The organism is Achromobacter sp. 46006 (assembly GCF_059761975.1).
Window position 1 is genome coordinate 1 of the sequence record NZ_JCBANN010000014.1, and the last position, 91,749, is coordinate 91,749.

Consider the following 91,749-nt stretch of genomic DNA (forward strand, 5'->3'; position numbering starts at 1 on the left):
GCGACGCGGTCGCCATCGGCCAGGCTGGTGATGAAGCTGCGCACGTTGTAGCGCCCGATCGGACGGGTCTTTTCCGGGGCCTTGCCCGGTGGCGTACAGGCGCAGTCGTTGTCGGGGATACGGTAGGCCTTCTGCATCCAGAAACCGTCGAATTCCCGGTCAAGCACCTTGATGTCTGCCAGGTGCTTGACCCAGTAGGTGCCGTAGTAGCCCGGCACCACCAGTCGCACCGGATAGCCGTTTAGCATGGGCAGGTCGGCGCCGTTCATGGCATAGGCCAGCATCACCTCGCCGTCGAGCGCATGGGCCGCGTCCAAAGCCTTGATGAACTCGGGCGTGCCTGGCAGCACCGGCCGGTCCATGCCTTCGAATGTCACTTGTTGCGCGCCGGCCTTGATGCCGGCTTTATCCAGCACCCGCTTGAGCGGGATGCCCAGCCAGCGAGCATTGCCCATGGCGCCGTTGCCCGATTGGCCGCCGCCCACGCGCGGTTCGAAGAAGCCGCGGCTGTTGCCGGAACACTGCGTGACCGCGACCAGTTCGACTGGCGCGCCGAACTGCTGCTTCAGGTCGGCCAACGACAGTTCCAGCGGCCTGGCCACCATTCCGCCTATGCGCAGCCGGTAGGCGGCGGGGTCGATGGCGGTGGGGATATTGGCCAGGTGGTAGCGCACGAAGAAGGCGTCGTTGGGCGTGATCAGGTCTTCATTGAAGACCGCGAACGGTGTTTCCAGTTGCGGGGGCCGCGAGGTCAGCCGGATCAGGGGGCGCTTCTGCGGATAGGCGACCAGGTCGCGCTCGCCGTTGGCGAAAGGCAGGGTGACGGTGGCCGGGGCCGCCAGGCTGGTGAGGGCGTGGCCGGCCAGCGTGCCGGTCGCGCCCAGGGCGCAGGCCTGGCGCAGAAAGCGTCGGCGCCCATCCGGATCGAATGCGCTCATGCTTGTCTCCTCTGTTTTCTAGTACCCTCGCCTGCGGCGTGGTGGAATCAGGCTACGCTTGCCGGCCTGAAAAGTACGTTAGCAGTTGCATCGGCCGTTTCAATAACCGTGTTTTGCGCGCCGCGGGCGCCTGGCGTTGCAATGAGACTGACTTTCAACCGATCGGCTTTTGCCGCGCTGCTGGCCGTGACCGTCGTGGAGGCCCTGATTGCCACTCTGGGCAAGCCCTATCCGCTGTTGCGCGGCTTCGTGGGTGACGTGGTGGCGGTCGGCTGGGCCTATCTGGTGTACCGCAGCTTCATCCGCGCGGGCGTGCTGCCGTTGGCGCTGGCGGCGCTGTTGACCGGCTATGCCGTCGAACTGGGCCAGTACCTGGCGCGCCACTTTGGCTGGCGCCTGGAGCAACCGGTGCTGCGCGTGATCCTGGGCAGCGTGCCGGACTGGTGGGACATGCTGGCCTATACGCTGGGGTTCTTGCTGGTGTTGCTGCTGGCGGCGCTGCGGCGCCAGCACGGCGGGGCGCGCTTGCGCGCAGACGGCGGCGGGTCCGCCGCAGCGGGTGACGCGCGGTCCTGAACCCGCGGCGCGCCGGGCGCGACGGATTCCTGTTTCACACTTTCACGACGCGCGCCTGCGCGGCACGCGGCCGAAAGCGGGTCGACGGCCCGGTCGCGGACAGGTTCAGCCGGCCTGGCCGACGGGGGCGCCTTCGCCGCGTCGCGGCGCGGCTTTTGCCTGCGGGCGCAGCCGCGCGTTGCGGAACGGAGCCAGGCATTCGGCCCAGGACGAGGGGAACAGGGGCGTGGCGTGGCGCACGGCATCGCGGTCGGCGTAGTGCGCCAGCAGTTGCTGGCCGATCGGGGCGTCTCCGAGGGGATGGCGGGTGTTCATGGTATTTCCGGATTGCATTGAAATTGTATTCATTGTACCAGGGTAAACCCTGGGTTCCAACCGCTCCGTATTGATCCAAGTCATTGATAGAAGAGGGACAGTTCCCGTGGGTTGCCAAGGCAACGGGAATACCCTAGTCGATCAAAACAGTAGACGGTATACAATGTTCTGCATCGGTCGAAGTTTTCGGCCGGCCCCTCCCTCACAGACCTGGAGCGCGTCATGGCAGAACTGATGAACCGAGATGAATTCCGCACCGCGTTGGAAAACGCGATCAAGGGCAAGAGCGCCAACGCCTCGCCCTTTTCCATTGCCTGGGCCGAAGGCAAGCTCAGTCGCGAGCACCTGGCGCGCTGGGCCGAGAACCACTACCACTACGTCGGTCCGTTCGCCGACTACCTGGGCTACCTGTATGCCCGCACCCCCGACACCTACACCGAGGCCAAGGATTTCCTGTTGGCGAACATGTACGAAGAGGAAATCGGCGGCGACCGCCATACCGATCTGCTGATCCGCTTTGCCGAGGCTTGCGGCACCACCCGCGAACGCGTCACCAATCCGGACAACATGTCGCCCACCACCCGGGCGCTGCAAAGCTGGTGCTACGCCGTGGCCATGCGCGAAGACCCCATCGTGGCCGTGGCCGGCCTGGTGGTGGGCCTGGAATCGCAGGTGCCGTCAATCTACCGCAAGCAGACCCCGACCCTGCGCGAAAAATATGGCTTCACGGACGAAGAGGTCGAGTTCTTCGACCTGCACATCGTGTCCGACGAGATCCATGGCGAACGCGGTTACCAGATCGTGCTGGAACACGCCAACACGGTCGAGCTGCAGCAGCGCTGCCTGAAGATCTGCGAGATTGGCGCGCAGATGCGGCTGCTGTACACCACCGCGCTCTACACCGATTACGTGCAGCAGGAAATCGCGCTGCCGGAACTGGGCCTGGCGGCCTGATGCCCGATTCGCGGCAGCCCCCGCGCGCAAGCGTTTGGGGGCTGCCGCGGGGTCCCAACCGGATAACCGATCCATGCCTACCGTCGTATTCCACAAAGGCAGCCAGACCTATACCGGGGAGGTGCCGGACAACGCCAACCTGGTGGTCCGCGCCGGCATCCGGCAGTTTCCCTTCCCCCACCTGCGCTACGAATGCGGCATGGGCAAATGCGCCAAATGCGCTTGCCGCGTGCTGGCGGGGGCGGAGCACCTGCCGCCGGTGAACTGGAAGGAAAAAAAGCAGTTGGGCGAGCGCGTCGATGCGGGCTACCGGCTGGCCTGCCAGTTGTGGCTGGGCCACGATATCGAGCTGGCGCAGGACGCCGAGGCGGCGGCCGCGCGCGAGCCGGCCGCCGCGGTGGCGCAACGCTAGCGCCAGGGGGCCGTGCGATGTTCCCAGTCCCGCATTTCCGATTCCAACCGATGCAAAGGAAGCGCGCATGACCCGCGACGCGAATGACGCCGTGTTCGTGATCCTGACGTCCAAGCCCGGCGTGTACCGCACCGAGCTGGACGCGCAGGGCGAGATTGTCGAAACCTATGACTACGCCTGCGATGGCAGGACGCGCGCCGTGTTCAGCATCGCCCGCCTGCGGGGCCCGGCGCGCCTGCTGGTGACCGAGGAAACACCGCCCTTTATCGTCAATCGCGTGCCGTCCAAGTTTCTCGAATCGTTCACCTCGCTCGAGGCCGCCCGCCGCGAGCTGGCGCACCTGAGCCGTTTCGGCAGCATGCAAACCACCCTGACGCGGCGTTGCGGCCCCGTCGCCGCGGAGTATTGAGCAGCATGGTCAAGATCACGTTTTTATCGAATGGCGGCAAAGTGGCCAGCGCACCCGAGAACAGCAACCTGCTGCGGGTATCGCTCAAGGAACAGGGCGGCATTCCGTTCAAGTGCGGCGGTGGCCTGTGCGGCACCTGCAAGTGCCGCATCGAGCAGGGGTTGGAGCATACGGACGCCATCAAGCCCAAGGAGCGCAAGCACTTGCGGCCCGAGGATTTCGAGGCCGGCTATCGCATGGCCTGCCAGACTTTCGTGCTGGGTGACGTGGCGGTGTCCTGGGTCGTGCGCGACGGCAAGGGCGTGGTGGTCGACGGCGCCGGACAACCGGCGCCCGTGACGCCCTGAGCTCGCCGCCGACGCGGGATTCAGGCGGCGGCCGATGGATGCGCCTGGCGCGCGTCGGTATAGGCTTTGGCGGCATTGTGCACGTGCTGGCTGGCCAGTAGCGCGGCCAGGTCGCCGTTGCCGGCGATGACGGCGTTCAGGATCTGCGAGTGTTCATCCCAGTTCTGCCTGGCGCGATGCATGTTGCTGGGCGCGAACAGCAGCGCGGTGCGGTCGCGCAACGAACGCATCAGGTCGGTCAGCACCACATTGCCGCCGATGGTGGCCAGCATTTCGTGGAATTGCGAATTGAGCGCCAGGAACTTGTCGAGCTGCTCGCCGCGCGCGGCCTCGGCGCCCTCGCGCAGGAACGCCTGCAGGCGCGCCACCGTCTCGTCGTCGCGGCGTTGCGCCGCCAGCTTGGCGTTCAGGCCTTCGAGCGTGGCGCGCACTTCCACCATGTCATAGGCCACCGCGTCAGACAGCACCGACACCGACGCGCCGCGGCGCGGCTCGATGGTGACCAGGCCTTCGGCCGCAAGCGCCCGCAACGCCTCGCGCACCGGGATGCGCGACACCCCCATTTCCTCGGACAGGCGTCCTTCGACCAGGCGGTCGCCCGGCGTGAATTCACCGCTGAGGATGCGCTCGCGCAGCTTGTCGCGGATGACCGCGAACAACTGCGGATGCTGCTCGCCGATTTTCAGCGGGGCAGATGACTGCGTGTCTACGGCTTGCGGGCTGACGGGCGTGGTGGTCATGGCGAGCAGGTCTGGCGGAATGGATACAGTCTTCATTGTATTACCGGGCGGCGCGCCGGCGGCGGGAAGTGCGGACGTCAACCGGCCCACAGGGCCTTGCCGATCACGCCCAGCGCGCCCAGGGCGCAGGCCGCCAGCAGCGCAGCACGCACCGCGCGCGGCGGCAGCCGGTGGCGCAGGCGTCCGGAAACCGCGAAGCCGGCCAGCAGGAAAGGCGCCAGGCTGAGCGCCAGGCCGGCGTGGTAACCGGTGTAGCGGCGCGCCCAGGCGAGCATGGCCAGCGAGAAGATCGAACCCAGAAACAGCACCATGCCAAGCGTGGCGCGCAGTCGCGCCGGCTCGGCATGCTGCAGCACCAGGGCAATCGGCGGGGCGCCGACCGAGGTCATGGTGCCCATGATGCCGGAGGCCACGCCCGCGCCGGAGACGCGTCCGGGCGTGGCGGTAAACCGCAGCCCGGCCGCGCTGAGGGCGACGGCCGCCAGGATCATGCAGGCGAACAGCAGGCCCAGTGTCTGCGGCGCGAAGCGGGCCATGGCGTAAATGGCGATGAGCGTGCCGGCGGCGCGTCCGCCCAGCGCGTAGGCGACCGCCGGCCAGTCGATGGCGGCGCGCTCGCGCAGGGCGGTCAGCAGCGAAATGAAGCCGCCCAGGGTCAATAGCGGGCCGGGCGCGAGTTGCGGGAAGCACAATGCCGCCACCGGCGCGGCGAACATGGCGAAGCCGATGCCGCCCACCCCCTGCGCCAGCGCAGCGCCGAACACCACCGCGGCCATGGCGGCGTAATGCCAGAGATCGGGAAGGGAGCTTGCCATGCCGAAGTTGAGTCTTGTTGTGTATACGATAGTCTGATTGAAAATTGGCGATGCACCAATGTTGGGCTGACGCTCCAACATAATGCACTGATTTTCCACAAGTATTCATGGAAATTTCAGAATTATCGCTTTCCCTAGGCACTGCATATTTCGATTGGTATAGCGCATAACGAAATATAGTATACCGAAGTGGCGACTTAACAGCCACGTCGACAAGGGGAATAGCGCATGCAATCGGACGTCGTGCTCAACGCCGCTCACTGGATGTACCTGATCAGCGTTGCCGCGATCATCGTGACGATGATCCTGCGGGCAAACGTGGTGGTGCCGTCGGTGATCGGCACGTTCCTGGTGGTGCTGGCCATCACCGGCAACCCGATCAGCGCGCTGATCGGGATTTTCTCGGCCAGCTTCGTGGCCGCCAAAGAGCTCTTCAATATCTTCCTGGTGATCACCTTCATGACCGCCCTGCTCAATGCGCTCAAGACGCTGCAGGCGGACGTGCGCATGGTGCAGCCATTCCGGCGGGTGATGCGCGGCGGGCATTCGTCGTTCGTGATCATCGCCCTCTGTACCTATGTGATCTCGCTGTTCTTCTGGCCGACGCCGGCGGTCCCGTTGGTGTCGGCGATCCTGCTGCCCGCGGCCATCGCCGCCGGACTGCCGCCGCTGGCCGGGGCCATGGCGATCGCCATCGCCGGCCAGGGTATGGCGTTGTCGTCGGACTACGTGATCGGCGTGGCGCCAGGCATCAGCGCCAAGGCCGCCGGCGCCGCCGTCAGTGCCGCGGTGGTGGCGGACCGGGCGCTGGCGTTGTCGCTGATCACCGGGGCGGTGGCGTTGACCGCCGCCTATCTGCTGATCCGCAAGCACATTGTGCCGGCCGACGCGGGCCTGCTGGCGGCCTGGCAGGCGCGGGCCCAGGACGGCAGCCTGGCCGAGATCGAGCATTCGGGTTCGTTCGACAAGGCCGAGCTGGCGCGCGGCACCATGGGCGCCGATCCCGCGCTGCCGCGCGGCCCCGGACTGGATGAGCAGGCGCGGCGCCGGGTGCGCTGGTCGCGCGTGTTCGCGGTGGTGACGCCGCTGGCCTTCCTGGGCGTGATCGCCGTGATGGTGCTGCCGCGGCTGTTCCCGGCGCTGCCGGCGCTGCGCGGCGGCGACGCGGCGGCGCTGGTGGGCGGCGTGGCGTTTGTGGTGATGATGCTGGTGACGCTGGCCGCCGAAGGCCCGCGCAAGATGCTGGACGTCTGCCCGGAGCACGTCACCGACGGCTTCGTGTTCGCCTTCAAGGCGATGGGCTCGGTGCTGCCGATCGCCGGCTTTTTCTTCATCGGCGCCAACGAGACGGCCGCGCAGATCCTGGGCGTGCCCCAGGCGCAGGCGCCGGGCCTGCTGTTCGAGGTGATCTCGGCCGGCCAGCACCTGATTCCGGAAAACCATTTCCTGGTGGCGTTCGGCGTGTTGCTGGTGGGCATGATCACAGGCATCGACGGGTCGGGCTTCGCCGGCCTGCCGCTGACCGGCACGCTGTCGGGCGCGCTGGGGCCGGTGGTGGGCGTGGACCCGGCGACCCTGGCGGCGGTTGGCCAGATGGGCGCGGTGTGGACCGGGGGTGGCACGCTGATCGCCTGGTCATCGTTGATCGCGGTGGCGGGGTTCGCGCGGGTGCATGTGCTGTCGCTGGTGCGGGCGTTGTTGCTGCCGGTCGTGCTGGCGCTGTGCGTGTCCACCATCTGCGCCGTGCTGATCTGGGGCTGAGCGCGGGTGCGGGTTTACGCGGATCGAATCAAACGGATTAAAGTATACAATATTCAGAAATTACCTAAGACGGCCAATTTCCGGGCATCCCGGCCAGCCCGGCAAAGGAACGACCTCCGTGGACGATCTCTCGCAGCAGGCATTTCTCAACTACATCGGCGGTGAATGGGTGGCCTGCGCCTCGGGCGCTACGACGCCCAACCTGAATCCCGCCAACACCTCGGACGTGGTGGGGCACTTCCAGCAGTCGGACGCGGCCGATGCCGCCCGCGCGGTGGCCGCCGCCGCCGACGCGTTCGCCGCCTGGCGCGACACGCCGATTTCCAAGCGCGCCGCCATCCTGTTGCGCGCCGCGCAGATCCTGGAAGACCGGGCCGACAGCGTGGCGCGTGAATTGACTCGCGAGGAGGGCAAAGGCCTGGCGCTGGCGCGCGACGAAGTGCTGCGCTCGGCCCAGACCCTGCGCTTCTACGCCGTGGAAGGGCAGTCGTTCACGGGCGAGACTTTCGTCAATGACGATCCCGACATGGTGGTCTACAGCCAGCGCGAGCCGCTGGGCGTGGTCACGGTGATCTCGCCGTGGAACTTCCCCATTTCGATTCCCGCCCGCAAGATTGCGCCGGCCCTCATCACCGGCAACACGGTGGTGTTCAAGCCCTCGTCCGATGCGCCGCTGAGCGGCTACCGGCTGGCCGAGGCATTGGTCGAGGCCGGCGTGCCTCCTGGCGTGCTGAATTTCCTGACCGGCCCGGCCTCGAAGGTGGGCCAGGTCATCACCACCGCGCCGCAGGTGCGCGCTATCTCCTTCACCGGCTCGACCGCCGCCGGCGAACAGATCCATCGCGGCGCCGGCCTGACCACGCGCACCCAGATGGAACTGGGCGGCAAGAACCCGCTGATCGTGCTGGCCGATGCGGATCTGGACCGTGCGGTGGACCTGGCGGTCAAGGGCGGCTTTTCGCTCAGCGGCCAAGCCTGCACCGGCACCAGCCGCCTGCTGGTCGACCGCAAGGTGGTGGCGGCGTTCACCGACAAGCTGCTGGCGCGCATGGGCAAGCTGACCATCGGCAATGGGCTGGACGGCAATTTCGACCTGGGGCCCCTGGCCACGCGCAAGCAGCTCGATACCGTGTTGAGCTATATCGCGCTGGGCAAGCAGGAAGCGACCCATCTGACCGGCGGCGAGCGCATGCAAGGCCCGGGCTTCGACCACGGCTATTTCGTGACACCGGCCCTGTTCACCGACGTGACGCAGCAGATGCGGATAGCGCGCGAGGAAATCTTCGGGCCGGTGCTGGCGCTGATCGCGGTGGATGGCTACGACGAGGCCATTGCCTGCGCCAACGACACCGAATACGGCCTGTCGGCGGCCATCGCCACCACCGACGCGCGCTATGCCCATCGCTTTGCCCGCGACATCCAGGCCGGCACCGTCAAGATCAACCGCACTACCACCGGCAACCTCATCAACGCCCCATTCGGCGGGCTGAAAAGCTCCAGCACCTCGACGTTCCGCGAATCGGGCCGTGTCGGGTTGGAGTTCTACACGCAGATCAAGACCGTCTACCGCGCCGGCTGACGGCCCACCTGGAGCAAGGATATGAAGCAGATATATCGCCTGGAACTTGAAGAAGCGCGCCTCATGGTGCGGGCCGCCATCGCCCGCTCGGAGCAGATCGGCGTGCTCGAATCGGTGTGCATCGTCGACGATGGCGGCTATCCGATAGCGCTGGAACGCATGGACGGCGCCCGCATCACCGGTCCGCAGATCGCCTGGAACAAGGCATTCACGGCGTCCGGGCACAAGCGCTCCACGCACCTGTTCACGACCCCGCCCAACGGCCCCGCGCTGCCGGGCAATGAGGCATTTGGCATTCAGTGGAGCTTCGAGGGAAAGTTCGCCGCGTTCGTGGGCGGCTTTCCGATCGTGGTCAATGATGAGGTGATCGGCGGCGTCGGCCTGAGCGGCGGCAATGGCGAGCAGGATACCCAGGCGGGGCTGGCGGCGCTGAGCGCGCTGGCCGAACTGCTGGAGCCGCGCGGCATGAAAGTGCTGGTGCAGGCCGACATCAAGAAATAGGCGGCGGGCGGTCATGGCATATCGCGTGCAGATCCTCGAAACCGGGCAGGCCTTCATGGTCGAGCCGGATGAATCCGTGTTGCAGGCGGCCGAGCGCGCCGCGATCCGCTTGCCGCACGAATGCACCTTCGGCGGCTGCGGCACCTGCCGCATCAAGCTGGCCGAAGGCCGCGTTGCGTATGAGGAATTCCCCATGGCGCTGACGCCGCAAGAGGCGGCGCAGGGCTATGCCCTGGCGTGCCAGGCGCGGCCCTGCGGCGACCTGTGCATCAGCGTGCCGAATCCACGCACGTTCGCCGAGCCGCGCCGGCTGGCGGCCAGTGTGCAGGAAATCACGGCGCTGTGCGACGACGTCATCCACCTGACGCTGGCGCTGCCGCCGGACACGCCGCTGGACTATGCGCCCGGCCAGTATATGAACGTGGTGCTGCCCGACGGCGCCACCCGCAGTTTTTCGATGGCGTCGGCGCCGGCCGCCAACCGGCTCGATTTCCATGTGCGCCGTATTCCCGGCGGCCGCTATACCGACCATTGGCTGGGCCAGGCGCGGCCCGGGGCGGCGCTCGAGATCGAGGCGCCGCTGGGCGTGTTCAGCTACCACGAGCAAGACTGGCGGCCCATGATCATGATGGCCACCGGCACCGGGATCGCGCCAATCAAGGCCATCCTGGAATCGCTGCTGGACGATGACGATTGCCCGCCAGTGACGCTCTACTGGGGCATGCGGACCGAGGCCGACCTGTATCTGCGTGACGTGATCGAGAGCTGGGCGGGGCGCTTGTACGAATTCAATTTCGTGCCGGTGCTGTCGCGCGCCGGCGCCGATTGGCAGGGGCGGCGCGGCCATGTGCAGCAGGCGGTGCTGGCCGACCATGCCGACCTGTCCGAGCACGCCATCTACCTGTGCGGCGCGCCGGCCATGATCAGCGAGGCGACCGCCTTGCTGGCGGGGCGCGGCGCCAGCCTGGATCATGTCTATGCCGACAGCTTCACCTTCCAGCATGCGCCGGCCACGGCCGCCATGCCGTAGGGGGATCTCAGCGGTACACCAGCACCGGCAGCTTGGTGCGCGCCAGCACGCGCTGGGTCTCGCTGCCCAGCAGGAAGCCGGTCATGCCGTGGCGGCCGTGGGACCCCATCACGATCAGGTCGCAGCCACGCTGTTGCGCCGTGTCGACGATGGCTTCGTGCGGATGGTCGTTGACCGCCACGGCGGTGTCGCAGGGCACCAGCGCGTGGCGCGCCTCGGTTTCCAGTCCTTCGAGGTAGGCGGTGGCGTTCTTGCGGGCCTGGTCGGTGTGCTGGGCCTGGTGAGCCCCCAGCATCTCCGCCTGATAGACGGTCAGGTGGTCTTCCGGGATGGCGCGCAGCAGGGTGATGGTCGCGTTCATTTCCTTGGCGAACACGAGCGCTTTCTTGAAGGCCGATTCCGACAGCAGTGAGCCGTCCACGGCAATGAGCAGATGCCTGTACATGTTGCGTCTCCTTTGAGAAAAGGAACGTCCAGCAAGGGCCAATCCAGTATAGGACGGCGCCCGGGCGCTATCCAGTACAGCTTTCGGCGTAGTCGTGGCCGACGCGCTGGCCTTCGTCAAGGCCACCAAAGTGCCCGTCGCCACGCTTTGGGACGGGTGCTTCGCGCGGGGCCGCGCGCGTCGGCAAGCGCTTGGCGCGCAACGATTTTTTGCGATTGTTGCGATCGGTCAAACACCCGCCTGTTGCGGGGTCGCAACAAGCTCGCGGGTTTGCCAGCGAGGCTCTGACTTACGGTTTTTTGACAGGCGGCTATGCCAAAATGGCAGCCGCCGGGATCGGTGCCCGATCCCCTTTTGTCGGACCTGGAAATTGAATCCCTTGCTTTTTGTCCGCTGCGCCATTTTCAGCGCAGGGATGGCGCTTAGCGCCGCCGCGGTGTCGGCCCCGATTTTTGTCCTGAACTCCCTGGACGCGAATGTCAGCATCGTCGATCCGGCTAACTACACCGAAATGCGGCGTGTTCCCACCGGCAAGGAACCGCACCACCTGTATCTCACGCCTGACAAGAAGTCGCTGATGGTGGCCAACGCCACCGGCGACTCGATCACGCTGATGGACCCCAAGACCGGCGAGGTGCAGCGCACCCTGACCGGCATCGTCGACCCCTACCAGTTGCAGTTCTCGCCCGACATGAAGTGGTTCGTCACGGCCGCCAACCGCCTCGACCACATCGACATCTATGCCTGGCAGCCGCTGGAAAAGGGCTTCGACCTGAAGCTGGTCAAGCGCATCCCGGCCGGCAAGACGCCCAGCCACATCATGATCGATGCCAAGAGCACCACGGCCTACGTCACGCTGCAGGACAGCGACCAGCTCATCGCCATCGACCTGGCCACGCAGACGCCCAAGTGGACCGTCCCGGTCGGCAAGACGCCGGCCGACGTGTTCCTGACGCCCGACCAGAAGACGCTGCTGGTGGCTCTGACCGGCGATTCGTACGTCGAGGCCTATGACGTCAGCAAAGGGCCGGCCAAGCTGATCTCGCGCATCAAGACCGCCGCCGGCGCCCATGCCTTCCGCGCCCAGGGCGACCACCGCCATCTGTTCGTCAGCAATCGCACTGCCAACTCCATCAGCCGTATCGACCTGCAGACGCTGGCCGTGGTCGACACCTTCCCGGTGCCGGGCGGCCCCGATTGCATGGACGTGCTGGCCGACGGCAAGACCCTGCTGGTCACTTCGCGCTGGGCCCGCAAGCTCACCGTGGTGGACCTGGAGCAGAAGAAGGTCGTCAAGCAGGTCAACGTCGGCAAGTCGCCGCACGGCGTCTGGACGCTGAACCATGCGCCGACCCGCTAACCGGCAACTGGCCGCCGCCGTCTGCCTGGCGCTGGCGGCACAGGCCGCCACGGCGGCCCCGGCGACCTGTGACAAGCCGGTCTACCTGACCTTCGATACCGGCCACATGGGCGTGGCGCCGCTGATCGCCGACGTGCTGGCGCGCCACCACGTCAAGGTCACGTTCTTCCTGGCCAACGAGCGCACCCTGACCGACGGCAGCAGCCTGGACGACCACTGGGCGCCGTGGTGGAAGGCGCGCGCCGCCGAAGGCCACGTGTTCGGCTCGCACACCTACGACCACGTCTATTGGCAGGGCGACCTGCCGGGCGGCAAGTTCCGCGTCAAACCCAGCGCCGGCCCCGACGCGGGCAAGCGCCAGACCTGGACCGCCGAGCAGTACTGCGCCGAGATCAAGCGCTCCGCCGCCCGTTTCACCCAGATGACGGGCAAGCAGATGCTGCCGCTGTACCGCGCGCCGGGCGGCAAGACCTCGCCGGCCCTGTTGCGCGCCGCCAAGGCCTGCGGCTTCGAGCACGTGGGCTGGGCGCCCGCCGGCTTCCTGGGCGACGAACTGCCCAGCGACAAGTACCCCAACGCCAAGCTGCTGGAGCAGGCGCTGCGCACCATCAAGCCCGGCGACATCCTGCTGGCGCACCTGGGCATCTGGTCGCGCCAGGACCCCTGGGCCCCGGCCGTGCTGGAGCCGCTGATTGAAGGCCTGCAGCGCAAGGGCTATTGTTTTGCCACGTTGGATACCCATCCTGCCTATCGCGACTGGATCGCCACGCATCGCTGATCATGGATACGCTGAGTCAATGGTTCGGGAACTGCCAGCAATGGCTGTTCGAAGCCCTGGTACAGCCGGCGCTGTTCCACCTGGGCCTGAGCAATTTCATCGAGGACGGCTACGACGCCACCATGTGGCTGCTGGTCGGCCTGTTGCAGGTGGTGGTGCTGCTGCTGGTGTTCGGCCCGCTGCAGCGCCTGCGGCCGGTCGAGCCTGTCACCGACCGGCGCCAGATCGGCATCGACGTGATCTACACGCTGATCCACCGCCTGGGCCTGTTCCGCCTGGCGCTCTTCTTCACCATCGACCCGTTCTGGGACAGCATCTTCGGGCAACTGCACATCTGGGGCTTCGCGCCGTTCCAGCTCGACCAGTACTGGCCCGGCGTGACCGACCAGGCCTGGGTCAGCCTGATCATCTACCTGCTGCTGTTCGACCTGGTGGACTACCTGTACCACCGCGCCCAGCACCGTTTCGCCTGGCTCTGGGCGCTGCACGCGGTGCACCACAGCCAGCGCCAGATGACCATCTGGAGCGACGACCGCAACCACCTGCTGGACGACATGCTGCGCGACGTGGTGGTGGTGTTCGTGTCGCAACTGGTGGGCGTGCCGCCCGCGCAGTTCGTGGCGATCGTGGCCATCACCCAACTGGCGCAGAGCTTCTCGCACGCCAACCTGCGCATGCACTTCGGCGCCATCGGCGAGCGCCTGCTGGTCAGCCCGCGTTTTCACCGCCATCACCATTCCATCGCCTACGACGCGTCGACGCCTGGGCCGGCCGGCGGCTACAACTTCGCCGCGCTGTTCCCGGTCTGGGACGTGCTGTTCCGCTCGGCGCGCTTCGGCGTCGGCTACGGCCCCACCGGCATTCATGACCAGCAGCCGGAGCTGGGCGGCCGCGACTACGGCAAGGGCTTCTGGGCGCAGCAGTGGCTGGGCCTCAAGCGCATGGTCGGCCGCGACCGCGAGCCGGCCGTGACGGCGCCGCCATCGCGCCCGCCGGGCGCGGCCGAGGGCGCATGACGCGCCGCGTTGCGCTGTCGCCAAAAAGAACCGGGCCTCAAGGCCCGGTTTTCATGTCCGCTCACCTGCGACCCGGACGCCGCTCATCGCAAGAATAGCCGCCCGCCCCCCAAGGGGGCCGCCCCAAGGGCGGGCAGCCCCCTTGGGGGGCAGCTAGCGCGCGCGGCGTGGGGGCTTTTATCCTTCATGGGTGGTTTCGCGCTTGATTTCATCATGGCGCCGTTCCATCTCTTGGCGCAGCTCGCGGCGCAGGCTGGCGGCCTCGAAGCGCTGCTTTTCCTCGAGGTTGCGCGGCGCCAGCGGCGGCACCGCGGTGGGCGCGCCCTGGTCGTCCACGGCCACCATCGTGAAATAGCAGCTATTGGTGTGGCGCACCAGCTTCCTGCGGATGTCTTCGGTGACTACCTTGATGCCGATTTCCATCGAGGTGCGACCGGTGTAGTTCACGGCCGCCAGGAAGGTCACCAGTTCGCCGACGTGGATCGGTTCGCGGAACACGACCTGGTCGACCGACAGGGTCACGACGTATTGGCCGGCGTAGCGGCTGGCACAGGCGTAGGCAACCTGGTCGAGGTACTTGAGAATGGTTCCGCCGTGCACATTGCCCGAGAAATTCGCCATATCGGGCGTCATCAGGATGGTCATCGACAGTTGGTGGCTAAAGGCTTCGTCCATGGCGGGCGTTCTACTCGGCGACAAAACGCCTATGGTAGTGGCGAAACCCTGTCATGACGCCGTCGGCAGCGGGTTTGTCAGGGTTTCTTCGCGGGCATGGCTGGCGCGGGGGCGCCGACGGCGGGGAGGACGGCGGCTGCCGGCGCGGGCTCTTGCGCGGGCCCCGGCTCGGGCTCGGGCTCATCGCGCACGGCGGGTGGCGGCGCCCACAGGCCGTCGAGTAGGGCCGGCCCGGGGGCGTAGACCCGCAGCAGCACATATATCGGCCCGCTGGCGGCCACGGGCAGCCAGTTGGCCTGGGCGCCGGGCTCGGGCGCGACGTGGCTGAGCAGCAGGTCGAGCGAGCCATCGGCGTTGAACTGCAGCGGATCGCGATCGCCCAGCGCATAGCGGTCGATCGGATTGGTCACCGGCAGTCCTTGTCCGTCATAGGCGGCCAGCGACCACAGCGCCCCTGCCGGGGGCAATTGGCCGCTGTCGAAATGCAGCGTGTAGCGGTGTGCGCCGTCCAGCGGCCGACCCAGGCTGTCGGCGGCCAGCAGCAGCACCGACAGGTCCTCGGGCAGCCCGGCGCCGGGCTGGGCCTGGGCCGACAGCGCGCGCCGCAGGTAGGCGTTGCCGTAGACACCGGCGCTGGCCGTTTCCCGTTGCCAGCCGTTGACGCTGGCCAGGCTGACGCCGGCGGCGGCCTGCATGCGTTCGCGCCCTTCGCGCAGACCGCGCCGCAGCCCCTGCTTGACCGGATGGTCGAGCTTGTCGAAGTCGAATGGCCGGCCGGGGATCAGCCCGACCCGGCGCAATTGAGCCAGCACCGGCTGGTCGGTGGCGTGCGCAGGGTTGCGGCGCAGCAGTTCGGCGGCATAGGTGAAAAAGGCGTCGGTCGGCATCGACTCGACCTGTTCGCGTACCGGCGTCTTCAGGTCCAGCGACGGGTCGGCCCTGATCCGCTGCGACTGTGGCGGCAGGTTCCACTGCGCCAGCGGCGTCAGGGTGAAACCATTCTGCAGGGCGTGGACCGCCGGATAGTCGGCCGGTCCGTCGGTCCGCACCAGCGTGCGGGCCCAGACGTAGGTCGTGGGGGCGTCGATGCGAGTCATGCCCGAGGGCAGGGTGCCGGTCCAGCCCGGCGGCACGATCGCGGTGTTGCCTCGGGCGGTGCCGGTGCTGCGCTTGCCGAGGGTGGCGAAGGCCTCGTTCCACAGGTCCAGCAGGGTCAGGGTGTACAGGCGCCCGTGGCTGTCGGGCAGCGACAGCACCACCGGGCCGGCGCTCAGGTCGAGCCAGGCGGTGCTGCGCAGCATGTCGGGGTTGGCCCAGGGCGTGGCCGCGCCGGGACGGGGCAGGGCGCGGGCGTGCAGGAAGGCATTGGCCGGCGCGCCGGCGGCGCCCTGCGAAGGATGCGTGAACTGGCGCCGTGTCAGGTCCAGCGTGAGCAGCGGGTAGAAATACAGATAGCCGGCCATCGCCGCCTCGCGAGCGGACTCGGTGGCGGCGGCGGCCGGGGTCAGCGCCGGGGCGGCGGCGGCTGGAGCCGGGGTCAGGCTCGGCACGATCAGGGATAGGGACAGGGCCAGGGGGGCAAGACGGCGCATCGGCGCTCCAACGGGCACAGGCGGGACGGGCGGAAAGGCGGGACGCAACCCGCCGCCGGCAATGGTAGCAGTCACGCGATGATCCAAAATTCGCGAAAAATGCCGATTCTGGCGGCAAATCATTTCGGGTCGACCGATTTCACCCCTGGAGCAGGGCCGGGCATGGCGCCCGCCCCGCGCTGAGCCTATACTTGTTTGCATATCCTTGGGACCCGCAGGGGCTTTTCCCGGATCGGCCCTCGGCTTCCCCCATTTCACCCGGAGAGGAGTGCTTCATGGTCAACATGAACCGCCGCCAGTTCTTCAAGGTGACCGGTACCACACTGGCCGGCTCGAGCCTTGCCTTGCTGGGGGTTGCCCCCGGCACGGCCATGGCCGAGGTGCGCCAGTACAAGCTTGCGCGCATGACGGAAACGCGCAACACCTGTCCCTACTGTTCGGTCGCCTGTGGTCTGCTGATGTATGGCCTGGGCGATGGCGCCAAGAATGCCCGCGCCAGCATCATGCACATCGAGGGCGATCCCGACCACCCCGTCAACCGCGGCACGCTCTGTCCCAAGGGCGCGGCCCTGATCGACTTCATCCACAGCCCCAACCGCCTGAAGTACCCGGAATACCGGGCGCCCGGTTCGGACAAGTGGGAACGGATCTCCTGGGACGACGCGCTCACGCGCATCACCAAGCTCATGAAGGCCGACCGCGATGCCAACTTCGTCGAAAAGACGGCGGACGGCAAGACGGTCAACCGGTGGCTGACCACCGGCATGCTGGCCGCCTCGGCAAGCAGCAACGAGGTCGGCTACATCACGCACAAGACCGTGCGCAGCATGGGGATACTGGCGTTCGACAACCAAGCCCGTGTCTGACATGGCCCGACGGTGGCAGGTCTTGCCCCGACGTTTGGCCGTGGAGCGATGACGAACCATTGGGTCGACATCAAGAACGCGGACGTAGTACTGATCATGGGCGGCAATGCCGCCGAGGCCCACCCCTGCGGGTTCAAATGGGTCACGGAAGCGAAAGCCCACAACAAGGCGAAGCTGATCGTCGTGGATCCGCGCTTCACGCGCTCGGCATCCGTGGCGGATTTCTACGCGCCCATACGCACCGGCACCGACATCATCTTCCTGGGTGGCGTCATCAAGTACCTGTTGGATCACGACAAGATCCAGCACGAGTACGTGCGCAACTACACCGACTTTTCGTTCATCGTGCGCGAGGACTTCGCCTTCGATGCGGGCCTGTATTCAGGCTACAACGCCGAGAAGCGCAGCTACGACAAGGCCAGTTGGGACTACGAGCGCGGCGATGACGGCTACGTCAAGACCGACCCGACACTGCAGCATCCCCGCACGGTCTATCAACTGCTGAAGAAGCATTACTCGCGCTATACCGAGGAAATGGTCGAGCGGGTCTGCGGCACGCCGCGGGACAAGTTCCTGACGGTGTGCGAGATGCTGGCTTCCACCGCCACGCCCGATCGCGCCACCAGTGTCATGTATGCGCTGGGCTGGACGCAGCATTCCATCGGCTCGCAGATCATCCGCACCGGCGCCATGGTGCAGTTGCTGCTGGGCAATATCGGCGTGGCCGGCGGCGGCATGAACGCATTGCGCGGGCACTCCAACATCCAGGGCCTGACCGACCTGGGCCTGATGTCGAACCTGCTGCCCGGCTACATGACGCTGCCCAACGAGCCCGAGCAGGACTACGGCAAGTACATCGCCGCGCGCGCGCTCAAGCCGCTGCGGCCCAACCAGCTCAGCTACTGGCAGAACTACGGCAAGTTCCACGTGAGCCTGATGAAGGCTTGGTGGGGCAAGGCCGCGACCGCCGAGAACAACTGGGCGTTCGACTACCTGCCCAAGCTCGACAAGCTCTACGACATGCTGCAGGTCTACGAGCTGATGCACCAGGGCAAGATGAACGGCTACCTGGCGCAGGGCTTCAACCCGCTGGCGGCCGCGCCCAACAAGGCCAAGCTGAACGCCGGTTTCGCCAAGCTCAAGTTCCTGGTCATCATGGACCCGCTGGTCACCGAGACCTCGGAATTCTGGCGCAACGCCGGCGAGGCCAACGACGTCGATCCCAGGCAGATCCAGACCGAGGTGTTCCGCCTGCCCACCACCTGTTTCGCCGAGGAAGACGGCGCGCTGGTGAACTCCGGGCGCTGGCTGCAATGGCACTGGAAGGGCGCCGAGCCTCCAGGCGAGGCCAAGAGCGACATCGAGATCATGTCGCAGATCTTCACGCGCCTGCGCAAGATGTACCAGGAAGAGGGCGGCAAGTACCCCGACCCCATCGTCAACCTGTCCTGGCCGTACTCCAACCCGCAGAGCCCGACCGCGGAAGAGCTGGCCAAGGAATACTCCGGCAAGGCGCTGGTGGATCTGGTCGACCCCAAGGACCCCACCCGCGTCACGCGCAAGGGCGGCGAGCAGTTGGCCGGCTTTGCCGAACTGCGCGACGACGGCACCACGGCCAGCGGCTGCTGGATCTTCGCCGGCGCCTGGAGCCCGGCCGGCAACCTGATGGCGCGGCGCGACAACAGCGACCCGACCGGCATCGGCCAGACCCTGAACTGGGCCTGGGCGTGGCCGGCCAACCGCCGCATCCTGTACAACCGTGCCTCCTGTGATGTCTCGGGCAAACCGTTCAATCCGCGCCGCAGCCTGATCTCGTGGAACGGCAAGGCCTGGGTCGGCGCCGACATTCCCGATTTCAAAGGCGATGAAAACCCCGACGGCGGCATGGGGCCGTTCATCATGAACCCCGAGGGCGTGGCGCGCTTCTTCGCGCGCGCCGGCATGGCCGAAGGGCCGTTCCCGGAACACTACGAGCCGTTCGAGACGCCGCTGGGCTACAACCCGCTGTATCCGCAGGCCAAGGGCGTCACCAACAACCCCGCGGCGCGCGTGTTCAAGCACGACCTGGCGGCGATGGGCACGGTGGACAAGTTTCCCTACGTGGCCACCACCTACCGCCTGACCGAGCATTTCCATTACTGGACCAAGAACGTCCGCATCAACGCGATCCTGCAACCCGAGCAGTTCGTCGAGATCAGCGAGGCCATGGCCAAGGAGCTGGGCATCGCCAATGGTTCGCGGGTGAAGGTGTCGTCCAATCGCGGCTACATCAAGGCGGTGGCGCTGGTCACCAAGCGCCTGCGGCCGCTGACCATCGAGGGCAAGACCGTCTACCACGTGGGCATTCCGATCCACTGGGGCTTCGTCGGCATTGCAAAACCAGGCTTCCTGGCCAACACCCTGACCCCATTCGTGGGCGACGGCAATTCGCAGACACCGGAATTCAAGTCGTTCCTGGTGCAGGTCGAGAAGATCTAGGAGAGCGCTCATGTCCATGCAATCCCTCGACATCAAACGGCGCTCCGCCACCACCACGCCGCCGCCGGGCGTGCGCGAACCCGTCACCGGGTCCGTGGCCAAGCTGATCGACGTCTCCAAGTGCATCGGCTGCAAGGCCTGCCAGAGCGCGTGCATGGAGTGGAACGACCTGCGCGACGAGATCGGCACCAACGTCGGCGTCTACGACAACCCGGCCGACCTGACCGAGCATTCCTGGACCGTCATGCGCTTCTCAGAGTACGAGAATCCGCGCGGCGACCTGGAGTGGCTGATCCGCAAGGACGGCTGCATGCACTGCGAGGATCCGGGCTGCCTGAAGGCCTGTCCGTCGCCGGGCGCCATCATCCAGTACAACAACGGCATCGTCGATTTCCACGAAGAGAACTGCATCGGTTGCGGCTACTGCATCACCGGCTGCCCGTTCAACGTGCCGCGCATCAGCAAGAAGGACCACAAGGCGTACAAGTGCACCCTGTGTTCCGACCGCGTGGCCGTCGGCCAGGAGCCGGCCTGCGTCAAGGCCTGCCCCACCGGCGCCATCGTGTTCGGCACCAAGGACGACATGAAACAGCACGCCGCCGAACGCATCGAGGACCTGAAGTCGCGCGGTTTCGAGCAGGCCGGCCTGTATGACCCGCAGGGCGTGGGCGGCACCCACGTGATGTACGTGTTGCATCACGCCGACCAGCCCGCGCTGTACCACGGGCTGCCGAAGGACCCGCAGATCAGCCCGATGGTCTCGCTGTGGAAGGGCATCGCCAAGCCGTTGGGCGTGGCCGCCATGGCGCTGACGGCGCTGGCCGGCTTCTTCCACTACGCCCGCGTCGGCCGCAACGAGGTCGACGAGGAAGACGAACGTCGTGCCGAAGAGGAGATCCGCCATGAGTGACGACCGCCATCACCGCCGGATCAAGCGCTACACTCCCGGCGAGCGCACCAACCATTGGATCATCGCCCTCACGTTCATCCTGCTGGCGCTATCCGGACTGGCCCTGTTCCACCCATCGATGTTCTGGCTCACCAACCTGTTCGGCGGCGGTCCCTGGACTCGCATCCTGCATCCGTTCATCGGGCTGGTGATGTTTTTCTGCTTCGTGGTGTTCGCCGGCCACATGTGGCGCCACAACCTGATGACCAGGGCCGACCGCCAGTGGCTGCGCCAGCTCGACGACGTGGTCGAGAACCGCGAGGACAAGCTGCCCGAGGTCGGCAAGTACAACGCTGGCCAGAAGCTGCTGTTCTACGTGCTGATCCTGTGCATGCTGGGGCTGTTCGCCAGCGGCATCGTGATCTGGCGCGAGTTCTTCGCCTTCTACTTCCCGATCTGGGTGGTGCGCGCCGCCTCGGTGCTGCATGCCGTTTGTGCATTGGTGCTGATTTGCGCGATCATTGTGCATATTTATGCGGCGATCTGGGTCAAGGGCTCGCTGACGGCGATGCTGCGTGGCTACGTGACCGCGGGCTGGGCGTGGAAGCACCACCGCGCCTGGTTCCGGGAACAAATCGGCAAGCAGTCCACGACGAAGTAGGCGGGCCTCGCGCGGCGGGCGCCACCTTGTGATGGCGCCCGCGCCGGGCCGGCTCCGCTCGATCCCACCGCACGGCTGTCTTCCCTTCATGGGGCGGCAGCCGTGTTCGTTTATCTGGAGACGCAATTGCAGCGAATTCTTCCGCGTGGCGAGATCGAGGCGCTCGATCACAACAGCATTCCTCGCGTCCAGTTGCCGGCGCGCGACTCGGTTTTCGCGACGCGCGCCGCGCGCTTGCGGCAATTGGCCGTGGACAGCCCGGTGGCCGATTACCTGCTGCTGATGGCGCGGCTGGTCGATGCGCAGCAGCGGGCGCTGGGCGACTGCGCCGCGCCGCCGGCATCGGAAGACCGCATCGCGCTGGCGCAGGCCCATGGCATGCCGCCGTTGCAGGCGGTGGGCTGGCCGCGCACCGCGCTGTGGCGCGACATCCTGCGCCGGCTGGTCGACGACGTGGCCGGCGGCCAGGACGTGCCGGCCGAGGCGCTGGACGTATGCGAGGCGCTGCGCCGCGCGCTGGATGAAGATACCGAATCGCTGGAGGACCTGGCCGAGGCGCTGTTGTCTGAGCAGCATCGCGGCGTCGATGGCGCCGCCGCGCCCTTCGTCATGGCCGCGCTGCAGGTCTACTGGACCGACCTGGCCAGCCGCTTCGACGAAAGGCAATTGCCGGTGGCCTCGCCCTTCGGCGTCTGCCCGGTGTGCGCCAGCCTGCCGGTGGCCAGCGTGGTGCGCGTGGGCGGCCAATTCGAGGGCTACCGCTACTTGTGCTGCAGCCTGTGCGCGACGCAATGGCACATGGTGCGCGTCAAGTGCTCGCACTGCGAGGACGTCGAATCCGTGGCTTACCAGGCCATCGAGGGCCGCTCGCCGGCCATCAAGGCCGAAACCTGCGACCATTGCCACACCTATCGCAAGATCTTCTACCAGGACAAGGACCTGAACGTCGAGCCGGTGGCCGACGATCTGGCCAGCCTGATGCTGGATGTGCTGGTGGGCGAGGCCGGCTATTCGCGCGCCAGCGGCAACCCGCTGCTGTGGCACGGCGCCGAGGAGGAATGAACATGACCGGGTTCGCCGCCGCCGCCGAGATTCCCGCGCTCGACCGGTTGCTGAACGCGCCGGCCCTGGCCGCGGCGCTGCAGGCCCATGGCCGCACCCAGGTGGTGGTGGCCTTGCGCCAGCACCTGGACGCCTTGCGGCAACGCGCCGTGGCGGGGGAATTGCCGCGCGCTGAACTGGCCGACGGCAGCGTGGCGGCAGCCGTCGACACCGCGTTGGCGCGCGCCAATGCGCCGCGCCTGCGCGCCGTCTACAACCTGACCGGAACCGTGCTGCACACCAATCTGGGGCGGGCGCTGCTGCCCGACGAGGCGGTGGCCTCGGTGCTGCGCGCATTGACCACGCCGGCCAACCTGGAATTCGACCTGGACAGCGGCGGCCGCGGCGACCGCGACGACCTGATCGACGACCTGCTGTGCGAGCTGACCGGGGCCGAGGCCGCCACGGTGGTCAACAACAACGCGGCAGCCGTGCTGTTGATGCTGAACGCGCTGGGCGACCGCCGCGAGGTGGTGGTGTCGCGCGGCGAACTGGTCGAGATCGGCGGCGCCTTCCGCATCCCGGACATCATGAAGCGCGCCGGCGCCAAACTGGTCGAGGTCGGCACCACCAATCGCACCCACGCTGCCGACTACGAAAACGCCATCGGCCCGCGCACCGCGATGCTGATGAAGGTGCATTGCAGCAACTACGCCGTCACCGGCTTCACCAAGAGCGTCGGCGTGGCCGAGGTGGCGGCGCTGGCGCATGCGCGCGGCCTGCCGGCCACGGTGGACCTGGGCAGCGGCACGCTGGTGGACCTGACCCGGTTCGGCCTGCCGCGCGAGGACACGGTGCGCGAAACCATCGCCGCCGGCGCCGACCTGGTGACCTTCAGCGGAGACAAGCTGCTGGGCGGCCCGCAGGCTGGCCTGCTGGTCGGCCGCGCCGACCTGATCCGCAAGATCAAGAAGAACCCGCTCAAGCGCGCCCTGCGCGTGGGCAAGCTGACGCTGGCCGCGCTCGAGCCGGTGTTGCAGCTTTATCGCGCGCCGGAATTCCTGGCGCAGCGCCTGACCACGCTGCGCCTGTTGACGCGGCCGCAGCGCGAGATCCAGCCGCAGGCCGAGCGCTTGCGCGGCGTGCTGGCGCACGCCGTGGGCGCGGACTACGAAGTCGAGGCGGTGCCGATGTTCAGCCAGATCGGCAGCGGGGCGCTGCCGGTGGACCAGCTACCCAGCTATGGGCTGGCGGTGCGCCATCGCGGCAAGGGCCGCCCCGGGCGTCACCTGGACCGCCTGGAGACCCGCTTGCGCCAGTTGCCGGTGCCGGTGATCGGCCGCATCGCCGACGATGCGCTGTGGCTGGACCTGCGCTGCCTGGAGGCGCGCGACGAAGACGCCTTCGCAGCGCAATTGGCGGGGTCACAGGCATGATCGTCGGCACCGCCGGCCATATCGACCATGGCAAGACCACGCTGGTGCGGGCGCTGACGGGCGTCGATACCGACCGCCTCAAGGAAGAGAAGGCACGCGGCATTTCCATCGAGCTGGGCTACGCCTACACGCCGCTGTCCAACGGCGACGTGCTGGGCTTCATCGACGTGCCGGGCCACGAGAAGCTGGTGCACACCATGGCCGCTGGCGCCAGCGGCATCGACTTCGGCCTGCTGGTGGTGGCGGCCGACGATGGCGTCATGCCGCAGACCCGCGAACACCTGGCGATCCTGTCGCTGCTGGGCGTTGCGCGTGGCGCGGTGGCGCTGACCAAGACCGACCGCGCCGGCGCGGAGCGGTTGGCGGCGGTGCGGGCCGAGATCGCGGCGCTGGCGGCCGGCACCTTCCTGCAGGGCGCCCCGGTGTTCGAGGTGTGCGCGGCGCGTCCCGACGATGCCGGCGTGGCGCGGCTCAAGCGACACCTGGAAGACGCCGCGCAGGCGCTGGGCGCGCGCGATGGCGCGGGCCTGTTCCGCCTGGCGGTGGATCGCGTGTTCACGCTGGCCGGACACGGCACGGTGGTGACCGGCACGGCGCATGGCGGACGCGTCCGCGCGGGCGACGAGGATGCCGACCTGCGCCTGATGCCGGCGGGCACGCGGGTGCGGGTGCGCAGCGTCCACGCGCAGAACCAGCCCTGCGAAACCGGCATGGCCGGGCAGCGGTGCGCGTTGAACCTGGCGGGCATCGACAAGGACGCCATCGCGCGCGGCGATTGGATCGCGGACGCCCGCTGTTTCCTGCCATCGCGCCATGTCGACGTGGCGCTGGCGTTGCTGCCGTCGGCCGACGCGCCGCTGCGCGCCTGGACACCGCTGCATGTGCATCTGGGCGCGGCGCGGCATGTGGCGCACGTAGTGCCGTTGTCCGCCGATGCGTTGGCGCCGGGGCAGTCGGGCTGGGCGCAACTGGTGTTCGACGAGCCCGTGTGCGCGATGCCGGGCGATCGCTACATCGTGCGCAACGCGCAGGCTACGCGCACCGTGGGCGGGGGCCGGGTGCTCGACCCGAATGCGCCGGACCGCAAGCGCCGCGCGCCGGCGCGGATGCAGTGGCTGCAAGGCGTGGCGGACATGCTGGACGGCGGCGGGTTGCAACCGCTGCTGGCGCAGGCCGCCCTGGGGCTGGGCGAGACGGCGCTGCAACGCTTGACCGGCAGGCCGGTGCGCGACCTGGCGGCGCCGAACGGGGCGACCTGGATCGAGCCGAGGACGCCGCAAGGCGTACGCACGCTGATCCAGGAGGCGCACTGGGAAGCGCTGCGGGCGCAAGTGGAGCAGGCGCTGGCAACCTTCCACCAAGGGGCGCCGGACGAGCCGGGGCCGGACGGCTCGCGCCTGCGCCGGATGGCTTTGCCGGCGGCTCCGGAGGCGCTGTGGCTGGGTCTGCTGGACGATCTGCAACAGCGCGGCCGGGTGGCGCGCAATGGGCCGTGGCTGCATCTGCCGGGCCACACCGCGGCGCTGGCCGAGGCCGAGGCGCAGTTGGCGCAACGCCTGCTGCCGCTGCTGGCCGCGGGCGCCTACGATCCTCCCTGGGTGCGCGATCTGGCGCGCGCGCAGGGCGAGCCCGAGGAGCGGGTGCGGCAGGTGCTGCGCAAGTTGCTGCGGCGCGGTGACGTGGCGCAGGTGGTGAAAGATCTGTTCTATCACCGCGAACGGGTGGCCGAACTGGTGGCGCTGGCGCTCGAACTGGCGGGACGGCCCGGCGGGCTGAACGCGGCGGCCTTCCGGGATGCGACGGGGCTGGGACGCAAGCGTGCGATCCAGATCCTGGAATTCTTCGATCGGGCGGGGGTGACGCGGCGGGTGCGGGATACGCACGTGTTGCGGGCCGATAGCGCGTACCTGGAGGCGGTCCAGGCAGTATCATAGGCCGGTCTGCGGAAGGCATCCGTGCCCGGTGGCACGGCCGGGCTTCAAACCCGGTTGGGGGCGTCAGACGTTCCCAGGTAGGTTCGACTCCTGCTGCCTTCCGCCACGCTTTCCGGCGATGGCCGTCCGGCCAAAAGCAGACGGACTGGTCTTGTATTGATGAGTCTTGTCCCTCTGGGCTCGTAATCGGGCGTAGTTTACCGATCCACCCGCGCCTGTTGGACGAAGGACCCCATATCGAAGACCAATGGCAAGACTTCCGGTTCAAGGCGCGAGGATTCAAGCGCCTACGCATCACCGGATATGAACCACGTCGACCCCATAGCGCCACAGATCAGCCTGATCATCCCCGTCTACAACTGCGAGCGGTATCTTGCCGACCAACTGGATGCGCTGCTGGCCGATGCCGCGATGAGCATGGAGGTGATCGCGGTCGATGACGGTTCCTCCGATGGCGGCATGGCGATCATGCAGGCCCGCGCCGCCAAGGACGCGCGCCTTCGCATCATCAGGCAGGCCCATCTTGGGCTGGGCGCTGCAAGGAACGCGGGATTGCAGGCCGCGCGCGGCAAATGGGTCGCCTTCGCCGACGCCGATGACCTGCTGCCTGCGGCGGCGCTCGCGGGGTGGTGCGAGCAGGCCGTCTCGCAGGATCTGGATGTACTGATCGGAAACGCGTATCGGTTCACCGATGCGCCGCCTCCCGCTCCTCGTCCTCCCGTCCTGACACATCAGCCCGTCGCCCGGACGATGGCCGGCCAGGATTGGATCGCCCATTGCGTCGGCGTCGGCGAATGGCCGCACTACGTCTGCCTGCAACTGGTCAGGCGTGAACTCGTCGCCCGCCACGGGCTGGCGTTCAACCCCACGATATTCCACGAAGACATTCTCTGGACCACCGATCTCGCCCTGGTGGCCGAGCGTATGGGCTTCGCGCCCGAGCCCGTCTACGGCTATCGCCGCAACCCTGATTCGGTCACGCGCTCGCCTTCGCCCCAGGTCCGCCAGTGGCGCGGCATCAGCTACGTCCATATCATCGGCACGCTGCTTGCCGTCTCATCAAGGCGAGAGCTCAGCCGCAGGACGCGCATCTCGATCGCCCGCCACGTGCTGCATGAACTGCTGTGCTTTGTGAATCTGCTTCGCAAGGACGTGGAGAATCCCCAGGTGCGGGCCCGCCTCGCGCGCGCCATTCTCGATCTTCGCGCCTGGCCACGCCTGGTGCGCCACGCGCGCGGGGTCTCCGACCTTCGACGCCTGCTCAAAGCGTATTGGCGCCTGCGACGGATGGCGCGGGTCGAAAGTGCCGTCGCTACGGATGCGGCCGCCAGCCGGTAGCCCTTGCCTAGGCGCGCAGCATCCGGGTGACGACGCTGCCGATGTTCTCGGCGTTCCAGTCCAGCGCGCCGAGGTGCCAGTGGCGGACGCTGCCGCCACGGTCGACCAGGTAGTTGGCGGGCAGGCCGACGGCGTCCCATTTCCTGGAGACGGTGCTGTTGCGGTCGTGCAGCACGGTGCCGGCGACAGGCCATTTGGCCAGGAAGGTAGTGATCCTGCCGAGGGCCTCGCCGACGTTGACGGCGACCAGGCGCAGGCCCTCTTCACGGTGGCGCCTGGCCATGGCGGACATGAGGGGGATTTCGTCGCGGCAAGGGTCGCACCAGGAGGCCCAGAAGTTGACGATGACCACGTGGCCGCGCCAGGCGGCGAGTTTCTGTTCGCTGCCCGACAGGTCGGGCAGCGCCAGCGGCGGGGTGGGGGCGGTCCAGGGCGCCCAGTCGGGGCCGGTGGCGGCCTTGAGGGCGCTGTCACTGGCGGCGGCGCGAGCCCAGGCGGGCACCGCCGCCAGCGACAGCGCGGCTTGCAAGACGAGGCGGCGGCTGGCCATGGGGGCGGCGCCGGGTCAGGTCGATAGCTGGCGCGCGGTCAGGGTGTAGCGGAAGCGATCGGGGTCGAGGCTGTCGAGGCGGCCATCGGCGGTTTCGCCATTGGGGTACATCAGGAACGGGATGGGACCGTGGGCGGTGCCGGGCAGGGCGACGTCGTGGCCGTGGTTGTAGGCCACCCAGTTCATTTCCCAGGCGCCGAACAGCATGACGCGGGCCGCGCGCACGCGGGCGTCGGTGGCGGGCAGGTCGCCGGGCGGCTCTTCCAGCATGACCTTGCGCACGTCGGCAGGGTCGACCGGTATCCAGCCGTAGCCGTCGGCGTAGAACTCGGCGCGGCAATGCTGCGCCTTCGTGACGTCGCCGGCCTTGCCCAGGCTCTTGAAGCCGAGCTGCGAGTCGGCCACGCGCAGACCGTAGGCATCGCGGGCGGGGATGCCGGCGGCGGGAGCGAGGGCGACGAACAGCGCGTTGATGTCGGCGCATTTGCCGTTCAGGTCGTTGGCGGTGAGCATGTAGCGCACGTCGCCAGTGCCACAGCCGCGGGTGGCGGCGGTGCGGCAGGTGTTGGCGACTACCCAGTCATACAGGGCGCGGGCGCGCGCCAGGGTGTCCTGGTGGCCTGCGGTGATGCGGTCGGCGGTGCTCTTGACGATGCCGTCGGTGGGCAGCAAGGCGGTGGGCTTGAGGAATTCGCTCAAGGTGGCGGCGCTTTCGCGCGGCGCGCCGGGAGGCGGCTGGGTCAGGTCGACGCGCCGGTTGCGGGTCTGGAAGCGGCTGGTGACTTTGACCTCGCGTGGGGCCTGGGCGTTGGGCCATTGCACGGCCAGCATCCGCACGTCGTAGCCGGGCGCCTGCACCAACTGCGCGGCGCCCCCACCGCTGACCAGCCAGGCGCTCTGCACGCCGCGCTGGTAGTCGGTGTCGGTGGCATAGGGCACGGGAATCCAGATGCGCGCCTGGGCGCCGGGGTCCTGGAGGCGGACCAGGGTAGTCAATTCGAAGGTACGCCAGCCGGCGTCGACGGGCGCCTGCGCGGCGCGCGCGGCCAGGGGCAAGGCCGCTTGGGTGGCGCACAGGGCGCCCGAGAAACGGAGAAAGTGTCGGCGATCCATATAGCCCTCACGCACGGTGAATGGTGGCTGTCGGTGCGCCCGGGGGCGGGCGGCCGTCCGTTGCTGCCTGCTGCTTGGCTCATCATAGGGCCATTTGGGGGCGCGGTGCTATCCTTTTCCCATCACCTACGGAGAGACCGACATGACCCAGGATGCAGCGTCCGCGGCGGTGCCGCGCTTGACTTCGTTATCGCATGGCGGCGGCTGCGGCTGCAAGATCGCGCCGGGCGTGCTGTCGCAATTGCTGGCGCGCAGCATGCCGGCAACCGGCTATCCCGGCCTGCTGGTGGGTACCGAAACGGCCGACGATGCCGCCGTCTACCGGCTCAACGACGAGCAGGCGCTGATCGCGACCACCGACTTCTTCATGCCGATCGTCGACGATCCCTACGATTTCGGCCGTATCGCCGCCACCAATGCGCTGTCGGACGTGTACGCCATGGGCGGCACGCCGATCATGGCGCTGGCGATTGTCGGCATGCCGATCAACGTGCTGCCGCACGCGGTCATCGCCGATATCCTGCGCGGCGGCGAGTCGGTCTGCCGTGACGCCGGCATTCCCGTCGCGGGCGGACACAGCATCGATTCGGTAGAGCCGATCTATGGCCTGGCGGCGATGGGGCTGGCGCATCCGGACCGCATCAAACGCAATGCGGACGCGCGCGCGGGCGATGTGCTGGTGCTGGGCAAGGGGCTGGGGGTGGGCATCCTGTCGGCGGCCTTGAAGAAGAACCGGCTGGACGCGGACGGCTACCGCGTGATGATCGACACCACCACCCGCCTGAACCGCCCCGGCGCGGCGCTGGCGGCGATGGATGGCGTGCACGCCATTACCGACGTCACCGGTTTCGGCCTGCTGGGCCATGCGCTGGAAATGGCGCGGGGCGCGGGGCTGACTGCCCAGTTGCGGCGTGAGGCGCTGCCGTGGCTGCCGGGCGTGCGGGCGTTCGCCGCCGACGGCGTGATCACGGGCGCTTCCGGCCGCAACTGGGCCTCGTACGGCGCATCGATCCGGCTGGGCGCGGACGTTACCGAGACCGAGCGTGCCCTGCTGACCGATCCGCAAACCTCCGGAGGGCTATTGGTGGCCTGCGCGCCCGACGCGGCGCAGGCGGTGCTGGATCTGTTCCGCCAGCAGGGCTTCGCCGACTCCGCGGTCGTTGGCGAGATGCGCGCGGGCCAGGCGCTGGTGCGCGTCGACTAGTGCGTTGTACGGTGCCGATTCTTGCGGCCGGCCGCTTCAGGGCCAGGCCGACCGCAATGATGGCTGGTGCTGCACCTGGTAATTGATCTGCCATTGCAGTAAGGGGCCGTAGGCGTCCAGCCGGGCCTGTTCGGCCGCCTGGGCCGACGTGGCGGCCCGTTCGGCGGACAATGCCAGGCCGGTGGGCGCGGCCCACGGCAGGATGCGTCCCGGCCGGTCGCTGCGGTAGGCGCCGTCGCGGGTGATCAGCAGGCCCGGATTGTTGAAGCCAAAGCACCATTGCGTCTCGGGCCGCGCGGCCAGCAGGTCGCAGCCGCTGCGGAAATAAGGCGTGTCCGGCAGGCTCAGGTGATACAGCGTCGGCAGGATGTCCTTGTGGCTGCCCGGGCGCGACGGATCGTAGGTCGACTGCCCGCGGTAGTCGGCCGGCACATACAAGTAGAACGGCACGGCGTGCGCCAGCACCGCATCGGTATCCAGTGCATAGTCGACGCCCAGGATATTGTGATCGCCGGTGACGGCGACGATGGTGTGCGCCCCCTGGGCCGAGCTTTTCAATCCGGTCAGGAAGCGGCCCAGTTGGTCATTGGCATAGCGCAAGGTGTCGAAGGCATCCTCCAGGCCGGACCAGTGGGCGTAGTAAGGCAGCCGCTCGATGTCGCCCAGGTCCAGCCCGCCGCGCAGGCCGCCCTCGGGTACCAGGAACGGAGGATGGTGGGTCGTGGACAGGGCCATGATGAACAGCGATTCGCCGTCGCGGTCGGCCCGCGCCAACCGCTCGGCGATATAGCGGAACATGTATTCGTCCGGCACGCCCCAGGCGCCCTGCCGGGCTTCGGGATAGCGCCGCTTCAAGGTCAGTTGGTCGGCGAATTCGTGCGCGCCCAGATGGCTGGCGAAGCGCCCCAGGTTGCGCCAGGTGGCCGCGCCCGAGGTGACGAACACCACCCGGTAGCCGCGTGCCAGGAAGGGCGTGAAGGCATTGCTGGCGAAGTCGGCGTGGGCCGCCGACGATTGGCTGATGGCCGGCACCGGACTGCGCACCAGCAGGCGGCTGAGCGAATCGATGGTGCCGTTGCCCTCGGACAGGAAGCGGTCGAAGCGCCAGTCCTGGCGCCAATGCGGCCGCAGCGCGCCGAGCAGGTCGCGGCCGGGAATGTCGTACGTGGCCATGTGATGTCCCATGCTTTCCATCACCTGCAGCACCACGTGGGGCGGATGGTCGCGGGCTTGCGGGTTGGCGCCGGTGCTGGCCATGAAGGGCCGCAGGCCGTGGTCGGGATGGCCCAGGAAGCGTTGGTACAACTGCGCGCCCTGCTCATCGCTGACCGGGATGAAGCGTTTGTCGTTGCCGCGCTCGGACAATGCCCAGAAGAACGCCGAAATGCCATTGGGCGCAATGTCGTTGAGCAGGCGTAGCGACGAGATGCCGGCGTCATCCTTGTTGAGCGGGAAGGTGCCGATCGATCCCCGGCAGGCCAGCACCGTGGCGCCCAGGATCAGCGCCAGCCGCGCCGCGCTGCGAGCCAGGCCGCGTCGTGCCAGCCGCGCGCGCAGGACCCCGACACCCCAGCGGCGCACCAGCCAGTAGGTGGCGCCCAGCATGGCCGCCAGCAGCGCCAGGGTGCGCAGCACTGGATAGCCGTGCCACAGTGTCAGCAGGATGGCCTGGGTATCGTCGTCCATCAGGCCGAACACGAAGATGTCGATCGAGCGCGAAAACGTGGCGAAGTAGTACACGCTGACCACCGTGCTGGCGGCGAACAAGGTCGCCAGCACGGCGCCCAGGCCTGGCAGGCAGCGCAGCCACAGGGCCTGCGCCGCGGGCCGCGCCGCCAGCAACAGGGCAATCAACAGTGGCGCCGCGAACGCGATCGCCGCGACCTTGATGTCGAACAGCAGGCCGACCACCAGCGTTCGGTTGATGTCCTGCGACAGCGCCGCGTAGGCGCCTGGCGGGGCATACGCGGCCAGCAGGTAGGCGCGGCCAGCGCCTTGCGCCAGTACCGACACCAGCCATGGCGCCAGCAGGATCAGGAAGGAACGCTGGAAATTGAGAAACCAGGTTTGCCAGGCGTCGGTGGAACGGAAGGGCTTCATCTGCGCCATGAAGAGAAAAGACGGGGGATGCCGCGGTAATAAACAGCGGCAACGGACCCGCGCCCACCGTGTTGGGGCGGTGGGCGCGGGGTTCATTCGCAGGGGGGCTCGGATCCGTGCGGGCTACGCAGGGCGCAATCTACCGCAGGGGAGTCGCGAATCTATGAAGGTTTGTATAGAACTTGTAGCGTGCCGCCCAGGGGTCGCCCGGGTCTATCGGTCCGACAATGCTGGCGCGTGGGCGAAGACCGGAATTTATCGGTCCGATTCCGGTGTCAGCAGGTGCGCCGTGGTCGCGGCTTGCTGCACCAGCCAGCGCGTCACGATCTCGGCATCGGGCGTGCTGCGGCGGGCGTTGCGCACCAGCCAGTAGGCGTGCTCGGTGGCGTCGGCCGCTTGTCCGCCCACCGTGGTCAGCCGTCGATCCGCCAGCATCGGCGCGATCAGCGCCAGCCGCCCCAGCGCGATGCCGTGGCCGGCCAGCGCCGCGTGCACGATCTGGTCGTACTGGTTGAAGCGCAGCATGCCCTTGGGCCGCAACCGGCCCAGGCCGCGCGCATTGAGCCATTCCGACCATTGCAGCCAGGGCCGGGTGGGATCGTCGAATTCGAGCAGCACGTGGCGCTGTAGTTCGCGCGCGTCCAGGGCGCGTGCCTGGAGCGAGGGGTGGGCCACGGGCACCACCGATTCGCCGAACAGCCAGACGGCGCCGTCCGGCACCGTGTCGCGCAGGCTGTAGCGGATGGCGATGTCGACGCTTTCGCGGTCGATGTCGATGACCCGGTTGTCGGCCGCCACGCGCACGTCGATATGCGGATAGGCGGCCTGGAAGTCGCCCAGCCGCGGCAGCAGCCAGAGCGAGGCTACGCCGATGGTCGTGGTGACGGTGACTGGCGTGCGGCGTTCCGGGGCGCGCAACTGCTCGGTCAGGTCGCCCAGTTGGCTCAGCCAGGTGTCGGCCATGCGGAACAGTTGCGCGCCCTCGGCGGTGAACGAGACGCTGCGAAAACCCCGCACCAGCAGCGCCACGCCCAGATGGGCCTCCAGCGCCCGGATCTGCCGGCTGACCGCCGACTGCGTCACGTGCAGGTCCTGCGCTGCCAACGTAATGCTCATGCGGCGGCCGACGGCAACGAAGCCGCGCACCAGATCAAGCGGGGGGAGTTTGGCGAGGGGATATGGCATTCGTAAAACTCATGCGTATGCGGCGGAAATGTCGCTTGTGCAATATAACGCCTGCGGCGTCCAATATGACCTGGACGACGGGTGAAGCGGTGATCAGCCGGCTGCGCCCGCCATGATGGCCGCCATTTGCGGCGGGGGGATGCGCCATGATCCGGTTATGTTGCACTGTGGGAACGTCATTCCGTTTGGCCCAGGGTTCGACTATGCTGCTCAGGCGCGCCTCGGGGGTTCGCATCGTCTGCCATGCCGGCACGGTCTGGATGTCCGAGTACCGGCGCCGCGACGACAGCGTGCTGCAAGCCGGCGAGTCCATCATCGTGGCCAGCAATCGCGACGTCGTCCTCAGCGGCCTGCCGGAAGCGCAGGTCGCCCTGATGCCCAGGGTTTCCCCATCGTTGGAGCTTTTGCCATGAATGCGCCACTGCCCGCCATGCCTCGCCTTGAGATGTGGTTCGATTTCGCCAGTCCCTACAGCTATCTGGCGATCGAGCGCATCGGGGCCCTGGCCGAGCAGGCCGAGGTGCGGGTCGACCTGCGGCCGTTCCTGCTGGGGCCGATCTTCCAGGCCCAGGGCTGGAACGACACGCCATTCCGGCTGTTTCCCGGCAAGGGCGCCTACATGATGCGCGACATCGCCCGGCTGGCCGAAAAGTACGGCGTGCCTTACCACCGTCCGCGCCTGTTCCCACGCATGAGCGTGCTGCCCGCCCGCATCGCGCTGCTGGGCCAGGACGAACCCTGGGGCCGCGATTTCTGCCTGGCCGTGTTCCGAGCCAATTTCCAGCACGACCAGGATATCCAGGCCGAGGACGTGGTGCATACGCTGTTGACCGACCTGTCGCTCGATGCCGATGCGCTGATCGCGCGTGGCAAGTCCGAGGCGGCCAAGGAGGCGCTGCGCCGCCAAGTGGATCAGGCCCGCCATCTGGGCCTGTTCGGCGCCCCGACCTTCTTCGTCGACGGCGAAATGTTCTGGGGCAATGACCGCCTCGAGGACGCGCTCGAATGGACCCGCCGCGCACCCGTGGGCGCCTGGGCCGCCGCGGCGGACTGACGCCCGCGGCCTCGCTCACCCGTCACCTCATCGCCGCCCCGAGGGGCATTGCAAGGCAACCCGCAGCTTTTTTTCGGCAACGTTTTTTCCCGCAATGAAAAACACCAGCAGTCCGCTACGCGGCGCACCCATGCCGGGTGGCCGTTCGTTCACGCAATTCCGCGCCGCGCGCATCCGCCGTGTGTCGTTCCAGTGGCAACAACAGGAGGCCTGTGGCACCGCGCCTACCGGCAAGGGCGGCGGGCCGCGGAGTTCCTGACGCGCCACGCCCGCCGGGCGGCCCCGGGGCTTGCGTTCAACCGCGCGTGACCGGAGCCACGCCGGCCCATTCCTCGTCCGTGTACAGCCGCGAGCGCAGCAGGAAGCGCTTGCCTTCGGCGCTGTCCAGCGAGAACGCGCCGCCGCGCCCTGGCACGGCGTCGATGATGAGCTGGGTGTGTTCCCAGTAGGCAAACTGGTCCTCGCCCATGTAGAACGGGCAGCCCTCCAGTTCGCCCAGCAGCACGTCCGAGCCGCCGACCATGAATTCGCCCTGTGCGTAACACATGGGCGAACTGCCGTCGCAGCAACCGCCCGACTGGTGGAACATCAGCGGGCCGTGCTTGGCGCGCAGGGTCTCGATCAAGGCGCGCGCCGCGTCGGTGGCGACCACGCGCGGGGTGGGTCCTGGCATGATGCAACTCCCGCGACGCCGGGCCGGTCCGTCGCGGGCCGGCCCGCCATGGGGCGATCCGATACGTACCGGCGGGCGTCGCCCGTGGGTCAGAAGAAACCCAGCTTCTTGGGCGAGTAGCTCACCAGCAGGTTCTTGGTTTGCTGGTAGTGGTTGAGCATCATCTTGTGGTTCTCGCGGCCGATGCCCGACTGCTTGTAGCCGCCGAATGCCGCGTGCGCGGGATAGGCGTGGTAGCAGTTGGTCCAGACCCGTCCGGCCTTGATGGCGCGGCCCATGCGATAGCACGTGTTGGCATCGCGCGACCACACGCCCGCGCCCAGGCCGTAGAGCGTGTCGTTGGCCAGCGCCAGGGCATCGTCGGCGTCCTTGAAGGTGGTCACCGCCACCACCGGCCCGAAGATCTCTTCCTGGAACACGCGCATCTTGTTGTGCCCCTTGAAGACGGTGGGCTGCACGTAGTAGCCGCCTTCCAGCGCGCCCGGCAACTGCGCGCGCGCGCCGCCGGCCAGCACCGCCGCGCCTTCCTGCTTGCCGATGTCCAGGTACGACAGGATCTTTTCCAGTTGCTCGGTGGAGGCCTGCGCGCCCAGCATGGTGTCGCCATCTAGCGGGTTGCCCTGCTTGATCTCGGCCACGCGCTTGAGCGCGCGTTCCATGAACCTGTCGTAGAGCGATTCCTGGATCAGCGCGCGGCTGGGGCAGGTGCAGACCTCGCCCTGGTTCAGCGCGAACATGACGAAGCCTTCGATGGCCTTGTCGAGGAAGTCGTCGTCCTGCGCCGCCACGTCGGCAAAGAAGATGTTGGGCGACTTGCCGCCCAGTTCCAGCGTCACCGGGATGATGTTCTGCGACGCGTACTGCATGATGAGGCGGCCGGTGGTGGTTTCGCCGGTGAAGGCGATCTTGGCGATGCGCTTGCTGGAGGCCAGCGGTTTGCCCGATTCCAGGCCGAAGCCGGTGACCACGTTGACCACGCCCGGCGGCAGCAGGTCGCCGACCAGTTCCATCAGCAGCAGGATGCCCAGCGGCGTCTGCTCGGCCGGCTTGAGCACCACGCAGTTGCCCGCCGCCAGTGCCGGCGCCAGCTTCCACGCGGCCATCAGGATGGGGAAGTTCCACGGGATGATCTGGCCGACCACGCCCAGCGGCTCGTTGAAGTGGTAGGCCACGGTGTCGTGGTCGATCTCGGACAGCCCGCCTTCCTGGCTGCGGATGCACGAGGCGAAGTAGCGGAAGTGGTCGATGGCCAGCGGGATGTCGGCGGCGCGGGCCTCGCGGATAGGCTTGCCGTTGTCCCAGGTTTCGGCGGTCGCCAGGCGTTCGAGGTTGGCTTCCATCACGTCGGCGATGCGCATCAGGATCTGCGCGCGTTCGGCGGCCGGGGTCGCACCCCATTTGGGCGCGGCGCGATGCGCGGCGTCCAGCGCCAGCTCGATGTCGCGCTCTTTCGAGCGCGCGTTGCGGGTCAGCACCTGGCCGGTGACCGGCGTGACGTTGTCGAAGTACTCGCCGTCGGCGGGGGCCTGCCATTTGCCGTCGATGAAGTTGTCGTACTGCGTCCTGAGGTCCAGGCGCGTGCCATAGGATTCGGGGGTGACGCGGGTCGCGATGTCCATGCTTGTCTCCGTATAGTCGGTGTAACGGCAGTCGGGTGCCTGCTTCGTATCAAGCAAACCGCGTGCCATGTCGGGGGACGCGGCTGGACAAGCGCGCATGCCGCGTGCGAAAGTAGGTTTCCACGCGCCGGCAAGCGCGTGAACGGTCTGGCGCCGCCTCAGGGTGTCGCGTTTCGCGACACTGTCGCGGAACAGGTGTCGCAGAACACCGTCCAAGGAGACATGCATGGCCACTCAATCCCGTTGGCAATCGCTGACGCACGCGCGCCAGCTGTTCAACCAGCAGGGCGTCGTGCCCGGCGGCCTGGTCGCCGAGCCGATCCTGCGTTCCTGGCGACGCTGCGCCGACCTGGGGATCGACATGCGCGGCGCCCGCCGCGCCGAACCCATGACCGCCATCGAATTGCGCGAGGCGCGCCAGCGCAACGAAGCCTTGCGGCGGATGTCGGAGCCGGCCATGGCGCAGTTGCGCCGCGACGGCGGCAGCGATGGGCTGGTGATCCTGTCCGATGCGCAGGGGCTGGTGCTGGACAGCGACGGTGATATCGATTTCGCGCAGCGCGCCTCGCGCGTGGCGCTGATGCCCGGCGCCCCGTGGGACGAAGCGGCGGCTGGCACCAATGCCATCGGCACCGCGCTGGCGGAAGGGCGGCCCATCGTCGTCGACGGCGCTGAACACTACTTCGAGCCGAACCGCATCCTGACCTGCGCGGCGGTGCCGATCACCGACAGCGAAGGCCGCATGCTGGGCGTGCTGGACTTGTCCAGTCCGGCGCGCGAGGTGCGCCCCGACGTGTTGGCGCGGGTGCGCGCGGCCGTCGACCTGATCGAACACCAGTTGTTCGACACGGCGCATGAACCGTGCGCGGTGCTGCGCCTGCATGCCGACCGCTCCGGCCTGGGCACGCCGGGCGAGGCGCTGCTGGCCTTCCAGGGCGACCTGCTGGTCGGGGCCAACCGCCGCGCCATGCAAGCCTTCGGCCTGGCGGCCACGGCGCTGGGCGTGTACCGCTATGCGGACTTGTTCGATGGCGACCTGGAGCACGCGCCCGACGCGGCCGGCCGCGTGCACACGCGTGGCGGCGCCATCTACCACGCGCGCTTGCGCCTGCCGCGGTCTCGCCCGCCGGTGGCGCCGCGCTTGCCGGCCCGGTCGGCGTTGCCCTTGCCGCTGGCGCGCGGCGATGCCGCCAGCTTCGATGCCGCCACCTTGGGCGCGCTGGCGCGCGCGGTGCATCTGTCGGACGCGGGCGTTTCGATCCTGCTGCAAGGCGAAACCGGCGCCGGCAAGGAAGTGTTCGCGCGGCAACTGCATGCGCGCAGCCGCCGCGCCGGCGGCCCGTTCGTGGCGGTCAATTGCGCGGCGCTGCCCGAGACCCTGATCGAATCGGAATTGTTCGGCTACGAGGATGGCGCTTTTACCGGCGCGCGCCGCCAGGGCAGCAAGGGCCTGCTGCGGCAGGCGCACGGCGGCATGCTGTTCCTGGACGAGATCGGCGACATGCCGCTGGCATTGCAATCGCGCCTGCTACGGGTGCTGCAGTCGCGCGAAGTGTCGCCCCTGGGCGCGGCACGGCCGGTGCCGGTGGATTTCACGCTGGTGTGCGCCACTCATCGTCCGTTGGCGCACGAGGGGGACGGCGCTCCAGTGCGCGCCGACCTGTATTTCCGTGTCGCCGAATACACCGTGACACTGGCGCCGCTGCGCGAGCGCGCCGACCTGCGCGAACTGTTGCGCGCGCAGTGGGCCGCGCAGGGCGCGGGGCCGGTGTTGCCGGCCGAGATCGAGGAAATCCTGGTGCGCTACGCCTGGCCCGGCAACTACCGCCAATTGGCGGCAGTGCTGCGCACCCTGCACGTGCTGGCGGGCGCGTCGGGCGTGGTCGGACGCGATATGCTGCCGGCCGACATCGGCGGCGCGGCGGCGGCGCCGTCCCCACCCCCCGCGGCCAGCCTGCAGGCGCTGGCCGACGATGCGATCCGGGCTTCGTTGGCCGCGCACGCGGGCAATGTCAGCGCCGCGGCGCGCGCACTGGGCGTGCATCGCAGTACGTTGTACCGGCGCGCCGCAGCATTGGGGTTGGCGCGCCCGCGCTGATCCCGCTTCAGCCGACCAGCCGGGCCAGTTCGGCGCCGGGGTCGGGGGCGCGCATGAAGGCCTCGCCCACCAGGAAGGCATCGACCTTGTGCTCGCGCATGCGGCGCACGTCCTCGGGCGCCAGGATGCCGCTCTCGGTCACCACGCGCTTGCCGGCGGGAATGCGCGGCAGCAGATCCAGCGTGTTCTGCAGGCTGGTCTCGAAGGTGCGCAGATTGCGGTTGTTGATGCCCAGCAGCGGCGTCTTGAGCGTCAGCGCGATATCCAGTTCCTGGGCATCGTGCACTTCCACCAGCACGTCCATGCCCAGTTCCATCGCCAGCGTCTCCATTTCGCGCAGTTGCGCCGGGGCCAGCGCGGCCACGATCAGCAGCACGCAGTCGGCGCCCATCGCGCGCGCCGAGATGATCTGGTACGGGTCGATCACGAAGTCCTTGCGCAGCACCGGCAGCGCGCACGCGGCGCGCGCCTGGCGCAGGTGGTCGTGCGAACCCTGGAAGAACTGCACGTCGGTCAGCACTGACAGGCAGGCCGCGCCATGCACGGCATACGAGGACGCGATTTCAGCGGGCTGAAAGGTCTCGCGCAGCACGCCCTTGGACGGCGAGGCCTTCTTGATTTCGGCGATGACGCCGGCCTTGCCCTGCGAGATCTTGTCTTCGATGGCCTGGGCGAAACCGCGCACGTCCTGGCGCGCCTGCGCTTCGCGCAGGACTTCGGCTTCGCTGCGCATCTGGCGTGCGGCGGCGACTTCCTCGGCCTTGACGGCGAGGATTTTCGCGAGAATATCGTTCATTTCTGGAATTTCCGGGTATATGCGCAGAAATCTTCCAGCTTGGCTCGCGCCGCGCCGGTGGAAATCAGTTCAAATGCTAGCGCTAACGCTGCGGGAATGGAATCGGCTTTGTTGCCGGCGTAGATGGCGAGACCCGCATTCAGCGCGACGATGTCGCGGGCGGTGCCCTCGACATTGTCCAGCGCCTCTATGACAAGCTCGCGCGATTGTTCGCGATTGGACACCTTGATGCCGCGGTTGGACATCATGGATAGCCCGTAGTCCTCGGGGTGGATCTCGTACTCGCTGACCTTGCCGTCCTTGAGTTCGCCTACCAGGGTGGCGCCGCCCAGGGACGCTTCGTCCATGCCGTCCTTGCCATGCACCACCAGCACGTGGCGCGAGCCCAGGCGTTCCAGCACGCGCACCTGGATGCCCACCAGGTCGGGGTGGAACACGCCCATCAACTGGTTGGCGGCGCCGGCCGGGTTGGTCAGCGGGCCGAGGATGTTGAAGATGGTGCGCACGGCCAGCTCCTTGCGGACCGCGGCCACGTTCTTCATGGCGCCGTGATGCGCCGGCGCGAACATGAAGCCGATGCCGGTGGCCTGGATGCACTCGGCCACCTGCTCGGGCGTCAGCACCAGGTTGGCGCCCAGCGCTTCCAGCACGTCGGCGCTGCCGCTCGACGAGGACGCGCTGCGGTTGCCGTGCTTGGCAATCGGCACGCCGGCCGCCGCCGCCACGAACATGGCGGTGGTGGAAATGTTGAAGGTATGGCTGCCGTCGCCGCCGGTGCCGCACATGTCGAGCAGGTCTTCGGGGTTGGGCGTGACCACCGGCGTGGCGAATTCGCGCATGACCTGCGCGGCCGCGGTGATTTCACCCACCGTTTCCTTTTTCACGCGCAGGCCCATCAGCAGGGCGCTTGCGATCTGCGGCGACATCTCGCCGCGCATCAGCATGCGCATCAGATGCAGCATTTCGTCGTGGAAAATTTCGCGGTGTTCGATACAGCGCGTCAGCGCTTCGGAGGGGGAGATCGTCACGGTGCGTCCTTCTTAGGCGAGGTTCAGGAAATTGCGCAGCAGGGCGTGGCCGTGTTCGCTGAGCACGGATTCGGGGTGGAACTGTACTCCGTACAGGGGCAGCGTCTTGTGGCGCACCCCCATGATGTCGCCGTCCGGCGCCGTGGCGGTCACGGCCAGGCATTCGGGCAGCGTCGCCGGGTCGATGGTCAGCGAGTTGTAGCGGATGACAGTGTACGGCGTCGGCAGGCCGGTGAAGATGTCCGTCCCGGTATGCGAGATGCGCACGGTCTTGCCGTGCATGATCTGCTGGGCGCGGACGATGTTGCCGCCGTAGGCGGCGCCGATGGCCTGGTGGCCCAGGCACACGCCCAGGATCGGCTTCTTGCCGGCGAAGGCCTGGATGACGGGCACCGAGATGCCGGCCTCGGCCGGCGAGCACGGGCCGGGCGACACGCAGATGCGGTCGGGGTTGAGCGCGGCGATCTCTTCCAGGGTGATCTGGTCGTTGCGCGCCACGCGCACGTCCTCGCCCAGTTCACCGAAGTACTGGACCAGGTTGTAGGTAAACGAGTCGTAGTTGTCGATCATCAACAGCATTTTTTTCTCCAGGCGGGCCGATTCGCGGCCCAGGGCGGTCATGGGGGGCGGCGGGCGTCTCAGATGGGCTCGTCCAGGCCGTGCTGGACCTGCTCGGCGGCGCGCAGCACGGCGCGGGCCTTGGCCTCGGTCTCGGCCCATTCGGCTTCGGGGGTGGAGTCGGCCACGATGCCGGCGGCGGCCTGCACGTACAGCGTGCCGTCCTTGATGACGCCGGTGCGGATGGCGATGGCCACGTCCATTTCGCCGCCGTAGCTGAGGTAGCCTGCCGCGCCGCCGTAGATGCCGCGGCGCACGGGCTCGAGCTCGTCGATGATCTTCATGGCCTCGACCTTGGGCGCGCCGGTCAGCGTGCCGGCCGGGAACGAGGCGCGCAGCACGTCCATGCTGCTCATGCCGGGATTCAGGTTGCCGGTGACGTTGGACACCAGGTGCATCACGTGCGAATAGCGCTCGATCACCATGGTGTCGCTGACCTTGACCGAACCGACCTCGGCGACGCGGCCGACGTCGTTGCGGGCCAGGTCGATCAGCATCACGTGCTCGGCCACTTCCTTGGGGTCGGCCTTGAGCTCGGCGGCCAGGGCGGCGTCCTCCTCGGGCGTGGCGCCGCGCTTGCGGGTGCCGGCCAGCGGGCGGATGGTGACCTGCGACTTGGGCGCGCCGTCCACCACTACGCGCTCCTGGCGCACCAGGATCTCGGGCGAGGCGCCCACCACCTGGAAGTCGCCGAAGTTCCAGAAGTACATGTAGGGGGAGGGATTGAGCGACCGCAGGGCGCGGTACAGCGAGAGGGGGGAGTCGCGGAACGGCTTGGCGATGACCTGGCCGATCTGCACCTGCATCAGGTCGCCGGCGGCGATGTGTTCCTTGGCGCGGTGCACGGCCGCCAGGTAGTCTTCCTTCTTGAAGTCGCGCCGTTCCTCGGTTTGCATGCTGGCGTGGCTGTAGGGAATTTCCACCGGGCGTCGCAGGCGCGCGCGCAGGTCGTGCAGGCGCTGCTGGGCGCGGCTGTAGCTCTCGGGCTGGCCCGGGTCGGCGTAGACCATCAGGTAGATGCGGCCGGCCAGGTTGTCGACGATGACCAGCTCGTCCACGTGCATCAGCATCAGGTCGGGCGTGCCGCCTTCCATGCCGGCCGGGAACGGCTTCACGGCGGGGCCCAGGCACGGTTCGATGTGGCGCACGGTGTCGTAGCCGAAGTAGCCGGCCAGGCCGCCGCAGAAGCGCGGCATGCCGGGGCGCAGGGCCACCTTGAAGCGGGCCTGGTACTGCTCGATGAAGGCCAGCGGGTCGCCGTCCTGGGTTTCCACGACCTTGCCGTCGTGCAGCACTTCGGTGCGGGTGCCGCTGGCGCGGATCACCGTGCGGGCCGGCAGGCCGATGAACGAGTAGCGGCCGAAGCGTTCGCCGCCCACCACCGATTCCATCAGGCAGGTCATGCGGCCGCCCTGCGGGCCGGCATGGGCCAGCTTCAGGTAGATGCCCAGCGGGGTGTCCAGGTCGGCGTAGGTCTCGGCCACCAGCGGGATGCGGTTGTAGCCTTGGGCGGCGAGGGCTTTGAATTCGATTTCGGTCATGTCGGTCTCGGGGCGATGGGTATCTGCTGGGGACCGGGCACACAACAAAAAGCCCGGTCCAGGTTACTGGTTCCGGGCTTGGCTCTGTGTTCTACACAGTATCGGCGCTGGGAGGCGGGGACGCGTCCAGGGCCGGGAAGGGAATCATCGCCACCCGGAAGACAAACGCCACCAGCGCCACGAGGCGCCGAGCATTTGGTTCTGGATGGAAACGTTCATCAGGTGATAGCGGTTCGATGTTCAAGTGGGCCGTCAAGGGCGCGGACCCCGGTTTCAGGCCTGGGCTTTCGCGGCGTTCTGGTTTTGATTCCAGAGCTCCACCCACTGGGCGGCGTTGACGAGCGTGTCCACTATACCATCGACATCGAGCTCGCGCACGTCGCGGCCTTCGTTGTAACCATACGGCACCACCAGCACCTGGGTGCCGGCGCTGCGGCCGGCCTGGGCGTCGTTGATGGAATCGCCGATGGTGACGGCCTCGGCCACCGTCACGCCCAGCAGTTCGCAGGCGTGCAGCACCTGGTCCGGGTCGGGCTTGCGGCGGGCGCAGGTGTCGCCGCACACCACCGCGTCGAAGAACCCGGCCAGGCCGGTGCGTTGCAGCAGCGGCAGGGTGAATTCGGTGGGCTTGTTGGTGACCACGGCCAGCTTCAGGCCCTGGTCGCGCATGTGCTTGAGCCCTTCCATGACGCCCGGGTAGACCTGGGCGCGTTCGCCGTTGACCAGGTGATAGTGGCGGTAGAAGGCCTCGCGCGCCCGGGCGAAGTCCTCGGGCGAGGGATCGGCGGCGTCCAGGCTGCCGGCCAGGCTGCGACGCACCAGGTTGTCCACCCCCTTGCCGACGAAGGTGGCCACGACATCCTCGCGCAGCGCGATCATGCCGAGTTCCACGCGCATGGCGTTGGCGGCGAAGGCCAGGTCGGGGATGGAGTCGAGCAGGGTGCCGTCCAGGTCAAGCAGCGCGGCGCGAAAGGGAGTCATGGCGGGTTTCCTCAGACGGCAGTGGTTTCGCCGATGGCGATCTGTTCGCGCATGGACTTGATGATGCCGGGGTAGTCGGGCTTGCCGAAGATGGCCGAGCCGGCCACGAAGGTGTCGGCGCCGGCGCGGCGGATCTCGGCGATGTTGTCGATCTTCACGCCGCCGTCCACCTGCAGCACGATCTCCTGGCCGCCGGCCTGGGTCCAGGCGTCGATGCGGGCGCGGGCCTCGCGCAGCTTGGTCAGCGCGCCGGGGATGAAGCTCTGGCCGCCGAAGCCGGGGTTGACCGACATGATCAGCACCAGGTCGACCTTGTCCATGACGTGGTCCAGGTACGACAGGGGCGTGGCGGGGTTGAACACCAGTCCGGCCTTACAGCCGTTCTCGCGGATCAGCGACAGGGTGCGGTCGACGTGGCGGCTGGCTTCCGGGTGGAAGCTGATGTAGTTGGCGCCGGCCTTGGCGAACATCGGCACCAGGGCGTCCACCGGCTCCACCATGAGGTGCACGTCGATCGGCACGGACACATGGGGACGGATCGCCGCGCAGACCATCGGGCCGATGGTCAGGTTGGGCACGTAGTGGTTGTCCATCACATCGAAGTGGATCCAGTCGGCGCCGGCGGCGACCACGTCGCGGACTTCCTCGCCCAGGCGGGCGAAGTCGGCGGACAGGATGCTGGGGGTGATGCGGGTGGTGGTAGACATGGTGTTCGGGGTGGGTGAGGGCATAATGTGCCATTATTGCAGCTTGCTCGTGCCACACAGGAAAGGACTGTGAAACCCTACGACCTGAGCGTCTCTGTCACCCCACGCTTCGTGCCTGAACAGTCCGATCCCGGCGAGCAGCAGTTCGTGTTCGCCTATACCGTGCGCATCACCAATACCGGCGAGCATCCGGCCCAGGTGATCAGCCGCCACTGGATTATCACCGATGGCAACCAGCGCGTGCAGGAAGTGCGCGGGTTGGGCGTGGTGGGCCAGCAGCCGCTGCTGGCGCCGGGCGAGACCTTCGAATACACCAGCGGCTGCCCGCTGCCCACGCCGGTCGGCACGATGCGCGGCACCTACCATTGCGTCGGCGAGAACGGCATTCCGTTCGAAGTGCCAATTTCCGAATTCGTCCTGGCCATGCCGCGCACCCTGCACTGACCGGGCGCGGCCATACGTTGTACGGTTTTCCATCTGCTCATGAAGCGCATTCTTAGCCTGTCCGTGCTGTCGGTCCTGCTGGCTGCATGTACCACCACCTCAGAGATCCCGCCCGAATCCGGCGGGCCCGGCGCGTCCGCCACCCGCCCCGGGGCCGTCGACGGCCCGCTGGTGGTGCCGGCGCTGTCCGCCCTGCCCGATACGCCACCGCGTGCCCTGGCCGGCAAGTACAAGCCCGGCACCTGGGCCGAGATGCCCGGCTGGAGCCACGACGACCTGAGCCAGTTCTGGCCCCTGTTCCTGCGCAACTGCAAAGGCCTGATGCGTCCGACCAGCGGCAACCTGGCCGCGCCGGCACGCGCCACGCCGCGCGCCTGGCAACCGGTCTGTGCCGCCGCGGCCGACCCGGCCCGGGCGCCGGCCGCCAACGATCCCGAGGGCGTACGCCGCTTCCTGCAGACCTACCTGCAACCGTGGCGCCTGAACGGCGCCGACGGCAAACCGGCCACCAATACCGTCACGGGCTATTACGAACCCCTGGTGCGCGGCTCGCGCCGCCAGGGCGGCAACTACCAATGGCCGCTGTACGCGGTGCCGGCCGACCTGCTGACCATCGACCTGGGCTCGGTCTACCCGGACCTGGCCGGCAAGCGCGTGCGCGGCAAGCTCGAAGGCAAGCGCGTGGTGCCCTACGACACCCGCGCCGCCATCGAGGCTTCGAGCCGTCGCCCGCCGGTGGTGGTGTGGGTGGACGATCCAGTCGACAACTTCTTCCTGCAGGTGCAGGGCTCGGGTCGCGTGCTGCTGACCGACGGCCCCGACAGCGGCAAGACTATCCGCGTGGCCTACGCCGACCACAATGGCCAGCCCTACGTGTCTATCGGCCGCTGGCTGGCGGACCGCGGCGAGCTGGCGGCCGACCAGGCCTCGATGCAAAACATCCGCGCGTGGGCGCAGCGCAATCCCAAGCGCGTGCCCGAGATGCTCAACGCCAACCCGGCGGTGGTGTTCTTCCGCGAAGAGCCGGTGATCGATCCCGAACTCGGCCCCAAGGGCGCCTATGGCGTCAACCTGGCGCCGAAACGCGCGATCGCGGTGGACGCCGGCTTCGTGCCGCTGGGCACGCCGGTGTTTCTGGCCACCACCTTCCCTGCCTCCGACCGACCGTTGCAGCGCCTGGTGTTCGCGCAGGACACCGGCACCGCCATCCGCGGCGCGGCGCGCGCCGACTTCTACTGGGGCTACGGCGACGAGGCCGGCCAGCAGGCCGGGCGCATGAAGCAGCGCGGCCAGATGTGGCTGCTGTGGCCGAAACAGGCCGGGGAGCCGAGCGCAAGATGACACACCAGATCGTGGTTTGCGGGGCCGGCATCGTCGGCCTGTCCTCGGCCCTGGCGCTGGCCCGCCGCGGCCAGCGCGTGGCCCTGCTGGCGCCGCGCGTGAGTGTGCCACCCGCCGATCCCAACCATTACCATGCGCGCGTCTACGCCATTTCGCCCGCCAGCCAGCGGTTCCTGGCCGAGCTGGGCGTGTGGGACGCGCTGCCGTCGGCCCGCCTGACGCCGGTGCAGGCCATGGAGATCCATGGCGATGCCGACGGCCTGGTGCATCTGAACGCCTGGCAGGCGGCCCTGCCGCAACTGGCCTGGATCGTCGAGTCCGGCGAGATCGAGCGGGTGCTGATCCAGGCGGTGCGCATGTTCGGCATCCCGTGGCTGGAAGACCGCTGCACCGGCTACCAGGCCGGCACGGTGGAAACCGAGAGCGGCGCCCGCCTCCAGGCAGAGCTTTTCGTCGGCGCCGATGGCGCGGCCTCGCCGCTGCGCACCGCCGCCGGCCTCAAGCATGAGGCCGTTTCCTACAACGACACGGGACTGGTGGTGAACCTGGACGCCGAGCGCGCGCACCAGGGCACCGCCTTTCAGTGGTTCCGCGACGATGGCGTGCTGGCGCTGCTGCCGCTGCCGGACACGGCCGACGGCCCGCAGGTGTCGATGGTCTGGTCGATGCGCGACGCGCAGGCGCGGGAATTGCTGGCCTTGCCAGCCGAGGAACAGGCCGCGCGGCTCGAGTCGATGCTGGAACACGCGGCGCAGGGCCGTCTGGGCCGCCTGAAGGTGCGCAGCAAGCTGCACGGGTTCCCGCTGACGCTGGAGCGCGCGCAGATGGTGGCGCCCGGCATCGCGCTGGCCGGCGACGCGGCGCATCGCCTGCACCCGCTGGCCGGGCAGGGCCTGAACCTGGGCCTGGGCGATGTCGAGGCGCTGGCGCGCACCGTGGCCGGACGCGAACCCTACCGTCAGGCCGGCGACCTGCGCGTGCTGCACCGTTACCAGCGCGCCCGCGCCGAGCCGGTGCTGGCCTTGCGGCTGGCCACCGACGGGTTGCACAAGCTGTTCGGTTCGCGCGCCACACCGCTGGTGTGGTTGCGCAACGCCGGCATGCAGTGGGTCGAACGCGCGCCGCTGGTCAAGCGGCGCCTGATCGCCGGGGCGTCGACCAACTGAGACCATGACGCCGGCATTGAACCCGGCGGCGGTTGGCAGGTCTGATTCCGGCCAGCCCGGGCGGGTCTTTGCCCGGCGCCGCGCAGGCATCGGTTACGCTGTCGGCCAACGACCGCGATGGGTCACGATCTACACAGGAGTCCGCATGAATTTCCGTCTTCCCGCCACACTGGCCGCCTGCTTCGTGGCCGCGGGGCTGGGTCTGTCCGGCGTCGTGGCGCATGCCGCGGGCGACAAGTCCGTCTCCACCACCTCGGTGGGCCAGGCGGACAAGGACAGCAAGCGCTATTCCACCACCCAGGTGGCGCCGGCGGACCCGGTGGCGGACGCGGTCAAGGAGCGTTTCCGGCAGCGCTTCACCGGCATGGACGTGACCGCCGTGCGGCGCACGCCCTATGGGCTGTTCGAGGTCCAGGTCGGCATGGACCTGATCTACACCGATGAAAAAGTGACCTGGGTCATGGAAGGGCCGTTGATCGATGCCATGACGCGCCGCGACGTCACCCGCGAGGCGCAGGAAAAGCTCGGTTCCATCCCGTTCGACCAGTTGCCTCTGGACCTGGCCATCAAGCAGGTCAAGGGCGACGGTTCGCGCAAGGTTGCCATTTTCGAAGACCCCAACTGCGGCTACTGCAAGCAACTGCGCAAGACGCTCGAAGACGTGGACAACCTCACCGTCTATACCTTCCTGTATCCGATCCTGTCGCCGGACTCGAACACCAAGGTGCGCGACGTCTGGTGCGCGCCGGACCCGGGCAAGGCCTGGGACGACTGGATGCTGCGCGGCCGGAAGCCGGCCAGCGCCAACTGCAGCGTGCCCGAGGACAAACTGCTGGCGCTGGGCAAGCAACTGATGGTGCGCGGCACCCCCACCTTGTTCTTCGCCGACGGCACGCGCATCAGCGGCGCGCTGCCGCTGGACCAGCTCAAGGCACGACTGAACTGACCGGCGCGGGTCGCGTCGGCCGTGTGGCTGGCGCGGCAAGCGCCACGCCACCCGGAGACAGACTTGAAAATCGCAATACTCGACGATTACCACGACGTAGCCAAACGCTACGCGGACTGGGGTTCCCTGGGCGGCGACGCCGAAGTGCGGATCTTCAACAACTTCATCCCCGACGACCAGGTCGAGGCCACGCTCGAACCCTTCGACGTGATCGTGGCCATGCGCGAGCGCACGCCGTTTCCCGCCGACCGCATCCGCGCGCTGCCCAACCTGCGCCTGCTGGTCACCACCGGCATGCGCAACAACGCCATCGACATGCCGGCCTGCGCCGCGCAGGGCATCGTGGTCAGCGGAGCGCCCGGCAGCGCCGACGCCAACACCGCCACCGCTGAACTGGCCTGGGCCCACATCCTGGGGCTGTTCAAGCACCTGCCGGCCGAGGACGCCGCCATGCGCCGTGGCATGTGGCAGACCGGCATGCCCGAGCCGCTGGCCGGCAAGCGGCTGGGCGTTCTGGGGCTGGGCAAGCTGGGCGCGGCGGTGGCCAAGGTGGGCCTGGCGTTCGGCATGGACGTGGTGGCCTGGAGCCCCAACCTGACCGACGCGCGCGCCGCCGAGGCGGGCGTCGAGCGGGTCGACAAGCACGAGCTGTTCGCCACCTCCGACGTGGTCAGCCTGCACCTGATCCTGTCCGATCGCAGCCGCCACATCGTCGACGCCGCGGCGCTGGCCGCGATGAAGCCGACCGCCTACCTGGTGAACACCTCGCGCGCCGGGCTGGTGGACCAGGAAGCCCTGATGGACGCGCTGGTGAAATTCCGCATCGCCGGCGCCGGCCTGGACGTGTATCCGGAAGAGCCGTTGTCGCCCACCGACAGCGTGCGCGACCTGGACAACGTCATCCTGACCCCGCACCTGGGCTACGTCAGCCGCGAGAACTTCGAGGCCTTCTACCGCAATGCGCTGGAGGCCGTGAAGGCCTGGCGCGCCGGCCAGCCGGTGCGGGTGTTGAACGGCTGAGTCGCCAGGGGAAAGGCGACCCCCACGCCGCGCCTTCGGCTTGCTGCCCCCCGAGGGGGCGTTTTTCATCTTGAGGCGGCTCGGCGATGAAAAGGCCCCGGCGCTTCGTCCCTCGCGGGTCGGAAGATCGGGGCCTTTTGCTGTCCGCGCCGGGCGCGGATGGGGGTGTTCAATTGCGGGTGAACACCACTTTCTTTTCGACGATGCCGGCCGCGTCGGACGCGGCGGGCGTATCGCCACAGGCTTCGTCCGCATCATCCGTCGGATCGACCGCGTCGAAGGCGGTGTCGCCGTTGGCGTCCGGCACGCCGGTCGGCTTGAGGCCGACGAAGTCGAACAGGTCGCGGTCCATCAGGTGCGACGGCACCACGCGCGACAGGGCGTTGAAGACGTTCCACGAACGGCCCGGGTGCTGCTTGTCCCATTCCTTGATCATGCGGCCGACTTCCTTGCGCTTCAGGTTTTCCTGGGAGCCGCACAGGTTGCAGGGAATGATCGGGAACTGCTTGAGTTCGGCGTAGGCAATCAGGTCGGTTTCCGGCACGTAGGCGAGCGGGCGGATGACGGTGTGGCGGCCGTCGTCGGACACCAGCTTGGGCGGCATGCCCTTGGCCTTGCCGCCGTAGAACAGGTTAAGGAAGAACGTGCCCAGGATGTCGTCGCGGTGGTGGCCCAGCGCGATCTTGGTGGCGCCCAGTTCCGAGGCCACGCGGTACAGGATGCCGCGGCGCAGGCGCGAACAGAGCGAGCACATCGTCTTGCCCTCTTCGAGCACGCGCGTGACGATGGAATAGGTGTCCTGCGTCTCGATGTGGAACGGCACGCCCAGTTCGGTCAGGTAGCGCGGCAGGATGTCGGCCGGAAAGCCGGGCTGCTTCTGGTCCAGGTTGACCGCGATCAGTTCGAACCGGAACGGCGCGCGCTTTTGCAGCTGGAGCAGGATGTCCAGCATGGCGTAGGAGTCCTTGCCGCCCGACAGGCACACCATCACGCGGTCGCCCGCCTCGATCATGTTGTAGTCGGACAGGGCACGCGTGGTCTCGCGCGCCAGGCGCTTGGTGAGCTTGTTGCCTTCGTGGCGCGCCTTCTTGTCGTCGGGGCGGGAGGCCGGGGCGGCGCCGGCCGCATCGGTGTTGTCCGCCACGGCGCGGATGTCGGGAGAGGCGATATTGTTCATGGTCAACGCGAGATCTGGATTTCCACGCCCACCGCCGCACAGTCGGAAAAGGCCATGGGCTTGCTGATGCGCAGGCGCAGCGAGCGGATTTCATGGAAGTCGGCCAACAGGCGCGCGGCGACCTGTTCCACCAGGGTTTCGATCAGGTTCACGTGCGCCTGGGTGCACTCCTCGACGATGGCCTCGCGCAGGCGGCGATAGTCCAGCACGCTGTGGATATCGTGGTCGTCGACCGAGCGCTGGATGTCGACGTCGAACTCGGCGTCGACGTGCAGCGGCTGGGTGGCGCGGCGTTCATGTTCGAGGATGCCGATGCGGGCGTCGAGCGCGAGCCCGGATAGGATGATGCGGCGAGTGGGCATGATGAAAACCTGGGTGGAATCCCGGAATTGTAAGGCGGCGGCGGACCGGGCCGGCGCGCTGGCTACAATTCGGCCATGGCCGGACGCCCGCGTGGGGGCGGCGACGGCAAACAAGGGATGAAATGCAACAGATGCACGATGCGGTCATTGTAGGCGGCGGCCCGGCCGGCGCCTCCTGCGCCCTCTGGCTGGCGCGGCTCGGCCTGGCGCCGTTGCTGGTCGAGGCCAGCGGCCGCCTGGGCGGGCTGGCCGTGGACAACCCCTTCGCCGACGACTGGATCGCGGTGCTGCCCGGCATGACCGGCCAGCAGGTGGCCGCCAATATCGATACCAGCGTGCGCGCCGCCGGCGTGCCGTTGCGCCTGGACACCCGGGTGACGGCGGTGCGGCCCTGCAAGGGCGGCATCGAGGCGACCCTTTCCGACGCCAATGGGGACGCATCACTGGCGCGCGGCCGCACCCTGGTGATCGCCTCGGGCGTGCGCGCCAAGGGCTTTCCGGAACATCCGCCGGGTTCTCAGTGGCCGGGGGTGCTGATCGGGCCGGGTTCGCCGATCGTGGCGCAGGACTACTCCGGCCTGTCGGTGGCGGTGCTGGGGGGCGGCGACAACGCCTTCGAGAACTACGTCTATGTGCGCAACCGCGGCGCCCGCGCCGTGCACCTGTACGCCCGCAGCGTGCGGGCCCAGCAGCAATGGGTGCTGCGCGCCGGCAAGGAAGGCGTGCGCATCGGCCCGTACCAGGTCGATCCGGCCACCCGCAGCGTCGACGGCCAGCGCTATGACCTGATCCTGGTGTTCTACGGCTGGGAGCCGCAGGCCGCGTTCGCCGACAGCCTGCAACTGGCGCGCGACGCGCGCGGCTACATCCGCACCGATTTCGCCACCGCCGAGACCAGCGTGCCGGACATCTACGCCATCGGCGAAGTGGCCCACCGCATGCATCCCTGCGTGGTCACGTCGATGGCCGACGGCGTGGTGGCCGCCAAGGCGATCCAAAGGCGCTGGGAGCGTGCGGGGGAATAACGCCGGGCGCGTTGGCGGGCGGATATGTGTCCGGTTTGAGTTCCGGCAGTGCTAAGGTAATAATAATTATTCTCAAATAAGCCTGTCCGGACCGCCCGGATCGTTCCCATGTTCCATTCCCGCGCCGGCCGCGCCACGGCCGCCGCCGACTATCATCGCGTCGACGCGTCCTTCGACCTCGCCAACGGCCGTGGCCTGCGCGCCGGCGTGTTCCGCCGCGGCCGCACCGAATGGCGCGAAGAAGCGCTGTACCCCGGCCTCAAGGTCATCCTGCTGGATGGGCGCGTCAGCAGCCGGGTCGAGGACCGCCCGCCGCTGGCTCTGCGCGGCCCGGTGCTGTGCCTGGCCTGGGCGCCGATGCCGGCCCAGGCGCGCGGCGCCGATGCGTTCGAGGCCGGCGTCGACCAGCAGTTCACGCTGGCCACGTTGCCGGCAGCACAACTGCGCGACGAACTGGGCATCGATCCCGATTTCCTGCGCGGCCTGGACCCCGCCGCGGGCGCCGACGGCCCGGTCGTCTGGCACGGGGCGGCGGGCCGCGAGGCGCGGCGCATCGCGGCCCAGGTGAGGGTCTGCCGCTACGAGGGCGCGGCGCGCGCGCTGTATCTGGCGGCCAAGAGCCTGGAGCTGGCGGCGGTGGCGCTGGCCCAGGCCGGGCAGGCGTTGCCAGCCTGCCGCGCGGCGTCGCCGGTGGCCGCGGCCCGCGAACTGGACGCGGCGCACGAGGCGCATCGCCGCCTTGCCGCCGACTTGCGCGAGGCGCCGTCGACGGCGGCGCTGGCGCGCGAACTCGGGCTCAACGCGCGTCAGCTGGACCTGGCGTTCAAGCGCGCCTTCGGCGTCAGCATGGCGCGCCATCTGCAGGAAACGCGCCTGACGCGCGGGCGCGAATTGATCCTGAACGGCGGCCTGAGCGTTTCCGAAGCGGCCTGGCACGTGGGCTACGCGCCCGCGCATTTCTCGGTGGCCTTCCGACGCCGTTTTGGCGCTGCGCCTAGCAGCCTGCGCTGAGCCCGCGCTGGCTCCGTCAGACCGGGCGGACGCGGGCGTCAATGCGCCAGCAGGAACCCGAGCACCGCCTCGCGGAATTCCGCCGGACGTTCGGTGTTGGACAGGTGTACCGCCTCCAGCAGCCGCCATTGCGCGCCGGCCATCCGTCAGGCGGTGTCGCTGGTGAAAAAACGAAAGACTTAATCCGGAATTCGAAAGCCTTTTGCATTGCCCGCCGCGGCACCGTTGAAGATGATTATCAATCTTGTTGAACGGGCTGGAAGCGGAGGCAATGGTGGGTATCGAGACAGGTGGAACGCGCGGCGCATGGCTGCGGCGCGGCGCCATGATGATGGGCCTGGCGGCAGGTGCGCACGCTGGCGCGCAAACGGCTGAACCGGGCGGCACGGCCACGCTGGCACCGGTGACAGTGCGGGGCGAGCAGGTCGGCGTCACTGAAGGCAGCGCGTCCTACACCGCGCCCAGCGTCACCATCGGCGGCAAGCTGCCGCTGTCGCTGCGCGAGATCCCGCAGTCGGTGTCGGTCATCACGCGCCAGCGCATCGAGGATCAGAACCTGGCGTCGCTGGAGGATGCCATGGCGCAGGCCCCGGGCATCACCATCGACCTGATGGGCACCGCCGCGATTCCGCGGTTCTATTCGCGCGGTTTCCAGATCGAGTACTTCCAGTACGACGGCGTGCCGATGCAGACCGGCGGCGCATCGTGGGCGCAGCCCGACCTGTTCATGTTCGACCATGTCGAGCTGTTGCGGGGCGTGGCCGGCCTGTTCAACGGCGCGGGCCAGCCGGGCGGCGTCATCAACCTGGTGCGCAAGCGTCCCGCGCGAGCGGTGCAATTCAGCGGTTCGGCCAGCGCCGGGTCATGGAACAACTACCGCGGCGAACTCGATCTGTCGACGCCGCTGAACGCGTCGGGCTCGGTGCGTGGCCGTCTCGCCACCGCGCAGGAAGACCGCAAGTATTTCTACGACGTGGCCAATTCGCAAAAGCAGGCCTACTACGGCATCGTCGAGGCCGACCTGGGCGAGCGCACGCTGCTGACCGTGGGCGGCAGCTACCAGAAGCGCGACTGGCTGCCCTACATGATGCAGATGCCGCGCTACAAGGACGGCGGTGATCTCGGGTTGACGCGCGGCACCTATCTGGGCGTCGACTGGAACCGCTGGGACTTCGAGAACACGCAGGTGTTTGCCGAGCTGGCGCACCAGTTTTCGTCGGATTGGACCATCAAGCTCAACGTCAACCAGGCCGAGGAAGCCAGCAAGCTCAAGTACGCCTACGTGCGCGGAGCCGTCGACCGTAATACCGGCCTGGGGCCGCGCCTTTATGCCGGTGGCAACCAATACCGCAATGAACAACTGGGCGTGGACCTGATGGTGACTGGCGCCTTCGAGGCGCTGGGACGCCGCCACGAACTGGTGTTCGGCGGCAACTGGTACGACCGCAGCGCGCGCGCCTACAACGCCCGTTCGCTGCAGGGCTTCGCGGCGCAGCCGGTGGACGTCTTTCACTATGACGTGCACGATCATCCGGAACCGGCCGATCCGCAATGGGGCAGCAAGAGCGACGTCAAGACGCGCCAGTCGGGCATCTACGCGATGGCGCGCCTGAAAGTTGCCGATCCACTGACGCTGGTGCTGGGGGCGCGCATGAGCTGGTGGCGCACGCAGAGCACTAATCTGATCAGCGGCCGCGGCGACCCGGCCATCAGCGAGCATGGCCGCATGACGCCGTATGCCGGTCTGCTCTACGACATCGACAGCCACTGGACTGCCTACGCCAGCTACGCCGACATCTTCCGCGTGCAGAGCGACCTGCGTTCGGCCAGCGGCGGATCGCTACCGCCGGTGGTCGGCTCCAACTACGAGGCGGGCCTGAAAAGCGAATGGCTGGACGGCAAGCTGAACGCCTCGTTCGCGCTGTTCCGCATCACCGAGCGCAACCGCGCGCAGCGCGACCCGAACTACCCCGAGGTCGGCGATTGCTGCTACGAGGCCAGCGGCCAGGTGCGCAGCCAGGGGGTCGAAACCGAGGTGTCGGGCCGGCTCGCGCCGGGCTGGGAAGTGGCGGGCGGCTACACCTTCAACACCACCCGCTACCTGAAGGACAACACCAACGGCGGCGCTGCCTTCCGCACCTTCACGCCCCGCCACATCTTCCAGCTGTGGACCACCTATCAGTTGCCGGGCCAATGGAACCGTTGGAGCGTGGGCGGCGGCGTCAACGTCAAGAGCGGCATCTACACCGAAAGCGCGGCGCAGGGGCCGGTCAGTGGCAGTTCCGTGCGCGTGTCGCAGGGCGGCTACGCCGTCTGGAATGCGCGGGTCGGCTATCGCTTCAACGAGCACGTCTCGCTGGGGTTGAACGTCAACAACCTGTTCGACAAGGTCTATTACCAGCGCCTGGGCAACGCCGACATGGGCAACGCCTATGGCGAGCCGCGCAGCGTCATGTTGAGCGTGCGCGTCAAGTACTGATGAACGCTTCGCCTGCACGTATCGAGTGCAGGCATCACGAGGAGAATTCCATGCACGCATTCCTGCCGCAAACCCTGCGCGCCGCCGTCTTGGGCGCGGCGCTGTACGCGGGCGCCGCGGCGCAGTCCGCCGCGCCGGCCGCGCCCACCGCCACGGCATCGGCGCAAGCCGCGCCCGCCTGGGCCGCCGGCGAGTACCGCTGGACCCTGGACGACCGCAATGGCGAACCGCCCTACACCTTGCGGCTGTATGTGCAGCCGTTGCCGTCGGGCGATTACGCGCTGACCGGCAGCCTGCTGCTGGACGATGCCGAACTCGGCGCCCACGGCTCGGCGCGGCTGCGCGACGGCAAGCTGGTGCTGGACCTGATCGCCAGCGGCGGCGTGCTGCAGGCGCCGATGGACGAGGGCAAGCGCCCTCTCTATCCCAAGGGCAAGGCGCCCGCGCGGGTGGACTCGGCCGGCTTCGCGACGATGCGCGCGTTGCTCGATCCGCAATCGCTCGAGGGCGTGGTGCAGCGCTACCAGACCAACGTCGTCACCGGCCACCACGTGCAGGGGCCGATGTACGCCAACAGCGTGATCCGCCGTATGCCCTAGTCCGGCCGCGAGGCCGCGTCCGGTAAGGGAAAATACGCATGGCACGAGGCCGTGCGCTTCTTCAGAATGCCTTCCAGACGCAAGATCGTCTTCCAATTTTCGCCGACTGCCAGTGTTGCCAGTCAGGCGTAGGGCAAAAGGGCCCGAGCCGGAATTTCCGGCTCGGGCCTTTTCGTTTTCCGTTTGCATATCGTCTTCTTTCGAATGGCGCAACGACGCGCCGTGGGCGGAGCTTTGCCCGAAGGAACGTGCATGACGGTCGGACGGTTGTCGTCGTGATGTGGCTGCCTCTGGTGACCGCCCAATCCCGGGCGGCCAGGCCGCAGGCTTGCCTTCGGAAACGCACAGGAGCGTATCGATGAGCGCATACAACCGCCGCCGCTTTTTGCAGCACAGTGGTTCCATGGTCCTGCTGGGCGCCACGTCGGGGATGGCCGCATTGCCCCGCGCTGCGTTCGCGCAGGACGCCACCGTGAAACTTGGCCTGCTGCATTCGCTGTCGGGCACCATCGCCATCGCCGAGGCGTCGCTGGTGGACGCCGAGAAACTGGCCATCGAGGAAATCAACGCCGCGGGCGGCGTGATGGGTCGCAAGATCGATCCGGTGGTCGAAGATGGCGCCAGCGAGAACGCCGTGTTCGCCGAGAAGGCGCGCAAGCTGCTGGACCGCGACAAGGTCGCGGCCATCGTCGGCTGCTACACCTCGGCCTCGCGCAAGGCGCTGCTGCCGGTGCTGGCGCGCAGCAAGGGCCTGCTGTACTACCCCACCTACTACGAAGGGCAGGAGCAGGATGCGCGCGTGTTCTACCCGTCGCAGGAGGCCACGCAGTCGGTGATCGCGGCGGTCGAGTGGATGGCGCGCGAGAAGGGCAAGACCTTCTTCCTGGTGGGCTCGGACTACATCTATCCACGCACCTGCAACAAGATCGCCAAGCCGGCCATCGCGCACATGGGCGCCAAGGTGGTGGGCGAGGAATACGCGCCGCTCGGACACACCGAGTTCTCGTCCATCATCAACAAGATCAAGGCCGCCAAGCCGGAGTGCATCTACAGCACGGTGGTGGGCGGCTCCAACGTGGCCTTCTACAAGCAGTTGCGCGCGGCGGGACTGGATGGCACGCGCGTGGTGCTGCTGTCCACCGTGGTGTCCGAGAACGAGATCGAGGGCATCGGCAAGGACAACGCGGCTGGCTACTACGCCTGCATGGGCTATTTCCAGAGCCTGAAGAATCCGGCCAACGAGAAATTCGTCAAGGCCTTCAAGGCCAAATACGGGCAGGACCGCGTCATCGGCGACCCGATGGAGGTGGCCTACAACAGCGTCTACCTGTGGAAGCTGGGCGTGGAGAAGGCCGGTTCGTTCGATCCCGACAAGGTCATCGCGGCCTCGGCCGGCCTGACGCTGGAAGCGCCCGAGGGCACGGTGCGGGTGCACGAGAAGAACCACCACGTCTGGAAGAAGGTGCGGGTGGGCCGCGCGCGGCCCGACGGCCAGTTCGACGTGGTGTGGGAATCGGCCGACCTGATCGAACCCAATCCCTTCCCGAAGTTGTAAGCCGGGCCCGCAGGACGCCGGCGGCAGCGCCGCCGGCGGTGGCAACGCGACATGGAACGCGATCATGAACATCGACATCGCCGCAATGCAGCTTTTCAACGGGATCAGCCTGTTCAGCATTCTGCTGCTGATGGCGATCGGCCTGGCCGTGGTGTTCGGCCTGATGGGCGTCATCAACATGGCGCACGGCGAACTGATGGCCATGGGCGCCTACACCACCTACCTGGTGTCGGTGGCGTTCCAGCACTGGGCGCCGGGGTGGATGGACATCTATCTGTTCGTGGCGATTCCGCTGGCGTTCCTGGTGACCTCGTCATTCGGCTACCTGCTGGAACGCGGCTTTATCCGCTGGTTCTACAACCGGCCGCTGGATACGCTGCTGGCGACCTGGGGCCTGAGCCTGATCCTGCAGCAGACCTACCGCTCGATCTTCGGCGCGCAGGAGGTCAGCGTGCCGCTGGCGTCGTGGCTGAGCGGGGCGTGGGAGCCGACGCCCGACCTGCAGTTTCCGCTGAACCGCATCTTCATCCTGGGCCTGACGCTGCTGGTGGCGATCGGCGTCTACCTGCTGCTGTACCGCAGCGCCTGGGGCCTGCGGGTGCGCGCGGTGACGCAGAACCGCGCCATGGCGGGGGCTGTCGGTATCAACACGCGGCGGGTCGACGCGCTGACGTTCGCGCTGGGCTCGGGCCTGGCCGGCATCGCCGGCTGCGTCTTCACCATGATCGGCTCGACCAACCCCGGCACGGGTCAGCTCTACATCGTCGATTCCTTCATCGTGGTGGTGTTCGGCGGCGTGCAGAGCCTGCTGGGCACGGCGTTCTCGGGGTTGGCGATCGCGCAGTCGCAGACCACGCTGGAATACCTGATGAGCGGCTCGATGGCCAAGGTCACCATCCTGGTGCTGGTGATCGTGGTGCTGTACTTCCGCCCCAATGGGCTGTTCGCCACCAAGACGCGAGGATGACGCGATGAAGGCATTGCACCGCAGGACCGAAGAGATCGCGCTGGCGCTGGTGGCGCTGCTGATCCTGGCCGTGTTGCCGCTGACGCTGGATCCGTTCCGGCTCAACCTGGTCGGCAAGTACATGGCGTTCGCCTTCGTCGCCATCGGCATCGTGCTGACCTGGGGCTACAGCGGCGTGCTGAGCCTGGGGCAGGGCATCTTCTTCGGCCTGGGCGGCTACATGATGGCCATGTTCCTGAAGCTGGAAGCGTCCGCGCCCGACCTGCCCGATTTCATGGTGTGGAGCAGCGTCGACAGCCTGCCGGTGTGGTGGCTGCCGTTCCATTCGCTGGGATGGACGCTGCTGCTGATCGTGGCCTTGCCCGGGCTGGCGGCGTACCTGTTCTCGCTGGCGATCTTCCGCAAGCGGGTCAGCGGCGTGTACTTCGCCATCGTGACGCTGGCGCTGGCCATGACGCTGACGGTGCTGATCATCGGCCAGCAGGGCGACACCGGCGGCGCCAACGGCATCACCGATTTCCGCACGCTGCTGGGCTGGGACATCGTCGGCGACGACGGCAAGCTGGTGCTGTACCTGATCGAGGCGGCCGCCCTGACGCTGGCCATGCTGGCGGCGCTGGCGATCGTGCGCAGCCGGCTGGGCAAGATCCTCATCGCCATCCGCGACCGCGAGGACCGCGTGCGCTTCTCCGGTTACGACACGGCGCATGTGAAGGCCTGCGTGTTCTGCGTGGCGGCGGTGCTGTCGTCCATCGGCGGCGCGTTCTTCACCTTGCAGGTAGGGCTGATCTCGCCCGGGGCCATCGGCGTGGTGGCGTCGATCGAGATGGTGATCTATGCCGCGGTCGGCGGCCGGCTGTCGATCCCGGGCGCGGTGGTCGGCGCGCTGCTGATTGGCTTTCTCAAATCCTATCTTTCCGAGACCTTCCCCGAGATCTGGCTGTACTTCCTGGGCGCGATCTTCATCGTGGTGGTGGTCGCCATGCCCAACGGCCTGGCTGGCGTGATCAGCCAACTACAGGCGCGCCGCGCCGCTGGAGGTGCGCAATGAGCGGCGCCCTGGATCTGACGGAATCCCCCGCCATGGACACGCGCATCGACCACCCCAGCGCCGGCGCCATCCTGAGCGTCGAGGACCTGACCGTGTCGTTCGACGGCTTTCGCGCCGTCGACGGCCTGAGCCTGAGCGTGGCGCAGGACGAGCTGCGCGTCATCATCGGCCCCAACGGCGCCGGCAAGACCACCCTGCTGGACATCATCTGCGGCAAGACCCGGCCATCCGCCGGCCGGGTCATGTTCGAGGGCCGCGACCTGGTGCGAATGGCCGAGTTCGACATCGTGCGCGCCGGTGTCGGCCGCAAGTTCCAGACGCCGTCGGTGTACGAAGACCTGACCGTGCTGGAGAACTTCGAGATCTCGCTGCCGAACGCGCATGGCGTGCTCCGTTCATTGCGGTTTCGCCGCACCGGCGAGGTGCGCGCCCGCATCGAGGCGATGGCGGCGCAGGTGTTCCTGGCCGACCGGCTGCTGGAAAAGGCCGGTCGCCTGAGCCACGGCCAGAAGCAGTGGCTGGAGATCGGCATGCTGCTGATGCAGGCGCCGCGCCTGCTGCTGCTGGACGAGCCGGTGGCCGGCATGAGCCCGCGCGAACGCGAACAGACCGCCGAACTGCTGGCGCGCATCGCGCGCGGCAAGTCGGTGGTGGTGATCGAGCATGACATGGACTTCGTCAAGCGCATCGCCCACAAGGTCACGGTGCTGCACCAGGGCCGCCTGCTGAGCGAGGGCAGCGTGGCCGAGGTGCAGGCCGATCCGCGCGTGCTCGACGTATACCTTGGCCATTGACAGGGAGACCTCCGTGTTCTGCATCGACAAGTTGAATGTGAGCTACGGCGAATCGCATGTCATCCGCGACGTGAGCTTCGAGGTCGCGCCGGGTGAATCGGTAGCCATCATGGGCCGCAACGGCATGGGCAAGACCACCTTGCTCAAGGCGCTGATCGGCATGCTGCGTTCCGGTTCCGGCAGCATCCGGCTCGATGACGCCGAGCTGTCCGGGCTGGAGAGCTACCAGCGGGTGCGCAGCGGCCTGGCCTTCGTGCCGCAGGGGCGCATGATCTTTCCGTTCCTGACGGTCGAGCAGAACATCATGGCCGGCGCCGAGCGCAGCGGGCTGAAGGCGGTGCCGGACTACCTGTACCGCTTCTTTCCGGTGCTGCAGGAGATGCGCCGGCGCAAGGGCGGCAACCTGTCGGGCGGGCAACAGCAGCAGCTGGCGATCGCCCGCGCGCTGATCTCCAATCCGCGGGTGCTGATCCTGGACGAACCGACCGAGGGCATCCAGCCTTCCATCATCAAGGACATCGCGCGGGCGCTGAACGCGCTGCGCGAGGAGCGCGGCTTCGCCATCGTCGTCTCCGAACAGATGCTGGGCTTCGCGCTCGACCTGGCCGACCGCTTCCTGGTCATCGACCGGGGCCGCATCGTGCACGAGGCCGGCCGGGCCGGCGTGGACCAGGACAAGATCAGGTCTTTCCTGACGGTATGACCGTCAACCAACGAGGAGCATTGTCATGAGACACGGAGATATCTCCAGCAGCAACGATTGCGTGGGCGTGGCCGTCGTGAACTACAAGATGCCGCGCCTGCACACCAAGGCCGAGGTGATGGACAACGCCCGCAAGATCGCCGACATGGTGGTGGGCATGAAGCGCGGCCTGCCCGGCATGGACCTGGTCATCTTCCCCGAGTACTCGACCCACGGCATCATGTACGACGCCAAGGAGATGTACGACACCGCCTCGGCCATTCCGGGCGAGGAGACCGCCGTGTTCGCCGACGCCTGCCGCCGCGCCAACGTCTGGGGCGTGTTCTCGCTGACCGGCGAGCGCCACGAGGAGCATCCCAACAAAGCGCCCTACAACACGCTGATCCTGATGAACAACCAGGGCGAGATCGTGCAGAAGTACCGCAAGATCATGCCGTGGGTGCCGATCGAGGGCTGGTACCCGGGCGACTGCACCTACGTGTCGGAGGGCCCCAAGGGCCTGAAGATCAGCCTCATCATCTGCGACGACGGCAACTATCCCGAGATCTGGCGCGACTGCGCCATGCGCGGCGCCGAGCTGATCGTGCGCTGCCAGGGCTACATGTACCCGGCCAAGGACCAGCAGGTGATGGTGTCCAAGGCCATGGCGTGGATGAACAACGTCTACGTGGCGGTGGCCAACGCCGCCGGCTTCGACGGGGTGTACTCGTACTTCGGCCACTCCGCCATCATCGGCTTCGACGGCCGTACGCTGGGCGAATGCGGCGAGGAGGAAATGGGCATCCAGTACGCCGAGCTGTCCACCAGCCTGATCCGCGATGCGCGCAAGAACATGCAGTCGCAGAACCACCTGTTCAAGCTGGTGCACCGCGGCTACACCGGCAAGATCAATTCCGGCGAGGAGGCCACCGGCGTGGCCGCCTGCCCCTACAACTTCTACGCCAACTGGATCAACGACCCGGAGGGCACGCGCAAGCAGGTCGAGTCGTTCACGCGCTCGACCGTGGGCACGCCGGAATGCCCGATCGACGGCATTCCAAACGAGGCGCCGCAACACCGCTAGTTTCCTTTCGTTCGCCAGGTCCGGCCGCGCGCCGGCCGGACCGCTGCACAGGACCCGTACCGTGACCGCTCCGCTCGACTCCTACCGGATTGCGCAAGAACCGTACTACCGTCCCAGCGGCCGCGAGGCCGAGCTGTACGCGCATGCCTATGCGCACCGGCTGCCGCTGATCCTGAAAGGCCCCACTGGCTGTGGCAAGACGCGCTTCGTGGAATACATGGCCTGGAAGCTCGGCCGGCCCCTGGTGACGCTGGCCTGCAACGAGGACATGACGGCCTCCGACCTGGTCGGCCGCTACCTGCTGGACGCCGACGGCACCGCCTGGCACGACGGCCCGCTGACGCTGGCGGTGCGCCACGGTGGCATCTGCTACCTGGATGAAGTGGTCGAGGCGCGCCAGGACACCACGGTGGTGATCCATCCGCTGACCGACGCGCGCCGCATCCTGCCGCTGGACAAGAAGGGCGAGGTGGTCCACGCCCATCCCGACTTCCAGTTGGTGGTGTCGTACAACCCCGGCTACCAGAGCAGCGCCAAGGACCTCAAGCCGTCGACGCGGCAGCGCTTCGTCGCGCTGGATTTCGACTATCCCGACGCCGGGCACGAAGCGGCGATCGTGGCGCACGAGGCCGGCATCGACGCCGGCCTGGCGCGCCGGCTGGTGCGCATCGCGCACAGTTCGCGCGAGCTCAAGCACCATGGCCTGGACGAGGGCGTGTCGACCCGCATGCTGATCTACGCCGGCGTGCTGATCCGCGACGGCGTCAGTCCGGCAGAGAGCTGCGACATGACCATGACCCGCGCCCTGACCGACGATCCCGACATGGCGGCGGCGTTGCGGGCGCTGATCGACGCCAACCTGGAATGACGATGCGCGGCCTGCATTCGTCGGGGCAAGGGGAGGGCGCGGCGGTCGCGCGCGTGCGTTCGGCCGCGCGCGATCCCGCCGAGCCGGACCTGTCGTGGCTGCTGTGCGGCCTGGCCGGGCGCGCCATGGCGGTCGAGTCGCTGGATCCGGAGGCGGCCGGCGCGCCGCCGCGGCCGGTGCTGACGGCCACGCATCTGTTGCTGCCGGCGGGCGCCACGGCGCGCGTCGATGCGCCGGACGCGGCCGCGCTGCGCCGCGCCGCCGTGGCCCACGCAGCCGCGCACCTGCTGTATTCCCCGGCCGCCCAACCCGTGGCCAGCCTCAAGCCGATGGGCCTGGCGGTGGTGTCCGCCGTCGAGGACGCGCGCGTGGAGCGCGTGCTGGCGGCCCTGTACCCCGGCGTGCGTCGCTGGTTCCGACCGTTCATCCCGCTGCCGCCCGATCCTACCGATCTGAGCTTCACCGCGCTGGTGCGGCGCCTGTGCCGCCTGTTGATGGATCCCGCGCTGCGCGACGACAACCATTGGGTCAACAAGGCGCGCGACCTGTTCGAGGCGCAGGCCGCGGCCGACCTGGCCGACATCGCCGCCTTCCGCCGGCTGGCCTCGCTGCTGGCCAACGACCTGGGCCAGATGCGGGTGCGCTTCAACCCGCTGCAGTACGTGGTGCCGGTGGCCTACCGCGACGACAGCAGCTACCTGTGGGACTACGGCGACGCCGCCGAGCCGCCGCCCGCGCTGGCCCTGGGCAGTCAGGGCGCGCCGCCGCAAGCGCGCGAGGCGGCGCCGGGCGAGACCCAGGCCGAATCCGATGAGGACGTGGAACTGGGCCGCTACGGCTATCCGGAATGGGACTACCGGCTGGCGCGTGTCCGGCCGGACTGGTGCACCGTGGTCGAACGCCTGCCCGGCTGGCGCGCCGACGCCGCGCCGTTGGCGGGATTGCGCCAGCCGCGGCTGGCGCTGCCGCGGGCGCGCCGCCTGGACCGGGCGCGGCGCCTGCGGCGGCAATGGGAGGGCGATGACATCGACCTGAACGCCGCCATAGAAGTCATGATCGACCTGCGCCTGGACCTGGCGCCGGACGCGCGTTTCTTCCAGCGGCCGGGCAGCCAACCCGGCGTCTGCAGCACGCTGGTGCTGCTGGACCTGTCGGCCTCGGCCAACGACCCGGCGCCGCAGGACGGCGCCACCGTGCTCGACCTGGAAAAGCGCGCGGCCGCGCTGTTGGTGGGCGCGGTGGCCGAGAGCGGCGACCGCCTCGCGGTGCACGGTTTCTGTTCGGATACGCGCGCGGCCGTTCACTACTACCGCCTGCTGGATGCCGGCGCGTCGCCCACGGACGCGGCCCTGGGCCGCATCGCGGCGGCCCGGGCCCGCTATTCCACGCGCCTGGGCGCGGCGCTGCGCCATGCCGGCGAGCTGGCGCTGAGCGCGCCCGGCGAACGCCGCGCCCTGATCGTCGTCACCGACGGCGCGCCATCCGACATCGACGTGCACGATGCGCGCTACCTGGTGGAAGACGCGCGCGAAGCGGTGCTGGCGCTGCGTCGCCGTGGCCTGCGGGTGCAGTGCGTGGCGCTGGACGCCAAAGCCGAGCCGCAGTTGCGTGCGATGTTTGGATTCCGCGGCTACCGCATTGTGCTGAACGCCGCCGCGCTACCGGCCGCGCTAGCCCATGGCTATAGTCGTGCCACGCTCGGTTGACCCCCAGGAATCCACGTGTTGACGCCACGCGCGCCTATGCTGAAACTGACCACCTCGACCGATTGACCTCTGTGCGGCGGTTCCTCCGACCATGGCAAACAAAGATCCTATCCGCGTGGGCGTGTTGTTCTCTGAAACGGGGGCCACATCGACCATAGGCCGTTCCCAGTTGCAGGGCACGCTCCTGGCGATCGACGAGATCAACGAGGCCGGGGGCGTCGACGGTCGCGAGATCGTGCCGGTGCGCTACGACCCGCGTTCCGACCCGGCCACCTACAGCGTGCTGGCCGAGAGGCTGATCACCCAGGACCGCGTCAACGTCATCTTCGGCTGCTACATGTCCAGCAGCCGCAAGGCGGTGCTGCCGGTGGTCGAGAAATGGAACCGGCTGCTGTTCTACCCGACGCTGTACGAAGGCTTCGAATTCTCCAACAACATCATCTACACCGGCGCCGCGCCCAACCAGAACAGCGTGCAACTGGCGGAATTCATGACCGCCAACTTCGGCGCCCGCGTCTACCTGATCGGCTCGGACTACATATATCCCTACGAGTCCAACCGCATCATGCGCGAGCTGGTGCTGCAACGCCAGGACAGCGCCAAGCTGGGCGAACGCTACGTGCCGCTGACCGCGACCGAGCGCGACTACCGCGAGATCCTCGACGACATCCGCAACAAGCGCCCCGACTTCATCTTCTCGACCGTGGTGGGCAACTCCACCGCCTGCCTGTATCGCGCCTACGCCGACGCCGGCTTCGATCCCAAGACCTTGCCGATCGCCAGCCTGACCACATCCGAGGCCGAGATCTCGCAGATGGAGCCAGAGGTGGCGGCGGGGCATTTCACATCGGCGCCGTATTTCCAGTCGATCGATTCCGAGGTCAACCGCCGCTGCCTGGAACGGCTGCGGCGGCGCTTCGGGCCCGATTGCGTGCCCAACCTGTGCTGGGAGGCCGCCTACTTCCAGATGCACATCTTCGCCAATGCGTACCGCGAAACCGGCACCGACGAGATCGCGCAGATCCTGCCGCGCGTGCTGCAAAGCGAGTTCCAGGCGCCGCAGGGCCGGGTGCGCATCGATCCTGCCAACCACCATACCTGCCTGTACCCCAGGGTGGGGCGGGTCAACGCCAAGGGGCAGTTCACCATCGTGCGCGAGGCCACCCGGGCGGTGCATCCCGACCCGTATCTGGTCACCCATTCGCTGGGTGACTGGACGGCTACCCTGAGCTCGCTGGAGCTCTGACGGTGGAGACCGCAAGCCGCCTGCGCGTGATGCGCGCGACGCCCTCGTTGCTGAAAGACCTGCGCACCCTGCGCATCGCCGTCTACCACCCGGACGATGCCGATGGCAGGCAGCTGACGCAGCAGCTGCAGCGCATTGGCTGCCAGGTGCAGACCTTCTGGCCGCCGGCGCCGACCCTGCCGGAAGGGCTGGACGTGGTGTTCCTGGCGGTGCGGCCGGACGTCATCGACCTGGGCTTCGAATGGGCCAAGAGCGACGAGGCGCCCATGGTCATCGCCATCGTTACCTACGAGAACCCGACCATCGTCGAGGCGGTGCTGCGCATCGGCGCCAAGGCGGTGCTGCCGTCGCCGGTGCGTTCGTTCGGCCTCTTGTCCACTCTGGTGGTGGCGCGGCAGGTCGACGACGACATCCGCTCGCACGCGCGCCGGCTGCGCAAGCTTGAAGGCAAGCTGCTGGGCGCGCGCCGCATCGCCGAAGCCAAGAGCATCCTGATGCGAACGCGCAATGTGACCGAAGGGCAGGCCTACGACCTGATCCGCGAACAGGCCATGAACAAGCGCGTCACGACCGAGGAAATCGCCGGCGCCATCGTCAACGCCAACGAGATCCTGTCGCTCGGCAAATAGCGTTCAGTACTTGCCGGTCAGCAGTTCGCCGGCGTCGGGCACGCGCGTCTCCAGGTCCAGCACCTTGAGCATGCGATAGACCGTGGCCGCGGCGGCCGTCACCACCGGCAGACCGAGGCGGTCCTGCACCGGCTGGATCGACGCCAGCGACGGCATCTGCACGCAGGCCGACAGCACCACCGCGTCGACGCCGCGCGTGTCCAGGCGCGCGACATGGCTGGCGGGCGCCATCGGGTCCTGCGCGCCCACCTTCAGGTTGTCGGCGATCTCCAGCGACAGGCTGTCGCGCACTTCGATGCCTTCGTGCTCGATGTAGTCCACCACCAGCTTGGTCAGCGGCTTCATGTAGGGCGTCAGGATCGCGACCTTGCGCGCGCCGATGGCGTGCAGGCCCTCGACCAGCGCGCCGGCGCTGGAGACGATGGGCGCGGGCGCGCCGTTGTCCACGGTGGCCTGGTGCAGCCGTTCCTGCGAGGCGCGGTGGTAGCCCAGGCCCTGCGCCATGATGGCCACCAGGCAGGCGTAGCCCAGCACGTCGACGCGCGCGTCCGACAGTTCCTGCGCGCAGCGGTCGGACTCGCGGTCCATCGAGGCCAGTTCGGCCGCCGTCACCTGCTTCATGCGCATGCGGCTGGAGTGGAAGGTGAAGCGCTCGGGCGCGATGGTCTCGCGCCGACGCAGCATGGCGGGGATCTCGGTTTCCATGGTGGTGTTGGAACTGGGAACGATCTGGCCGATGCGCAGGACGCGGGGCGACTGGGTCATGGCGGGTCTCCGGTAAGCGTTGTCGACGCCCGGGAGGGCGCGGAAAACCGATTCTGCTCGCCGCGAACGATAGTTTCCAATATAGTTTTTGTCTGGTTTCATATCTTTCGCAAATCATTGGCCGCCATGGAAATCCGCCAACTTCGCTATTTCGCCGTGCTGGCCGAAGAACTCAACTTCACCCGCGCCGCCGCCCGGCTGCACATTTCGCAGCCGCCGCTGAGCCTGCAGATCGCCCAGCTCGAGCGCGAGCTGGAGGTCAAGTTGTTCGACCGCACCAACCGGAAGGTGTCGCTGACCGCGGCCGGCGCGGCGTTCCTGAACGATGTGCGCGCCACGCTCGCGGGCCTGAAGGACGCCACGGTGCGCGCGCGCGCGGTGGACCAGGGCAGGGCGGGGCGGGTCGAGATCGGTCTGTCCGGTTCGCATTTCATGGGGCCGGTGCCGGCGCTGATCGCGCGCCACGCCGCCAGCCATCCGCAGGTCTCGGTGCTGCTCAACGAAATGAACCCGGCGGCGCAACTGGAAGCGCTGCGCGGCCATCGCATCGACGTCAGCATTTCGCGCACGGCGGTCGATGACGAGGCGCTGCAATCGCTGGCGCTATGGCCCGACGCGGTGGTGGCGGCGTTGCCGCCGGGCCACCGTTTGGCCGGCCGCAAGCGCCTGGCGCTGGCCGACCTGAAGCGGGACGCGTTCGTGATGCTGCGCACCGACACTTCTGCCTTCGCCCGTGAGCTGGCGGAGACCTGCGCCCGCGCCGGCCTGGCGCAGTCGGTGGCGCAGCGCGTGGCCGAAGTGCCGGCGCAACTGGCGCTGGTGGCGGCCGGACTGGGCGTGGCGCTGGTGCCGCAGTCGACCTGCGGCCACTTCGGCGCGCGCATCGCGGTGTGCGCGCTGCCGGCCGCGGCGGGCAGCGGCACGGTCTACGCGGTCACGCGGCGCGACGACGGCAACCGCGCGCTACGGGCGTTCCTGCGCACGGCGGCGCAGATGGCGGCGCGGCCGGTCCGCTGACGCGGCGCGCTCTTTTGCGCAGGCGAAGCCGCTCCTCCAGATTGCGGAATAGGCATTTCGCGGCGGCGCGGCCACACTCTCCCGCACAAGTCGATTCGCACCAGGATCATGCAGGGAGACAAGCATGCTGCACCCGCAACGCTGGCTGGCCGCCGGCGCGCTGTCGCTCGCCATGGCGAGCCCCGCCCTGGCGGCGTGGCCCGAACGGCCCATCACCCTCATCGTGCCGGCCTCGCCCGGCGGCACCACCGATATCGCGTCGCGCCTGATCGCCGACAAGCTGGCCGCGAAGCTGGGCCAGCAGGTCATCGTCGAGAACCGCGCCGGCGCCGCCGGCATCATCGGCGCGCAGACCCTGGCGCGCGCCAGGCCTGACGGCTACACGGTGCTGATGGGCAACATCGGCCCCAACGCCATCAATTACGCGCTCTACAAGACGCTGCCCTACAAGCCGGCCGACTTCGCGCCGGTGACACTGGTGATTTCCGTACCCAACGTGCTGGTGGTCAACGCGGCCTCGCCCGCGCGCAGCGTGGCCGACCTGCTGGCCCTGGCGAAGCGGGACCCGGGCCACGTGTCGTTCGGCAGCTCGGGCACGGGCCAGTCGCCGCATCTGTCGGCCGAACTGTTCAAGCAGCGCGCCGGCATCGGCGGCACCCACGTGCCCTACAAGGGCGCGGGCCCCGCCGTCGCCGCGCTGCTGGGCCAGCAGTTCACTTTCATGATCGACAACCTGCCCAGCTCCATGCCCTACATCCAGTCCGGCAAGCTGCGCGCGCTGGCGGTCACCAGCGCGCGGCGCCAGGCGGAATTGCCAGAGGTGCCCACCATGGCCGAGGCCGGGGTACCCGACATGGTGGTCACCGCCTGGTTCGGCCTGGTGGCGCCGGCCGGTACGCCATCCACCGTGATCGACACGCTCTATGCAGCCACTCGTGACGTGGTGCGCAGCCCCGACATTGCCGAGCGCTTTCGCGCCATGGGCGGACAGGCGGGTGGCAATACGCCGGCCGAGTTCGCCGCCTTCATCGACCAGGAACGCGCCCGCTGGAAGCGGATCGTGGATACCGCCGGCCTTGCCCAGGAGCGCTAAGTGATCGACAAGATTCAGGCCCGCATGATGGACGCCGTGGCCATCATCCCCGATGGCGCCAGCGTGCTGGTGGGCGGCTTCGGCGAGGCCGGCGTGCCGTACGAACTGCTGCACTGTCTGGCCGAGCTGGGCCGGCGCGACCTGACCCTCATCGCCAACAACGCCGGCACCCATGACCGCAGCATTGCCGCGCTGCTCAACCGGCGCCAGGTGCGCAAGATCATCTGCTCGCATCCGCGTCCGCCCAATTCCGAGGCCTTCGCCCGCGCCTTCCGCGCCGGCGAGGTGGAACTGGAGTGCGTGCCGCAGGGCACTCTGGCCGAGCGCCTGCGCGCGGCCGGCGCGGGCCTGGGGCCGTTCTACACGCCCACCGGCTATGGCACCGAGCTGGCGCAGGGCCGCCGCCAGGAGGTGATCGACGGCGTCGGCTATGTGCTGGAACAACCGCTGCGCGGCGACTACGCGCTGATCCGCGCGCACCAGGGCGACCGCTGGGGCAACCTGATGTACCGCCACGCCGCGCGCAATTTCAATCCAGTGATGTGCATGGCCGCCGGCCATGCCATCGCCCAGGTCGACGAGGTCGTGCCGCTGGGCGCCTTCACGCCCGAGCACATCATGACGCCCGGCCTGTTCGTGAAAACCGTGGTGCGGGTGGAGACCTGACATGACGACGATTGCCCCCATGACCCGCCAGCAGGTTGCGCAATTGCTGGCCGGCGATATCCCCGATGGCTCGGTCGTCAACCTCGGCATCGGCATGCCGACCCTGGTCGGCGACTACCTGCCGCCCGACAAGGACATCCTCTTGCACAGCGAGAACGGCATCACCGGCATGGGGCCGGCCGCGGCGGGCGACGCCGTCGATCCGGACCTCATCAATGCCAGCCGCCAGCCCATCACGCTGCTGCCGGGCGCCTCCATCACCGAGCACACGGTGTCGTTCGCCATGATGCGCGGCGGCCATCTCGACTACGCCGTGCTTGGCGCCTTCCAGGTCTCGGAACGCGGCGACCTGGCCAACTGGAAGACCGATGCCGCCGACGCCATTCCCGCCGTCGGCGGCGCCATGGACCTGGCCGTCGGCGCGCGCCAGGTGCTGGCCATGATGGAACACCGCGGCCGCGACGGCGCGCCCAAGATCCTGCGCCAGTGCCGCTACCCGTTGACGGGCGCGGGCGTGGTCACCCGCATCTACACCGACCTGGCCGTGATCGACGTCACGCCCGACGGCCTGCGCGTGCACGCCATGCTGCAGGGCATCAGCGCCGAGGACCTGCAGGCCGCCACCGAAGCGCCTTTGCAGTTCGACGCCACGCCGCGCGTCATCACGCTGGACGCCGCCGGCGTGCCGCGTTACGCCTGAATTCCACGGGAGGTTTCCATGCATCGTCCGCTCCTAGCCGCGCTGGCCGCCGTAAGTGGCCTGCTATGCGCCACGCCGGTCCCGGCCGCCGCGGCGTCCACCCCCGCGCCAGCGACTGCCGCCGGGGCTTACCCCGACAAGCCGATCACGCTGCTGATCCCATACCCGCCGGGCGGCAGCGCCGACATGCTGGCCCGCCCGCTCGGCGCGGCCCTGCAGAAGAAATGGAACCAGCCCGTGGTGCTGGAATACAAGCCCGGCGCCGGCGGCGCCATCGCCTCGTCGCAACTGGCGCGCGCCAGGCCCGACGGCTACACCCTGCTGATGGTCTTGGCCGCCCACGCCATCAACCCCAGCCTCTACCCCTCGCTGCCCTACGACACCCGCCGCGACTTTGCCCCAGTCTCGCTGGTCGCGACCCTGCCCATGCTGGTCGCGGCTCCGCTGTCCACACCGGCCAACAACATTCCCGAACTCATAGCCTACGCCAGGCAGCACCCCGGCAAGCTCAGCTTCGCCTCCGCCGGCAATGGCAACACCAGCCACCTGGCCGCGGAAATGTTCAAGCATCGGACCGGCACCGACATGCTGCACGTTCCCTACAAAGGCAGCGGGCCTGCCGTCGTCGCCCTGCTGGGCGGCGAGGTCTCGCTGATGTTCGACAGCATCTCCACTTCGCTGCCGCAAGTCCAGGCCGGCAAGCTCAAGGCCCTGGCCGTCACCGGCGCACACCGCTCGCCCCTGCTGCCCGGTGTGCCCACCGTCGCCGAAGCCGTCCCCGGCTTCGTCGTCAACGGCTGGTACGGCATCCTGGCTCCCGCCAACACGCCGTCCGCCATCCTCGACACCCTCAGCAGCGCCATCGCCGCGGCCGTCAACACTCCCGACCTGAAGGCCCAGCTGAACAGCTACGGCTACGAAACCGTAGGCTCCACCCCCGCCGCCTTCGCCGACCACATCAACAAGGAACTCGACACCTGGAAACAAGCCGTCGAAGTCTCCGGCGCGAAATTGAACTGACCCGGCAGGGCGCTTCGCGCCCACCGTGTGCAACCGGAAAAAGCCACTGTAGGCGCAAGCGAGACAGCCCCCCAAAGACCCACATACTCGAGAAAACGCTCGCGCAAGACGCAAATCCCCGCATACGCGACAGCGCCCTCATCGCGACGCAAGACACCACGTAAGCCGCAAAAGGCCGCCCCGCGCGGCCGCTTTGCGGCGGGCCCCGCAAGACCCTCCCCGCCCCACACCTAGACGGCAAAAACGCCAAGCAAAAAGCCCGCCCCAGCAACGGCCGTTAAGTCTCAACGCGCCTAAAGAACCCCACCGCCCCAATGCAAAAAGGGCCTTCCAATAAAGAAGGCCCTAAAAAAATACTCACCCAACCGACAACACACAATCCAACGCCTCAGGCCCCCCCAACCGAACCTGAAACACCCGCAACTCATCCCGCCTGAACACATGCACGCTCACGCGATCTCCTACCCGATACTGCCCCAGCAACACGTCGACGCCCGCGGCCCCTTCGACCTTCAAGCCATCGATCGCCACCAGCACATCCCCGGCCGACAGCCCGCCCCTGTGCCCGGCGCCGCCTTCCAGCACCGTCGCCAGCATCAGTGAATCCCCCTGCTTGCGCGTACGCACATCCAGCGAAGGAATGTTGACGGCGGCCTTCCACTGCAGCTTGACGCCTTGAGGCGCCAGCAGCTCCGCCAGCGGCACATCCGCCGTCCCATAGGCATGCCGTGCGATGAAGCGCCGCGCATCCACCCCGGTCGCCTCCTTGATCAACGCTGGCAGCCCATCTTCCGGCAGCCCCTGCGGCTTGCCGCGATAGAAATCGCGCCCGTACCGCTGCCACAACAGCCGCATCACATCGTCCAGCGAATACGCGCCCGCCGACTCCTGGCGGATCAGCAGATCCAGCCCCAGCGCCACCAGCGCGCCCTTGGTGTAATAACTGACCAGCGCATTGGGCGAATTCTCGTCCTGCTTGTAATAGCGCGTCCACGCGTCGAAGGAGCTTTCCGCCACCGACTGCTTGTGCCGTCCCGGCGTGCGCGCCACGCTGGTGATGGTCTTGGCCAGCAGGCGCAGGTAATCGTTCTGCGTGATGACGTTGGCGCGCAGCAGCAGCAGGTCGTCGTAGTAGGACGTGAACCCTTCGAACACCCACAGCAGCCGCGTCAGGTCCGGCTGCGCCAGGTCGTACGGCACGAACGCCTGCGGCTTGATGCGCTTGACGTTCCAGGTATGGAAATACTCATGGCTGACCAACCCAAGAAAGCCGCGATAGCCTTCGCCCTGGCCCTGCTGGCCCAGCACCGGCAGGTCCTTGCGCGCTGTCATCAACGCCGTGCTGGCGCGATGTTCCAGGCCGCCGTAGCCGTCGCCCGTCACCATCGTCATGAAGACATAGCGGTCGCTGCTGTCCAGGAAGGGCGCGCGCTTGCCGCGCGGTTCGAAAAAGGCGATCTGGGTTTCGCAGATCCTGCGCACGTCGTCGGTGATGCGGGCCAGGTCCAGGTTGGGCGCCACGCCCGTGAACACCAGTTCGTGCTCGGCGCCATGCGCCGTGAAGCTCGCCACCTGCGGCGTGCCCATTTCAACGGGATGATCGATCAACGCGTCGTAGTCCGGCGCCAGGTACAGGCCGAAGCCATGGCGGCGCGCCGCGCCCTTGTGGCCGCGGGCCTCGGGCAGGCTGGTGTAGACCTTCCAGCCGTCGATGCCGCGCGGCGGCGCCAGGTCCACCAGGCAGGGCTGGTGGTCTTGCCCATGCACCCGCAGGAACACGCTGGTGCCGTTGAAGAAACCGTGCGTTTCGTCCAGGTGCGCGCCGCGCACCGACAGGTCCCAGGCGTAAACCGTGTATTCGACCCGCAGCGGGCCGTCGCAGGGCGCGGCCTGCCAGGTGTGATTGTCTATTTTGTCGACAGCCACGCGGCGGTTGCCGCAATGGGCCGTCAGCGACTCGATCTGGCGCGAAAAATCGCGGATCAGGTAGCTGCCCGGAATCCAGGCCGGCAGCGACAGGCGTTGGCCATCGGGCGAGGGAGCCTGGACGGTTAGGGTTATCCGGTAGCGGTGCCCGGCAGGGTCATGAGGCGCGAGGCGGTAAAGTATCGGGAAAGCATCGGTTTTTTCCATGCGTATATCTTATTTCATCCCATCCTCTGGAGACAGGTAATGAGCGAGTCGTTTGTGCTGGTCGAAACCCGCGGCCGCGTCGGTCTGCTGACGCTGAACCGCCCCAAGGCGCTCAACGCGCTCAACGATCAACTGATGAACGAACTCGGGGCGGCGCTGCTGGCTTTCGAGGCGGATGCCGACATCGGCGCCGTGGTCATCACCGGCAGCGAAAAGGCCTTCGCCGCGGGCGCCGACATCGGCGCCATGAAAGACTGGTCGTACATGGACGTGTACGGCAGCGAATACATCACCCGCAACTGGGAAACCCTCAAGCGCATCCGCAAGCCCGTGATCGCCGCGGTCGCCGGCTACGCCCTGGGCGGCGGCTGCGAACTGGCCATGATGTGCGACATCATCATCGCCGCCGACACGGCCAAGTTCGGCCAGCCCGAGATCAAGCTGGGCGTCATTCCCGGCGCCGGCGGCACCCAGCGCCTGCCGCGCGCGGTGGGCAAGGCCAAGGCCATGGACATGGCCCTGACCGCCCGCATGATGGGCGCCGAGGAAGCCGAGCGCGCCGGCCTGGTGTCGCGCGTGGTGCCGGCCGACAAGCTGATGGACGAAGCTCTGGAGGCCGCCACCGTGATCGCGTCGATGTCGCTGCCGTCGGTCATGATGGCCAAGGAATGCGTCAATCGCGCCTTCGAGGGCTCGCTCAACGAAGGCCTGCTGTTCGAGCGCCGCGTGTTCCATTCGCTGTTCGCCACCGAGGACCAGAAGGAAGGCATGGCCGCGTTCACCGAGAAGCGCAAGCCTGACTTCAAGCACCGCTAAGCCGCGTTGCGCGGGACGAGGGCGGGCCTGCCCAGAGCGAGCCCGCCACGAACGCCGCCGGTTCGATCACGCGCCCGTTTCGGGCGCGTTTTTCATGCGGCGGGCGCGGAGCGGGTGTTGCGCCTTGAAACTTTTGAATAGCACATTGTTGCAGCGATCAGCCCTATCCTGGAAAGGCGTCACTCTGAAAACGAGTTGCCGCGCCAGAAGGGTTTGCCCGGACTGGTAAGCCTCACGCGCGTCGGCTCGTTTGCAAACAATAAGCAACAAGGAGCCTTGCATGCGTACTTCCCCTCTCCATCGCCGGTGGCCGGCCGCCGTGCTCGCGGGTGCCCTCGGTGTCTGCTTCGTGACCGCTACGCAAGCCCAATCGCCGCGGCCGACGCTGCGGCTGGTGTCCGAGACGCCGTATCCCGCCGCCACCGCGCCCGCGCCGCAAATGAGCGCGCAGGAACTGCGCGACATCGCCATCGATGCCTACGTCTACGCCTATCCCATGGTGCTGATGGAACTGGCGCGCCGCAAGGCCACCGCGGTGCAGTCGCCGCTGGACGGCAAGGCGCCGGTCAACCAGTTCGGCCACAAGGCTGCGTTCCCCGACCCGCGCGCGGCCGACACGCCTTGGCCCAGCGCCGACGCGCTGTATTCCAGCCTGTGGTTCGACGTGTCGCGCGCGCCGCTGATCGTGCGTCTGCCCGATAGCGGCAACCGCTATACCGTGCTGTCGGCGCTGGACATGTGGAGCGACGTATTCGCCTCGCGCGGCACTCGCACCAACGGCCCTGGCGCCCAGTCGTTCGCCATTGTCGGCCCGGACTGGCAGGGCGCGCTGCCGCCGGGCATGGACGTTATCCACAGTCCCACCGCGACCGGCTGGCTGATCGGCTGGACGCAGACCGGTGGTCCGCAGGACTACGCCGCGGTCAATCAGATCCAGGCCAACATGTCGGCCAGCCCGATGGTGCCGCCGGTGGCGCCGGTGCCCGGACGCCATCGCGGCGCCGGCAGCGCCACGCCCTATCCGCAGACCGGTCCGGGGGTGGGCGCGGCGCCGATCGGCAGCGACGTTCCCATGCCGATGCCCGTCAGTGTGCCCGACGGCACGCCGGCCGAGCAGGCCGCCAGCATGGATGCCGCCTCGTTCTTCACGCTGTTCTTCGATGTCATGCGCAACAACCCGCCGCACGCCAATGACACGCCGATACTGGACCGCATGCGCCGCATCGGCCTGGACGGCCGCCAGCCGTTCTCGTATAGCCGCCTGAGCCCGGCCGTGCAGCAGGCCCTGGCCGACGCGCAGCCGCTGGCCGGCCGCCGTATTGCCGACGGCGTGTCGCGCCTTGCCACGCCGATCAATGGCTGGAACACGGTGCTCACCGGCATTGGCACCTATGGCACCGACTACACCCGCCGCGCCGCCATCGCCTACGCCGGGCTGGGAGCGCCGACGCCGGAAGACGTGCTCTATCCCGTCACCGTTGCCGACAGCAAGGGCCGCGCGCTGAATTCGGATGAGGACTACGTGCTGCACTTCGACAAGGGCCAGTTGCCGCCGGCCAATGCCTTCTGGTCGCTGCACGTCTACAACGACAAGCACGGCTTTCCCGATAATCCCGCCAACCGCTACGTGCTGCGCAGCACCGATGCCTTGAAGTACAACGCCGACGGCTCGCTCGATCTCTATATCCAGCGCCGCGACCCGGGCGAGCGCAAGCGCGCCAACTGGCTGGCGACGCCGACCGCCGATGGCCCGTTCCTGCTCAGCATGCGCCTGTACTGGCCGCAGGATGTGGCGCTTGACGGGTTGTGGGCGCCGCCTCCGGTCAAGGAAGATTGATCGGCATGGCCGGGCTTCTCTCCCGGCCAGCATCGCCCGGGCCCCGCGAGGGGCCTTTTTTTTGCCTGCTTTGCGGCCTGTTCCGGCCGATGGCCGGCGCGCTGGGAGTGGCGCCGGGACACATCGCCAGACCATTTCGCGTCCCCAATTTTGCTGCCGCCCGGCCACTTTCCGTGGGCATGTTGTCACCTTACAAACGGCCGAAAGTTCATTTGCTCGGGCAAAAAGAAACACGCTATACTCTGCGGGTTTGACGCTTGCGGGATAAGAACACGTGGCGGTAATTTCGTCTGAGTTCTGACAGTGGCAAGGCTTGCAGTATGGCTTTGAGCGGGGAAGTTTGATGCAGCAGAACACAGTGCGGCACGAACCTGCGCGCCGGGGGGAGCAACCCTTCAGGGGAGACAACCCCGAAGGAAATCATCCCGAGGGAGATGCATTCCTGCATTCGGCGCAACAGGGCGGGGCACGCCAGGTTCTGGCGGATCAGGGTCCGGTAGACCGGGTGCTGGTTCTCAGCGACGCGGACCGCGCGGCGCTGGATGCGCAAGCTGGCCGCGGCCTCTTGTTGGCACTGGCGGCGCAAGGCGCCATGGGGCTCGCAGCGGCAGTAATAGCGGGGGTTGTCGGAGGGGCGGCGGCGGGTTGGTCGGCGCTGGCGGGGGCAGGAGCGTATTTCATACCCAATGCGTTGTTCGCATTGCGCCTGGCTGTCAGTGTCCGGACCGGCAAGGCCAGTCCCTTTACCTTTCTCTCTGGTGAGTTGATCAAGTTGTTCGCAACGGCATTGCTGTTGTGGCTGCTTTCGCGTGTGGCACAGGACAGTCTGGTCTGGCCCGCGGCGCTGCTGGGCTTGATACTCACCTTGAAGGGATATCTCCTGCTTTTGATGTTCCGCAAGTTGTCATAGCGCGCCGGGTAGGTTACGGCAAACGGAATCGTGGAATCGTCCGGCTCGCAAGGGCTCGGGCATACAGCAAATAGGGTAGGATTCAAATGGCTGCTGCCAGCGACGTGTCGCCTCAGTCCGCTTATATTCAGCACCACCTGGTGCACCTGAACAATACGGGCGAAAAACAGACTGCAATTGCTCAGTTTGACATCATCAATTACGACTCGTTGTTCTGGTCCGGCCTGACGGGCCTGATCGTCATCTTCTTCCTGTGGCGCGCCGCCCGCCGTGCGACCGCCGGCGTCCCGGGCCGCTTCCAGGCCTTCGTGGAAATGATCGTCGACATGGTCGACGACCAGGCCAAGGGCATCGTCCACAATGCCAAGAGCCGCCTCTTCATCGCGCCGCTCGCGCTCACCGTGTTCCTCTGGATCATCCTGATGAACGCGCTGGACCTGCTGCCCGTCGACCTGATGCCGTCGATCTGGCGCTGGACCGGTCTGGGTGCGCACCACGGCGACCCTCTCTATTACCACCGCGTGCTGCCCACCGCCGACCTGAACGTGCCTATGGGCATGTCGCTGGGCGTGCTGCTGCTGATGTTCTACTACGGCATCAAGATCAAGCACCCGGGCGGCTTCGTCAAGGAACTGTTCACCGCGCCGTTCCATGCGCATGGCCTGGGCGCCCTCGTCCTGGCTCCGTTCAACCTGCTGCTGAACCTGATCGAATACGCCGCCAAGTCCGTGTCGCTGGGCATGCGGTTGTTCGGCAACATGTTCGCAGGCGAACTGATTTTCATGCTGATCGCCCTCTTGGGCGGCGCCTGGACCGGCTTCAACGGCGCCAGCATCGGCTTGGGAATCGGCCACGTGCTGGCCGGCTCGATCTGGGCCATCTTCCACATCCTGATCGTGTTGCTCCAGGCCTTCATCTTCATGATGCTGACCCTGGTGTATCTCGGCCAGGCGCACGAAGGCCACTGATCCCCCGAATTTCCCGCGCCGGTCATCCGGCCGGCGCGGGATAGCAAGATCATCTTGCATTGAGCAGTACCCCAATCTTTTATTTTTTGACTTCAGATTTCTAACCAAGGAGTTGTCATGACCAACGTCGCTTTCGTTGCTCTCGCTTGCGGTCTTATCATCGGTCTGGGCGCTATCGGCGCTTGCATCGGCATCGCACTGATGGGCGGCAAATATCTGGAAGCTTCGGCTCGTCAGCCTGAACTGATGAACGCTCTGCAAACCAAGATGTTCCTGCTGGCTGGCCTGATCGACGCGGCATTCCTGATCGGCGTGGGTATCGCCATGCTGTTCGCCTTCGCCAACCCGTTCGTCGGCTAAGGCACGCCCGCCGGCGAAAAGGCGGGTCATGACGCTGGTGGCGATGCGGGCCTGAGCCCCGTCGCCGACCGGCAAAGTATCGAGTGCTCCGCGTTGCCCGTCCCGGGTGCCGTCGGAGCCGCAAGGTGTTAAAGGAACGACCGTGAATCTGAACGCGACGATCATTTTCCAGATGCTCGTGTTCTTCGTTCTGGGCTGGTTCACGATGAAATTCGTGTGGCCTCCTCTGACGAAGGCGATGGACGAGCGCCGCCAAAAAATCGCCGACGGCCTTGCCGCCGCGGAGAAGGGCAAGGCCGATCTGGCCCAGGCCCAGGCGCGTGTCAGTCTGATCGAGGCTTCTGCCAAGTCCGAAAACCACGCCCGCATCATCGAGGCCGAGAAGCAAGCCGCCTCCCTGATCGAGCAGGCCCGCCGTGAAGCGGAAGCCGAGCGTGCCCGCATCGTGGCGCAAGCCGCGCAGGACGCCGCGCAGGAAGTCCAGCGCGCCCGTGACGCGCTGCGCGACGACGTTGCCGCGCTGGCTGTCAAGGGTGCTGAACAGATCCTCAAGCGCGAGGTTGACGCCCGCGCCCACGCCGAGCTGCTGAACCAGCTCCGCGCGCAGCTTTAATCCGGGACCGTCATGGCTGAACTTTCCACTGTTGCCAGGCCCTACGCCGAAGCCTTGTTCGCCGCCGCGTGCGACGACAAGGCCGGCCTGCAGGCTTGGGCCGACCTGGTCAGCGAGCTGTCGCAGGTCGCCTCCAACCCCGACGTGCGCGAGGCCATGGCCGATCCGCGTCTGGGCGACACGCAGCGCGTCGAGCTGTTCTCCGGCCTGCTGAAGGCCGAACTGCCCCAGGCCGCCCGCAATTTCATCGCGCTGCTGGTCGAAAACGACCGGCTGCTGCTGTTGCCCGAGATCGCCACGCAATTCGTGGCGTTGCGGAACCGTCACGACGGCACGGCGCAGGCGGAAATCACCAGCGCGTTCGAGCTGAGCGATGCCCAGGTCCAAGAGCTGGTGGCCGGCCTCGAGAAGAAATTCGGCCTGAAGCTCAAGCCCGTCGTCACCGTCGACCAGTCGTTGATCGGCGGCGTGCGCGTGGCCGTCGGGGACCAGGTGCTCGATACTTCCGTACAAGCCCAATTGGCCCGCATGCGCGATCAGCTCGCCGCTTAAGGCAACTAACAGGATTCCAGGAGTCAATATGCAACTCAATCCCTCCGAGATCAGCGAACTGCTCAAGAGCCGCATCGAGGGCCTGGGCGCTTCGGCTGATGTCCGTACTCAGGGCACCGTCGTGTCCGTGACCGACGGTATTACCCGCATCCACGGCCTGTCCGACGTGATGCAGGGCGAAATGCTCGAATTCCCCAACAACGTCTTCGGTCTGGCGCTCAACCTCGAGCGTGATTCCGTCGGCGCCGTTATTCTCGGTGACTACACCGGCGTTTCCGAAGGCGACGCGGTCAAGACGACCGGCCGCATTCTGGAAGTGCCGGTCGGCCCCGAGCTGAAAGGCCGCGTGGTCAACACGCTGGGCGAGCCGATCGACGGCAAGGGCCCGGTCAACGCCAAGGCCACCGACATCATCGAAAAAGTGGCCCCCGGCGTTATCGCCCGCCGCTCGGTGTCGCAGCCGCTGCAAACCGGCATCAAGGCTATCGACTCGATGGTTCCCATCGGCCGTGGCCAGCGCGAACTGATCATCGGCGACCGCCAGACCGGCAAGACCGCCGTGGCCGTCGACACCATCATCAGCCAGAAGGGCAAGGGCGTCACCTGCGTGTACGTCGCCATCGGCCAGAAGGCTTCGACGATCAACAACGTGGTGCGCAAGCTGGAAGAGCACGGCGCGATGGAATACACCATCGTCGTGGCCGCCTCGGCTTCGGACTCCGCCGCCATGCAGTACCTGGCCGCCTACGCCGGCTGCACGATGGGCGAATACTTCCGCGATCGCGGCGAAGACGCCCTGATCGTCTATGACGACCTGACCAAGCAAGCCTGGGCCTACCGCCAGGTGTCGCTGCTGCTGCGCCGTCCGCCGGGCCGCGAAGCCTACCCGGGCGACGTGTTCTACCTGCACTCGCGCCTGCTCGAGCGTGCCGCCCGCGTGAACGAAGAGTACGTCGAGAAGTTCACCAACGGCGCCGTCAAGGGCAAGACCGGCTCGCTGACCGCGCTGCCGATCATCGAAACCCAGGCAGGCGACGTGTCGGCCTTCGTTCCGACCAACGTGATTTCGATCACGGACGGCCAGATCTTCCTGGAAACCGACCTGTTCAACGCGGGTGTGCGTCCCGCCATCAACGCCGGTATCTCGGTGTCGCGCGTGGGCGGTGCCGCCCAGACCAAGGTCGTCAAGAAGCTGTCCGGCGGTATCCGTACCGACCTGGCGCAGTACCGTGAACTGGCCGCCTTCGCGCAGTTCGCCTCGGACCTGGACGACGCCACCCGTCGCCAGCTCGAGCGCGGCAAGCGCGTGGTGGAACTGCTCAAGCAGCCGCAATACCAGCCGCTGCAGGTGTGGGAACTGGCCGTCACGCTGTACACGGTCAACAACGGCTACCTGGATGACGTGGACGTGGCCCAGGTGCTGTCGTTCGAAAAGTCGCTCAAGGACCAGCTCAAGGCCAAGCACGCCGCCCTGATCCAGCGCGTCGAAGACACCAAGGAACTGTCCAAGGACGACGAAAGCGAACTCGCCGCCGCCATCCAGGAATTCAAGAAGCACGGTGCTTTTTAAGAAAGTGATGGGTTAGGCGTCCACTGCGCCTCACCCATCCTTATCGGATGGTTGAGGCGCCAGCGCCAACCCATCGGCCAGTCTTCACAGGAAAGCGCAATGCCCGGAATTAAGGAAATCCGAACCAAGATCAAGAGCGTGCAAAACACGCGCAAGATCACCAAGGCGATGGAAATGGTCGCCGCATCCAAGATGCGCAAGGCGCAGGAACGGATGCGCGCGGGCCGTCCGTACGCCACCAAGGTGCGCGAGATCGCCGCGCACCTGATGCAGGCCAACCCCGAGTACAGCCACCCGTACCTGGTCGAGCGCGAAGTCAAGGCGGTCGGCGTGGTCATGGTGACGACGGACAAGGGTCTGTGCGGCGGCTTGAACACCAACATCACCCGCGTGGTGCTGTCGAAGCTGAAAGAGTTCGAAAAGAACGGCATCGCCGTTCAGGCGACCGCTTTCGGCAACAAGGGCGTGGGCGTGCTGTCCCGCATCGGCGCCAAGCTGGTCTCCCAGGAAGTGCAACTGGGCGACAAGCCGCAACTGGATCGCCTGCTGGGCGCGATCAAGGTGCAGCTGGACGCCTACCTGGAAGGCCGCATCGACGCGCTGTACGTGGCTTCGACCCGCTTCGTCAACACGATGAAGCAGGAGCCGCTGTTCCTGCGCCTGCTGCCCCTGGCCAGCGGTTTGGAAGATCCGTACCAGACGGGCGCCGAAAGCCTGGCCAAGACTTCGGAAGTGAAATCGGATTACAGCTGGGATTACATCTACGAACCCGACGCTCGTAGCGTGATCGACGACCTGCTGCAGCGTTACGTTGAAGGCCTGCTGTACCAAGCCGTGGCCGAGAACATGGCTTCGGAGCAGTCGGCCCGGATGGTCGCCATGAAGGCGGCGTCGGACAACGCCAAGAAGGTCATCGGCGATCTGCAGCTGGTCTACAACAAGACCCGCCAGGCCGCGATCACCAAGGAAATTTCGGAAATCGTAGGGGGCGCTGCCGCCGTCTGAGGCAGGCAGCATCCCGTCAAAAGCTATCAAGCAAGGAATCGACATGAGCAACGGAACCATCGTTCAGTGCATCGGCGCCGTGGTGGATATTCAGTTCCCCCGCGATCACATGCCCAAGATCTACGAAGCGCTTACTCTGGTCGACGAGGGTTCCTCGTTCGCCGAAAAGGGTCTGACGCTGGAAGTGCAGCAACAGCTGGGTGACGGCGTGGTGCGTACCATCGCCCTGGGCTCCAGCGACGGCCTGCGCCGCGGCATGAAGGTCGCCGGCACCGGCGCCCCGATCTCGGTGCCGGTCGGCACCGGCACGCTCGGCCGCATCATGGACGTGCTGGGCCGCCCGATCGACGAAGCTGGCGAGATCCAGCACGAAGAAAAGCGTGGCATCCACCAGCCGGCTCCCCGTTTCGACGAGCTGTCGCCGTCGGTGGAACTGCTGGAAACCGGCATCAAGGTTATTGACCTGGTGTGCCCGTTCGCCAAGGGCGGCAAGGTCGGCCTGTTCGGCGGCGCCGGCGTGGGCAAGACCGTCAACATGATGGAACTGATCAACAACATCGCCAAGCAGCACAGCGGCTTGTCGGTGTTCGCCGGCGTGGGTGAGCGTACCCGTGAAGGCAACGACTTCTACCACGAAATGGAAGAGTCGAACGTTCTGGACAAGGTCGCCATGGTGTTCGGTCAGATGAACGAACCCCCGGGCAACCGTCTGCGCGTGGCGCTGACCGGCCTGACGATGGCCGAGAAGTTCCGCGACGAAGGCCGCGACATCCTGTTCTTCGTGGACAACATCTACCGCTACACCCTGGCCGGTACCGAAGTGTCGGCGCTGCTGGGCCGTATGCCCTCGGCAGTGGGCTACCAGCCCACGCTGGCCGAGGAAATGGGCAAGCTGCAAGAGCGCATCACGTCCACCAAGACCGGCTCGATCACCTCGATCCAGGCCGTGTACGTGCCGGCGGATGACTTGACCGACCCGTCGCCCGCCACCACCTTCCAGCACTTGGACTCGACCGTCGTGCTGTCGCGTGACATCGCCGCCCTGGGTATCTACCCGGCCGTGGACCCGCTGGATTCGTCCAGCCGCCAGCTCGACCCGCAAGTCGTCGGCGAAGAGCACTACGCCGTGGCCCGTGGCGTGCAGCAGACGCTGCAGCGCTACAAGGAACTGCGCGACATCATCGCGATTCTGGGCATGGACGAACTGTCGCCGGAAGACAAGCAGGCCGTGGCCCGCGCCCGCAAGATCCAGCGTTTCCTGTCGCAGCCGTTCCACGTGGCCGAAGTGTTCACCGGTTCGCCCGGCAAGTACGTGCCGCTGGCCGAAACCATCCGTGGTTTCAAGATGATCGTGAACGGCGAGTGCGATGCGCTGCCGGAACAGGCCTTCTACATGGTCGGCTCGATCGACGAGGCCTTCGAGAAGGCCAAGAAACTGCAATAAGGAACCGATATGGCTACCCTGCATGTGGATGTCGTCAGCGCAGAGGAAGCGATCTTCTCCGGTGAGGCGAAGTTCGTGGTGCTGCCTGGCGAAGCGGGCGAGCTGGGCATCCTGCCCGGCCACACCCCGCTGATCTCGCGCGTACGCCCCGGGACGGTCAAGATCGTCCGTGCCGACCAAGGCGAGGAGAACATCTTCGTCGCCGGGGGCATTCTGGAAGTGCAGCCGGGCAGCGTGACGGTCCTGGCCGACACCGCCATCCGTGCCGCCGACCTGGACGAAGCCCGTGCCCTGGAAGCGCGCAAGCGCGCCGAAGAGGCCCTGGCCAACGCCAAGGACAAGGCCGACATCGCGGTTGTCGAAGCGGAACTCGCCATGTTGGCGGCGCAAGCCGTCGCGGCGCGCAAGCTGCGTCAAGGCGGCCGCTCGCACTGAGCGCCGGTACGACTCGCCGGGGTTCGCCCCGGATCGGAAAAAAGCGGCCATCGGCCGCTTTTTTCATTGGACCGCCGGCGTCATGCGCCGCGCGCGAGGCGAGCGGGGCCTGCCCGCGGCCTCGGTCACCCGCGCCCGGTCTGCGTTCTCTACGAATGGTGGCGCGCGAAGCGCGGCTGTAGCCTCCAGGTATTGCAATTCGAGCCTGGAGGGGCGGCATGCGAGAAACCATGGATTGCGGGGTATTGCTGGCCCCGGGCCACGAATCCGCCATGGGCGTTTGGGTCGCGCGCGAACAGGCCCGCCTGGCGCGGGTCCGTCTGCACCTGGTGCCGCTGCGCGCGCCGGGCAGCGGGCCAGGCGGCCCCGATACCCACGCCCTGGCCGGGCTGGCGGTCGGCCTGCGCCGCTACGATCATTGCATCCTGCCGGTGGCGCCGGCATCGCTGGCCTGGACTCGCATGTCGCTGCAGCAGGCCGGCCGCGCCCTGGTGACGCCGCTCCTGCTGCTGGTGCACGACATGACCGCACCCGCCATCGAAGACCTGCTGCGGCTGGGGGCCGCCGATTTCATCGCGGCGCCGTGCTGCCTCGAAAGCCTGCGCGTGCGGCTGGCGCGGCTGGCGCGCCGGGCGCCGCTGTTGCCGCCAGCGCTGCAAGAGCCGGTCGCGGTCTACGCTGGCCCGGCGCAGCGGCCGGCGGGCCGGATCGGCGCGCGGCCACGGGTCGCGCGGCAGGTGTTGCAGCAGGGGCTGGCCGGGCTGCGCTACCAACCCGATCGCACCACGCAGGAACCCTTCCGGCAAGCCAAGGCGCGCGTGGTCGATGGCTTCGAATCAGACTACATCCGCCTGGCGCTGTCGCGCCATCAGGGCAACGTGGCGCGCGCGGCGCGCGCCTCCAGCAAGCACCGCCGCGCATTCTGGGCGCTGATGCGCAAGCACGGCATCGATGCCGCCCCTTATCGCCGCATGGCCGCGCAGGCGCCGTTGCCAGACTGAGGCAATCCACGCGTCCTTGCGCCGCGGCAATCCGGTCCGTCGCCGGCGGCTCGCCCTGTCAGCTTGGGGCAGTAAAATCACGGCTTCCGATCATCGAGGATAGCCGTGTCCGCTTCCGTCTTGAAGAACGATGTGTTCTTGCGCGCGCTGCTGCGCGAGCCCGTGCCCTACACCCCCATCTGGCTGATGCGCCAGGCGGGCCGCTATCTGCCCGAATACCGCCAGACGCGGGCGCGGGCTGGTTCCTTCATGGGCCTGGCGCAGAATCCGGACTATGCCTCGGAAGTCACATTGCAACCGCTCCAACGCTACGACCTGGATGCGGCGATCCTGTTCTCAGACATCCTCACCGTGCCGCACGCCATGGGCCTGGGCCTGGACTTCGCCGAGGGCGAAGGTCCGCGCTTCGCGCGCCCGGTGCGCACCGAAGAAGACGTGGCGCGCCTGGCCGTGCCCGACATGGACAAGCTGCGCTACGTGTTCGACGCGGTCGCCACCATCCGCCGCGATCTGGATGGCAAGGTACCGCTGATCGGCTTCGCCGGCAGCCCCTGGACCATCGCCTGCTACATGGTCGAAGGGCGGGGCAGTGACGACTACCGCCTGATCAAGACCATGCTGTATGCGCGTCCTGACCTGCTGCACCGCATCCTGGAAATCAACGCTGAAGCCACGCTGCAATACCTGAACGCGCAGATCGCCGCGGGCGCGCAGGCGGTCATGCTGTTCGACAGTTGGGGCGGTGTGCTGGCCGATGGCCTGTTCCAGCAGTTCTCGCTGGCCTATACCCGCAAGGTGGTGGCAGGCCTGACGCGCGAACACGAAGGCCGCCGCGTGCCGGCCATCGTCTTCACCAAGGGCGGCGGCCAGTGGCTCGAAGATATCGCCGCCTGCGGCTGCGATGCCGTGGGCCTGGACTGGACCGTCGACCTGGCCGCGGCGCGACGCCGCACCGGCGACTCGGTCGCGTTCCAGGGCAACCTGGACCCCATGGCGTTGTTCGGGGGGGGCGAAGCCGTCCGCGCCGAGGCGCGCCGGGTGCTCGACGCCTTCGGGCCGGTGGGCAAGGGCGGCCATGTTTTCAACCTGGGGCACGGGATTTCGCGCTTCACGCCGCCTGAAGCAGTAGCCGAATTGGTCGACGAAGTCCACCGTCATAGCCGTTCGCTGAGAGGGTAAGTGAGTGGACGCTTCGGCCCGCAGGTCCGGGCAATGAGGCCCCCGAGCGTAGTTGTGCACAGCAAGATCAGACTCGGGGAAAACCCTCTAGGAGCTAGTTTACAATCTTGAAAGTTTGCCTAAGCCTATGTTTTTAATGGGATAAAATTGGTTTTCAACAAGGTTGCAAGAGTTGATGCAATCTTGCCTTATTCCAATTTCTAAGGTTGCTCTGGCCTTTTCCCCAAAGTTATCCACAGGGGCTGGAATCCCGTCCGGGATTGCGGCGACAATCCTTGTCAGTGCGGGCGCCGGCCCGCCCCGTTTCTCCAGGCCCTGTCATCGCGCCCATTTCGGGCCAGTTCCGTTCATGTTCCGTTCTCCTTTCAATGTCTGAAGACTTCGCGCTGGTCGAATCCGCGCCGGCCTCGCCGGCGCCGGTCTGCTGGGTGCGCGTCGCGCTGGACGTGCCGCTGCCCGGTCCGTTCGATTACCGCCACCACGAGCCGATCGCCGCGGGCCTGCGGGTGATCGTGCCATTCGGCCGCCGCAAGCTGATCGGCGTAGTGGTGGACAACCCCGCCGAGCCGTCCTACGAACCCAGGCAGATCAAGCCGATCGAGGAAGTGCTGAGCGACCTGCCGCCCTTCGACGAAGGCTGGCTGCGCCTGGCGCGCTTTGCCGCCGAATACTACCAACGGCCCCTGGGCGAGGTGATGCTGCCGACCCTGCCACCGCCGCTGCGCAAACCCACGGCCTATCAGGGCAAGCGCTCGGCGGGCGGCCCGGTGGCACGACTGGATGGGCGCAAGCGCAAGGCGGCCCGCAACCCGGCCGAGGCCGACCGGCCGCCCGAACTGAACGATGCGCAGCGCGAGGCGGTGGACACCATCGCGGGACTCGCCGCGTTCAAACCGGTGCTGTTGTACGGCGTGACCGGCAGCGGCAAGACCGAGGTCTATCTGCGCGCCGCCGAGAAAGTGCTGGCCGCGGGGCGCCAGGTTCTGCTGCTGGTGCCGGAAATCAACCTGACGCCGCAACTGGAGGGCGCCCTGCGCGCTCGCCTGGAAGGGCTGCTGGGAGCGGACGGACTTGCTGTGCTGCATAGCGGCCTGGCGGATGGCGAACGGCTGCAGGCCTGGGTGCGCGCGCAGCGCGGCCAGGCGCGCATGTTGCTGGGCACGCGCATGGCGATCTTTGCGCCCATGAGTGAACTTGGGCTGATCGTGGTCGACGAAGAACACGACGCCTCGTACAAGCAGCAGGACGGCCTGCGCTATTCCGCGCGCGACCTGGCGGTATGGCGCGCGCATGACCTCGACATCCCGGTGGTGCTGGGCTCGGCCACGCCGTCACTGGAAACCTGGCAGCATGCCGAGCGCGGCCGCTACTTGCGGCTGGCGCTGCCGGCGCGCGCCCGCGCCAGTTCGTTGCCGGCCATGAAGCTGGTGGATACGCGCCGGCTGCAGATGAAGCACGGCATGTCGCCGCAACTGCTGGAAGCCGTCGGCGAACGGCTGGCGCGCAAGGAACAGTCGCTGATCTTCCTGAACCGGCGCGGGTTCGCGCCGGTGCTGCATTGCCAGTCCTGCGGCTGGGTCAGCAATTGCCCGCGCTGCACCGCCTTCACGGTACTTCACCGCGCCGCCGGCCGCGGCCACCGCCTGCAATGCCACCACTGCGGCTACCAGGCGCCGGTGCCGCATGCCTGCCCCGAATGCGGCGACCAGGACCTGGCGCCGATGGGGCGCGGCACGCAGCGGGTCGAGGAACACCTGGCCGAACTGTTCCCCGAGGCGCGCATCCTGCGCATCGACGCCGACAGTACCCGCAAGAAGGGCAGCGCCGAGGCGTTGTTCGCATCGGTGCATGCGGGCGAAGTCGACATCCTGGTCGGCACGCAGATGGTGTCCAAGGGCCATGACTTCGCGCGGCTCGGGCTGGTCGGCGTGCTCAACCCCGATTCGGCATTGTTCGCGCATGATTTCCGCGCACCCGAACGCCTGTTCGCCCAGTTGATGCAGGTGGCAGGCCGCGCCGGCCGCCATCAGGGCAACGGCCAGGTCATCATCCAGACCGGCTACCCCGAGCAGCCGGTGTACCAGGCGCTGCTGCGCCATGACTACGCGGGCTTTGCGCGCCACGCGCTGCAGGAGCGTGAAAGCACCGGCCTGCCGCCGTTCGCCTACCAGGCGCTGCTGACCGCCGAGGCGCGCGAGCTGGCGGTGGCGCAGGCTTTCCTGCAACAGGCGCGGGCCCTGCCCGAGGGCGAGTGGGCCGCCGATTTCCCGGGGTTGGACGCGGTCATGCTGTACGACCCGGTGCCGCTGCGGGTGGTGCGGGTGGCCAACATCGAACGCGCCCAACTGCTGGTGGAAAGCACCAGCCGTCCGGCGCTGCAGGCCTTCCTGGCGTCGTGGTCGCACCACTTGCCGTACCTGGCCAACGAGGCCCGGGTGCGCTGGCAACTGGAGGTCGACCCGCTCGAAATCTGACGGCGGCGCGCCGCCGCTGCGATTACTCTATGTGGTTCCCCATTCCCCGAATTCCATGTCCGCTCACGAACCCATCGGCCACGGCCTGAATCCCGCGCAGAAAGAGGCGGTGCTGTACCTGGACGGCCCCTGCCTGGTGCTGGCCGGCGCCGGCAGCGGCAAGACGCGCGTCATCACGCAAAAAATCGCCTACCTGTTGCGCGAATGCGGCTACATGGGCCGCAACGTGGTGGCGCTGACCTTCACCAACAAGGCCGCGCGCGAGATGGACGAACGCGTCAAGACGCTGGTGGACCGCAAGCTGGGCAAGGGCCTGACCATCAGCACCTTCCATTCGCTGGGCGTGAAGCTCTTGCGCGAAGAGGCGCGCAACGCGGGTCTCAAGCCGACCTTCTCGATCCTGGACGCCGATGATGCCATGGCGATCATCCAGGAATTGCTGGCCACCACCGACAAGGGCCGCCTGCGCCACGTGCAGGGCATCATCTCGCTGTGGAAGAACGCGCTGATGGACCCCGACGACGCGGCGCGCGAGGCCATCACGCCGGGCGACGTCGAGGCCGCCAACGTCTATCGCAGCTACGCCGCCACGCTGGCCGCCTACCAGGCCGTGGATTTCGACGACCTGATCCGCATCCCGGCCATCCTGCTGGCCAACAACGAAGAGGTGCGCACGCGCTGGCAGAACCGCGTGCGCTACCTGCTGGTCGATGAATACCAGGACACCAACGTCTGCCAGTACCGCCTGGTGCAGTTGCTGACCGGTCCGCGCGCCATGTTCACAGCGGTGGGCGATGACGACCAGGCCATCTACGCCTGGCGCGGCGCCACGATCGAGAACCTGGCCAAGCTGACCACCGATTACCCCAATCTCAAGCTGATCAAGCTGGAGCAGAACTACCGCTCGGTGCAGCGCATCCTGGCGGCGGCCAACCAGGTGATCGAGAAGAACCCCAAGCTGTTCGAAAAGAAGCTGTGGTCGGACCTGGGCGTGGGCGAGCCGATCGTCGTTTCGGCGATGGACGGCGAGGAGCACGAGGCCGAGTCCATCGCCATGAAGATCTCGGCGTCGCGTTTCGAGCGCCAGGCGCAGTGGAAGGATTTCGCCATCCTGTACCGCGGCAATCACCAGTCGCGCATCCTGGAGCAGGCGCTGCGCAACCTGAAGATCCCGTACACGATCGCGGGCGGGCAGAGTTTCTTCGACAAGGCCGAGGTGCGCGACATCCTGGCCTACCTGCGGCTGCTGGCCAACGACGAGGACGATCCGGCCTTCATCCGCGCGGCCACCACGCCCAAGCGCGGCATCGGCCAGGCCACGTTGCAGACGCTGGGCCAGTACGCCGCCACGCGCGAGTTGTCGCTGCTGGCCGCGGTCGCGGAGACCGGGCTGGAAAGCCTGCTGGCGCCGCGTCAGCTCGAGCCGCTGCGCACCTTTACCGAATTCATCCGCCGCATGCAGTGGCGCGCCGGCCGCGGCGCCACGGCCGGTACCGATGGCGCGCCGGCCGAACCGGCCGGCGTGATCCTGGACGACCTGGTGCAGGCGATCCAGTACGAACGTCACCTGTTCGAACTGTTCGACGAACGGCCGGCGCAGACCCGCTGGCAGAACGTGCTGGAGTTGACCGGCTGGCTCAAGCGCAAGGCCGAAGAGGACAACATGTCGCTGTTCGAGCTGGTGCAGCACGTGGCGCTGGTGACCATGCTCGAACGGGGCGAGGAAGAGGAACCGGACGCGGTCAAGATGTCGACCCTGCATGCGTCCAAGGGCCTGGAGTATCCGCACGTGTACCTGGCGGGCGTCGAAGAAGGCCTGCTGCCGCACCTGGGCAAGGACGACGAAGTCGGCGACCCGGCGCGCGCCGCCGAGAACCTGGCCACCCGCATCCAGGAAGAGCGGCGCCTGATGTACGTGGGCATCACCCGCGCCCAGCGCAGCCTGAACCTGAGCTGGTGCAAGCGCCGGCGCCGGGCGCGCGAGGACCTGGTGCGCGAGCCCTCGCGTTTCATCGAGGAAATGGGCCTGGACGCCCCGGGCATCCAGGAAGACGAGACCACCGCCGCCATGAATCCCAAGGAACGCATGGCCATGCTCAAGGCCTTGCTGAAGAAGTGACGCCGCAATAAATTACAAGACCGAAAGGCGCGAGCGGGGCTATACCTGCCGTTTTGCACCATGGCGTTGACGATGAAGGACGACGTGCGTTATCGACCGGTGCCCGGTACGCCGGGCCTGGTGCTGGGCGTGGCGCGGCTGGTCGATTTCCAGTTCGACCGGCATTACCACGTCGATTATCACATCGGCCTGGTGACCCAGGGCGTGCAGCGCCAGACCTTCCGTGGCCGCAGTACGCTGCTGGGCCCGGGCGGTATCGCCTTGATGCCGCCGGGCGAGATCCATGATGGCGCCGGCGTAGCCGACTATGGCCAATTCCATACCCTGAACACTTTCCGCATCGCACCGGAGTTGATGCGCGGCTTCATCGCCGAGGTCTCCGGCGGCGCGCCGAATGAGTGTTTTCTGGGCACCCTGATCGAGGACGCCGGCCTGGCTGCCCGCTTCGTGGCGTTGCATGCCTCCTGGATGGCGGACGCCGCCGCCGGGCCGCTGGCGCACGAGGCCGCGTCGCTGGCCTTGATGGGCGCGCTGTTCGCCCGCACCGGCGCGGTGGCGCCGCAGCAGGTGCGCGGCGGTCTGGCGCCGCCGCACCTGCGGTTGGTGCTGGATTACTGCCAGGCGCACCTGGACGAGAAGATCGGGTTGGCGGATCTGGCGCGCCTGTGCGGCTTGAGCCGCTATCAGTTCCTGCGCCGCTTCGCGCTGTCGGTGGGCCTGACGCCGCACGCCTGGCTGACGCGGCTGCGGCTGGAAAGGGCCTGCGC

General features: G+C 67.6%; 87 protein-coding genes and 1 tRNA gene. 65 read left to right on the forward strand and 23 right to left on the reverse strand.

Annotated features, from left to right (window positions below):
- A partial coding sequence (locus AC6LKG_RS09820) for a molybdopterin-dependent oxidoreductase (RefSeq protein ID WP_498164141.1) occupies nt 1–938 on the reverse strand: 938 nt, incomplete at its 3' end.
- Nucleotides 939–1,079: 141 nt separating this feature from the next.
- Here AC6LKG_RS09820 and AC6LKG_RS09825 point away from each other — a divergent pair.
- Nucleotides 1,080–1,514: a DUF2809 domain-containing protein gene (locus tag AC6LKG_RS09825; RefSeq protein WP_498164142.1), complete on the forward strand. Its 435-nt coding sequence runs from the start codon at nt 1,080–1,082 to the stop codon at nt 1,512–1,514.
- A 105-nt stretch (nt 1,515–1,619) separates the two neighbouring features.
- On the opposite strand, the gene AC6LKG_RS09830 is transcribed toward AC6LKG_RS09825, so the two are convergent.
- Nucleotides 1,620–1,829, reverse strand: a complete 210-nt coding sequence (locus AC6LKG_RS09830) for a hypothetical protein (RefSeq protein WP_498164143.1) — start codon at nt 1,827–1,829, stop codon at nt 1,620–1,622.
- A gap of 222 nt (nt 1,830–2,051) precedes the next feature.
- Here AC6LKG_RS09830 and AC6LKG_RS09835 point away from each other — a divergent pair, with 222 nt between their 5' ends.
- The 4 genes from AC6LKG_RS09835 to AC6LKG_RS09850 all read left to right on the forward strand — a co-directional run bounded on the left by AC6LKG_RS09835 (nt 2,052) and on the right by AC6LKG_RS09850 (nt 3,951).
- Nucleotides 2,052–2,783 (forward strand): iron-containing redox enzyme family protein, encoded by a 732-nt coding sequence (locus AC6LKG_RS09835; protein ID WP_498164144.1) that lies wholly within the window; start codon nt 2,052–2,054, stop codon nt 2,781–2,783.
- 73 nt (nt 2,784–2,856) lie between these two features.
- Entirely contained in the window at nt 2,857–3,195 is a 339-nt protein-coding gene (locus AC6LKG_RS09840; RefSeq protein WP_498164145.1) for a 2Fe-2S iron-sulfur cluster-binding protein, read from the forward strand.
- Nucleotides 3,196–3,262: 67 nt separating this feature from the next.
- Nucleotides 3,263–3,604, forward strand: coding sequence for a ferredoxin (locus AC6LKG_RS09845; protein WP_498164146.1), 342 nt, complete (start codon nt 3,263–3,265; stop codon nt 3,602–3,604).
- Nucleotides 3,601–3,951: a 2Fe-2S iron-sulfur cluster-binding protein gene (locus AC6LKG_RS09850; RefSeq protein ID WP_498164147.1), complete on the forward strand. Its 351-nt coding sequence runs from the start codon at nt 3,601–3,603 to the stop codon at nt 3,949–3,951. The genes AC6LKG_RS09845 and AC6LKG_RS09850 overlap by 4 nt, the downstream gene beginning before the upstream one ends.
- 20 nt (nt 3,952–3,971) lie before the next feature.
- On the opposite strand, the gene AC6LKG_RS09855 is transcribed toward AC6LKG_RS09850, so the two are convergent.
- On the reverse strand, nt 3,972–4,691 hold the full coding sequence (locus AC6LKG_RS09855; protein WP_498164213.1) for a GntR family transcriptional regulator: 720 nt from the start codon (nt 4,689–4,691) through the stop codon (nt 3,972–3,974).
- Nucleotides 4,692–4,768: 77 nt separating this feature from the next.
- A complete protein-coding gene (locus AC6LKG_RS09860; protein WP_498164148.1) occupies nt 4,769–5,506 on the reverse strand; it encodes a sulfite exporter TauE/SafE family protein in 738 nt (245 codons plus the stop codon).
- A 228-nt stretch (nt 5,507–5,734) separates the two neighbouring features.
- Here AC6LKG_RS09860 and AC6LKG_RS09865 point away from each other — a divergent pair, with 228 nt between their 5' ends.
- From AC6LKG_RS09865 to AC6LKG_RS09880, 4 genes are all read left to right on the forward strand, one after another.
- Entirely contained in the window at nt 5,735–7,267 is a 1,533-nt protein-coding gene (locus AC6LKG_RS09865; protein ID WP_498164149.1) for a hypothetical protein, read from the forward strand.
- Nucleotides 7,268–7,385: 118 nt separating this feature from the next.
- Nucleotides 7,386–8,846 (forward strand): aldehyde dehydrogenase family protein, encoded by a 1,461-nt coding sequence (locus AC6LKG_RS09870; protein ID WP_498164150.1) that lies wholly within the window; start codon nt 7,386–7,388, stop codon nt 8,844–8,846.
- A 21-nt stretch (nt 8,847–8,867) separates the two neighbouring features.
- Entirely contained in the window at nt 8,868–9,347 is a 480-nt protein-coding gene (locus AC6LKG_RS09875; RefSeq protein ID WP_498164151.1) for a GlcG/HbpS family heme-binding protein, read from the forward strand.
- A 13-nt stretch (nt 9,348–9,360) separates the two neighbouring features.
- A complete protein-coding gene (locus tag AC6LKG_RS09880) occupies nt 9,361–10,377 on the forward strand; it encodes a 2Fe-2S iron-sulfur cluster-binding protein (RefSeq protein WP_498164152.1) in 1,017 nt (338 codons plus the stop codon).
- Between the two features lie 7 nt (nt 10,378–10,384).
- Here the strand turns inward: AC6LKG_RS09880 and AC6LKG_RS09885 are convergent, their stop codons facing one another.
- The gene (locus tag AC6LKG_RS09885; protein ID WP_498164153.1) at nt 10,385–10,822 is read right to left on the reverse strand and encodes a universal stress protein; all 438 of its coding nucleotides are present in this window, start codon (nt 10,820–10,822) and stop codon (nt 10,385–10,387) included.
- Between the two features lie 415 nt (nt 10,823–11,237).
- On the opposite strand from AC6LKG_RS09885, the gene AC6LKG_RS09890 reads away from it, so the two are divergent.
- The 3 genes from AC6LKG_RS09890 to AC6LKG_RS09900 are packed head-to-tail and all read left to right on the forward strand — an operon-like array spanning nt 11,238 to nt 13,976.
- Nucleotides 11,238–12,182 (forward strand): YVTN family beta-propeller repeat protein, encoded by a 945-nt coding sequence (locus AC6LKG_RS09890; RefSeq protein WP_498164154.1) that lies wholly within the window; start codon nt 11,238–11,240, stop codon nt 12,180–12,182.
- Nucleotides 12,166–12,960, forward strand: coding sequence for a polysaccharide deacetylase family protein (locus AC6LKG_RS09895; RefSeq protein WP_498164155.1), 795 nt, complete (start codon nt 12,166–12,168; stop codon nt 12,958–12,960). Before AC6LKG_RS09890 ends, AC6LKG_RS09895 begins: the two co-directional genes overlap by 17 nt.
- 2 nt (nt 12,961–12,962) lie before the next feature.
- Nucleotides 12,963–13,976 carry a sterol desaturase family protein gene (locus AC6LKG_RS09900; protein ID WP_498164156.1) on the forward strand — a complete coding sequence of 338 codons (1,014 nt, stop codon included), beginning with the start codon at nt 12,963–12,965 and terminating at the stop codon, nt 13,974–13,976.
- Nucleotides 13,977–14,153: 177 nt separating this feature from the next.
- Here the strand turns inward: AC6LKG_RS09900 and AC6LKG_RS09905 are convergent, their stop codons facing one another.
- Nucleotides 14,154–14,651, reverse strand: coding sequence for an acyl-CoA thioesterase (locus AC6LKG_RS09905; protein WP_498164157.1), 498 nt, complete (start codon nt 14,649–14,651; stop codon nt 14,154–14,156).
- Between the two features lie 77 nt (nt 14,652–14,728).
- The gene (locus tag AC6LKG_RS09910; protein ID WP_498164158.1) at nt 14,729–16,243 is read right to left on the reverse strand and encodes a DUF1254 domain-containing protein; all 1,515 of its coding nucleotides are present in this window, start codon (nt 16,241–16,243) and stop codon (nt 14,729–14,731) included.
- A gap of 275 nt (nt 16,244–16,518) precedes the next feature.
- Between AC6LKG_RS09910 and fdnG the strand changes: the two genes are divergently transcribed.
- From fdnG to AC6LKG_RS09950, 8 genes are all read left to right on the forward strand, one after another.
- Nucleotides 16,519–19,587, forward strand: coding sequence for a formate dehydrogenase-N subunit alpha (gene fdnG, locus AC6LKG_RS09915; RefSeq protein ID WP_498164159.1), 3,069 nt, complete (start codon nt 16,519–16,521; stop codon nt 19,585–19,587).
- A gap of 10 nt (nt 19,588–19,597) precedes the next feature.
- A complete protein-coding gene (gene fdxH, locus AC6LKG_RS09920; RefSeq protein WP_498164160.1) occupies nt 19,598–20,497 on the forward strand; it encodes a formate dehydrogenase subunit beta in 900 nt (299 codons plus the stop codon).
- Nucleotides 20,490–21,137 carry a formate dehydrogenase subunit gamma gene (locus tag AC6LKG_RS09925; RefSeq protein ID WP_498164161.1) on the forward strand — a complete coding sequence of 216 codons (648 nt, stop codon included), beginning with the start codon at nt 20,490–20,492 and terminating at the stop codon, nt 21,135–21,137. The genes fdxH and AC6LKG_RS09925 overlap by 8 nt, the downstream gene beginning before the upstream one ends.
- 126 nt (nt 21,138–21,263) lie before the next feature.
- The gene (gene fdhE, locus AC6LKG_RS09930) at nt 21,264–22,199 is read left to right on the forward strand and encodes a formate dehydrogenase accessory protein FdhE (protein ID WP_498164162.1); all 936 of its coding nucleotides are present in this window, start codon (nt 21,264–21,266) and stop codon (nt 22,197–22,199) included.
- 2 nt (nt 22,200–22,201) lie between these two features.
- Complete coding sequence (gene selA / locus AC6LKG_RS09935) at nt 22,202–23,614, forward strand: L-seryl-tRNA(Sec) selenium transferase (RefSeq protein ID WP_498164163.1); 1,413 nt, start codon at nt 22,202–22,204, stop codon at nt 23,612–23,614.
- A complete protein-coding gene (gene selB, locus AC6LKG_RS09940; protein ID WP_498164164.1) occupies nt 23,611–25,548 on the forward strand; it encodes a selenocysteine-specific translation elongation factor in 1,938 nt (645 codons plus the stop codon). Before selA ends, selB begins: the two co-directional genes overlap by 4 nt.
- Nucleotides 25,549–25,558: 10 nt before the next feature.
- Nucleotides 25,559–25,654, forward strand: a tRNA-Sec gene (locus AC6LKG_RS09945).
- Between the two features lie 197 nt (nt 25,655–25,851).
- Nucleotides 25,852–26,886, forward strand: a complete 1,035-nt coding sequence (locus tag AC6LKG_RS09950; protein ID WP_498164165.1) for a glycosyltransferase — start codon at nt 25,852–25,854, stop codon at nt 26,884–26,886.
- A gap of 7 nt (nt 26,887–26,893) precedes the next feature.
- Here AC6LKG_RS09950 and AC6LKG_RS09955 read toward each other — a convergent pair whose 3' ends face one another.
- Together AC6LKG_RS09955 and AC6LKG_RS09960 are read right to left on the reverse strand one after the other, a co-directional pair.
- Nucleotides 26,894–27,436, reverse strand: a complete 543-nt coding sequence (locus tag AC6LKG_RS09955; RefSeq protein WP_498164166.1) for a TlpA disulfide reductase family protein — start codon at nt 27,434–27,436, stop codon at nt 26,894–26,896.
- A gap of 15 nt (nt 27,437–27,451) precedes the next feature.
- A complete protein-coding gene (locus tag AC6LKG_RS09960) occupies nt 27,452–28,549 on the reverse strand; it encodes a transglutaminase-like domain-containing protein (RefSeq protein ID WP_498164167.1) in 1,098 nt (365 codons plus the stop codon).
- Between the two features lie 142 nt (nt 28,550–28,691).
- On the opposite strand from AC6LKG_RS09960, the gene selD reads away from it, so the two are divergent.
- Nucleotides 28,692–29,753, forward strand: a complete 1,062-nt coding sequence (gene selD, locus AC6LKG_RS09965) for a selenide, water dikinase SelD (protein WP_498164168.1) — start codon at nt 28,692–28,694, stop codon at nt 29,751–29,753.
- Nucleotides 29,754–29,789: 36 nt separating this feature from the next.
- On the opposite strand, the gene AC6LKG_RS09970 is transcribed toward selD, so the two are convergent.
- Nucleotides 29,790–31,853, reverse strand: a complete 2,064-nt coding sequence (locus AC6LKG_RS09970) for an LTA synthase family protein (protein ID WP_498164169.1) — start codon at nt 31,851–31,853, stop codon at nt 29,790–29,792.
- A gap of 255 nt (nt 31,854–32,108) precedes the next feature.
- Nucleotides 32,109–33,038 (reverse strand): LysR substrate-binding domain-containing protein, encoded by a 930-nt coding sequence (locus tag AC6LKG_RS09975; RefSeq protein WP_498164170.1) that lies wholly within the window; start codon nt 33,036–33,038, stop codon nt 32,109–32,111.
- A gap of 146 nt (nt 33,039–33,184) precedes the next feature.
- Between AC6LKG_RS09975 and AC6LKG_RS09980 the strand changes: the two genes are divergently transcribed.
- Complete coding sequence (locus tag AC6LKG_RS09980) at nt 33,185–33,451, forward strand: DUF2917 domain-containing protein (RefSeq protein WP_498164171.1); 267 nt, start codon at nt 33,185–33,187, stop codon at nt 33,449–33,451.
- Nucleotides 33,448–34,092: a 2-hydroxychromene-2-carboxylate isomerase gene (locus AC6LKG_RS09985; RefSeq protein ID WP_498164172.1), complete on the forward strand. Its 645-nt coding sequence runs from the start codon at nt 33,448–33,450 to the stop codon at nt 34,090–34,092. Before AC6LKG_RS09980 ends, AC6LKG_RS09985 begins: the two co-directional genes overlap by 4 nt.
- A 295-nt stretch (nt 34,093–34,387) precedes the next feature.
- Here AC6LKG_RS09985 and AC6LKG_RS09990 read toward each other — a convergent pair whose 3' ends face one another.
- Complete coding sequence (locus AC6LKG_RS09990; RefSeq protein ID WP_498164173.1) at nt 34,388–34,765, reverse strand: DUF779 domain-containing protein; 378 nt, start codon at nt 34,763–34,765, stop codon at nt 34,388–34,390.
- An 89-nt stretch (nt 34,766–34,854) separates the two neighbouring features.
- Complete coding sequence (gene adh / locus AC6LKG_RS09995; protein ID WP_498164174.1) at nt 34,855–36,384, reverse strand: aldehyde dehydrogenase; 1,530 nt, start codon at nt 36,382–36,384, stop codon at nt 34,855–34,857.
- A gap of 226 nt (nt 36,385–36,610) precedes the next feature.
- Here adh and AC6LKG_RS10000 point away from each other — a divergent pair, with 226 nt between their 5' ends.
- On the forward strand, nt 36,611–38,482 hold the full coding sequence (locus tag AC6LKG_RS10000; RefSeq protein ID WP_498164175.1) for a sigma-54-dependent Fis family transcriptional regulator: 1,872 nt from the start codon (nt 36,611–36,613) through the stop codon (nt 38,480–38,482).
- Nucleotides 38,483–38,489: 7 nt separating this feature from the next.
- Here the strand turns inward: AC6LKG_RS10000 and trpC are convergent, their stop codons facing one another.
- From trpC to rpe, 6 genes are all read right to left on the reverse strand, one after another.
- Nucleotides 38,490–39,278: an indole-3-glycerol phosphate synthase TrpC gene (gene trpC, locus AC6LKG_RS10005; protein WP_498164176.1), complete on the reverse strand. Its 789-nt coding sequence runs from the start codon at nt 39,276–39,278 to the stop codon at nt 38,490–38,492.
- Complete coding sequence (gene trpD / locus AC6LKG_RS10010) at nt 39,275–40,306, reverse strand: anthranilate phosphoribosyltransferase (RefSeq protein ID WP_498164177.1); 1,032 nt, start codon at nt 40,304–40,306, stop codon at nt 39,275–39,277. Before trpD ends, trpC begins: the two co-directional genes overlap by 4 nt.
- Before the next feature lie 12 nt (nt 40,307–40,318).
- A complete protein-coding gene (locus tag AC6LKG_RS10015) occupies nt 40,319–40,885 on the reverse strand; it encodes an aminodeoxychorismate/anthranilate synthase component II (protein ID WP_006392505.1) in 567 nt (188 codons plus the stop codon).
- 59 nt (nt 40,886–40,944) lie between these two features.
- Nucleotides 40,945–42,465, reverse strand: a complete 1,521-nt coding sequence (trpE, locus tag AC6LKG_RS10020) for an anthranilate synthase component I (protein ID WP_498164178.1) — start codon at nt 42,463–42,465, stop codon at nt 40,945–40,947.
- 273 nt (nt 42,466–42,738) lie between these two features.
- Nucleotides 42,739–43,446: a phosphoglycolate phosphatase gene (locus AC6LKG_RS10025; protein WP_026385137.1), complete on the reverse strand. Its 708-nt coding sequence runs from the start codon at nt 43,444–43,446 to the stop codon at nt 42,739–42,741.
- An 11-nt stretch (nt 43,447–43,457) separates the two neighbouring features.
- Nucleotides 43,458–44,177 carry a ribulose-phosphate 3-epimerase gene (gene rpe / locus AC6LKG_RS10030; protein ID WP_198485903.1) on the reverse strand — a complete coding sequence of 240 codons (720 nt, stop codon included), beginning with the start codon at nt 44,175–44,177 and terminating at the stop codon, nt 43,458–43,460.
- Nucleotides 44,178–44,222: 45 nt separating this feature from the next.
- Here rpe and apaG point away from each other — a divergent pair, with 45 nt between their 5' ends.
- From apaG to AC6LKG_RS10055, 5 genes are all read left to right on the forward strand, one after another.
- On the forward strand, nt 44,223–44,597 hold the full coding sequence (apaG, locus tag AC6LKG_RS10035) for a Co2+/Mg2+ efflux facilitator ApaG/CorD (protein WP_054503625.1): 375 nt from the start codon (nt 44,223–44,225) through the stop codon (nt 44,595–44,597).
- Between the two features lie 39 nt (nt 44,598–44,636).
- The gene (mltA, locus tag AC6LKG_RS10040) at nt 44,637–45,938 is read left to right on the forward strand and encodes a murein transglycosylase A (protein ID WP_498164179.1); all 1,302 of its coding nucleotides are present in this window, start codon (nt 44,637–44,639) and stop codon (nt 45,936–45,938) included.
- On the forward strand, nt 45,935–47,104 hold the full coding sequence (locus tag AC6LKG_RS10045) for a UbiH/UbiF family hydroxylase (RefSeq protein ID WP_498164180.1): 1,170 nt from the start codon (nt 45,935–45,937) through the stop codon (nt 47,102–47,104). The genes mltA and AC6LKG_RS10045 overlap by 4 nt, the downstream gene beginning before the upstream one ends.
- 145 nt (nt 47,105–47,249) lie before the next feature.
- Complete coding sequence (locus AC6LKG_RS10050) at nt 47,250–48,050, forward strand: DsbC family protein (protein ID WP_498164181.1); 801 nt, start codon at nt 47,250–47,252, stop codon at nt 48,048–48,050.
- A 63-nt stretch (nt 48,051–48,113) separates the two neighbouring features.
- Nucleotides 48,114–49,070, forward strand: coding sequence for a D-2-hydroxyacid dehydrogenase family protein (locus AC6LKG_RS10055; protein ID WP_498164182.1), 957 nt, complete (start codon nt 48,114–48,116; stop codon nt 49,068–49,070).
- Nucleotides 49,071–49,239: 169 nt separating this feature from the next.
- On the opposite strand, the gene ttcA is transcribed toward AC6LKG_RS10055, so the two are convergent.
- Together ttcA and folB are read right to left on the reverse strand one after the other, a co-directional pair.
- The gene (gene ttcA / locus AC6LKG_RS10060; protein ID WP_498164183.1) at nt 49,240–50,247 is read right to left on the reverse strand and encodes a tRNA 2-thiocytidine(32) synthetase TtcA; all 1,008 of its coding nucleotides are present in this window, start codon (nt 50,245–50,247) and stop codon (nt 49,240–49,242) included.
- A 2-nt stretch (nt 50,248–50,249) separates the two neighbouring features.
- Nucleotides 50,250–50,609, reverse strand: a complete 360-nt coding sequence (gene folB, locus AC6LKG_RS10065; protein WP_006392515.1) for a dihydroneopterin aldolase — start codon at nt 50,607–50,609, stop codon at nt 50,250–50,252.
- 122 nt (nt 50,610–50,731) lie between these two features.
- Between folB and AC6LKG_RS10070 the strand changes: the two genes are divergently transcribed.
- The 15 genes from AC6LKG_RS10070 (at nt 50,732) to AC6LKG_RS10140 (ending at nt 66,305) form a co-directional block, all read left to right on the forward strand.
- Nucleotides 50,732–51,634: an NAD(P)/FAD-dependent oxidoreductase gene (locus AC6LKG_RS10070; protein WP_498164184.1), complete on the forward strand. Its 903-nt coding sequence runs from the start codon at nt 50,732–50,734 to the stop codon at nt 51,632–51,634.
- Between the two features lie 108 nt (nt 51,635–51,742).
- Nucleotides 51,743–52,645 carry a helix-turn-helix transcriptional regulator gene (locus AC6LKG_RS10075; RefSeq protein WP_498164185.1) on the forward strand — a complete coding sequence of 301 codons (903 nt, stop codon included), beginning with the start codon at nt 51,743–51,745 and terminating at the stop codon, nt 52,643–52,645.
- Between the two features lie 41 nt (nt 52,646–52,686).
- Complete coding sequence (locus AC6LKG_RS10080; protein ID WP_498164186.1) at nt 52,687–52,896, forward strand: hypothetical protein; 210 nt, start codon at nt 52,687–52,689, stop codon at nt 52,894–52,896.
- Nucleotides 52,890–55,124, forward strand: coding sequence for a TonB-dependent siderophore receptor (locus AC6LKG_RS10085; protein ID WP_498164187.1), 2,235 nt, complete (start codon nt 52,890–52,892; stop codon nt 55,122–55,124). The genes AC6LKG_RS10080 and AC6LKG_RS10085 overlap by 7 nt, the downstream gene beginning before the upstream one ends.
- Before the next feature lie 50 nt (nt 55,125–55,174).
- A complete protein-coding gene (locus AC6LKG_RS10090) occupies nt 55,175–55,723 on the forward strand; it encodes a hypothetical protein (protein WP_498164188.1) in 549 nt (182 codons plus the stop codon).
- A gap of 358 nt (nt 55,724–56,081) precedes the next feature.
- Nucleotides 56,082–57,278, forward strand: coding sequence for an urea ABC transporter substrate-binding protein (gene urtA / locus AC6LKG_RS10095; protein WP_498164189.1), 1,197 nt, complete (start codon nt 56,082–56,084; stop codon nt 57,276–57,278).
- 64 nt (nt 57,279–57,342) lie between these two features.
- Nucleotides 57,343–58,245 (forward strand): urea ABC transporter permease subunit UrtB, encoded by a 903-nt coding sequence (urtB, locus tag AC6LKG_RS10100; protein WP_498164190.1) that lies wholly within the window; start codon nt 57,343–57,345, stop codon nt 58,243–58,245.
- Nucleotides 58,246–58,249: 4 nt separating this feature from the next.
- Complete coding sequence (gene urtC / locus AC6LKG_RS10105) at nt 58,250–59,296, forward strand: urea ABC transporter permease subunit UrtC (RefSeq protein WP_498164191.1); 1,047 nt, start codon at nt 58,250–58,252, stop codon at nt 59,294–59,296.
- Nucleotides 59,297–59,328: 32 nt separating this feature from the next.
- Nucleotides 59,329–60,090, forward strand: coding sequence for an urea ABC transporter ATP-binding protein UrtD (urtD, locus tag AC6LKG_RS10110; protein ID WP_498164214.1), 762 nt, complete (start codon nt 59,329–59,331; stop codon nt 60,088–60,090).
- A gap of 13 nt (nt 60,091–60,103) precedes the next feature.
- Nucleotides 60,104–60,793 carry an urea ABC transporter ATP-binding subunit UrtE gene (gene urtE / locus AC6LKG_RS10115; RefSeq protein ID WP_498164192.1) on the forward strand — a complete coding sequence of 230 codons (690 nt, stop codon included), beginning with the start codon at nt 60,104–60,106 and terminating at the stop codon, nt 60,791–60,793.
- 25 nt (nt 60,794–60,818) lie between these two features.
- Entirely contained in the window at nt 60,819–61,856 is a 1,038-nt protein-coding gene (locus AC6LKG_RS10120) for an aliphatic amidase (RefSeq protein WP_054434868.1), read from the forward strand.
- Nucleotides 61,857–61,917: 61 nt separating this feature from the next.
- Nucleotides 61,918–62,724, forward strand: coding sequence for a CbbQ/NirQ/NorQ/GpvN family protein (locus tag AC6LKG_RS10125; protein ID WP_498164193.1), 807 nt, complete (start codon nt 61,918–61,920; stop codon nt 62,722–62,724).
- 2 nt (nt 62,725–62,726) lie between these two features.
- Entirely contained in the window at nt 62,727–64,430 is a 1,704-nt protein-coding gene (locus tag AC6LKG_RS10130; protein ID WP_498164194.1) for a nitric oxide reductase activation protein NorD, read from the forward strand.
- Nucleotides 64,431–64,521: 91 nt separating this feature from the next.
- Nucleotides 64,522–65,676, forward strand: a complete 1,155-nt coding sequence (locus AC6LKG_RS10135; RefSeq protein WP_498164195.1) for a transporter substrate-binding domain-containing protein — start codon at nt 64,522–64,524, stop codon at nt 65,674–65,676.
- A 29-nt stretch (nt 65,677–65,705) separates the two neighbouring features.
- A complete protein-coding gene (locus AC6LKG_RS10140) occupies nt 65,706–66,305 on the forward strand; it encodes an ANTAR domain-containing response regulator (protein ID WP_498164215.1) in 600 nt (199 codons plus the stop codon).
- 3 nt (nt 66,306–66,308) lie between these two features.
- Here AC6LKG_RS10140 and AC6LKG_RS10145 read toward each other — a convergent pair whose 3' ends face one another.
- A complete protein-coding gene (locus AC6LKG_RS10145) occupies nt 66,309–67,070 on the reverse strand; it encodes a maleate cis-trans isomerase family protein (protein WP_498164196.1) in 762 nt (253 codons plus the stop codon).
- 126 nt (nt 67,071–67,196) lie between these two features.
- Here AC6LKG_RS10145 and AC6LKG_RS10150 point away from each other — a divergent pair, with 126 nt between their 5' ends.
- The 5 genes from AC6LKG_RS10150 to AC6LKG_RS10170 all read left to right on the forward strand — a co-directional run bounded on the left by AC6LKG_RS10150 (nt 67,197) and on the right by AC6LKG_RS10170 (nt 71,566).
- Nucleotides 67,197–68,087 carry a LysR substrate-binding domain-containing protein gene (locus AC6LKG_RS10150; RefSeq protein WP_498164197.1) on the forward strand — a complete coding sequence of 297 codons (891 nt, stop codon included), beginning with the start codon at nt 67,197–67,199 and terminating at the stop codon, nt 68,085–68,087.
- 124 nt (nt 68,088–68,211) lie between these two features.
- Entirely contained in the window at nt 68,212–69,180 is a 969-nt protein-coding gene (locus tag AC6LKG_RS10155) for a Bug family tripartite tricarboxylate transporter substrate binding protein (RefSeq protein WP_498164198.1), read from the forward strand.
- Nucleotides 69,181–69,846 carry a 3-oxoacid CoA-transferase subunit A gene (locus AC6LKG_RS10160; protein ID WP_498164199.1) on the forward strand — a complete coding sequence of 222 codons (666 nt, stop codon included), beginning with the start codon at nt 69,181–69,183 and terminating at the stop codon, nt 69,844–69,846. It abuts the gene before it with no gap.
- 1 nt (nt 69,847) lies between these two features.
- Nucleotides 69,848–70,546 (forward strand): 3-oxoacid CoA-transferase subunit B, encoded by a 699-nt coding sequence (locus AC6LKG_RS10165; protein ID WP_498164200.1) that lies wholly within the window; start codon nt 69,848–69,850, stop codon nt 70,544–70,546.
- 18 nt (nt 70,547–70,564) lie between these two features.
- Entirely contained in the window at nt 70,565–71,566 is a 1,002-nt protein-coding gene (locus tag AC6LKG_RS10170) for a tripartite tricarboxylate transporter substrate binding protein (RefSeq protein ID WP_498164201.1), read from the forward strand.
- 357 nt (nt 71,567–71,923) lie between these two features.
- On the opposite strand, the gene AC6LKG_RS10175 is transcribed toward AC6LKG_RS10170, so the two are convergent.
- Entirely contained in the window at nt 71,924–73,699 is a 1,776-nt protein-coding gene (locus AC6LKG_RS10175) for a M61 family metallopeptidase (RefSeq protein WP_498164202.1), read from the reverse strand.
- A gap of 39 nt (nt 73,700–73,738) precedes the next feature.
- Here AC6LKG_RS10175 and AC6LKG_RS10180 point away from each other — a divergent pair, with 39 nt between their 5' ends.
- The 16 genes from AC6LKG_RS10180 to AC6LKG_RS10255 all read left to right on the forward strand — a co-directional run.
- Nucleotides 73,739–74,515, forward strand: coding sequence for an enoyl-CoA hydratase (locus AC6LKG_RS10180; RefSeq protein ID WP_049070829.1), 777 nt, complete (start codon nt 73,739–73,741; stop codon nt 74,513–74,515).
- 280 nt (nt 74,516–74,795) lie between these two features.
- Entirely contained in the window at nt 74,796–76,352 is a 1,557-nt protein-coding gene (locus tag AC6LKG_RS10185) for a DUF1254 domain-containing protein (RefSeq protein ID WP_498164203.1), read from the forward strand.
- 478 nt (nt 76,353–76,830) lie between these two features.
- On the forward strand, nt 76,831–77,262 hold the full coding sequence (locus AC6LKG_RS10190; RefSeq protein WP_498164216.1) for an ATP synthase subunit I: 432 nt from the start codon (nt 76,831–76,833) through the stop codon (nt 77,260–77,262).
- Between the two features lie 86 nt (nt 77,263–77,348).
- Nucleotides 77,349–78,230, forward strand: coding sequence for a F0F1 ATP synthase subunit A (atpB, locus tag AC6LKG_RS10195; RefSeq protein ID WP_498164204.1), 882 nt, complete (start codon nt 77,349–77,351; stop codon nt 78,228–78,230).
- A 117-nt stretch (nt 78,231–78,347) separates the two neighbouring features.
- Nucleotides 78,348–78,590 (forward strand): F0F1 ATP synthase subunit C, encoded by a 243-nt coding sequence (gene atpE / locus AC6LKG_RS10200; protein ID WP_003815363.1) that lies wholly within the window; start codon nt 78,348–78,350, stop codon nt 78,588–78,590.
- Nucleotides 78,591–78,732: 142 nt separating this feature from the next.
- A complete protein-coding gene (locus tag AC6LKG_RS10205; protein WP_039882659.1) occupies nt 78,733–79,203 on the forward strand; it encodes a F0F1 ATP synthase subunit B in 471 nt (156 codons plus the stop codon).
- Nucleotides 79,204–79,215: 12 nt separating this feature from the next.
- On the forward strand, nt 79,216–79,755 hold the full coding sequence (locus tag AC6LKG_RS10210) for a F0F1 ATP synthase subunit delta (protein ID WP_498164205.1): 540 nt from the start codon (nt 79,216–79,218) through the stop codon (nt 79,753–79,755).
- Nucleotides 79,756–79,783: 28 nt separating this feature from the next.
- Nucleotides 79,784–81,325, forward strand: a complete 1,542-nt coding sequence (gene atpA / locus AC6LKG_RS10215) for a F0F1 ATP synthase subunit alpha (protein WP_498164206.1) — start codon at nt 79,784–79,786, stop codon at nt 81,323–81,325.
- Between the two features lie 99 nt (nt 81,326–81,424).
- Nucleotides 81,425–82,330 carry a F0F1 ATP synthase subunit gamma gene (gene atpG / locus AC6LKG_RS10220; RefSeq protein ID WP_006386767.1) on the forward strand — a complete coding sequence of 302 codons (906 nt, stop codon included), beginning with the start codon at nt 81,425–81,427 and terminating at the stop codon, nt 82,328–82,330.
- A gap of 43 nt (nt 82,331–82,373) precedes the next feature.
- The gene (gene atpD, locus AC6LKG_RS10225; protein ID WP_498164207.1) at nt 82,374–83,774 is read left to right on the forward strand and encodes a F0F1 ATP synthase subunit beta; all 1,401 of its coding nucleotides are present in this window, start codon (nt 82,374–82,376) and stop codon (nt 83,772–83,774) included.
- Nucleotides 83,775–83,783: 9 nt separating this feature from the next.
- On the forward strand, nt 83,784–84,209 hold the full coding sequence (locus AC6LKG_RS10230) for a F0F1 ATP synthase subunit epsilon (protein ID WP_020925456.1): 426 nt from the start codon (nt 83,784–83,786) through the stop codon (nt 84,207–84,209).
- A gap of 218 nt (nt 84,210–84,427) precedes the next feature.
- A complete protein-coding gene (locus AC6LKG_RS10235) occupies nt 84,428–85,210 on the forward strand; it encodes a helix-turn-helix domain-containing protein (protein WP_498164208.1) in 783 nt (260 codons plus the stop codon).
- A 105-nt stretch (nt 85,211–85,315) separates the two neighbouring features.
- On the forward strand, nt 85,316–86,389 hold the full coding sequence (gene hemE, locus AC6LKG_RS10240; protein ID WP_498164209.1) for a uroporphyrinogen decarboxylase: 1,074 nt from the start codon (nt 85,316–85,318) through the stop codon (nt 86,387–86,389).
- Between the two features lie 368 nt (nt 86,390–86,757).
- The gene (locus tag AC6LKG_RS10245) at nt 86,758–88,863 is read left to right on the forward strand and encodes a primosomal protein N' (RefSeq protein ID WP_498164210.1); all 2,106 of its coding nucleotides are present in this window, start codon (nt 86,758–86,760) and stop codon (nt 88,861–88,863) included.
- A 55-nt stretch (nt 88,864–88,918) separates the two neighbouring features.
- A complete protein-coding gene (locus tag AC6LKG_RS10250; RefSeq protein ID WP_498164211.1) occupies nt 88,919–90,982 on the forward strand; it encodes a UvrD-helicase domain-containing protein in 2,064 nt (687 codons plus the stop codon).
- Nucleotides 90,983–91,042: 60 nt separating this feature from the next.
- Nucleotides 91,043–91,749: AraC family ligand binding domain-containing protein (locus tag AC6LKG_RS10255; protein WP_498164212.1), on the forward strand; the 707-nt coding region annotated here is incomplete at its 3' end.

What these genes read in the sequence shown, in the direction of transcription:
- AC6LKG_RS09825 (WP_498164142.1), top strand. Translation starts at nt 1,080, where the DNA reads ATGAGACTGACTTTCAACCGATCGGCTTTTGCCGCGCTGCTGGCCGTG.
- AC6LKG_RS09830 (WP_498164143.1), bottom strand. Translation starts at nt 1,829, where the DNA reads ATGAACACCCGCCATCCCCTCGGAGACGCCCCGATCGGCCAGCAACTG.
- AC6LKG_RS09835 (WP_498164144.1), top strand. Translation starts at nt 2,052, where the DNA reads ATGGCAGAACTGATGAACCGAGATGAATTCCGCACCGCGTTGGAAAAC.
- AC6LKG_RS09840 (WP_498164145.1), top strand. Translation starts at nt 2,857, where the DNA reads ATGCCTACCGTCGTATTCCACAAAGGCAGCCAGACCTATACCGGGGAG.
- AC6LKG_RS09845 (WP_498164146.1), top strand. Translation starts at nt 3,263, where the DNA reads ATGACCCGCGACGCGAATGACGCCGTGTTCGTGATCCTGACGTCCAAG.
- AC6LKG_RS09855 (WP_498164213.1), bottom strand. Translation starts at nt 4,691, where the DNA reads ATGACCACCACGCCCGTCAGCCCGCAAGCCGTAGACACGCAGTCATCT.
- AC6LKG_RS09860 (WP_498164148.1), bottom strand. Translation starts at nt 5,506, where the DNA reads ATGGCAAGCTCCCTTCCCGATCTCTGGCATTACGCCGCCATGGCCGCG.
- AC6LKG_RS09865 (WP_498164149.1), top strand. Translation starts at nt 5,735, where the DNA reads ATGCAATCGGACGTCGTGCTCAACGCCGCTCACTGGATGTACCTGATC.
- AC6LKG_RS09875 (WP_498164151.1), top strand. Translation starts at nt 8,868, where the DNA reads ATGAAGCAGATATATCGCCTGGAACTTGAAGAAGCGCGCCTCATGGTG.
- AC6LKG_RS09880 (WP_498164152.1), top strand. Translation starts at nt 9,361, where the DNA reads ATGGCATATCGCGTGCAGATCCTCGAAACCGGGCAGGCCTTCATGGTC.
- AC6LKG_RS09885 (WP_498164153.1), bottom strand. Translation starts at nt 10,822, where the DNA reads ATGTACAGGCATCTGCTCATTGCCGTGGACGGCTCACTGCTGTCGGAA.
- AC6LKG_RS09890 (WP_498164154.1), top strand. Translation starts at nt 11,238, where the DNA reads ATGGCGCTTAGCGCCGCCGCGGTGTCGGCCCCGATTTTTGTCCTGAAC.
- AC6LKG_RS09895 (WP_498164155.1), top strand. Translation starts at nt 12,166, where the DNA reads ATGCGCCGACCCGCTAACCGGCAACTGGCCGCCGCCGTCTGCCTGGCG.
- AC6LKG_RS09900 (WP_498164156.1), top strand. Translation starts at nt 12,963, where the DNA reads ATGGATACGCTGAGTCAATGGTTCGGGAACTGCCAGCAATGGCTGTTC.
- AC6LKG_RS09905 (WP_498164157.1), bottom strand. Translation starts at nt 14,651, where the DNA reads ATGGACGAAGCCTTTAGCCACCAACTGTCGATGACCATCCTGATGACG.
- AC6LKG_RS09910 (WP_498164158.1), bottom strand. Translation starts at nt 16,243, where the DNA reads ATGCGCCGTCTTGCCCCCCTGGCCCTGTCCCTATCCCTGATCGTGCCG.
- fdxH (WP_498164160.1), top strand. Translation starts at nt 19,598, where the DNA reads ATGTCCATGCAATCCCTCGACATCAAACGGCGCTCCGCCACCACCACG.
- AC6LKG_RS09925 (WP_498164161.1), top strand. Translation starts at nt 20,490, where the DNA reads ATGAGTGACGACCGCCATCACCGCCGGATCAAGCGCTACACTCCCGGC.
- selA (WP_498164163.1), top strand. Translation starts at nt 22,202, where the DNA reads ATGACCGGGTTCGCCGCCGCCGCCGAGATTCCCGCGCTCGACCGGTTG.
- selB (WP_498164164.1), top strand. Translation starts at nt 23,611, where the DNA reads ATGATCGTCGGCACCGCCGGCCATATCGACCATGGCAAGACCACGCTG.
- AC6LKG_RS09950 (WP_498164165.1), top strand. Translation starts at nt 25,852, where the DNA reads ATGAACCACGTCGACCCCATAGCGCCACAGATCAGCCTGATCATCCCC.
- AC6LKG_RS09955 (WP_498164166.1), bottom strand. Translation starts at nt 27,436, where the DNA reads ATGGCCAGCCGCCGCCTCGTCTTGCAAGCCGCGCTGTCGCTGGCGGCG.
- AC6LKG_RS09960 (WP_498164167.1), bottom strand. Translation starts at nt 28,549, where the DNA reads ATGGATCGCCGACACTTTCTCCGTTTCTCGGGCGCCCTGTGCGCCACC.
- selD (WP_498164168.1), top strand. Translation starts at nt 28,692, where the DNA reads ATGACCCAGGATGCAGCGTCCGCGGCGGTGCCGCGCTTGACTTCGTTA.
- AC6LKG_RS09970 (WP_498164169.1), bottom strand. Translation starts at nt 31,853, where the DNA reads ATGAAGCCCTTCCGTTCCACCGACGCCTGGCAAACCTGGTTTCTCAAT.
- AC6LKG_RS09975 (WP_498164170.1), bottom strand. Translation starts at nt 33,038, where the DNA reads ATGCCATATCCCCTCGCCAAACTCCCCCCGCTTGATCTGGTGCGCGGC.
- AC6LKG_RS09980 (WP_498164171.1), top strand. Translation starts at nt 33,185, where the DNA reads ATGATCCGGTTATGTTGCACTGTGGGAACGTCATTCCGTTTGGCCCAG.
- AC6LKG_RS09985 (WP_498164172.1), top strand. Translation starts at nt 33,448, where the DNA reads ATGAATGCGCCACTGCCCGCCATGCCTCGCCTTGAGATGTGGTTCGAT.
- AC6LKG_RS09990 (WP_498164173.1), bottom strand. Translation starts at nt 34,765, where the DNA reads ATGCCAGGACCCACCCCGCGCGTGGTCGCCACCGACGCGGCGCGCGCC.
- adh (WP_498164174.1), bottom strand. Translation starts at nt 36,384, where the DNA reads ATGGACATCGCGACCCGCGTCACCCCCGAATCCTATGGCACGCGCCTG.
- AC6LKG_RS10000 (WP_498164175.1), top strand. Translation starts at nt 36,611, where the DNA reads ATGGCCACTCAATCCCGTTGGCAATCGCTGACGCACGCGCGCCAGCTG.
- trpC (WP_498164176.1), bottom strand. Translation starts at nt 39,278, where the DNA reads ATGAACGATATTCTCGCGAAAATCCTCGCCGTCAAGGCCGAGGAAGTC.
- AC6LKG_RS10015 (WP_006392505.1), bottom strand. Translation starts at nt 40,885, where the DNA reads ATGCTGTTGATGATCGACAACTACGACTCGTTTACCTACAACCTGGTC.
- trpE (WP_498164178.1), bottom strand. Translation starts at nt 42,465, where the DNA reads ATGACCGAAATCGAATTCAAAGCCCTCGCCGCCCAAGGCTACAACCGC.
- AC6LKG_RS10025 (WP_026385137.1), bottom strand. Translation starts at nt 43,446, where the DNA reads ATGACTCCCTTTCGCGCCGCGCTGCTTGACCTGGACGGCACCCTGCTC.
- rpe (WP_198485903.1), bottom strand. Translation starts at nt 44,177, where the DNA reads ATGCCCTCACCCACCCCGAACACCATGTCTACCACCACCCGCATCACC.
- mltA (WP_498164179.1), top strand. Translation starts at nt 44,637, where the DNA reads ATGAAGCGCATTCTTAGCCTGTCCGTGCTGTCGGTCCTGCTGGCTGCA.
- AC6LKG_RS10045 (WP_498164180.1), top strand. Translation starts at nt 45,935, where the DNA reads ATGACACACCAGATCGTGGTTTGCGGGGCCGGCATCGTCGGCCTGTCC.
- AC6LKG_RS10050 (WP_498164181.1), top strand. Translation starts at nt 47,250, where the DNA reads ATGAATTTCCGTCTTCCCGCCACACTGGCCGCCTGCTTCGTGGCCGCG.
- ttcA (WP_498164183.1), bottom strand. Translation starts at nt 50,247, where the DNA reads ATGAACAATATCGCCTCTCCCGACATCCGCGCCGTGGCGGACAACACC.
- folB (WP_006392515.1), bottom strand. Translation starts at nt 50,609, where the DNA reads ATGCCCACTCGCCGCATCATCCTATCCGGGCTCGCGCTCGACGCCCGC.
- AC6LKG_RS10070 (WP_498164184.1), top strand. Translation starts at nt 50,732, where the DNA reads ATGCAACAGATGCACGATGCGGTCATTGTAGGCGGCGGCCCGGCCGGC.
- AC6LKG_RS10075 (WP_498164185.1), top strand. Translation starts at nt 51,743, where the DNA reads ATGTTCCATTCCCGCGCCGGCCGCGCCACGGCCGCCGCCGACTATCAT.
- AC6LKG_RS10080 (WP_498164186.1), top strand. Translation starts at nt 52,687, where the DNA reads ATGCGCCAGCAGGAACCCGAGCACCGCCTCGCGGAATTCCGCCGGACG.
- AC6LKG_RS10090 (WP_498164188.1), top strand. Translation starts at nt 55,175, where the DNA reads ATGCACGCATTCCTGCCGCAAACCCTGCGCGCCGCCGTCTTGGGCGCG.
- urtA (WP_498164189.1), top strand. Translation starts at nt 56,082, where the DNA reads ATGAGCGCATACAACCGCCGCCGCTTTTTGCAGCACAGTGGTTCCATG.
- urtB (WP_498164190.1), top strand. Translation starts at nt 57,343, where the DNA reads ATGAACATCGACATCGCCGCAATGCAGCTTTTCAACGGGATCAGCCTG.
- urtC (WP_498164191.1), top strand. Translation starts at nt 58,250, where the DNA reads ATGAAGGCATTGCACCGCAGGACCGAAGAGATCGCGCTGGCGCTGGTG.
- urtD (WP_498164214.1), top strand. Translation starts at nt 59,329, where the DNA reads ATGGACACGCGCATCGACCACCCCAGCGCCGGCGCCATCCTGAGCGTC.
- AC6LKG_RS10120 (WP_054434868.1), top strand. Translation starts at nt 60,819, where the DNA reads ATGAGACACGGAGATATCTCCAGCAGCAACGATTGCGTGGGCGTGGCC.
- AC6LKG_RS10130 (WP_498164194.1), top strand. Translation starts at nt 62,727, where the DNA reads ATGCGCGGCCTGCATTCGTCGGGGCAAGGGGAGGGCGCGGCGGTCGCG.
- AC6LKG_RS10135 (WP_498164195.1), top strand. Translation starts at nt 64,522, where the DNA reads ATGGCAAACAAAGATCCTATCCGCGTGGGCGTGTTGTTCTCTGAAACG.
- AC6LKG_RS10140 (WP_498164215.1), top strand. Translation starts at nt 65,706, where the DNA reads ATGCGCGCGACGCCCTCGTTGCTGAAAGACCTGCGCACCCTGCGCATC.
- AC6LKG_RS10145 (WP_498164196.1), bottom strand. Translation starts at nt 67,070, where the DNA reads ATGACCCAGTCGCCCCGCGTCCTGCGCATCGGCCAGATCGTTCCCAGT.
- AC6LKG_RS10150 (WP_498164197.1), top strand. Translation starts at nt 67,197, where the DNA reads ATGGAAATCCGCCAACTTCGCTATTTCGCCGTGCTGGCCGAAGAACTC.
- AC6LKG_RS10155 (WP_498164198.1), top strand. Translation starts at nt 68,212, where the DNA reads ATGCTGCACCCGCAACGCTGGCTGGCCGCCGGCGCGCTGTCGCTCGCC.
- AC6LKG_RS10165 (WP_498164200.1), top strand. Translation starts at nt 69,848, where the DNA reads ATGACGACGATTGCCCCCATGACCCGCCAGCAGGTTGCGCAATTGCTG.
- AC6LKG_RS10170 (WP_498164201.1), top strand. Translation starts at nt 70,565, where the DNA reads ATGCATCGTCCGCTCCTAGCCGCGCTGGCCGCCGTAAGTGGCCTGCTA.
- AC6LKG_RS10175 (WP_498164202.1), bottom strand. Translation starts at nt 73,699, where the DNA reads ATGGAAAAAACCGATGCTTTCCCGATACTTTACCGCCTCGCGCCTCAT.
- AC6LKG_RS10180 (WP_049070829.1), top strand. Translation starts at nt 73,739, where the DNA reads ATGAGCGAGTCGTTTGTGCTGGTCGAAACCCGCGGCCGCGTCGGTCTG.
- AC6LKG_RS10185 (WP_498164203.1), top strand. Translation starts at nt 74,796, where the DNA reads ATGCGTACTTCCCCTCTCCATCGCCGGTGGCCGGCCGCCGTGCTCGCG.
- atpB (WP_498164204.1), top strand. Translation starts at nt 77,349, where the DNA reads ATGGCTGCTGCCAGCGACGTGTCGCCTCAGTCCGCTTATATTCAGCAC.
- atpE (WP_003815363.1), top strand. Translation starts at nt 78,348, where the DNA reads ATGACCAACGTCGCTTTCGTTGCTCTCGCTTGCGGTCTTATCATCGGT.
- AC6LKG_RS10210 (WP_498164205.1), top strand. Translation starts at nt 79,216, where the DNA reads ATGGCTGAACTTTCCACTGTTGCCAGGCCCTACGCCGAAGCCTTGTTC.
- atpA (WP_498164206.1), top strand. Translation starts at nt 79,784, where the DNA reads ATGCAACTCAATCCCTCCGAGATCAGCGAACTGCTCAAGAGCCGCATC.
- atpG (WP_006386767.1), top strand. Translation starts at nt 81,425, where the DNA reads ATGCCCGGAATTAAGGAAATCCGAACCAAGATCAAGAGCGTGCAAAAC.
- atpD (WP_498164207.1), top strand. Translation starts at nt 82,374, where the DNA reads ATGAGCAACGGAACCATCGTTCAGTGCATCGGCGCCGTGGTGGATATT.
- AC6LKG_RS10230 (WP_020925456.1), top strand. Translation starts at nt 83,784, where the DNA reads ATGGCTACCCTGCATGTGGATGTCGTCAGCGCAGAGGAAGCGATCTTC.
- AC6LKG_RS10235 (WP_498164208.1), top strand. Translation starts at nt 84,428, where the DNA reads ATGCGAGAAACCATGGATTGCGGGGTATTGCTGGCCCCGGGCCACGAA.
- AC6LKG_RS10245 (WP_498164210.1), top strand. Translation starts at nt 86,758, where the DNA reads ATGTCTGAAGACTTCGCGCTGGTCGAATCCGCGCCGGCCTCGCCGGCG.
- AC6LKG_RS10250 (WP_498164211.1), top strand. Translation starts at nt 88,919, where the DNA reads ATGTCCGCTCACGAACCCATCGGCCACGGCCTGAATCCCGCGCAGAAA.